The organism is Sphingomonas sp. CFBP 13733, assembly GCF_014841795.1.
GTDB lineage: Bacteria > Pseudomonadota > Alphaproteobacteria > Sphingomonadales > Sphingomonadaceae > Sphingomonas > Sphingomonas aerolata.
The window spans coordinates 230,685-346,027 of sequence record NZ_JACYUP010000001.1 but is presented as its reverse complement, the minus strand read 5'-3'; the positions used below and the strand labels follow the sequence as shown (position 1 = coordinate 346,027).

The following is a 115,343-nucleotide window of genomic DNA, read 5'->3' as shown; positions in this document are numbered from 1 at the left end:
GGTCGAAGATGCCGAGATGCGGGCTGGTCTCGCGCCGCTCGGGGCCGACATATTCGGTGAAGCTGCCGGCATCGACCAGCGCCGCGATCCGCTCGCGCGCGCCTGCCTCGTACCAGCTCTGATGAAGGTTGCTCATGCTTCGGGCTCCTCGATCATGCGGACGGCCTGGGCGAGGCGCAGCGACACCGTATCGGGTCGTGCGCCAGCATCGTTGATCGCGATCCGCAGGCCGCCGGCGGCGCGCCGGCCGACGAAATCGGCGACGACCGCGTCCCAGAGGTCGCGAAAGCCGTGCGCCGCGGTGCTGATCTCGATCGCGCACCGATCGGCCGCGTCGCCGCGCTCGACCAGCACTTCCAGATTGCCCGACGCGACCACGCCGACCAGCGCCATCGCGCGCGTGCCGCCCGCGGGGACGGGCGCGGCGATATCGAAATGCAGGATTTCCATGCTTCTATCCCCTACCAGTTCCGGAACCGGCTCGGCGGCCGGTAGAGCCCGCCCGAGGCGAGCATCAGGTCCTTGATCGAACGCGCGGCCAGCATGTTGCGGTTCGCGTCGAGCGGGTCGATGCCGAGATCCTCGGGCCGCTGGATGATCTTCCGTTCGCGCAGCCGTTCGACCATCGCCCTGTCGCGGCCGCGGCCGATCTCGGTAAAGCCCGCCACGCCGCGGATCGCCTGTTCGCGCTCGTCCGCATCGCGGCAGAGCAGCAGGTTGGCGATGCCCTCTTCGGTGACGATGTGCGTAGTGTCGTCGGCGTAGACCATGATCGGTGCGAGATCGAGATCGAGCTTTTCCGCGAGTTCGAGCGCGCCGAGCTTCTCGACGAACAGCGGCGCATTGCCCTCGCCGAACGTCTCGCCGATCTGCACGACGAGCTTCCGGCCGCGGCGCAAGGGTGCTGCGGTGTCGGGATCGGCCTCCGCGCCGGCCTGCAACCAGGGTGTGCTCGGATGACGCCGGCCACGCGCATCCGAGCCCATATTGGGCGCGCCGCCAAAGCCGGCGATGCGGTTCGCGGTGATCGTCGAACTGTGCCCGGCGAGGTCGATCTGCAGCGTCGAGCCGATGAACATGTCGCAGGCATACAGCCCTGCGGTCTGGCTGAACGCGCGGTTCGAGCGGAGCGAGCCGTCGGGGCCGGTGAAGAAGATATCGGGCCGCGCGGCGAGATAATCCTCCATGCCGACTTCCGAGCCGAAGCAATGCACCTGCTCGACCCAGCCCGCCTCGATCGCGGGGATCAGCGTCGGATGCGGGTTGAGCGCCCAGTGCGTGCAGATCTTGCCCTTCAGCCCGAGCTTCTCGCCATAGGTCGGCAGCAATAGCTCAATCGCCGCGGTGTTGAAGCCGATGCCGTGGTTCAACCGGCGCACGCCATAGGGCTGATACAGCCCCTTGATCGCCAGCATCGCGGTCAGGATCTGCGTCTCGGTCATCGCCGCGGGATCGCGCGTGAACAGCGGCTCGACATAGAAGGGGCGCCCTGCGTCGAGCACGAAATGGACCTGGTCGCCGGGGATGTCGACGCGCGGCAGCGTATCGACGATCTCGCCGACCTGCGCGATCACCAGCCCGCTTCCGAAGCTCGTCGCCTCGACCACGGTCGGCGTGTCCTCGGTATTGGGGCCGGTATACAGGTTGCCGTGACGGTCCGCGCTGACCGCGGCGATCAGCGCGACCTGCGGCGTCAGATCGACGAAATAGCGCGCGAACAGCTCGAGATAGGTGTGGATCGCGCCAAGCTCGATCTTGCCGCCGAACAGCATCTTAGCGATCCGCGCCGATTGCGGGCCCGAATAGGAAAAATCGAGCCGCTTCGCGATGCCGCTGTCGAACAGGTCGAGATGCTCGGGCAGCACGACGCCGGATTGCACCATGTGCAGATCGTGGATCCGCGAGGGGTCCATCGCGGCGAGCCCCCGGGCCAGCACGTCCGCCTGTTTCTGGTTGTCGCCCTCGATACAGACCCGGTCGCCGGGCCTGAGCACCGCTTCGAGAAAGTCGACGAGCGTTTCGGGATCGACCAGCTTGCCGGTGGCAAAGCCCCGGCCCGCCGCGATCCGCTCCTCGCGCATCTGCTTGCGCGTATTCCATTGCCGCACCGCATCGCCTCCTGACGCTTATTCTGGCTCTCTTGTATTCGCTATTGCTTCAAACGCAACCCTGTGCATACTTAACGACGTATAAGACGCCAGATCGAATACATTGAGAGGATATGCCATGAGCGAGTCCCTACCCGTTGCCGCCACAGACGCCGGACGCGGCGCATGATCGCCGGAGTCGCGCTGCTCGCGATCTGTACGCTGATCGGGCAATTGCTGGGCGAAGGCCTTGGCGTGCTGCTCGGCGTGAAGGCCAATGTCGGCGGAGTCGGCATCGCGATGATCCTGCTGATCGCCGCGCGGATGTGGCTGAAGACCCGCGGCCGCTACAATGAGGGCGTATCGCGCGGGATCGGCTTCTGGGGCGCGCTCTATATCCCGATCGTCGTCGCGATGGCGGCGCAGCAGGATGTCGTCGCCGCGGTCGAGGGCGGCCCGATCGTGCTGATCGCGGGCGTCGGCGCGCTGCTGCTGTGCTTCAGCGCGGTCGCGATCATCAGCCGGTTGTCGGGCACGCCCGAGACGATGGACGAGATCGAGGCACGCGAGACGCGTGAAGCCGAGATGGCGATCGCCGCCGGATCCCCCGCCCCGATCACCCCGCGCTAAGGACCGAACGCATGGAAATGATCACCAAGGTCCTCACTGCCAATGCGCTGCTCACCGCGTTCGCGGTCGTCGGCATCGTCATGTGGTTGTCGAACATCCTGTCCGCCAAGCTGACGATGGGCCGGGTCCATGGCTCGGCGATCGCGATCCTGATCGGGCTCGCGCTCGCCTTCTGGGGCGGGATCGCGACGGGCGGGCACAAGGGGCTCGCCGACCTGCCGATGCTGGCGGGGATCGGGCTGATGGGCGGCGCGATGCTGCGCGACTTCGCGATCGTCGCGACCGCGTGCGAGGTCGATGTCGAACAGGCGAAGAAGGCGGGGCTGATCGGCGTCGTCGCGCTGCTGCTCGGCACGATCCTGCCGTTCATCGTCGGCGCGCTGGTCGCGGCGTCGTTCGGCTATACCGATGCGGTGTCGATGACGACGATCGGCGCGGGCGCGGTCACCTATATCGTCGGGCCGGTCACGGGGGCTGCGATCGGCGCGAGCTCGCCGGTCATCGCGCTGTCGATCGCGACGGGCGTGTTCAAGGCCGTGATGGTGATGGTCGGCACGCCCTTGGTCGCCGGGCTGATCGGGCTCAACAACCCGCGCAGCGCGATGGTGTTCGGCGGGCTGATGGGGACGGTCAGCGGCGTGTCAGGCGGGCTTGCCGCGACCGACCGCCGGCTCGTACCTTATGGCGCCTTGACCGCGACCTTCCATACCGGCCTAGGGTGCCTGGTGGCGCCGTCGATCCTCTATCTGATCGTCCGCGCGATCGTGGGGGGCTGACAAGACGTGGCGGATATCGAGAGCGAAGACACGGGGCTGCTGTCCGACCGAATCCGCAACGCGCTGACCGACGCGATCTCGTCGGGCGAGCTCGCGCCCGGCACGATGCTCGACGAACAGCAACTGGCCGACCGCTACGGCGCGTCGCGCACGCCGGTCCGCGAGGCGCTGCGCCAGCTCGCGACCAGCGGGATGGTCGAGGTCCGCCCGCGCCGCGGCGTCATCGTCCGCCATGTCACCGCCGAGGAGGTGATGGACATGTTCGAGACGATGGCGGAGCTCGAGGCGGTGTGCGTCCGGCTCGCCACCTACCGGATCACCCCGCTCGAGCGCAGCCGGCTGCTGCGGGTGCATGAGGCGAGCGAGGCGGCGGTCGCGACAGGTGACGTCGATGCCTATGACGCGCTCAACCGCGAGTTCCACGAGGCAATCTACCGCGCGGCGCATAATGATTTCCTTGCCGACCAGGCGATCGCGGTGCGGACGCGGCTCAACGCCTTCCGCCGGATGCAGCTGCGCCAGGACCGCCGCCTCGCCAGCTCGCGCGCGGAACATGACGCGGTGATGCGCGCGATCGCCGAGGGCGATGGCGACGAGGCGGCGCGGCGGATGCGCGCACACATGCTCAACGCCGCGAGCGCGCTCGACAGCTATATCGCCCACCAGGACGCTGCGCACGCCAAGCCGGCGTGATGATCGCGGCGCGTCAGGCTCGGCGCCCAACGGGCCGGGTCATCATATAGATCCCGACCAGCAGCAGATCGGGAACCCACAGGAAACCGCCGCGCATGTAGAAGTCGGTATTCTGGCCGGTCCAGAGCCAGTTGAACTTGCCGTTGGCGAGCCACAGGCCGTCAAAGCCCTCGATCAGCGCCCCCTGCAGCAGCAGGATCGCGAGCATCCGGGGCTCGCCGCGCCGCACCGCGAGCCACAGGCCGAACAGCAGGAACAACCCGTAAGCGAGGTTGCGCGTGCCGATCCACCGCGCGGGCAGGATCGCGCCGAACAGCGCCGACCCCGTCCCCCAGTCCGGAAACGGCCGGAACGCGGCCATCCAGAAGCCGGTGCTGTCGAACCACCACCAATAGGCGAACAGCAGCTTCATCCCGGCATAGGCGAGCGTGACGACATAGCAGACGATCACGAAATGGCGGTCGATCCAGCGGCCTGCCGCGCTTTGCCGTGGCGGGATTGCCGCTGTCGGCGTCGCGCGGGCGGGGCTGTCCGACTGGGCGGCGAACACCCATGCCGTCGCGAGCAGCGCGACCACCCAGCCGACACTGACGAGCATCGCGCCGCTCGATGCCGGCGGTGCCCAGCCCAACGCCTGCCCGCGGCTCAGCCAGACGGCATCGATCGTCTCGATCAGCGCCGCCTCGCAGGCAAAATAGGCCGGCAGACGATAGGCGCGCAGACACAGCGCGATGATCACGGTGGCGAGAAACCCGATCGCGTGCATCGCGGTCCGCGTGCCAAGCCATTTCGCCGGCAACAGCGCACCATAGAGCGCGGCACCGCTGCCCCAATCCGGAAAGGGCCTGAACAGCAATTCCCACCGCGCGATGCCGTGAAACCAGAAATCGCCGGCCAGCAAGGCCTTGCTGGTGAGATAGACCAGCATCACCGCCAGTGCGGCGAGGAACGCGGGCACGGAGTGGCGGACGGGCATGATGCGCGCTTTCAGTTCGACCCCGAGGGGTGGCTGGTGGAGGAGTCGCCCGCGGCCTGCGGATTGGCGGGCCAGCGGCCGGGGGCATGGACGTGGATCCAGTCCACGACCGCGTCGATGAGTTCGGGGGGCGGCTTGAGGATCATCAGATGCGGCAGGTCGCCGAGCAGCAGAAACCGCTTCTGACAGGTAAGCTGGTCGAACAGATGCTGTTCATAGGCGACGGGGAAGACTTCGTCGCCGCGTGACGAGATCAGCATCAGCGGCGTCGTGATCCGGTCGAGCGGCCGTGCAAGGTCGGTCTTGGCGAGGGTCGAGATCGCCCCGAGGCCGTAGGCGAGCGTGACGAGCGGATCGGTGCGCATCAGTTCCATCGCCGAGCCGCCGCCGGGCAGCTTCAGCTTGTCGAACGGCAGGTACCAAGTGACGGGAATCGACCAGGCGCGCAGCCGCAGGAACAGCCAGCACAGGAACGGCACGAGCCACAGGGGCGGCTTCAGGATCGCGATCTGGCGGATCGTGTTGCCTTCGAGCCAGGCGATATTGTGACAGACGACGGTGGCGACCGCGGGATCGTCGGTGGCCGCGACGTACAGGCCGATCACCCCGCCCTGGCTGCTGCCCGAGAAGACCACCTTGCGGCCAAAGCGCGCATGTGCCCAGGCGCAGACGGCGCGCGCATCGTCGATCGCCTGCGTCACGGTGAAATAGCCGCGCCAGCGTCCGCTGCGGCCGTGACCGCGCGGATCATAGGCGACCACCGTGCAGCCGCGGCGGTGCAGGTCGACGAGCAGCTGCGCGTAGAGCTGCGCATAGGCCGCGGTCCCCGGCATGAAGACATAGACCGGCGCATCGGGCGCGCCCTGCAGCACATAGAGCGCGAGGCACACGCCGTCCGCGGTCCTGAGATAATCGCGCGCGAAGCCATTGGGCGCCGCATCGATGCCGAAGCGCGCGTAGAGACCGGCGAGATAGGTGATGAGCGTGCATTCGCACGCGCGCCGGCGGTGCATGTACCATTGGCTGACCGCGAGCCATAGCAGCATCCCGCCAAGCAGGAGGGCGGCGAGGATGGACAGGATCGCCATCTCACGCCGCCGCGCCACGCCGGGTGGCGGCCGGATGGACGGACAGGCGCCCTGCCCCGGCGCCGTCCGGGGGGACCGCCGAGACTGCCGGACTCTCGGGCACGCTGCGGCAGACGATCATCGCCTGCGTGCTTGGCAGTTCGATCGGTCGTTCGGGTCGGGTCGCGAGGAAGTCGGCAAAGGCGCGCTCAACCCCCGGCAGCATCGAATAATCGTGCGACAGGATGATCCCGCCCCGCACCATCCGGGGATAGAAGAAGGCGAGCCCGGCCAGCGTGCTCTCATAGAGATCGACGTCGAGATGCACGAAGCTGAAGCGCAGCGCGTCGAGCCCGGCCGTCGAGGCGGGAAACGCGCCGGGATGAAACCGGACCATGTCGAGATCGGCAAGCCGCGCGCGCACCCGCGGCAGGCTGGCTTCGAACTGACCCCGCTGCAGGACTTCGCGTTCGTCCGCGCGGGGTTCGGGAAGCCCGGCGAAGCTGTCGAACAGATGCAGCGCCCGCCCCGGCGCCGCGGCGGCGATCAGCGACGCGGACGTCCCTTCGAACACGCCGAACTCGGCCAGATCGCCATCGAGCGCGGCCTGCGCATGCGCGATGCCGTACAGCGTGAACGACTCGTTCGCGGTCAGCAGCGACTCACGGCCGCGCTTGCTCCGGCGGATCAGCGCCAGCGTGTCGCCCCGCTTGTGCCCCCGCAGCGACAACGACTCGATCGCCGAGGCGAGCCCGATCGCGCCGCGGCGGAGCAGCCGGCTGCGCCCGACGATGCGCTGGACCTGGGGGTGCTTCATCCACATCGGCCGGTTTCCTCCACGGGGCAAAAGGCGAGCGCCGCGTCGGCGGCGATGCCGTCGGGCAGGCGCAGGTCGCACCATGTCCAGCGCGTGCCGCCGAACTGGAGCGTGCCAGCGCTGGCGGACAGGGCGAATGGCGACTGGGCGCGGACCGACAGGCCGAACCCCGTGCCCTTCACCAGCGCCTCGTGGCGGGTCCAGCGGCGCGTCACCTCGGAATCGGGGAGTGCGTGATCGCGGCACAGGAATGGCGCGCGGTCAGGCCCGTGGCATTCGATATCGATGCCGAGTTCGGTGTCACGAGCGAGCGCGGTCAGCGCGATCGCACCGCTCCGGCTGGTGTTGAAGTATAGCGGCGCCGATCCGCGCGACCGGATGCTCGGCTTGCCGCGTGCCCCCGACACGATCTCGACCGCGTCGGCGGACTGGCCGAGCGCGCGCGCCAGCAGGCCGCGCAGTTCGAACCGGGCGCGGCTGGCCCGGGCGGTGTGCGTATCGGTCGCGCCGGTGTCGGTCGGCGGGGTGGCGGGCAGATCGTACAGCCACAGGTCGATGAACCCGCGCTCCGGCATGACGCAGGTCGCGGCAGCCCAGTCCGCGACGATCGCGCCGTCGCTGACCGCGACGCGCGCATGCCGGGGCGTGGACACGGGCGACGGCGTCGTCACCGGGCTGCACCGACAGGCGCGCGGACGGCCGCCTGCTCCTGCGACCAGCGGGAATAGAGCGTGAGCAGCGTGACGAGCAGGATCGCGACGGCGACGCCGGCGATGGCCTGCGGCACGATCGCGGGCACGGTGAACAGCGATGCCACCGCGATCAGCGGCATCAGGACGATCACCGCCCAGTGGCTCGCCCCCGGCAACCGGCTGCGGAAAGGCCGGGCGAGCTCCGGGCGACAGCGGCGCAGACGCTCGACCGCGCCGACATAGGCGGCATAGATCACGCAGATGATCGCCGACCCGACGAGCCCGACGACGAGATACAGATCGAACGCCGCGATAAGCAGCGCAGCGAGCAGGCCGAGGCTGCCCAGCACGAGCACGGCACCGACCGGCGCGCCCGTATCGACCTGTACCCGCGCGACGAACCGCGGCAGCGATCCCTCGCGCGCGAGCGCCTGGAGCAGTTGCGCGCCGCCCATGATGCCCGCGTTGAACGTCGAGACGATCGCGCCGAGTCCGACCAGCACGGCGAGCGCAATGCCGGGGCTGCCCAGCAGCGCGGTGAACAGCGGCACCTGCGGCGTCGCACTCGTGGCGATCAGGCCGTGCGGCAGCCTTGTACCGAGCGCGGCGACGAACAGGCCATAGGTGACGAGCAGCGTCCCGATCGCGACGAGCATCGCGATCGGGACCCGTCGCGCATAGGCCTGCCGCGACAGGCCGACCGGGGTGACCCATTCGAAGCCGGTATAGATGAAGATCGCGAGCGCGATCGCCGCGGGCAGCCCTGCCCAGCCCGCGGGCGCGGCTGTCGTCGTCAGGTCTCGCATCGGCGTGACGCCCGGTGCCGGCAGGAACCAGAGCGCGGCCGTGGCGGTGACAAGCAGCACCGCCATCGTCCCGAACGCGGTAAGGATCTGCAGGCGACGTGGCAGGTCGAGCCCGCGCAGGTTCGTCAGCACGACGACGGACATCAGGACGACGATCGACACCGTCGGTGGCACGGCGGGCAGCGCGGCCTGCACCACCATCGCAAAGCCGTAGCTCTCGACCCCCGCGATCATCACGACGAACAGCAGATAGGCGTGGACCAGCACCAGCGCCGCGACCGGTCCGAACGCCGCGCGGAAATAGGTGATCACCGCAGGCGAGGAGGGCCACATGCTCGCCAGCTCGCCGATCGCCGCGCCGATCACCGTGCAGATCACGCCGGCGACCAGCAGCGCGACCAGCGCCGGCCCGGTGCCGGTCACCGCGAACAGCCCCGAGACCATCGCGAACGCCGAATTGCTGAGCGCCATGCCCGCGCCGACCGCGACATAGAACAGCCACTCGCCGCGAAAGGACAGGCGGGTTGCCATCACAGCCCCCAGATGACCATGGCGAGCGCTTCGAGCTTCACCTTGTCGCGCGCGTCTGAATAGACTTCGAGCTGTCCGTCGATCACCGCCGAGGACGGATTGTAGCGGCCCGCGAAGATCTCGATCAGCGTCCGCTCGTCGCCGCTCAGCGTCACGAACGGGGTGTCGCCGGTGCCCTCGGCCCCGTCGCGGATATCGGTGACGCGGGTGCCGGTCACCGTCAGCACGACGCTGCGCGCGGTGTCGGTCGCGTCGACGAGCAGGCGGCGGTTCCAGCCTGCGGTCAGCTTCGCCGCGCGGCCATTGGCGTTGAAGCGATCGCGGAAATCGCCGAGCCAGTGATCGAGCGTCTCGACTGGCACGGCGGGCTGCGCGGCGGCGGCGGCGGCAAATGTCATCGCGATATATCCTCAGGCCCAGGGTTGCGGCGTGCCGAGCAACTGATTGCCCATGATCACCTTCAGCGTGTCGTCGGAGGGGCCCATCAGCGAGCCGGCGCGCGCGTCGCGGTAACAGCGCTCGACGAGGTGGCCGCGCTTGTAGCCACTGCCCCCGCAGACCTGCAGCGCGGTATGCGCGACATCGACCGCCATCTCGCTGGCGATGATCTTCAGTTCGGCCAGCTCGACGAAATAGGGGTCGTCGGGATTGTCGCGGATGATCTCGTCGAGCAGCCCGGCGGTGTTGAATTCGTTGAACAGGACCACCGCATTGTCCGACATCTGCGCGACCCGCAGCACGGTCGCGCGCGCCTGGTCGATCCGGCAGCGCATCTCGGCGGCATAGCGCTGCACCGTCTCGACGGTGGCGAGCGAGCGTTGCGTATCCGAATGGACGCGCCCCTTCACATGCGCGATCGCGCCATCGAAGGCGGCCGAGGCAAGCCCCAGATAACAGCTCGCCAGACCGACCAGGTAGATCGGCAGCGCATAGGCCATCATGAACGAAAAGCCCGTGGTCTCGCCGCCGAGCCGGGCGATCGGCGGGACGTGCACCTGGTTGAAGTGCAGCGGGCGGCTGCCATTGCCGCGCAGCCCCATGCCGTCCCAGGCGCCCTTGGGCTCGATCCCGGTCGCATCGCCATCGACCCAGAACATGCTGAGATCGGTCGCTCCGGCATCGGCATTGCCACGTGTCGGGACGAGGTAGAAATCGGCATGGCCCGCCGAGGTGCAGAACGACTTGAAGGAGTCGAGGATGAAGCCGTGGCCGTTCTTGCGCGCATGGCTGTCCATGTGCCATATCCGGTTGCCCGATCCCGGTTCGCTCATCGCGAACGCGCCGAGAAGCTCGCCGCGGACGATCGGGGCGATGAACCGCTCCACCTGTTCGGCATCGGCGAGCGCGCACAGCATCGGCAGAGTCGACTGGTGCATCGTGTAGATCATCGCGGTCGACACGCAGCCCTTGGCGAGCGCCTCGGTGACCAGCGCGGCGGTGACGATGTCCCCGCCGCCGCCACCCATCTCGGTCGGGATCATCAGCGCGAGCAGCCCCGATCGCTTCAGCGCGTCGATATTGGCGCTGGGGAAGACCCCGCCGTGATCGATCTCGGCCGCATTGGGGCGCAGCACCTCGCGCGCCAGCGTCTCCGCCTTGCGACACCAGCGTCCCTGCTCGCGCGTGAGCGCGATGCCGTCAAGATTGAGGGCGTTGGGCATATTTTTCCCCTTGGTCATGAAGGTTGTGCGTGCGGCGGGCGCGCCAGTCGGCGGGCTCGAGCGGGCGGCCGAAACTGGTTGGCGCGGCGATCCGGAAGCCCTGCCGCGCGCCCCAGCCGCGCAGGGCGCGAAGATAGTCGAGCGGTACGCCAAGTCCGATCGGCGCGGCGTTGAACCGACCTTCGAGCGCAAGGATCATCGGTTCGCACATGCACGCGAACGCGACCCCGGGTGCGAGGCCGAAGCGGATGCCCAGATCGGGCGCGCCGGGCACCGCGACCAGCCCGCCGTCTAGCACCAGCAGATCGGGCCGCGCGGTCGCGGTCGCGCGGCCGATGTTACGTGGCTGCGACACGTCGCACAGGATCGCGTTCGGGCGGAACAGTTCGGGTGCCAGGATCAGGTCCGGGCTGGAGGTCGCGGTAAAGACGAGGTCGCAGGCGGCGAGCGCGGCATGGTCCGCGGCAAGCTCGACATCGCCCGCGAGGATCAGCCAGTTGGCGACCGCGGCCGCATCCGCCCCGGTCCTGTCGTGATAGGCCAGCGCCCGGCGCGCCAGGTCGCCGCTCACCCCGTCGCGGCCCGCGATCAGCGCCGCGGCGATCGCCGCCGCCGCCGACCGCAGCCGCGCCAGACTGGCGCGCCGGTGCCCGGGATTGCCGACGAGCACGATCCGGCTGACGCGCTCGGCCATCAGATAGGCGAGACCGAGCCCGACCGACCCACCACCGCCGACGATCCCGACGACCGCCTTGTCCAGCGGACGGTCGAGCCGGTCGCACGCCGCCGCCATCGCATCGACCGCGGCGATCGCGGTATAGCTGTTGCCGGTCGTGACCGGCACCCCCGACCCGGCAAGGTCGCTGCCACCGCCGCACGCGATCGAGCAATAGCCGCCCAGCCCGACCACACCCGCGCCGGCGGTCCGCGCGAGCTCGGCCGCCGCGCGGATCGCCGCGAGCCCGCCGGCGCGGTCGCGTGCCAGCGCCAGCGCGGTCCAGGGGACGAGGATTATCGTACCGCACGCGGTGCGATCGCGCCCCTCGACCGACAGCGTGTTCGCGACGAACGGCGCGATCATGCCGCCGAGCCGGTCGGTCAGTTCGGTCAGCTGCGGCACGGAAAAGCGCGCGAGTGTGTCGTCGATCGCGGCAAAGCCCGCGGCGTCGAGCGGATGCGCGAGGAACGCCCAGGGTCGCGCGTCGTGCTTCGCGACGACGATCGACGGCGCCGACGGACGCGGCGGGGTCCGCGTCTGGCCGATGGCCGATCCCGACAGCGGCGCGTCGAGCAGGTGGTTGATCAGCGCCCCGCCATCCCCCGCCGCAAGCAGCCGTGCGACCTGCTCGACTGCGGCGACGATCAGGTCCGCCTCGGCCTCGGTCAGCGTCAGCGGCGGCTCGATCCGGACGACGTCGCTGCCGAGCAGCGTCGGTGCGACGCGGACGTGACAGACATTGAGGAGATAGCTCGCGACGAGCGGCGCGAGCATGGCCTGTTCGGCGAGGATATCGAGCAGGCCATGAGCGGCGGGCGCGGCGCGGCCCGCGGGCAGCCGCAGCCCGAGGAGATAGCCGCGACCGCGAACGCCCAGCCGGGCTGCCGGATAGCGATCCGCCACGGCGCGCAGCCCCGCTTCGAGCCGGGCGCCGCGTTCGGCCACCATATCGACGAGACGCCCGCCATCGGCCGTCAGCCGGGCGAGCGCGCCAAGGCCGACCCGGCAGGCGAGCCCGTTGCCGGCAAAGGTCGAGCTGTGCTTGCCCGCAAATGCCGCGCTGTGGCAGCCCGACGCATAGAGGACCGCGCCGATCGGTAGCACCCCGCCGCCGAGCGCCTTGGCAATCAGCAGAATGTCGGGCGCGACACATTCGACGTCGCAGGCGAACATCGCGCCGGTACGCCCGAGCCCGGTCTGGATCTCGTCGACGATCAGCAGCACACCGTGCGCCCGGCACAGGCTGGCCGCGGCGGCGAGATAGCCGCGCGGCGGCTCGACGATGCCCGCCTCGCCCTGGATCGGCTCGACGATGAACCCGGCATAGCGCGTCCCGGTCTCGGCAAGGACCCGCTCGAGCGCGGCGATGTCGCCGAACGGGACATAGTCGACGTCGAGGACGGGCGCGCCGAACGGCGCCTGGAACGTGTCGCGTCCGGTCACCGACAGCGCGCCGAAGGTCTTGCCGTGGAAGCCGTTGGTGGTCGAGAGGAAGCCCGGGCGTCCGGTCGCGGCGCGGGCGATCTTCAGGCCGATCTCGGTCGCCTCGGCGCCGCTGTTCGCAAAGCAGACGTGGCGCAGCCCGGGTGGTGCGATCGCCAGCAGCGCCTCGGCCAGGGCCCCGGCGGCGTCATTCATCGACGGCTGGACGAGGCTCGGCGCGGCAGCGGTACGCGCCGCGTCGAGCGCCTGCCATATCTCAGGCGGATTATGCCCGAACGGGAGCGCGCCGAATCCTGCAATCGCGTCGAGGATGCGCGTGCCGTCGTCCCATGTCAGCCAAGCGCCCGCACCGCTCGTGAACGGCCGGTCGAGCCGGAATCGGCGCAGCAATGCCCCGATCTCGGGATTGACCAGCGTTTCCCACGGATGACGCCCGGCCGTTGTCCCGGGCGGCGCGGCACGTTCGGCAGCGATCTCGGCGATGCTCCAGCCGCGCAGGAGGCGTTCGAGCGGCAGGTCGATCGTCATCTCCTGCTCGATCGCGGCGCGCAGGTCGGCAAGTTCGAGCGACCCGAGACCGAGCTGGTGCAACGGGCGCTCGACCGTGACGTGCAGATCCGGATCGCCGAGCAGCCGGCGGACATGGCGGACCAGCGTCGCGGTCAGCGCGTTGGCGTCGGGGCACGCCTTGGCGGGCAGCGCGACGCTTGCGCGAGCGGCGGGCGCGGACAAGTGCGTAGGCCACGCCGCGATCACCCCCTCCAGCCGCTGGTCACACCAGGCGTCGCGTACAGCCGCGCGGCGCAGCTTGCCGCTCGACGTCTTGGGCAGCGTGCGACGTCGCAGCAGGACGACGGAGCGGACCGCGATGCCGTGCGCGTCGGACACCGCGGTGCGCACTGCCGCGATCACGGTTTCGGGCGCATCGCTGCCCAGATCGGCAAAGACCTCGGCCGCGACGACCAGCGCATCGGTATCGCCCTCGACCGCAAAGGCCACGACATTGCCGGGGCGGACCGCGGCGTGCGCCGCCTCGACGGTCGCCTCGATATCGTGCGGCACGTGATTGGTCCCGGCGATGATGATCAGGTCCTTGAGCCGTCCCGTGACGACGAGCTCGCCTTGATCAAGAAACCCCGTGTCGCCGGTGCGCAGCCAGCGCGTCCCGGGCTCGCCCGCGATCTGCGCGCCGAACACCGCTTCGCTCTCCGCCGCACGGCCCCAATATCCGCCGGCGACGCTCGGGCCCGTCACCCAGATCTCGCCGGTGGATCCGAAGGACTGCCGCTCCCGAGTCTCCGGGTTCACGAGCGCGATGTGGTGGCCGGCCGCCGCTGTGCCGCAGGCCGCATAGGCCAGCGTGGGCGACGCTTCTCCGTCCGCGGCGGGCGCGCCGACCATCCGCGGCCCCCCTCCGGCGCGGGTGCCGCTGACGAACACGACGCTTTCGGCCAATCCGTAAAAGGGGCGCAGTGCCGCGGCGTCGAAGCCGACCGGCGCAAAGGCGGCGGCGAACCGGTCGACCGTCGCGCGCCGGACCGGCTCGGCGCCGCTGACAGCGATCCGCCAGTGCCGCAGGTCCAGCCCGTCGCGCTCGCCTGCGGCAACGTGACGTTGACACAGCTCATAGGCGAAATTGGGTGCGCCGCTCCAGACGCCGCGATGACGGGTCAGCGCGCGCAACCAGCGCACCGGCCGGTTGAGGAACGTCTGCGGGGCCATGAGCACGAGCGGATGGCCGCCATACAATGCGAACAGGATGCCGCCCGCCAGTCCCATGTCGTGGAAATGCGGGAGCCAGGTCACGCCCGGCGCACCCGCCGGCAAGTCCATCGCCGCGCCGATCGCCGCGAGGTTCGCAAGTGCCTGTGCGTGCGTGATCATCACGCCCTTGGGCATTCCCGTCGATCCCGACGTATATTGGAGATAGGCGATGTCGTCCGGCGATGGCAGGTCGCGCTGCCCCGGCGCGGGAAACGGCGGTCCGGATGGTCCGGCGGACACCGGGGGCAGCGCGTCGCTGGCGATCCATGTGACCCCCTCGCGAGACGCCGCCGCGGGCAACGCCGCGATGCGATCGCTGGTCGTCAGCGCGAGCCGGGGCGTACAGTCCGCAATCACCGCGGCGGTCGCGGCATAGGCCAGCGTGCCGATCGTCCCGCCGCGTGGGCAGGGCACCGGAACCGCGGTCATGCCGGCAAATCCCGTCGCGAAGAAGCCGATGATGAAGTCGAGCCCGGGGGGATAATAGAGCAGGACGCGGTCGCCGCGGCGGCCGTGCGCGAGCAGGTGCGAGGCGAGCGAGCGCGCGCGTGTTTCGAGCGCGGCGAGGTCGAGGATATCCTCGCTGCCGTCCTCGCATTCGAACCGGTACCCGGCGCCGGCCGCACCGCCCGGGGACGCCCTGGCGATGAGCAGCTCGACGAGGGTCGAGGCGCCGGTCACTGGCTTGCACCATGCGCGACCGGCTCGCCCGAGATCGTTTCGCGCAGGACGGCGCGACGCGTCTCGGCGATCTGATCGCGGACCCAGCGCACCGCGGGCGATAGCACGTCGCGCGCCGGTCGCGGGCGATAGCCGAGCTCGGCGCGGGCCTTGTCAGACACGACGAACCAGTAGCGGCTGAGATAGTCGAGCAAAACCGGCTCGATTGGCGGCGCCCGTCGGACAAGGCGGCACGCGACCACCGCGCTTCGCAGCAGCGCGAACGGCACGACGACCACGGGTCGGCGGACCGCGGCGATGTCGAGCATCAGCCGGACGATCTGTTCGATCGTCAGATTGTCGCCGCCCAGGATATAGCGCTCGCCGGCACCGCCCCGTGCGAGCGCGGCGACGATACCCGAAGCGACGTCGTCGACATGGACGACCGAGCTGCCGCCCCTCACCGCCAGTGCGGGCCAGCCACTGAGCACGTCGCGGATGCTGCCCGCGGTGATCCAGTCCTGATCGTCGGCGCCATAGGTTTCCGCCGGGCTGACGATCACCGTCTCGAGCGTACCGCCATTGTGGCGGAGGACCGCCTGTTCCGCCGCATGCTTGGCGACCGCATAGTCGAGCCCCGACTGGCCGAGCGTGAACCGGCTGCGCTCGTCGAGCGCGACGGGTTTGCGGGTGCCGTCGATCGCGGCCGTCGAGGAGACATAGACGAGCCGCCGGACACTGGTGTCGGCGAGTGCGGCGAGCAGTCTGAGCGTCCCCTGGTGGATGACGTCATGGACCGCCGGGCCGGTGATCTGGTCCCAGCCGCTCAGCCCGGCGAGATGAATGCAGGCATCACAGCCCTTGACCGCGCGGGCCAGGCTGAACGCATCGAAGAGATCGCCGCGCACCTGTTCGACCGCCAGTCCGCCGAGCCGACCGATCCGACGGTCGGAGCGGACGAGACAGCGGACCTGGTATCCGTGGTCGAGCAGCCGTCGCACGGTGCGGGCGCCGATGAAGCCGGTACTTCCCGTGACCAGAACCCTCACCGCGACCTCCCTCAGAGAATATCCCACAATACCCGGTTTATAGTCTGCGACATGGCGATGATGATCCGTAATGGAGCGCGGGATTATCAAGCTACTCCATTATGAATGATCGTCAGGCGACGATGGACTTCGCGGCATAATGGGCGAGCGCCATGACCGTCATCTGCAGATTTACGGTGATCGGCGACGGAATGATGCTGGCGTCGGCGATCCACAACTTGTCGATCCCATGGACGCGCATGTCGAGATCGACCACGCCCTGCGCCGGATCGGGATGGAGCACATTGCCACCCTGCAGATGCGCGGTCGTGATCTTGAGATATTGGAGTGGGCCGACCGCGCCGAAATAGGCGTCGAGCTCGGCGGGCGAATTGGCCCAGGTCGCATCGAACCGCGTCGAACAGACGCGGCGTGCGCCGGCGGCGAACATCGCCTGCCCCGCCGCCTTCATCCCCAGCGTCAGGCGATACCAGTCGTCATCGTCGAGCGCATAGGAGATGGTGTAGCCGCTCGACGAGAGATCGGCGTTGATGCTGCCATAGGCGTTCGCGCCGATCACCGGCACCGCCACTGCGACGTCGTTGTAGCGATCGAGCAGGCCCATGAAATCGGGACCCCATTGCGGGGCCTCCATCCCGAGCGATGACGGCGGTCCGAAGGCGGTCTCGATCACCATGCGCTCACGCGGCATTTCGATCGCATAGCCGACCTGGATCCCGCGGGCGCCATATTGGCGCGTCGCGAACTCGCCGAACACCGGGGTTCCCATATTGCCCGAGAAGCGCTTGCCGACGGTCCGCACGCCGGGCAGTGCGCCCGAAAAGCCGCTGCGGCGCAGGATCTTGGTCGAGGCAAAGGCACCCGCGGCGAGAACGATCCGATCGGCCTCGACCTGAAAGGCGGTGCCTGTGTCATCGCGCGCATAGGCGCCGCGGCACCGCTGCGCGCCCGGTTCGCCGTCGAGCATCAGACCCGTCACATGCGCGTCCGGGACCAGCAGCGCACCCGCCGCCACGAGCCTCGGCAAGGTCGTCTCGTTCATCGACTGTTTGGCGCCGAACCGGCATCCGGCATTGCACCGCCCGCACCCGATACAGTCGAGGATATTGCACTTTACCGTAGTCGCGGTCTGGCCGATCGCGGCAAATCCGTCCTTCAGCGTCTGCGCCATCGGCGACATCACCACCGGGTTGACGGGTCGGACGTTGAGCAGGTCGAGCATCGCGTTGTAGCTGGCATCGAGCCGGGCCCAGTCGAGCGTCACGCCGAAACGCTCCCAGCGCTTGACGACCACGTCGTGCCACCAGACGCCCTCGGGCTTCCAGGCGACCGAATTGTTGAGCAGCGTCCCGCCGCCGACCACGCGTCCCTGGACGAAGGTCGTCTTCTCGTCCGCAGACAAAGTGAAGCCGCCGTTCATGTACAGGGACGCGGCGGATTCCATCAGCTTGTCGGGCAGCGCGTCATTGGGAACCAGCGGCCCGGTCTCGAGGATCACGATCCGCGCCGACGGATCGGCCTGCTGGATGAAATAGGCGGCGGTGGCGCCCCCTGCCCCCGACCCGATGACGAGATAGGTCGTCGAACCGACCGGTTTGCGCGCGACCTCCGCCAGCGTTCGCCGGCGCTGCATCAACAGCGTCGAGGCGGGCGTACGCTGCGGGTCGGCGAGATCCGGCCCGCTTGGCGGGGTCCAGCTGCGTTGCTGGAACCGCTGATAGTCCAGGCCATTCCAGGTGCGGTCGAGGTCGAGATAGGCACCGCTCAGCAACGTCTTGACCGCGCCGATGACGATGATGTTCTTGATCAGCTGGTCTTCCTCGGCCGCGGCCTGCTCGCCGAGCCGCACGAACAGCGTGTCGACGACGCGGGCCCGGCCCGCCGCGGACCGAAAGACGACGCGGGCCCGGCCCGCCGCGGACCGAAAGCAGAAGACGATCCGCAAGACTTGGCTCCAGACCGGCAGGAACAGGCCGAGCAGCAGACGCGCAAGCGGCGAATAGGGCAGTTTTCGCGGAACCCAGAGCGGCATGACGAGCACGCTGAGCGCCGCCTGGACGAAGACCGCGCGCGTCATCATTTTCAACAGCCGGTCGAGTTCGCGCACCACCGCGCGACCGTCGGGATCGAGCAGGACATTGCCGGGATTGCGACCGATCAGCGCGACCGCGAACCGCTCGAGAAAGCCGCGGTTCGCACGCCAATACAGCCAGAGCACCGCCGCGATCACACGCTCGAGCACCGCACCCTCCCGCGCGTCTAGAGGCGACGCTTGCGCGTCGAGGGTGGGCCGGCCGGCGGGGGGCGGTCGCCGACGCGATCGGCGTCGTCCCCGGGCCCGCCCAGGCTCTCGTCGGACGCCGTGCCGTCCTCATGATCGCGCGGATCGGTGTCCTCGCGACCCAGATCGCGGTCGGCATCCTCCGCGTCGTCGAGCGCATTGTCATATTCATCCTGGAAACGCCGGCTGGACCGCGAGACGACGCTCGCGGCGCCCGCCAGCGCGTCGGATACGGCATGGGTGAAACCGGCCACCTCGTCCCCCGCCTCCTCGATCCGGTCGGCGTTCGAGCGGCGCGTCGCATAGGACGGCGACACCCGGTCGGGATCGCGCTCGGCATACTCGTCCTCCCGATCGAGGTCATCGCGATACGCCTCGTCACGGCGGCGGCTGGCGCGCGTGGCGCCGCCGAACAGGTCGAGCGCGACATTGCCAAGGATCGTGACCGCGCCCTTGAAGCTTTCGGCGTTCGCCGCGCTCCAGGCGCGCACCAATGCGTTGACGTCGTTCGCGACGCGATCGGCGACGCGATCGATCGTCTCGACATTCTCGGCAAAGTCACGCGGCGACCGCAGGTCGCGCCGGGATCGGACCCGCGCGCGCCTGACCAGCCGCTCATGCTGCACACGATCACGCCGGTCGCTGTCACCCTGATTTGGTTTGTCAGAACGGTTTGCCATGCCCAATCCTTTCGCGATTTGCAGATTAATGTATCTTGTACTTGCGCCCTGGTGATTTTGATTGGTTCTTGACTATCACGGATCTCGGCATAGTTTAACAAAGGCATTTGAGTACTATCTCCATTGCGGACTAGAACTTCGTCTGAAACCTCCGAAATGGAGCAAGACATGCCGGCGGCGGTCATCGACAGCGACGAAATCGGCGAGCGGCGCGGGGTATCGGCGGTCGGAGCCTGGCATCTGGTCGTGGCGATCGGCCGCGCGGCATGGCTGACGGCGCTTGCGATACGGCTGTTCTTCCGGCCCGCGGTACTGCACCTGCTCAAGCGCGACTCGACCGAGGCGGAGGTCGCGCGCGGGTTGCGGCGGCTGCTCGAAGCGGGGGGCGTGACCACCGTGAAGATCGGGCAGTATCTGGCGATACGGCGCGATCTGTTTTCCGCGCTGACGTGCGCGGAACTGTCCCGGCTGCTCGACGCCGTACCGCCGATGCCGGGCGATCGTGCGGCGGCGATCATCGCCGTCGAACTCGGCTCGCCGATCGCGACGTGGTTCGCCGCGTTCGATCCGGTACCGATCGGCGCCGCCTCGATCGCGCAGGTCCACCGCGCGCGGCTGCACGACGGCACCCGGGTCGCGGTCAAGATCCAGCGCGACGGCATCGTCGCGACGATGACCGCGGACTTCCGGCTGATCGCCGCCGCCGCGGCGCTGGCGGATCGGCTGGGGCTGTTTTCCGGCGTCGGCGCGCGGGCGCTGGTCGCCGAAATCGCCGCCTTCACGATGCGCGAGACCGATTTCCGGATCGAGGGCCGGACCGCGGATCGCATCGCCGCGGATCCCGAGCGCGGCGTCCGCATCCCGCGGATCCACTGGACGCTGAGCACGCGGCGCGTGCTGGTGATGGACCTGATCGTCGGCGTGCCGCTGGCACGCGTCATCGCGCGCGGCGGCGAGGCCAAACGCCTGCGGATCACGCCAGCGGTGATCGCCGAACGACTGTGCGAGGCGTTTCTCCGCCAACTGTTCGTCACCGGCTTCTTTCACGGCGACCCGCATCCGGGGAACGTCATGATCCAACGCGGCGGGGAAATCGCGCTGATCGATTTCGGCATCTTTGGCGAGATCTCGGGCGCGGACCGGCTGACGCTGGCGGCCTATGTCGAGAATCTGGCGCTTGGCCGGATCGAGGCGGCGTTCGACTGCTATGCGGCGCTCGTCACCCTCGCGCCGACGACCGATGTCACAGCCTATCGGAGCGCGACGCAGGCGATCCTGCGTGGCTGGCACGAGGCCGCGACCGATCCGGCGACCCCGGTGGAGCGCCAGCTGACGGCCTATTACCAAGGCCTGATGTTCGAGGTGATGCGGCGGCACCGGGTCCGGCTGGCGCCCGAGCATCTCCTGTTCTGGCGCGCGCTCGGCCTGCTCGATTCGACCGCGCATCAGCTGCCGGGGCGGTTCGACCTGCTGGCGGCGGTGCGCCGCTTCTTTGCAGATATCCGCCCGGGCATCGGCGTGCGCGGCGCGTCCGCGGTCGGCGGCCTCGTCGACTATGTCCGCCTGACACGGGGGGAGGCCGCGCGCGCCGTGGCGGCGGTGACGCGACGTCCGGCGATCCCGATCGTCGCGCGGCTGCCGGGTGGCGACGATGCCCGCGCGGTCGCGCTCCCGCTGGCCGCGGTCGCGCTGGCGCTGCATGCCGCCGCCTTGCCCCATGGAACCGCGGCCGGCGTGGTTGCGGGCGCGGCGGCGCTCGTCGCGGTCGGCGGCGTGCGTGCGCTATGGACCGGGGGCTGATCGCGTGGCGGCGACCGCGCAGCAGGCCGCGGTGCGGCTCGCCCGGCTGGGCCACGGCGGGGTGCGTCTCTCGCAGCTGATGGCGCTGCGGATCGATCTGTTCGACCGCGAGACGAACCGGGCGCTCACGCTGCGCCACCCCGTCGAGGTCCGACCGCCGGCCCTGGCCCTCGCGCTTATCGCGACGGAGCTCGACCAGACGCTCGACGCGATCCTGCCGGTCTGGAACGCCAGTTCGACCGGGAGCAATCCGTTATGCTGGACCGCGTTCGGTCGGCGTGCGGACGGGCGCGACGTCCTCCTGCGCGTCGCCCTGCCCGAACGCGCGCCCGACGGCGAGGCGATCGACGCCGCGATCGCCATCGTCACCCAGCTGCTTCGACCCGGTGTCGATCGCGAACACGCGGCGACGTCGCTGGCGCGGGATCTGCACCGCTGGATTGCCGCCGATCTCGACATTCCCGGGCACCGGCGCCGGATGCTCGCGTGGCGACGTCGAGCGTTGACGCGGACCGGAGTCGTCGTCCCGCGGATCTGTACGCCCGACGCCGCGCATGTGATCGGCGTCACGCCGCTGGCCGGGCTGCCCCTCCCCCAGGTCGAACAGCTCGTCGCGCGCAACGACGTGGCGGCGCTGGACCGGCACGACATCGACGCGCCGACCGCGGCGCAACGGCTCATCGAGGCGGGACTGGAACGGCTCTTCATTCATCACGAAGCGCCGGTCGACCCGCGCCCCGCATCGCTGCTCATCCTGCCCGAAAGCCGGATCGGCCTGGGCGATCTCGGCGCCGCCGAGCCATTGTCGCGCGCGCTTCAGCAGGCGCTGCCCCGGTTCGTCCGCGCGCTGCTGTCGGGCGATCCGGCGCGACTGTCCAGCGAGGCAGTGGCGCTGTTCGAGGCGGGGCCGGTGGCGGATGCCGCGGCCTATGCGCGTCACGTCACGACGCTGGAGCGGAGGATGCGGGATCGGCGCGACGGCACGTGGTTCGAGCGCGCGCTGGCCGACGGGCTTGCTGCCGCGGGTAGATGCGGTTTTCGTGTGCCCGCCGATCTTCTGGCGGCGCTGCGCTGGATGACCGCTCTTGCCGCCAGCGCCTGCCGGCTCGACCCGGCGGTCGACCTTGCCGCGATAACCCAGCGTTTCATGATGCGGCGGAGCATCGAGACACTGTTCGAAGCACCCGACAGCCATGCGATCGCGGTCGGGCTGCTCGACGAAATCGAACCGCTCGCGACGCTGCCCCGCCGGCTCGACCAGCTTCTGTCACAGGCGACCGCGCCGCAATACCGCGTGCCGGTCGATCTGCGCGAACCGCCGGCCGACCGCGCGGTACGGCGGGATCAGCGGCGGCTGATCGGCGTCGCGATCTTCTGGGTCGGCTGTGCGGTGCTGCTGCTGGTGCCGCATCCAGCCGCCGATCGCTGGCCGGCATGGGCGTCGACCGCGCTGACGGCCACGCTCTGGAGCCTGGCAGCGCTCAGCGCGACGGGCTTCGTCCAGCTCTGGCGGCGGTCGGTGTGAGCGCGTTCGGCGAGGCCGCGTGCGCCGCCGAACAGGCCGGCAGCACAGCGCTGGCGGCGATGCTGCGCGCGAGTGCCTCGCTGCTGGCCGGTGACAACGAGTCTGCCGCCCTGCCGCGCGACGTCGTCATGCGTCTCCACCGCGATGCGTGGGAGATGCAGGCCCGGCTGTCGCAGGTCGCCGCGGTGCCGGGTATCGATGCGGCATTCGGCGATGTCGTGCTCCTCGCGCGCGACCTTGGCGAACGTCTGGTTGCGCTGATCGCGCTGGTCGACACGCTCGTCGACGAAGCCGAGCGGCTGCACGGCACGCAGGCGGGCCGGGGTCGCTACAAGCGCCAGCAGGTCAAGGCCGCGCTCCTCTATGCCGCGCGGCGCGGCGGGTACGACATTCCCTGGGTCCCGAGCCTGCTCGAACCGGCGGTGTTCTCGCTCGGCGCGGACCTGCTGATCGATTTTACGGTGGCGCACGTCAACCAGAACGCGCTGTGGGACACGGACCGGCTCGCCGGCGCGCGGCTCGGCATCGGCGCGCGGATCGCGAGCCCGCCGCTGCTGCTGCTGCGCCAGCTTCTCGACCGCGCGGCCGCATGGCTCGCCGGACTGGCATGGCGACTCGTGCTCGGCGCGAACCAGCTCTCGCCCGGGCTGCGCGTGATCGTCGACCGTGTCGCGAGCCGGGATGCGGGGGTGCTTGCCGCGGTGGCCGAATTGCGGACGCTGATCACGGACAATCCGGGCTTGGTGCGCAGCCTCGCCTCGGTCTTCGCGATCGGCACGCAGCAGGCGGAGGTGTTCGTCCATCTGTCGGGCGCAGAAGCAAGCCTATGTCCGCGCGCTCGTCATGATCGTCCTGCGCCAGCATGGGCTGGCGGGCCGATCCGTACTGCTAGACCGGATCATCGAACAGGTCGTGACGGTCGGGATCGACGCGACGGTGGAGATCTTCAACCGGCGCGGTGGCTTCCGCCGCGCGTGAGGGCGACCGCCGGACGGGCGCGGCGCCGACTGGGATATCTACCCAGTGTACTGGTCCTTTCCGATCACGCGGCGGTGGCGCTGACGGCCTAAGATCGCGGCGACGACCATTGAGAAAAGCAGGACGATGACGGATCAGGACGACGACCGGCCGCCGCAGACCGGGGGGGGCGGAGAGGCCGCCTATTTTCACGCGCGTGCCGACTGGCATGAGCGGCGCGCCAGCGTGGCGACCGATGCCAGCACGGTGACGCTGCATCGCCGGTTCGCGCGATTGTACCGGGCGCGGGCGGCCGATCCTCTAGTATATGAGTACCCATGATTAGCGCATAAATACCAGGAACTTACGTCCCGTTTCACGCTTTATGCGTCCGATCCGGAAGCAGTTGCGCTACTGGAATGTCGGGAGCCCGATCATGAAAAGCCTGTCTGCGACGATCGCCTCGCTTGCGTTGATGACGGGAGTCGTCGGCTGTGCGGCACCGGCGACGCGGATATCGTCGGGGTTGCAGCGCTACGGGCTCGACGCGCCGCGCGCGGATTGCGTCGGCGAGCGGCTCCAGTCGCGCCTGTCGCTCGGGCAGCTCCAGCGGCTCGGCAAGGCGGCCGCGGCGTATCGGCAGAACGACACGACGCCGGGGGCGCTGACGCCGTCCGACCTGATCCGTGTCGCCTCCGAACTGCGCGATCCGGCGATCGCGCTCGAGGTCGGCAAGGCCGCGGCGGCATGCCGTGTCCTGCCCTGAGCCGAATTGACGTTTCCCCACTTTCGAGAAGGACAAGACGATGAACAAGGACGAATTCCAGGGCGGCGCACGCTATGTCGGCGGCAAGGTCGAAAAGACGATCGGCGATACCGTCAGCAGCCGTGACTGGCAGGTCGACGGCGTCGTCGATCAGGTCGCAGGCGGCGCACAGAATCTCTATGGCCGCGCGAAGTCCGCGGTCGCCGATGCGGTCGATGGCGCCCCGGAGCTCGCCGACAAGCTCGGCAGCGACGCCCGCGAGGCCGCCGACCGTGCCGGCCAGCTGGCGCGCCAGGGCGCGCGGACCGTGCAGGAATCCGCCGAGGACGCACCGTTGCTCTGGGCACTCGGCGCCGCCGCGATCGGCTATGGCCTGGCCTGGCTCGTCCACGGCCAGCGCGACTGATCCGATGACCGCCGCCCCCGCCCTCAAGTCGCTCCGCGACTCCGCCGATCTGCGCCATCTGCGCCAGATCATCGCGGGGCTCGACGAGGGCGTGATCCTGATCGATCCGGACCAGTCGATCCTGTGGGCGAACGCTGCGGCGCTCGCGATGCACGGGGTCGATGCGGTCGAGGATCTGGGGGCGACGGTCGACGCCTATCGCGCGAAGTTCCAGCTGCGCTATCGCAACAACCACCGGTTGGGCGACGATGACTATCCGATCGAGCGCGTCGTGTCGGGCGAGGCGTTTTCGCAGGTGGTGGTCGAGGTGGCGGTCGCGGGCGAGGACAGCCCACGCTGGGTCCATCAGGTCCGCAGCCTCGTCCTGACCGATGACCAGGACGAGCCTGAATGCCTCGTCCTGGTCATTCAGGACGTCTCGGCGCAGTTCGAGGCGGAGGACCGTTTCGAGCAATCGTTCAACGCGAACCCCGCGCCCGCGCTGATCTGCCGGCTGTGCGATCTGAAGTTCGTGAAGGTCAATCAGGGTTTTCTCGACATGACGGGGCATGAACGCGACGGGGTCCTCGCGCGCACGCTCTACGATCTCGACATCCTCGCGCATGCCGACAAGCGCGACGTGGCGAAGCAGCGGCTGTGCGAGGGGCGGACGATCCCGCAGATGGAGGCCGAACTCGACCTGCCCGAAGGCGGCACCAAGCTGGTGATCGTCGCAGGCCAGCCGATCGATCTGGCCGAGCAACCGTGCATGCTGTTCACCTTCGCGGACCTCGAACCGCGGCGCAAGGCGGAGACCGCGCTGCGCCACAGCGAGGACCGGTTCACGCGCACCTTCTCGCTCGCGCCGGTCGCGCTGGCGATCGGCACGCGCGACGGCCACCGGCTGTGCGACGTCAACGAGGCGTTCACCGAGCTGACCGGCTATACGGCGGCGGACATCGTCGACCAGCCGCTTGGGGTCGTCGATCTGTGGGAGACCGGTGCGATCCAGCACGAGATCGAGGGCGAGATCGCCGCCGACCGGCCGATCCGCGACCGCGAGCTTCGCCTGCGGCTCAAATCGGGTCAGGTGATCGACGGGATCGTCTCGAGCGAGCCGATCCAGCTCGGCGGCGAACCGTGCATGCTGTGGGCGATGCGCGACATCAGCACGCGCAAGGCATCCGAGCGCGAGCTGGTCCATGCGATCGAGGCGGTGATGCAGGATACGAGCTGGCTCAGCCGGTCGATCATGGAGAAGCTCGCGCGGATCCGGACGCCGCAGGCCGATCCGGTCGGCGTCGGGCTCGACGAGCTCACTCCGCGCGAGCGCGAGGTGTTGGCGCTGATCTGTCGCGGGCTCGACGACAAGTCGATCGCGCGGACGCTCGACGTCTCGGGCAACACCGTGCGCAATCACGTCGCGCGGATCTATTCGAAGATCGGGGTCAACCGCCGCAACGCCGCCGCCGCCTGGGCGCGCGCGCGCGGCTTCGACGGAGACTCGCTGCCCGCGCGTCATCCGGCCGACGCAGCAAGCAAGGAGGTCGCAGCATGACCGACGACACGACACCCGGCGGCAAGGCTGGCAGCAAGACCGGACGCGCACGCCAGGCCAAGGGCTCCGTCCAGGAGGCGATCGGCAAGATCATCGGCGACCCCGGTGTCGAACGCAGCGGCCGCCGCGAAAGCAAGGCCGGCGCGAAGCAGGCCCAGGCCGAGCCGCATGAAACGGATCATTCCATCGACCGCGACGGCGCCGACTGACGCCGTCGCGGGCACATTATTCAACAGGAGCATCTATGACGATCACCACGACACCCGGCGTTCTGCCGGCCGACGACCTGCGTCTTGCGAAGACGCCCAGCCGCATATCCTGGGGGGCGATCTTTGCGGGCGTCGTCCTCGCGATCGCGGTCCAGCTCGTGCTGGGCATTCTCGGCACGGGCATCGGCCTGACGCTGGTCGACCCGGTCGAGGGGACCACGCCGGGCGCTGCGGGCTTCGGCATCAGTGCCGGGCTGTACTGGGTCGTCACGACGATCATCGCGCTCGGTGCGGGCGGATATGCTGCGGCACGCATCGCCGGCGTGCATGACCGGTTCGACGGGCTCGTCCACGGTCTCGTGGTCTGGGGCGTGACGCTGATCCTGACGCTGTACCTGCTGACCTCGGCGGTCGGCGGGATCATCGGCGGCGCCTTCCGTACCGTCGGCTCGGTCGCGACCGCGGCCGGCACCGGAATCGGGGCTGCCGCGCCCAAGGTTGCCGACGTCGCCGGCGTCGACACGGGCGACGTCCGCGAAGAGGCGGCCGCCTATCTGTCGGACGCACCGTCGGATCCTGCTCAGATGACGTCGGAACAGGCTCAGAAGGAAGTCGCCAAGCAGCTTCCCGCGCTCGCCCGCGGCGGGCCGGACGGCGCGCGTGCCGAGAGCCGCATCGTCGACATCGTCGCCGCGCAGCGCAAGATCGCGCGTCCCGAAGCCCAGGCTCAGGTAACGCGCGCCAAGGCACAGTTCGTCAAGACCAAGGACGAGACGATCGCGACCGCCAAGTCGGCGACCGACACCGCCGCCGGCGCCGCTGCGGGCACGTCGTTCATGGTGGTGATCGCGATGCTGATCGGTGCCGCCTCCGCAGGGGCCGGCGCGACCGCCGCGACGCGTCGCCGCATCTGATCGCGATACGCCGAGCCTATCTCGGGCGCTGCCGGATCCTCCGGCGGCGCCTTTTTTTTGGCCGGCGCGCTGCCGTGCCATGACCTTGGCCGCGGAATTGATTCCGATAGCGGAATGGTTGCGGCCCCCCGACCGCGCCGCGCTTTGTCCCTCTCGAGAAGTCAGCAGTTTCGAAGGTCGTCGACGTGCCCGCTGGGACCGTTGGCGCCGCCGCGCCGCTGACCCGCACAGGAGGATGAAGCATGGACGTACACGTCATCTCGAAAGCAACCGGGGCCGTCACGCGCGTATCGGGAGAGGCCGTGAGCCTCGATGCGCCGAGCGTCGTCCGGCTCGACCTTGCCCGCTCCGAAGTCGCGGGGTTCGAGCGTGAGGGCAATGCGCTCATCGTCCGGCTGACCAATGGCGACCATGTTGAGGTCGCCAATTTCCATCCTGAAGATGCCGGGGTCGCACCGCATGATCTCGTCCTGAACGAACCAGGCGGCACCATGTGGCAGGCGCGCGTCGCGCCGGGCACGCCGCGCTTCGTCCCGCTGGAGGATCCCGAGGATCTGGTCGCGGCGGCGGGCGGCGGCGGTGGGGGTTCGCTCGCGCTGCCCGCTGCCCTGCTGGGCGGGGTGGTCGCGGCAGGCGGCGCGGCGGCGGCACTGGGCGGCGGCGGCGGCTCGGATACCCCCGCGACCCAGCCTGATCCGGCCACCCCACCGGTGACGACCCCGCCCGTCATCACCCCGCCCGACACGACACCCCCCGCCGCTCCGAGCGTCACGATCGCAGGTGACGGCACGGCCGTCACCGGGCTCGGCGAGGCCGGCGCGACGGTGACAGTGCGTGATGCTGCTGGCGCCGTGATCGCAAGCGTCGTCGTGGCAGTGGACGGCAGCTTTACGACGCCGCTGTCACCCGCTCAGTCCAACGGCGGCAGCCTTGCCGTCACGCAGACCGACGCAGCGGGCAATGTCTCCCCCGCCGTGCAGGTCGCTGCGCCCGATACCACCGCACCTGGCGCGCCCGAGGCAGCGATAGACGCTGGTGGTGCGACCGTCACCGGGCGCGGCGAAGCGGGCGCGACCGTCACGGTTCGCGATTCTGCCGGCACCGTAATCGGAACCGTTGTCGTGGCGGCGGACGGCAGCTTCACTGCCTCGCTGTCGCCCGCGCAGGCGAATGGCGGCAGCCTTGCCGTCACGCAGACCGACGCAGCGGGCAATGCCTCCCCCGCCGTGCAAGTCGCTGCGCCCGATACCACCGCACCCGCCGCGCCCGAGGCGGCGATCGATGCTGGTGGCGCGACGATCACCGGTCGGGGCGAGGCGGGCGCGACCGTCACGGTGCGTGATGCTGCGGGCATTGTGATCGCAAGCGTCGTCGTGGCAGCAGACGGCAGCTTCGCTGCGCCACTGTTCCCGGCGCAAGCTAATGGCGGCAGCCTTGCCGTCACGCAGACCGACGTTGCCGGCAATGTCTCCCCCGCCGTGCAGGTCGCTGCGCCCGATACCACCGCACCTGGCGCGCCCGAGGCGGTGATCGACGCCGGTGGTGCGACCGTCACCGGGCGCGGCGAAGCGGGCGCGACCGTCACGGTCCGCGACGCTGCGGGCATTGTGATCGCCAGCGTCGTGGTGGCGGCTGACGGCAGCTTTACTACGCCGCTGTCGCCCGCGCAGGCGAGTGGCGGCAGCCTCGCCGTCACACAGACCGATGCTGCGGGTAATGTCTCCGCTGCGATGCAGATCGCGTCGCCCGACCTCACCGCGCCGGTGACCCCCGCCGTTGCGGTGAACGGCGACGGGACGCTGCTCAGCGGGATCGGAGAGCCGGGCGCGACCGTGACGGTGACCGACGCCAATGGCGTGGTGATCGGCACCGCGACCGCCGGGACGGACGGCGGCTTTGCGGTGCCGCTGTCGCCGGCGCAGACCAATGGCGAGACGCTGGGCGTCAGTCAGGCGGATGCGGCGGGCAATGCCTCGCCCGTGGTCGGGGTCGTTGCCCCCGACCTCACCGCGCCGGCAGCACCGACGATCGCGCTCGACGGCACCGGCACGATCGCGACCGGTACGGGCGAGCCGGGTGCGACCGTCACCATCACCGGCGAGGGCGGCGTTGTGCTCGGAAGCGGAAGCGTCGACGCCGGCGGACGCTATGAAATCACGCTGCGTTCGGCGCAGACCGATGGCGAACGGGTCGAGGCGGTCCAGAGCGACGCCGCGGGCAATGTGTCGGGCAATGCGAGCACGATCGCGCCCGACTTCACCGCGCCCGCGCAGCCGGTCGCCGCGATCAACGGGGACGGTACGCTGGTGACGGGGACGGGCGAACCCGGCGCGCAGATCCTGGTCCGCGACCTTGCCGGCACCACGATCGGCACCGCGCAGGTCGGGGTCGACGGGCAATATAGCGTGCTGCTCGACCCGGCACAGGCGAATGGCCAACGGCTCAACGTGATCCAGACGGACGCCGCAGGCAATGCCGCGTCCCCACTGTCGCTGATCGCCCCCGACGTGACCGCGCCGGCGGCCCCAGCCGCCACAATCGATGCGACAGGGACAATCGTGAGCGGCAGCGGCGAGCCCGGTGCCCGGATCTCGGTCCGCGACGCCACCGATACCGAGATCGGCGCGGCGATCGTCGATGCGCGCGGCAAATACGATGTCGTGCTCGTCCCGCCGCAGATCGACAGCCAGCTGATCTCGGTCGTGCAGGCGGATGCCGCGGGCAATGTCTCGACCGCCACCGCGCTGATCGCACCCGACCAGACTGCGCCGGTCGCGCCGACTGCGACGGTCGCCGCCGATGGTGCAAGCCTGACCGGGACCGGAGAAGCGGGTGCGACGCTGACGGTGCGCAGCCCGGTCGGGGCGGTGATCGGCACGGTCATCGTCGCGGGCAATGGCAGTTATACCGTCCCGCTGACGCCGCCGCAGATCGACGGGGAGACGCTGAGCGTGCGGCAGGTCGATGGCGCGGGCAATGCCTCGCCCGAGGTGACCGCCGTCGCGCCCGACCTGGTCGCTGATCTCGGCCCCGATGCACCGACCGCGACGATCGCCATCGACGGCAGCGCCGTGACGGGGAGCGCGGTGGCGGGCGCGACGGTCACGCTGTTCGATGCCGATGGCGTGGTGATCGCGACGGGTCTCGCCGCGGGCGACGGACAGTATAGCATCGCGCTCGTCCCTGCGCTGCGTGACGGCGAGACGATCCGCGTGACGCAGACCGACGGGGACGGCAATGTCTCGCCCCCCGCGACCGCGATCGCGCCCGACCTGACCGCGCCCGACGCCCCCAGCGCGGTGCTCGACCAGACGGGTACGGCCCTGACCGGGACGGGCGACGCCGGCGCGGCGATCACGGTACGCGATGCCGACGGTACCGTGATCGGCACCGCGACCGCGAATGCCGCCGGGGCCGTTGCGGTGATCCTTGATCCTGCGCAGCGCGATGGCGGGACGCTTGCGGTGACGCAGGCGGATGCCGCCGGAAATGTCTCGGCCCCCGCGCTGATCGCAGTGCCCGACGTCACCGCCCCTGCAGCGCCGACGGCGACCGTCGAGGGCGATGGCAGCCTGCTCGTCGGCACGGGCGAGGCCGGTACGATCGTCACCGTGCGCGATCCATCCGGCACCGCGATCGGTACCGCGACCGTCGCCGCCGATGGCGGTTTCCGTATCGTGCTCGACCCCGTCCAGGCGGATGGCGAGACGCTGAGCGTGACGCTGACCGACGGGGCGGGCAATGTGTCCGCACCCGCCACCGCGATCGCCCCCGACATCACCGCGCCGGGCGTGCCGACCGCGACGATCAGCGGGGACGGTTCGGTCGTCACCGGATCAGGCCAGGTCGGCGCCACCGTGACCGTCACCGCGCCCGGCGGAGCGACGCTTGGGACCGCCATCGTCGCCGCCGACGGCGCCTATGCCGTCGCTCTCGTCCCCCCGCAGCTTGACGGCGAGGCGCTGTCGGTCGTTCAAGCCGACCGTGCGGGGAATGTCTCGGCCCCGGTGGGTCTGCTGGCCCCTGATACCACCGCACCCGACGCCCCCACCGCGACGATCAGCGGCGATGGCAGTCTTGCGACGGGTACCGGCGCCCCGGGTGCGACGATCAGCGTCACCAACGCAGCGGGCATCGTGATCGGTACCGCGATCGTCGCAGAGGACCGGAGCTATGCCGCAACGCTGACCCCGGCGCAGGCCAATGGCGAGAGGCTCGGCGTGACGCAGGCCGACGCGGCGGGCAATGTCTCCGTGTCGACCGGCGTGACCGCCCCGGACATCACCGCGCCGCCTGCGCCCGTCGCGATGCTCGACGCGAGCGGATCGGTCGTCATGGGCACCGGCGAGCCCGGCGCGACGCTGACGGTACGCGATGCCGCCGGCACGGTGCTGGGGTCCGCGATCGTCACCGCGCAAGGCGATTATAGCGTCACGCTCGCGACGCCGCAGATCGACCGCCAGACACTCAGCGTGTCGCAGGCCGATGCCGCGGGCAATCCGTCGCCCGCAACCACACTGACCGCGCCCGACCTGACCGCGCCGGCCGCGCCGCTGGCCACCGTCGCGCCTGATGGACTCACGCTCACCGGTACGGGCGAGGCGGGAGCGACGGTGACCGTCCGCGATCCGCTGGGCCGCGTGCTGGGTCAGGCCGTCGTCCAGGGCGACGGCACCTATACGGTGCCGCTCGATCCGGCGCAGACCAACGGCGAAGTGCTGGGGGTCGACCAGCGGGACGTTGCCGGAAACGGCTCGCCCATCGTGACCGCGACCGCACCGGACCTCGTTGCGGACACCACGCCCGATGCGCCGAGCGCCGCGGTCGACCCGGATGGCGCTGCGGTGGCGGGGACGGCAAATGCGAGTGCCGCGATCATCGTCTATGACGCGGTCGGGACGATCATCGGCACCGGGGTCGCCGGGCCGGACGGAAGCTACCGTGTCGCGCTCGTCCCCGGCCGGATCGACGGCGAGACGGTCCGTGTCACGCAGACCGACGCGGACGGCGACGTCTCGCCGCCCGCCACCGCGGTCGCGCCCGACCTGACCGCCCCCGCCGCCCCCACGGCAATGCTCGATCTGACGGGAAGCGTCGTCACGGGCACGGGCGAGCCGGGCGCGACGATCACGATCCGCGCGGCCGACACGACCAGTCTGGGCACCGCGATCGTCGGCGCGAACGGCGCCTATGCGGTGACGCTGACGCCCGCGCAGACCGATGGCCAGACGCTGGCCGCGACACAGGCTGACGCTGCGGGCAATGTCTCGGCGCCGATTGCGCTGGTTGCGCCCGATTACACCGCCCCCGCCCTGCCCGTCGTAACGATCGCACCGGACGGCAGCACGGCGACCGGGATCGGCGAGCCCGGGGCGACCGTGACGATCCGTCTCGGTGCCGTCATCCTGGGCACTGCGCAGGTGGCCGCCGATGGCAGCTACACCGCGCAGCTGAGCCCTGCGCCGGTCAATGGCGAGACGCTGTCGGCGAGCCAGGCCGATCCCACCGGCAATGTCTCGGCCGTCGCGACCGTCGCGGCGCCCGACATCACCGCCCCGCCGCCGCCGATCATCTCCGCGATCACCAATGACGGCACGACGCTGACCGGGACGGGCGAGGTCGGCGCACGGGTCGAGGTCCGCGGTCCCGATGCCACGCTGATCGGCGTCGCGACCGTCGATGCCGATGGTCGGTACACGGTCACGCTGGCGCCGGCACAGGCGGCGGGCGGGACGTTGAGCGTCACCCAGGCCGATGCCACGGGGAATGTCTCGACCCCGGCCAGCATCGCCGCGCCGTTCGACATCGCCGCGTTCGGCAATGTCGACGCCGCCGGACTCGATCTCCTGCCGACCACGGCCCCGGTCGATCTGGGAAGCGCCCGCTATCTCGCCCTTGTCTCGCTGGGCCTCGTCAACCTCGACGCCGAGGTGCTCGCGGTTCGCAACGTTCGCTTCTCGGTGGCGGAGGGCCACAGCCTGGATGCACGGTTCACCTATGACGCGGCGGCAACGATCGGCGCCGCCAGCGACTATGCGGTGGTCGTGCAGCGGCTGGTGGGGACACAGTGGGTCGCGGTCACCGGCAGCGGGCCGGCCTCGCTGCTCGAGATCGGCCTGCTCAACGGCAATCTCAGCGCGACCGAGACGCTGGGGCCGGGCGTCTACCGGGCGTTCCTGACCTTTCAGGGGACGGCGGGTGTCGGGCTGCTCGGCGATCTGTCGGTTGCCGGGATCGATTCGGACTTCACTGATATTGCCGGTGCAACGCCGATCGCGGCGAGCGGCAACGTTATCACCGACGCGGGCCCGGGTGGCGAGATCGACGTCACGGGCCCCGGAACCCGCGTCGCCAGCGTCACGGTCAACGGCGTGACGACCGACGTCGGACCGGACGGGAGCAGCGTCACCGGCACCTGGGGCAGCCTGAGAATCAACCCCGACGGCAGCTACAGCTACACCCCCGTCGCGAATGCCGGCGCGATCGGGCGGACCGAGACCTTTACCTACACGCTGGTCGACCCGACCGACGGCGAGCGTGAAACCGCGACGCTGACGATCGCGATCGGCAGCCCGGACATCACCGGCGCACCGCTTGCGGTCGCCGACCAGGCATTTGCCGACGTGACGTTCCAGAACGTCGTCACCACGCTGCCGCCCGCACAGGCGTTCGACTTCACGTCGACCGGGGCGATCCTGACGGGGCAAGCCACCGGCACGGGCACTGGCAGTTTCACCGTCGCCCCCGCCGCGGTGTCGGATATCACGATCGTCGCCGCACGAACGGGTGGGCTGCTCTCCGTACTGCCGGCCTATACCGTCAGCGTGCGCAACGCCGAGGGAGTCGTCGTTCGCACCGGCACCATCAATACGGCGTTGAACCTGGGGCTCGGCGGCGTCGCGACCTTCACCTTCGACGACCTGCCCAGCGGCAGCTATTCCTACCAGGTCAGCAGCAACGCGCCGCTTAGCGTCGGGAGTTACAGCACCACGGTCTCGCTCGGCTCGAGCACCTTGTTCCTCAACGACTACACGCTGGCGACGCGCGAGACCGCGACGGGCAATCTGCTCGACAATGACACGACCAATACCAGCTTCGCGGCGATCCGCGTCGATCGCGGCAGCGGATTTGCCGAGATCGGCGAAACCCCGGTCACGCTGACCGGCCGATATGGCACGCTGCAAATCGATGAGACCGGGGGCTATGCCTATCAGCCCAGCGCGACGCTCGGCTTCTCCGCGGTCGATCTCACCGACAGCTTCACCTATCAGCTCGTCCAGCCCAATGGCGTGCTGTCCACCGCGACGCTGACCGTGACGATCGACGTGCCCGGCGACGGACCTGCCGCTGCGGCGGGCTTCGCATCGGTAGCATCGGACGCGAGCGGTTTCGCGGAGCTGACCGCCCTGGTGGAGGCCGGGGACCTCGACGTCATCCCGCTCGACGCGCTGACGGTACAGAGCATCGAATCGGGCGCGTTCGCGGCGGCCGGACCGGTGATCGGGCTCGCCACCTATGATCTGTTCGAGGGTCAGGGCGAGTTGGAGGACGTGCTGTCACAGTATCTTGCAGCAGAACCGCAAGCATCGATCGGAGAAGAGCCCGATACGGTTTCGTTCGATCCGATCGTCGTCACGGAAATCGCCACCGTCGTCGATCCGTTCGACTACCTCGCCACTATCCCGGATCAGGACCAGAACGGAATAGTCACCAGTCATGTTGTATAAGAATTCGAAACTGGTCTTTTCTAGAACCATTTCAGCAACTTAAAGACCGTTTACTCTATACGTTTCGTTAAGCACCCCTGTCCTTTGCTGGTGCCAGCAGAGGACAGGGACGCGATGATCACTTCCACTATGAGCGCGATGCGATCGCTGGCCGCGGGCGTCCTATTGGCGGCTGTACCGTGCAACGCCGGGCAAGCGGTCGACACCCCTGGCCCCGCGACGCCGGGTCCGGTGACGCTCGAAACCGCGGCACGCGAAGCGGTCGCCTGGCATCCGTCGTTGACCGAGGCAGCGGGCGCGCTGGCGGCGCGCGGCGAGGAGGTGAAGGCGGCACGCGCGGGCTATCTCCCCACCGTCAGCGCCGGGATCGGCAGCGGGTTTGACAGTCGCGTATCGGGCACCCTGCGGCCGCGACCCCAATTGGGTGCATCACAGATGCTGTTCGATTTCGGCAAGGTGTCGAGCGAGCTCGCGGGCGCGCGCGCCGGGACGCGGGTCGGGCGTGCCGAGATGCTGCTCGCGGTCGACACGTTGATCCGTGACACCGCCTATGCCGTGATCGAATATCAGCGCGCATCGGCCCAGCGCATAATCGCGCAGGAACAGGCCGGGCGCATCAGCGAGATCAGCGAGCTTGTCGGCAAGCGCACCGCCTTTGGCGCCGCGACCCGGTCGGACGCGCTGCAGGCCCAGGCGCGGGTCGAGGCGGCGATGGCGAGCCTCGCGACGGTCGAGGCCGCGGAACGCCGCTGGGCGAGCAACCTGGCGTTCCTGCTCGGGCGGGAGGCCCCACCCGCCGCGGTGTCCGCCGACGTCCCCGACTGGCTGATGCGGAGCTGTTCGGGTCCGGTGCCCGCCTGGGAGACGGTGCCGCTGGTCATGGCCGCCGAGGCGCAGGCGGACCGCGCCGCCGCCGCGCTGCGTCGCAGCCGCGCGGACCGCTATCCGACGCTGTCGATCGGCGGCGATGCCTCGACCGATGTGACCGCGCCGCTCGGCAATCGCAGCATCTACAATGTCGGCCTGCGCGTCTCGAGCAACATCTTCGCGGGCGGGGTCACGCGTGCGCGTGCGCGCGGCGCGGCGTTCGAGCTGGAGGCGGCCCAGGCCGCCACGCGCCGGGTCCGTAACGAGAGCAGCCAGCGACTGGCCGAGGCCCGCCAGCAGATCGACAGCCTGTCGCAGGTCGTCGCCACGCTGCAGTCGCGCCAGACCAACATGCGCGAGACGGGGCGGCTGTACCGGATCCAGTATCTCGAAATGGGCACGCGCACGCTCGTCGATCTGCTCAACGCCGAACAGGAATTCCAGCAGGTGCGGTTCGAGGCGGTGAACGTCGCGCAGACCCTGCGCAGCCTTCAGGTCGATTGCCTGTATCTGTCGGGCCGGATGCGCGACGCGTTTGCGCTGTCCGGTGCGACGGTGCGCGGGGTGACGCTGTGACCGCCGATCGGGTGCCGATCGCGGTGGCGGCGGGCGGACCGGGCGCCGGCATCGACGCGTGGCTCGACCTGCTTGGCCGCGTTGCCCGCCACTATCGCCTGCCGCTGTCCGAACAGCGTGCGCGGCTCGCCGCACATTGGGAGCTGGGCAATGATGACGAGGCGCGCATCCGCACGCTCGCGCGCGCGACCGGTCTCGGCGTGCAGTTCGTCCCCGCCGCGGGGATGCGGCTGACGAGCTGGCGACTGCCGCTGATCGTCCGGCTGCGCGACGGCGAGATCGCGCTGATCGAGGGGATCGACGCGGAGGGCCAGGCCCGGCTGATCGTGCCGGGCGACCGGGGTGGAGCGACGCATCTGCCGATCGACCAGCTGATCGCGGGCGCGACCGGTTATGTCATTCCCCGGCCGTCGCGCTCGGCCCCCGACACGCGGATCGACGCCTATATCCGGCCGTTCCAGGATCACTGGCTGCGCGACATCCTGATGGCCGACGCGCCGTCCTACGGCCATGTCATGGTCGCGTCGGTGGTGACCAACTGCCTGGGGCTCGCGGGCGTGCTGTTCTCGATGCAGGTCTATGACCGCGTCGTGCCGGCGGGCTCGATCCCGACGCTGACGATCCTGTTTATCGGGGTGCTGATCGCGATCGGTTTCGATTTCGTGTTGCGACGGCTCAGGACGAACATCGTCGATGTGCTTGGCAAGCGGGCCGATCTGCGCATTTCCGATCGGGTCTTCGGTCACGCGCTGCGGGTCCGCAACCGCGCGCGCCCGACCTCGACCGGGACGTTCATCTCGCAGCTGCGCGACCTCGACCAGGTGCGCGACATGCTGACCTCGACGACCGTCGCGACGGTCGCGGACGTGCCCTTCTTCCTGCTGTTCCTTGGCGTGCTCTGGTATGTCGGCGGCGCGCTGGCGCTGGTGCCGCTCGCCGCGCTGGTCCTGCTGCTGCTGCCGGGGCTGCTCGCGCAACGCCGGCTGCGAATGTACGCGACCGAATCGATGCGCGAATCCTCGCTGCGCAACGCGATGCTGGTCGAATCGGTGCAGGGTATCGAGGACATCAAGGCGCTGCAGGCGGAGGACCGGTTTCACCACCAGTGGAACCACTATACCGCGGTCGCGGGCGAGGCGCAGCTCAGGCTGCGCGGGCTGACCAACGGCCTGTCGGTGTGGACCCAGAGCGTCCAGAGCGGCGTCTATGCCGCGATCATCTTCGTCGGCGCACCGCTCGTGATCGCGGGCGACATCACCACCGGCGTGCTGGTCGCGACCTCGATCCTCGGCTCGCGGATGATGGCGCCGATGGCCCAGGTCACGCAGCTGCTCAGCCGGTTCCAGCATGCCAAGGTGGCGATGGGCAGCCTAAACCAGATCATGGCGCTGCCCGTCGACACCGCCGACGCGGATCACCGCATCCCGCTGCCCGTCGTCCAGGGCGACTTCGCGCTGCGGTCCGCCGTCTTCACCTATGCCGACCCCAACGCCCCCCCTGCCCTGACGGTCCAGACGCTCGACATCGCGGCGGGCGAGCGGATCGCGTTGCTGGGGCGCAACGGCGCGGGCAAGTCGACGCTGCTCCAGGGCCTGTCGGGGATGCTGCAGCCGGTGTCGGGCGAGGTGCTGCTCGACGGCCTCGCGCTGCATCAGGTCGATCCCGCCGATGTCCGCCGCGACATCGGCCTGCTGACCCAGACCTCGCGGCTGTTTCACGGGACGCTGCGCGAGAATTTGACGCTCGGCGCGCCGATGGCGTCGGACAGGGAGATTAGCGAGATGCTCGCGATGGTCGGCGCGGACACCATGGTCCGGCGGTTGCGCGACGGGCTCGGCCATGTCGTGCAGGAGGGGGGCAGAGGCCTGTCGGGTGGGCAGATCCAGGGGCTGCTGCTCGCGCGGCTGCTGCTCCGCCAGCCGAGCGTCGCGCTGCTCGACGAGCCGACCGCGGCGATGGACGAGGGTACCGAGCGGCACTTCATCGCGCGGCTGGGGGCGTGGAGCCGCACGCGCACGCTGATCGTCGCGACTCACCGGATGCGGATGCTTGAGATCGTCGACCGGATCATCGTGATCGACAACGGCACCATCGTCCTAAACGGCCCCAAGGACCAGATCCTCGCGCAGATGCGCGGGACGCGGAGTGCGGCGGCATGAGCGCGCGGGCGATCGACGACGACCACCTGTTCGGCGGCGAAGGCAGCGTCCGGCTCGCGACCGCGACGCGGCTCGTCTGGATCCTCGCCGCGCTGTTCGTGGCAGCACTGGGCTGGGCGTGGTTCGCGGCACTCGACGAGGTGGCGACGGGCGAAGCGCGCGTCGTGCCGACCAGCCGCGAACAGGTGATCCAGTCGCTCGAGGGCGGGATCCTGACCAAGCTTCCGGTGCGCCAGGACGATATCGTCACCCCGGGTCAGCTGCTTGCACAGCTCGATCCGACCCAGGCGGGGTCGACCGTCGACGAGACCGCCGCCAAATATCGCGCCGCGCTGGCCAGTGTCGCCCGCCTGACGGCGGAGGCGAACGGCACGCCGCTGACGTTCGCCGCCGAACTCGACCGCTATCCCGAGCTGAAGGCCGCCGAGACGCGGCTCCACGACACCCGGCGACGCAGCCTGCAATCGTCGATCCAGCTGATCGACCAGAGCCTGGCGCTGATCGGACGCGAGGTCCGGATCGGGGAATCGCTGATCGCGGTCGGTGCGGCGAGCAATGTCGAGGTGCTGCGGCTGCAACGCCAGCGGGCCGAGCTGGAGCTCAAAAAGGCCGATCTGCGGTCGCAATATATGGTCGAGGCGCGGCAGGATCTGGCGAAGGTGACCGAACAGGTCGACTCGCTCGCACCGGTGGTTCGGGGGCGGTCGGACACGCTGTCGCGCCTCACGCTGCGCTCGCCGGTGCGCGGGGTCGTCAAGAATATCGAGGTGTCGACGATCGGCGGCGTCGTGCCGCCCAATGGCAAGCTGATGGAGATCGTCCCGCTCGACGACCGGCTGCTGATCGAAGCGCGGATCCAGCCGCGCGACATCGCCTTCATCCGTCCCGGCCAGGCAGCCAGCGTCAAGGTGACCGCCTATGACTATTCGATCTATGGCGGCCTGACGGGCAGCGTGGTCAGCATCTCGCCCGACACGATCCGCGACGAGGTGAAGCCCGACATCCTCTATTACCGCGTGTTCGTGCGGACCAAGGCGGATTCGCTGACGAACAAGGCTGGCGCGAAATTCGCAATCACCCCCGGCATGGTCGCAACGGTCGATATCCATACCGGCAGCAAGACCGTGCTCCAATATCTCGTCAAACCCCTCAACCGGGCGCGGGAGGCGCTGCGCGAACGATGACCGATGTCGCACGCCGCAACCTGCGCGCACCCGGCGCCGGCGCCCCGAGACCGATCGCCCCCGCCTTGCTCGCCCGCGCGCGCCAGGCCCGCCAGCTGCGCGCGACGATGAGCGCGTTCCTGCCGCAGGACCTGCTGGTCGATCCGGCCTGGGACATGATGATCGACCTGTTCATTGCGGCCGCCACCGGCGAGACGCTCTGCGTGAAGGATCTGACGCTGATGTCGGGGGGCAGTGCAGCGGGGACGATGCGGCGGATCGATCGGCTGCAACAGGCCGAGCTGCTGCGACGCCATGTCGATCCCGCGGATCACCGGCGGGTGCATGTCAGCCTGACCGATACCGGCTACAAGGCGATGGCGGCGATGCTCGACCATCTGTTCGATCGCGGCGCCGGGGATGCGGCCCCGGCGGTGGCGCCGAAATCCTTCGCACCGGGCAAGCTGCGCGTCTGACGGGCGCGGCGTCAGCCGGCCGCGGCGGTGCCGGGGAAGCGGACGACGATCGTCGTGCCGCGGTCCGCTGCGCCGAAGCCGACGGTCGCGTTCAACCGCGCGACGGCGGAGCGGACGATCGCGAGCCCGAGCCCGCTGCCCTCCGGGCTGCCCGGTGCGCCGAGACGGACGAAGCGGTCGAACGCGACCTCGCGCTGGCTGTCCGCGATGCCCGGGCCGTCGTCGATCACCGCGATCGCGGTCTCCCCGCGCGAGGTCTGGAGGCTGACCGTGACCGTACCGCCGCGCTGATTGTAGCGGATGCCGTTGTCGACGAGGTTCGACAGGATTTCGAAGATCAGCGTCCGGTGGCCGGGTACCTGGTAGGTTTCGACCGGGTCGGTTTCGAGCGTGAGGTCGATCCCCGCCTCGATCGCCTGATTGATCTGGCGGGTGATGACCGCAGCGGCCACCTCGCGCAGGTCGACGGTTTCGAGCGGGGCGGACACCCCCGCCTCCTCCGCCCGTGCCAGCGCCAGCAACTGGGTGACGAGCCGTTCGAGCCGCGTCACGGCATCGCCGATCTCGTCGAGCGCCTCGTGCCGTTCGGCGCCCGAACCGCGCCGCGCGAGCGCCACCTGAACCTTAAGGACCGAGAGCGGCGTGCGCATCTGGTGAGACGCGTCGGCGGTGAAGCGGCGCACGCCGACCGTCGCGGTATCGAGCTGCGCGAGCAGTCGGTCGAACGCGCCGGCGAGCGGCCGCAGCTCGCGCGGCAGCGGCCCCGTGTCGAGCGGCGAGAAGTCGGGCCGCGCCCGCTTGTCGCGTGCCTCGATCGCACCGCGCAGCCGGGCCAGCGGGCGCAGGCTCCACCCCAGCGCCGGGCGAAGCAGCAGCGCGGCACCACCGACCAGGACGCACTCGCCGATGAGCAGCGCGATCATCAGACGGCGGGTCAGGGCTGACCGGTTGTCGATCGTCTCGGCGATCTGCACGATCACCGGCCGGTTGATCCGCGGCAGGTCGCGACGGACCTCGGCGATGCGGATCCGCTGACCGCGATAACGCGCAAAGCGGTAGGCGGGCACATCGACCGCGAGGGCGGCGGGATCGGGTGCGGGCAGGTCGGCATAGCCGGTGAGCAGGTCGCCGCCGACCGCGATGCGGTAATAGACATTGTCGCGTTCGGCATTCTCGAGCATCCCGAAGGCGGCGGCGGGAAGGTCGAGCGTGACCTCGCCGCGCTCGACCTGCACGGTCTCCGCGATTGCGCCGAGCGCGCCCCCGAGCACGCGGTCGCTGGTGCGCCGGACGACATCGGTGATCAGCGTCGCACCGACCACGCCGATCAGGATCGCCGCCGCGAGCAGCGGGCCGAGCACCGCCACCAGCAGGCGCGTCCGCAGCGCGGGGGCACGCGCCTCAGCCGGCATCGAGCATATAGCCGACGCCGCGGACGGTGCGGATACCTGGACCGTCGGGGGCAAGCTTGGTCCGCAGCCGCGTGACATGGACCTCGATCGCGTTGCCGCCAACGGGTTCGTCGAATCCGAACACCTCGCCGATGAGCAGTTCGCGTGGCACGACGCGACCCGCACGCATCGCCAGCGCCTCGAGCACCGCGCGTTCGCGGCGGCGCAGGTCGAGGACCCGGCCGGCGATATCCGCATCGCTCGTCGAGCGGTTCATCGTCAAACTCCCCACGCTCAGCACCGGGAGCGGATCGCCGCCGCGCCGTCGTCCCAGCGCGCGGACCCGCGCCTCGAGCTCCTCGGGGTCGAACGGTTTGCGCAGATAGTCGTCGGCGCCGAGATCGAGCCCGCGCACGCGGTCGTCCAGCGCATCGCGTGCGGTCAGCATGAGCACGGGCACACGCTCGCCGCGTCGCCGCAGCGTCTCGAGCACCGCGAAACCGTCGATCCCGGGCAGCCCGACATCGAGGATGACCAGCGCATAGGGCTCGCCCGCGACGATGCCGAGCGCCTCCTCGCCGGTCGCGACATGATCGACCGCATTGCCGCCCGCCCGCAGCAATGCCGCGATGCTCCGCGCCAGCGCGGCGTCGTCCTCGATCAGCAGAATGCGCAAATCGGCTTACCTCGTTGATTCAAAAGGGCGTGAAAGGTTGGTGACAGCTTCGATTCGTATTCCACCGCTACTGCCTATCCGAACACAGAGACGGAAGGCGAGGAGAGGTGACGATGGCACGAATGGTTCTCACGATCGGATTGCTGACCACGCTGACCGGGTTCGCGGCGACCGCGGTATCGGCGCAGCGTCCGGCGGGCTATCCCCGCTCCTATGACACGCTGATCGAAAGCGCACGCGCCGAGCGGCAGGTCCGGATCTATGGCAATGCCGATCGCGCCGAGCTGCTGCCGGTGGTCGCCGCGTTTCGCAAACGCTATCCCGGCATCACCGTCCTCTACGCCGATCTCGGATCGACCGAAATGTATCGCCGCTTCGTCGCCGAGACGCGCGCGCGGCGCCTGTCCGCCGATCTGGTCTGGTCTTCGGCGATGGATCTGCAGGTCAAGCTGATCAACGACGGTTTCGCGCAAAGCTATGCCAGCCCCGAAAAGCCCGCGCTTCCCGCCGTCTCGGTCTGGAAGAACATGGGCTTCGGCGTCACTGCCGAGCCGATCGGGATCGTCTACAACAAGCGGCTGCTGCCGCCGGCGCGCGTGCCGCGGACGCATGCCGAACTGGAGGCGCTGCTGCGGACGCAGCGCACCGCGCTGACCGGGCGCGTGACGACCTTCGATCCGTCACGCTCGAATGTCGGCTATCTCTATCTGTCGGAGGACATGGCGATCACGCGCGACACGCGGTCGTTGCTGGAGGCGATCGCGGCGACGAAGCCGGTCCTGTCGCGGACCAGCGAGCCGATGCTGCGCGGCGTCGCCGAGGGCCGGCAGGCGATCGCCTACAACGTCATCGGCTCCTATGCGCTCGAGCGGGCGAGCACCGATCCGCGGATCGGCGTCGCGTTTCTCAAGGACTATACGATCGTCACGTCGCGGATCGCGTTCATCGCGCGCGAAGCCGCGCACCCGGCGGCCGCCAAGCTGTTCCTCGACTTCCTGCTGTCGCGCGAGGGCCAGTCGCTGCTCGCAAAGCGCAGCCTCTGGCCGGTCCGCACCGACGTGCCCGCGCGCCGCCTTTCCGCTGCGCAGGCCCGACCGATCCGGGTCGGACCGCAGCTTCTCGTCACGCTCGATCATCTCAAGCGCCAGCGCTTCCTGCGCGACTGGACCGCCCTTCTTGCCAACGGAGCCTCTTCCCGATGACCCCATTTCGTACCGGCTGCGCTCTCGTCGCGCTGATCATCGCGACACCCGCGCTCGCCCAGACCGGGGCACCGGCGCCCGGCGACGCCGACCTCGCCGCACTGGTCCGCGCGCAGGCGGCCGAGATTGCCACGCTCAAGTCCCGGCTCGACCGGCTCGAGACCAACGCGGTCGTCGCGCAGGCGGCTGCGCCGGCGGCACCTGTCCAGCAAACCGGGGCTGCGCCGCAGCCGCAGTTCGCGCAGACGGGCGAGCCCCGGCGGACCGTGCCGTTCGCACCGCAGCTCGCGCCCCCCGGCCCCGCCGACCGCAGCGTCGCGCAGGCCGTGGCGGCACGCGACAATCCATCGGGCCTGACGACCGAATGGGGTGCCGGCCTGCCGGTCTTCCACTCGGCGGACGGCGTCTATACCTTCAAGCCGCGCGGCCGGATCCTGACGGATGTGAGCTCGAGCTTCGGGTCGAAATATGACGGCCGCAACATCACGACGACGGGGATGCGGGCGCTGCGCCTTGGTCTCGAAGGCGGCGTCGGGACGCATTTCTTCTATCAGTTCGAAAGCGACTTTTCCGAAAACGAGGTCGACGTCGTCACCGCGTTCGTCGGCTGGCGCAACCGTATCACGCCCGGTCTCGATTACGACGTGCGCGCAGGCCATCTGTTCAACGACCGCAGCTTCGAGGGATCGACCGGGTCGGACTCGACCCCGTTCCTCGAGCGCACGACGGTCGCCACGGCGATCATCCCGCAGCGCGGCTTTTACGGCATCGGCGTGATGCCGCGGATCTTCTGGAAGACCGGCCACGCGTCGGTGACCGTCACCGGCGACCGGATCGACGGCACGCAGACGGTCGGCGACAGCCGCACCGTGCTCGGCCGCGCGCACTGGAATCCGATCAAGTCCGACACCGGCGTGCTTCATGTCGGGCTCTGGGGGTTCGACGAATCGCTGTCGTCCGTCGCGGGTACGCTGACCCGCAACACGGTGATCGGCGGACGCTTCAACGGCGCGTTGCGCGTGTCGAGCGGACCGCTGACGGGCGGGACCGGGACGACGGGTTACGGCGTCGAGCTTGGGGGCTATCGCGGGCCCTTGTGGGTGATGGGCGAAGCCGGCCAGCGCAATGCGCGGCTCGACGGTGGACGGCCCGACTTCGTCAGCAAGGCGTGGAGCGTGTCGGGTGGTCTCTTCCTCACCGGCGACCTGCCGCCCTATAACCCGCGGCTCGGCAGCTTCGGCCAGCCCAAGGTGCTCAAACCCACCTTCGATGGCGGCGTCGGCGCGATCGAGCTGACCGCGCGGTACGAGAGCCTCGATTACAGCGACCTGCTGACCGGCGGCGACGGCTGGGCGGCGACGGTCGGGGTGAACTGGTATCTCAACAGCTTCACCCGGTTCCAGGTCAACGCGATCCAGTGGAACACCGACAATCGTGCGGGCGACTATGTCGGCAACGACAGCGGCCAGACGGTCAGCGCGCGCGTCGGTGTGACGTTCTGATGCGGCGCGCCGTCTCCGGCATCTACCGCTCCGTCATCCTGACGAAAGTCAGGATCCAAAGCCAGACAGGATGGCGCTCCGTAACCCTGGATCCTGACGTTCGTCAGGATGACGGGGGTTTTGCCCCCACCCCCCTTTTTCACGCCCTTTCCTAGGACGATGCGATGAACCTTGCCCTGCTTGGCTTCCTGATGGTCGCCACGTTCATGACGTTGATCATGACCAAGAAGATGACACCGCTGGTCGCACTGATCGTGATCCCCTCGATCTTCGGCGTCTTCGCCGGCGAGGCCGCGGGTCTCGGCCCGATGATGATCGACGGGATCAAGAACCTCGCGCCGACCGGCGTGATGCTGCTGTTCGCGATCCTGTTCTTCTCGACGATGACCGACACCGGCCTGTTCGATCCGCTGGTCGGACGGCTGATCCGGATGGTGCACGGAGACCCGATGCGGATCCTGATCGGCACGGTCGTGCTGTGCGCGCTCGTCAGCCTCGATGGTGACGGCTCGACCACCTACATCATCACGATCGCCGCGCTGCTGCCGCTGTACAAGCGCTATGACATGAACCGCCTGTATCTCGTCTGCCTGCTGATGACGACGAGCGGGATCATGAACCTGACGCCGTGGGGCGGGCCGACCGCACGCGCGGCAAGCGCGCTGAAGCTCGATCCCGCGACGCTGTTCCTGCCGCTCATCCCCGGCATGATCGCTGGGCTCGCCTTCCTCGTCGGGCTGGCGGTGTATTTCGGCCGCAAGGAACGCGCGCGCATGGGCGAAGCGGGCATCACCGCGACCGACACGTTCACCGGCATGGCGGTGTCGCAATATCCCGAAGCGCGCCGGCCCAAGCTGATCTGGTTCAACGCAGCCCTCGTCGTCACGCTGCTGACGCTGCTGGTCTGGGGCATCCTGCCGCTGTCGGTGCTGATGATGCTCGCCTTCGCGATCGCGATGATCGTCAACTATCCCGGCGTCGCCGACCAGAAGGAACGCATCTCCGCGCATGCCGGCAATGTGCTGGCGGTCGTGTCGCTGATCTTCGCGGCGGGCATCTTCACCGGGATCCTCGGCGGTACCGGCATGGTCGAGGCGATGAGCAAGGCGGTGGTCGGCGTGATCCCGCCGGCGATGGGCCCCTATATGGCGCCGATCACCGCAGCGCTCAGCCTGCCCTTCACCTTCTTCATCTCGAACGACGCCTTCTACTTCGGGATGCTGCCGATCCTCGCCGAAGCGGGCGCGCATTACGGCGTCGCACCCGAGGCGATCGCGCGCGCGTCGCTGATGGGCCAGCCGGTCCATCTGCTCAGCCCGCTGGTGCCGTCGACCTATCTGCTCGTCAGCCTGGTCGGGATCGATCTGGCGGATCATCAGCGGTTCACGCTGGTGCCGGCCATCCTGGTCTGCGCGGTGATGACGGTGGTGGGCATGATCGCGCTCGCCTTCCCGTTCGTCGCCTGACCGGTCCGGCCGCCCGATGATGCCCCCCGCCATCCGCCCCCTGCTTCCCGCCACCGGAGACACCGCATGACCCGTTCGCCGATCCCGCTCGTGCTGCTCCCCGCCATGGGCTGTGACGGGCGACTCTGGGCACGGCAGATCATGGATCTTGCCGCGCTCGCCGAGCCCGAGTTTCATGACCTGTCGCAGGACGACACGCTGTCGGCGATGGCCGCGCGCGTGCTGGCCAAGGCGCCGCCGCGCTTCGCGGTCTCGGGGGTCAGCCTGGGGGGCTATGTCGCGATGGAGATGGTGCGGCAGGCACCCGACCGGGTCCTGCGTGTCGCGCTGTTCGGCACGCGCGCGTCGATGACGATGCGTCCGCGGACGGTCGACGGCCAGGGGCTGCTCGCGACCGCGCCGCATGCCGATCCGCGACTGACCGCGATCGTGGCGGGCCCGGTGCAGGCGATGGCGGACCGGGTCGGCAAGGCGGTCTTCGAACGCCAGCAGCGCGCGCTGCTCGAACGGCCCGACATCAGCGACGCGATCGCCGCGATCCACGTGCCGACGCTCGTCGCGGTGGGCGATCGCGACCGGATCTGCACGCCCGACGATGCGCGTGCGCTGGCCACGCTGATCGAGGGCGCGCGATTCCACGAGCTGCGGGGCTGCGGCCATCTCGCCCCGCTCGAACGGCCGGGCGAGGTCACCGCCCTGCTGCGCGACTGGTTGCGCTGACGCACGCGACGGGCGCGCGAACAAAATGCGATCATGTTGATGCAGGTTGATAGGAATGGCGGGACATTCGCGCCGCCCGACCGCGTTGATGCTCGCCGATACCGGCTAGGAGAGAGCAGACATGGCCGTCAAATTTGCAGGAACGATGAACGCGATCAATCGCGGACTCGACGCGACGAAGCCCGCCAAGGGCGCCGACATGGTCGAGGATTGGGAAGCCGCACTCGCCGATATCGAGACACCCGGCGCCAAGGGCATTCTTCGGGACCTGGCATCGCTGCGCAAGCAGCTCGAGAAGGACACGCCGGACGCCGACCGCGTCCATGCGCTGCTGCACCGGCTTGGTACCGCGACGACCAAGATCGCGGAAAAAGCTGACACGTCGCAGGACAAGCTGCGTGCGCTCGGCGAGGCGCTGACCGAAGCGGGCGAGGACAGCCCGGACGAGGAAGAGGACGTCGCCGCAGCCGCAAGCCCGAAGCGCGCGCGCAAGAAGGCCTGAGGTTCAGGCGCGGGCCGGCAAATCAGCCGGCCCGCGCCTTTTTCTTATTCCGGCGTCACGCCCGCAGCGGTAACGCGTAGCGGTGCCACGCGGGGTTAGTGCGTCCAGGCATAGGGGCCAACGAGCGTACCGACGAACCCACCCGCGATCCGCGTGCTCAGGAACCGGACGTCGACATCTGATACAAGCGTGCGCGGCGTTGCGCCGGTCGTGTAGCTAAAGCGCATCGTACCCCCGGTGGCGTCGATCGTCAGCGTAACCGGACCCGCCGGATCGACCGGCGCGCTCGCGACGAGCTGCTCCTTGCCTTCCTGCGTCGTATAGAGAGCCACGACGGGCTTCTCCGCTATCCGCGTCAGCCCGAAGAAGAGATGTGCCTTGTCGCTCTGCATCGCGGCTAGGCCGGCACGATCGCCGGTTTTCGGCGAAAATCGCAGCGTGGTCGAGATCGTCGCGTCGTGATGCTGCTGGCGCCGGCCGACGAAGGCGGGAACGCCCGCGAGATCGCCCATCGGCGCGCCCCGGCCGAGCACGAGCTCTCCCTCGGTCAGGCGATAAAAGGGTGCCTTGGGGGTGCGGACACCGACCCATTGCATCGCCAGCCGATCGCCGTCGAACTCGTCGACAAAGGAAAAGGCGCCGGCGGTCGGCACTGGTCCCGGGCGCTGCGCGGGCAGTCCGGGCGAGGCCGCGACTTCGGGAACGCGCTGCCCCTTGGGCAGGATGATCGGCCAGCCATCCTTCCACGTCACGGGCAGCAGGAACGTCTCGCGACCGATATTGTAATAGTCGCCTGAATAGGGCCGGACCGCGAGGAAGGTCGCCCACCAGTCGCCTGTCTGCGTCTGGACCAGTTCGGCATGCCCCGCCGAGGTGATCGGCCGCGACCTTGCGGGGTCGAGATCGCGCTGCGTCAGTATGGGGTTGCCGGCATAGGGCTCATAGCGGCCGCGCAAGGTCCGCGACCGGAGCACGACCTGAGAATGGTTGACGCTCGTGCCGCCCTCCGCGGCGGTCAGATAATACCAGCCATCCTTGCGGAAGATGTGCGGCCCTTCGATCCACGCCGGCTTTTTCGACAGGTCGACGCCGCCATTGACGAGCTGCGTGCTCTCGCCGACCATCTGCCCCTTGCGCCAGTCATATTCCTGGATCCAGATCGCGCGGTGCCCGTCATAGCGTGGGGGTTCGGCGGGGGCGCGGTTGTTGACGATATAGGCCTTGTCGCCTTCCCAGAAGATCGAGGGATCGATGCCCTCGAACGGCAGCCAGATCGGCGCCGACCAGGGGCCGGCGGGATTGCGCGCGGTGATGACGAAATTGCCTTTGCACTCGACGCACGTGTTGACGATGTAGAAGACGCCGTCGTGATGGGAGATGTCGGGCGCAAACACCGCCTGCGACGTCCGCATGCCGGTGAAGTCGAGCTGATCGGGGCGGTCGATCGCGTTGCCGATCTGAGTCCAGTTCACGAGGTCGCGCGAATGGAAGACCGGCAATCCGGGGAAATGCGCGAACGACGAATTGACGAGATAATAGTCCTCGCCCACCCGGGTGACCGACGGATCGGGATAATAGCCCGACAGGATTGGGTTGCGATACTGGTTGCGCTGCAACGGTGCCGCGCCGGGCGACCGCCCCTCATAGCTGAAACGGCTGAACCGGGGCGATGCGTCGGACGGCGCAGCGGCGGTCTGCGCCGGGCTGCCCTGCGCGACGCTGGTGCCGGCGAGCGCGATGAGAGCGAGGGTGAGGATGCGCATGAGGGGGAATCCTTTGTCCGGAGCGGGCGGCGTACAGACTGGTCGTCGGGTCCTTGAGCGGCTGCCGGGACGATCGCGCGATGGCGACCGTCCCGACCGTCGGTCCTAGAAGGTGCCGCGCAGGCCGATCAGGAACTGACGACCCGGCTTATACTGCGTGAAGGTCGCATTCTCGAACTGGAAATAGGACCGCAGCGTCGCGTCGGTGAAGTTCGACACGTTGACCGTCAGCTGCGGTGCGCCCGCCAGGCCGAAGATCTTGTCGAGATCGAACGACGACGAGAAGTCGTAGGTCGTATAGTCCGTCCCGAACAGCGCCGCCGCCGGGATACCGTTCTGCGCCGCGCCGCTATTCTGTGCGCCCTGACGTGCCGTCGTCGCGACCCGGAGCATCACGCCGTTCTTCTCGTAGAAGCCGGTGATGTTGTAGGTAAAGGGCGACACGCCGAACGCGGTTGCCGGGCCATCGCTGCGCTGATCGACGATCGTCGCATTGGCATTGAAGCCGAAGCCCGTGACGCCGATCATCCGGGTCAGGAAGTCGAGCGGCTGGACCCACTGGAATTCGAGGCCGTTGATCGTCAGCTTGTTGGGCACGTTGACCTGCGACGTGACCTGGACCTGCGCGACGCCGGGGCCGCCGCGCGACTGGATCGCGAACTGCTGGTTGGCGTTGAGCGTGTCGAAAGTGATGCCATATTGCGCCAGCGCCGCGAACGGCACGGTGTTGATCGCGGTGTTGGTGAACCCCTCGATCGACTTGCGGAATGCGTTGAAGCTGACGACGCCTTCGCGGCCGGTATAATATTCGAAACCGAGGTCGAGGTTGGTCGACATGTACGGCTTGAGCGCCGGGTTGCCGATGTTCGCCTGATCCGCCGACGGCGCACCGAAGTTGACGCCGGGAAGCTGCGCCGAGGGGTCCGGACGCGTCATCGTACGCGAGCCGGCGACGCGCACCACCGCCTGGTCGCCAAGATCATAGGCGAAGGTCGCGGCGGGCAGCCATTTCGAATAGACGTTGCGCGTCGACACCTCGCTGACGATATTCACGTAGCGGCTGCCGTCGGGCAAGCTCGCGCCCGTGCTGGTCGTGTTGCGCGGATCCGGCAGCGAGACGCGGCCCGTGATCGTCTGGATCGTGTTGACGTAGCGTACACCGACATTGAACCGCAGCGTGTTGTCGCCGATCTGCTGCGCGCCGTTGAGCGTGGCGAAGGCGGATTTTACGACCTCGCGGATCGCACCGCCGCTGGCGCCGGTGTTGGCCGCACCCGTCTCGGGCGCCGCGTCGTGGAAGCTGTCATAGTTGGTGGCGGCGGCAAAGGCCGGCCAGTCGACCGTGACGAACCCTGCCGGGCCGGGCTTCAGATAGCCGGGCACCGCCGCATTGGGGACCAGCGAGCCGCCATAGCTGACCGGCCCCGCCAGGCCGGTGGTCGCGCCCGTGCCATAGCCGGGATAGCTGGGATAGCCCGCCGGCGCGGCGCCGGGGGCGTCGAGGCCTGCGCAGGGCGGCTGGGTGTTGGGCGATGCGACGAACACGTTGGGATTGTTCCCGCAGACCGCATTCTGCCACGCCTGGCTGTTGTCGAACCCGCGGATCCGCCGCGACACGTCGTCGAATGCGCCGCCGATCTTCAGGTTGAGCGCCTTGCCGCCCCAGGTCAGATCGCCACGCGCGCCCTTGCTCTTGTTGAGACGCCGCTCGTCCTGGATGCCGACCCGGCTGCCCGCGTTCCAGCCGAAATTCGCGGGATCGTTGAGGTCGAGCCCGCTCTGGATCGTCGGGATTCCGCCGGTGTTGCTGTAGGTGATCGTGTTGCCGACGCCGAGCGGGGTGGTGAGGCCCACGGTCGGGCTCTCGCGGTGGAAGGTCGACCGCGCATAATTGCCCTGCAGCGAGGCCTTGAGCGTCGGCGAGATTTCCCATTCGCCGCCCGGGTTGATGCTGACCAGCTTGGTCGTCTCGGTATAGGGGCGGAATTCGTTGAAGAACTGCGCGTTCGCAAACGTCCCGCCGGTCACGACGCATCCGATCGTGCAATCGGGATTGTCGAAGGTCAGGTTGGTCGGGATGATCGCGCCGTTGCGGACGATCCAGGCCATGTTCTCGCGGGTGAGTTCGTTCTTCTTGTAGCCGTACAGACCGTCGATGTAGAAATGCAGCGCATCGGTCGGCTGCCATTCGGTGCTGACGATCGCGTTGATCCGGTCGCGCGGGCCGCGGATGCTGGTCGTGCGACCGAGCCGCGGGAGCAGCGCATTGTCGATCTGCTGGATCGTCGCGCCCGGGTTGTTCGCAAGCAGAAACGCCCGGTCGATCGGCGTCCCCGCAACCAGCCCGGCGCCGGCGCCGGCGGGCACCACCGCCGGGATCGTCCAGTTGCCGCCACCGGTCGTGTTGCAGCCCGACGTGGCGCCGCACTGCGCCGCGGTCAGCGCCGGATTGGTATAGCCAATCGTCTCGAACCCGCGCGTATCGGTGAACAGCCTTTGTGCCGACACGCCGGCCAGAATTCCGAACGTGTCGGTCCGCCAGCTGCCGATCAGCGCGCCGCGCGCGCCGATCCGGTCCTCGGGCGACTGGCGCGTGCCCTGGACGTTATAGTTCAGGAATCCGGTCGCGCGGTCGAGCGGACGTGCCGAGCGCAGATCGATATTGCCCGCCGCGCCGCCCTCGAGCAGGTCGGCGGTATAGCTCTTGTTGACGGTCAGCTTGGTGAACAATTCGGTCGGGAAGAAGCTCAGGTCGACGGAGCGATCCGTGCCCTGCGCGTCGGTCGCGCCCGACGACGCGACCGCGATCGTCGCGCCGTTGAGCGTCACGTTGGTGAAGTTCGACCCGAGCCCGCGGATCGCGACATTGGTCCCCTCACCCGTAACGTCGCGCGTGATCGTGATGCCGGGAATGCGGTTGAAGGATTCCGCGATGTTGGTGTCCGGAAACTTGCCGATATCCTCGGCGAAGATCGAATCGGTGAAGCCAGTCGACGCCCGCTTGGCATCGGTCGACTTGGCGAGGCTGGACCGGTAGCCGGTGACGACGATGTCCTCGCTGGGCGTGCCCTGGGTGTCCTCGGTCTGCGGCGCGGGCGCCGTCGCCGGGGCGGGATCCTGACCATTGTCCGGCACCTGCTCCTGCGGCGGCGGCACCGTCTGCGCCAGCGTGATTGACGGCGCCAATACGGCCAGCGTGGTAGCGCACAACAAGGCTGCGCGCGTCAACCGCGGCTGTCGAAATGCCTTCATGATCAGGGTCCTCTCTGTGGGGTCGTCGCCGTTCGTTGCGGCATACGAAGTCGGTACTGGGGCGCGGAAAGCGGGTCCTGGTTTGGCTAAAACGTGATGCTGTTTGCGTATTTGATCAGCCGGTAGGCGCGCAGGGCTACCCGAGCTGACTCAGGGCAAGCGCCGTAGCGGCACGCGTGCCTGGGGCATCCGCCGGCCGATCTGGCGGCCGCGACATTGGCCGGACACTTTCATGGTCACTCATCCTATCCCTCATGAAACCGTCTGACGCAGTCTGATGTTACCGGTATCTCGCCATGATTGGTTAGCGAGTCAAGCCGGTTTTGGTTTGGCCAATCCCTTAGGACCTTCCCGGAGGCCGCGAGGACGTCCGATCGGGGCAATCCGTGGCGCATTTTGGTTTCAAGGGTTGCCCGCTGCCGCCGGTAAGCGAATGCCCTTGGCACGTTGCCGCTATTCCAGATTGACGCAGTGCAGCAGAAAACCTACCAGCGCGCGCTCCCGAAATGCTAAGCCCGACCAGGCGCGGCCTTGCCCAGCGCCGGAGGCGCCGCTTTACCATGACCACGACCTTCGCCGACCTCGCTCTGGCGCCCTTCCTGCTCGAGGCCCTCGCCGAACAGGGCTATGCCCATCCGACCCCGATCCAGGCGCAGTCGATCCCGCAGCTGCTGCAGGGCCGCGACATGCTCGGCATGGCGCAGACCGGCACGGGCAAGACCGCCGCGTTCGCGCTGCCGCTGCTCCACCGGCTCGCTGCCGATCCCCGCCCTGCCCCCAAGGGCGGCGCGCGCATCCTCGTCCTCGCGCCGACGCGCGAGCTCGTGTCGCAGATCGCTGCCGGATTCGAGAGCTTCGGCCGTCATCTGAAGCCGAGCGTGATGACGATCTTCGGCGGCGTCAGCCAGTTTCACCAGGTCAAGGCGCTCGAGGCCGGCGTCGACATCATCGTCGCGGCACCGGGCCGTCTGCTCGATCTGGTCGAGCAGGGGCTTTGCGACCTGTCGGCGCTCGAGGCGCTGGTGCTCGACGAGGCGGACCAGATGCTCGACATGGGCTTTGCCAAGCCGATCGAGCGGATCGTCGCGACCTTGCCCGCGGACCGGCACACTTTGCTGTTCTCGGCAACCATGCCCAAGTCGATCGCGACGCTGGCCGACAGCCTGTTGCGCGATCCGGCGAAGGTCGAGATCGCCCCGCCCTCGACCACGGTCGACCGGATCGAGCAATCGGTGATGTTCCTCGACGCCGCGAACAAGAAGGACGCGCTGCTCGCGCTGCTGCGTACGCCCGACATCGGCCAGGCGGTCGTGTTCACGCTCCAGAAGAACATCGCCAACGACGTCTGCGCGTTCATCGGCGAAGCGGGGATCACCGCCGAGGCGCTGCACGGCAACAAGTCGCAGGGCCAGCGCGAGCGTGCGCTCGACGCGTTCCGTGCCGGCACCGTCCAGGTGCTCGTCGCGACCGACATCGCGGCGCGCGGGATCGACGTCGACACGGTCACGCACGTCTTCAACCACGACCTGCCGAGCCTGCCGGAAAGCTATGTCCACCGCATCGGCCGGACCGGGCGTGCGGGCCGCAGCGGTTTCGCGGTCACGTTGTGCGATGCAGAGCAGCGCGCATGGCTGCACGATGTCGAGCGCGAGATCGGGCGCACGCTGACCGTGCACGACGACCACGAATGGCATTGCGAAGTCGCGCGCCACTCGACCAAGCGCGCACCGGTGCTGGGCGGTGGCCCGGTCAAGCAGGTCAAGGCGCCCAAGCCGCCGCGCGAGCGCAAGGTGTGGACCGAGGAAGAGAAGCTCGCCGCGCGTATGGCCGCCCAGGCCGCCTGACCGCGGGGCACCGTATCGCCCCAGTCGTGACGGCGGGGGCGACGCATGGTCATTCCCCGGTTTGCGGCTTAGGCTGCCGCGATGGCCATGATCCTTCGACACGCCCGCACGCCGATGATCCTGTTGGCGATGCTGACGACGGCGCCCAGTGCCCCACCGACCGAGCGGGCACGGTGGGAGGCGCAGGCGGGACGCGTGACGATCTCCCGCGACGATTGGGGGATCCCGCATGTCCGCGGCCGGTCCGACGCGGATGCGGTGTTCGGGCTGATCTTCGCTCAGGCCGAGGATGACTTTGCGCGGATCGAGGCGAATTACCTGACCGCGCTCGGCCGGAGCGCGGAGGCGGACGGCGAGGACGCGGTCTGGGCCGACTTGCGGCAGCGGCTGTTCGTCGATCCGGCCGAACTCCAGCGCGACTATGCGGCGAGCCCGGCGTGGCTGCGGACGCTGATGCAGGCTTGGGCGGACGGACTGAATTATTATCTGGCGACCCATCCGCAGCGGAAGCCAAGGGTCCTTACCCGGTTCGAGCCGTGGATGGCGCTGAGCTTTACCGAGGGCAGCATCGGCGGCGATATCGAACGGATATCGCTGAGCGACCTCAAGACCTTCTATGGCACGCCAACACCGCCCAGCCCCGAGGAGCTGGGCATGGTGCCGCGCGAACCGTCGGGGTCGAACGGGATCGCGATCGCGCCGCGCCTGACCGCGAACGGCCATGCGCTGCTGCTGATCAACCCGCACACCAGCTTCTACTTCCGCTCGGAAGCGCAGATGACGAGCGACCAGGGGCTCAACGCCTATGGCGCGAGCACCTGGGGCCAGTTCTTCATCTATCAGGGTTTCAACCCGTCTGCGGGCTGGATGCACACGTCATCGACGGTCGACAATGTCGATGACTTTGCCGAACGGGTCGTCCGCGGCGACGCGGGCTACCGCTATCGCTACGGCAAGGCGCTGCGGCCGGTCACCACGAGGGTCGTCACTTTACGCGTCCGCAACGCCGACGGCACGTCGGGCACGCGCCGCTTCACGACCTATCGCACGCATCACGGCCCGATCGTCGCGAGCAAGGCGGGACGCTGGATCGCGACCGCGCTGATGTGGAAGCCCGTGCCTGCGCTCGAGCAAAGCTATCTGCGGACAAAGGCGACTGATCTGGCGGGCTATATGGCGGTCGCGCAGCGCAAGGCGAATTCGTCAAACGACACGCTGTTCGCCGACGCCAAGGGCGAGATCGCGTTCCTGATGCCGCAGTTCATGCCGGTCAGAAGCGACCGGTTCGACTATACCCGGCCCGTCGACGGCAGCGACCCTGCGACCGACTGGCGCGGGCTGCACGGGCTCGCCACGCTGCCGAGCGTCGCGAACCCGCGCACCGGCTGGGTGCACAACACCAATGACTGGCCCTGGAGCTCGGCCGGACCCGATAGTCCGCGCGCAGCGGACTATCCCCGCTACATGGATCAGGTCGGCGGCAATGCGCGCGGCGTCCATGCGGATCTGCTGCTGACCGGGAAACGCGGCTGGACAGCGGAGACGCTGCGTGCGGCGGCATACGATCCCTACCTCCCCGCCTTTGCGCGACTTCTTCCCGGCCTGGTCGACGCGTGGCGGGCACTGCCGGCCAGCGATCCACGGCGGGCGAAACTCGCGGCGCCGATCGCGCTGCTCGATCGCTGGGATCACCGCTGGGGCTATGACTCGGTCGCCACCAGCCTTGCGGTGTTCTGGGGCGGTCAGCTGTGGCGCGAGGTCGGCGGGTTCGCACAGGCCGAGCGGATGAACGTGCCCGATTACATCGCGACGCGCGTTGCGCCGGAGGCCAAGCTCGCCGCGCTATCGACCGCGGTCGACCAGCTGACCCGCGACTTTGGCGACTGGCGAACGCCGTGGCAGGCGATCAACCGCTTCCAGCGGCTCGACGACGCGATCCAGCCGCATTTCGACGACGCGCGCGCGTCGACGCCCATCCCCTTCACCTCCGCGCAATGGGGCAGCCTCGCGTCGTTCGGCGCCAAGCGCTGGCCGGGGACGAAGCGCTATTACGGGACCAGCGGCAACAGCTTCGTCGCGGTCGTCGAATTCGGACCGCGCGTGAAGGCGACGGCGGTGATGGTCGGCGGCCAGAGCGGCGATATCACGTCCCCACACTTCGCCGACCAGACCGCGCGCTACGCCGGCGGCACGCTGCGTCCGGTCTATTTCCACCCCGACGAGCTAAAGGGGCATGTCGCGAGAGACTACCACCCCGGCGGCTAGGTCTTCCGAATGGCGACGGTGCGCGCCAGTTCATCGCGCGCCAGCAGGATCTTGCGGCGTACGTCGATTGGCAGCGACCGCTGCTCGCCAAGAAAATCGTCGACGATCCGCAGCGCCTCCGGGCTCACCTGCCCGCCGATGAACGCGTCGATCCAGGCGGGCAGGAAGAAGATGCGGCGATTCTGCCGGATCCACAGCAGCCGATCGAGCGCGGGTCGCAGGAAACCGATCGTCAACGCCGACTGCCCGTCCGCATTGAACGCGCCGAGGCTTTCGCTCGCCCATGCCTCGTTCAGCGTGGCATCGTCGAAATAGCGCTTGAAATAGGCGGTCTTCACCGCGGCGCGCGGGGATGCCGCCTCCGCGACGAAGGCATCCTTCGCGGCCTCGGTCGAGGTATCGCGCGCGCGCTCGGCGGTGAAGCGCGTGCCCGCGTCGGGCGCGCCGATCGTGATGAGCCGCCGGACGATCGCCCAGCGCGTCGGCTGCCGGATAAGCTCGCCGGCCAGTCGCGCGCGGCCGTCGAGCAGGGCGAAGAGGCGGTCGAGCGCGAGCGGCGTCCGCGCGGTTGCGATCAGGCGGTCGAGTGCGTCCTTGCGCAGTCCATAGCCGATCGCCGCATCGTCGATCCGTGCGAGCAGCGCGGTCTCCCAGCCCGCCCGGAGCCCCGCGCCGCGTGCCTCGGTGAGATAGACGTCGAGCGCCGCCGCCCCGCGCGACAGGATCGCGCGAGAGATCTGTTCGTCGCGCTCGGCGGGAAGCTCGCGCAACAGCACTGCAAGATAGCGTTCGGGCGGCAGCCGGCGGTCGCGGACGACGTCCCAGAGCGCGCTCCACAGCATCGCGCGCAACAGGCTGTCGGTCACGCTGCCGATCCGCGCCGCGATCCACGCGACGGTCCGGTCGTCGGGCATGAACAGGCCATAACCCTGGTCGTCGTCATTCGCCCAGACATAGTCGGGCGCGGGCAGTCCGGCGGCCCTGTCGACGGTCGCGACCGCCCCTTCGAAACGTGCGTCGAGCACGACGTCCTCGCGGTCGTGATAGCCGAGGCGGACGCGCACCTTCATCGGCCAGGCGCCGCCTGGATCACCCGGCAGCCTGCTCTCCGGTCGCTGTTTTAGCACGAGCGCGTCGATCCGCCCCTGCGCGAGCGTCAACACGGTCTCGATCCGCGGCAGCCCCGCGCGCAGGACATAGTTGCGACCGAACGCAGCCAGATCGATGCCCGATGCCTCGCCCACTGCGCCGAGCAAATCCTGCCAGGTCGCATTGGCATAGCCATGCCGGGTAAGGAACAGGTTCAGGCCGCGCCGGAACCCGTCCTCGCCGACGAAGAACGCCAGTTGCTTGATGACCGCCGGCGCCTTGTTGTAGACGATCGGCCCGTAATTGCTCTTGGCCGCGTCGAGATTGTCGAGCGATTGCCAAAGCGGTGCCGTGCCGCTGGTCGCGTCGGCGCGATAGGCGGGCGTCTTGATCGAGAGCAGGAACGTCGTCCAGGCGTTGCTGTCCGGCTGCAGGTCCGCCTGGATCCGCGCGGCCATGAAGGTCGAGAACCCCTCCTTCAGCCACAGATCGTCGAACCAGCGCATCGTGACGAGATCACCGAACCACTGGTGGCTGATCTCGTGATAGATGGTTTGGTCGCGCGCCAGCCGCTGCGGCAGCGTCGGCGGCTCGCGGAAGACGAAGCGGTCCTCATTGTAGAAGACCGCGCCCACATGCTCCATGCCGCCGAAGGGAAAGGCCGGCGCGAGCACGAGGTCGAGCTTGGCGAAGGGAAAGGCGATGCCGAACCAGTCCGCGAGCCAGCGCACCGCTGCGCGATTGGTCGCAAGCTGTGTCTCGGCATCGACCTCGGCGGCGCGCGAATGGCGGGCGTAGAGCGTGATCGGCTGCCCCCCGGCGGGGGCCGAAGTCGTGCCGACCCAGGGCCCGGCGGCAAAGGCGGCGAGATAGGTGGAGATCGGCACGGTCTCCGCGAACCGCCAGCGGGTCGCGGCGCCTGTCGGAATCTTCGCGGCGACCGGTCCGTTGGCGATCACCGTCCAGCCCGCGGGCGCGACCACGTCCCAGCGGATGCGGGCCTTGAGGTCGGGCTGATCGAAGCACGGAAACAGCAGATTGGCGTCCGACGGCACCAGCAATGTGTAGAGATAGGTCCGCCCGTCGGCCGAGTCCTTGAAACGGATGATCGCGGCGCCTGCGCTGGCGATCGGGGTCTCGAAGCGCGCCGACACGCTGTTGGCACCGGTCTTGAGCACGGACGCGGGCAGCACGAGATGACCATCGCGTCGCGCAGTTGCCGGGACCGCCACGCCGTTCGCCTCCAGCCCGGTGAGCATCGTTCCGCGGAAATCGAGGACGAGGTCGCCGCTGTCCCTGACCCGGTCGAACCGGATTACGACCGACCCGACCGCACGGTCGGCGGCCGTGACGTCGAGCGAGATGGCGTAGCGGACCCGCGCGATCTGTGCCGCCCGCCGCTGCGCCAGTGCGAGCGATATACCCGGCCCGGTCAGCGGATCGGCGGCGACGGCCGCCTGCGCCATTCCCGGCCAGCCGATCGCCGGGAGTGCGAGCGCGCCCTTCAACAGGGCGCGGCGGTCCGCTTCGCGCGGCATGTCCGGATGCATCGTCGCGCCCCTTATTGCCGGTGTGCGGCGATGTAGCGACCGACCTGTTCGTCGAGCACGTCCAGCGGCAGCGCCCCCTGGTCCAGCACGGCCTCGTGGAAATCGCGAATGTCGAACCGCGACCCCAGTTCGCGTTCGGCGCGCGCGCGCAGTTCGGCGATCTTGAGCTGGCCGACCATGTAGCTGGTCGCCTGCCCCGGCCAGTTGAAATACCGGTCCACTTCGCGCGCGATATCCTTGTCGGACACCGAGCTGTTCGCCTTGAAATAGGCGATCGCCTGGTCGCGGTTCCAGCGCTTTGCATGGATGCCCGTGTCGAGCACCAGCCGGATCGCGCGCCATACCTGGAGCGACAGCATGCCGAACCGCGCATAGGGATCCTTATAGATCCCCATCTCGTTCGCGAGCCGCTCCGAATACAGCCCCCAGCCCTCGATATAGGCGCCATAGCCGCCGAACTTGCGGAATTTGGGGATGCCGGTCAGCTCCTGCTGGCGCGCGATCTGGAAATGATGGCCCGGCGCGCCCTCATGCGCGGCGATCCCAGCGACCTGGACCTTCTGCGTCTGGTTCATGTCGACCAGGTTGACGTAATAGATGCCGGGCCGCGATCCGTCCGCCGACGGTGGATTGTAGAAGGCGGTGGACGCCGTGCCCTCCCGCCATTTCTCGACCGCGCGCACCTCGAGCGGCGCCTTGGGCAGGGTCCGGAAATAGCGGGGGGCCGCCGCCATCACCGACGCGATCACGGCGCGCGCGTCGCCGAGATACTGTTCGCGCCCCGCACTGGTGTTGGGATATTTGAACTGGGGATCGGTGCGGATCTTGTCGAAGAACTGTTCGAGCGTGCCGGTGAACCCGACCTCGCGCTTGATCGCCTCCATCTCCTGCCGGATCGCGGCGACCTGTTTCAGGCCCAGATCGTGGATCTGGTCGGCGGTCAGCGCGGTCGTGGTCGAGGTCTTCAGCCGGTCGGCATAATAGGCCGCGCCATCGGGCAGATTCCAGGCCCCGAAATTGCCCTTCGATTGCGGCTCGATCGCGTCGAGCGTCGCGAACAGCTGGTCATAGCCGGCACGGAACGGCCCCGTCAGCGCCGCGCGCGCCTCCTCCAGCAACGTCGCCTTGGTCGCCGCGGGCACTGCCAACGCGGTCACCTTCTTGCGGAAATCGGCCATGACCGTCGAATCCGCGCCCGCGTCGAACGGGGCACCGACCAGCACGGCGCGTGCATCGGCGCGGGCGGGTGCGAAATTGACTTTGTTGGGGATGATTCCCGCCGCCGCCTGCTCGCGCATCGTCGTGCTGACCTCGCGCATGACGCGCTCGGTATCGCGCAGCCTTGCGATATAGGCCTGCGCGTCGGCGAGCGTATCGACCTTGTGGTTGTTGATCAGCAACACCGGGATGTCGCCCGCCGGGCTGCCGTTGGTCGTGACGGGGAAGCGCAGCTTGCGGAACCGCAGCGACTGCCGGCCGCGGTCGACCTCATATTCGAACAGCCGGTAACTGACCCGCGCACTCTCGCCCAGATCGTCGGGACGGAACCGCGATCGCATGGCCTTCAGCTGCCGCTCCGACAGGGCCTGCGCGCGGACCGCGGCGGCGTCGGTATAGTCGTCGAGCCGGTCATAGTGCGTCTTCAGCCCGAGCTGGGTCAGCGATTCCGGGCTGAGATCAAGCTGTTCGTCATAGGCCTTGTCAAGAAATGCGAGCAGTGCCGCATCCTGCGCCGCGACGCGCTGGGTCTCCACCGGCGCCGGGGCGGCGGCGAGGACGATCGGCACGGTGGGCAGCAGCAATAGGGCAAAGGCAAGACGCATTACATTCTCCTGTCGAATGCGTGCTTGTCGCGCGCGGATCCCGTCAGCGCAATCACGGACCGCCAATTCCGTCGCCGCTCCGTCGTCAGGTGCGAAATTGCCGATCGCGCGTTCATGCCAGGGTGAAAGACCTTCCTACTCTGCTGCGCGAGCGGGCCAGGTCCGGCGCCAAGGCCCGGATCGTCGGGCAGGTGCGCGCGCTGTTCAACGACCAGGCGCGCGGCGAGGCGCCGGTCGAGCGCAGCGCTGCGGCGATGTTCGCGCCCGATGCGGTGATCGGCCGGGTCCACGGCGACGTGGTCAGCATGATGGTCGGCGGCGTCGCGGCACTGCTGCTGCAGATGCTGCACCCGGCGGTTCTGGCGGGCGTCTGGGATCATTCGAACTTCCGCACAGACATGCTCGGCAGGTTGCGGCGCACCGCGCGGTTCATCGCGGTCACGACCTATGGCGAGCGCACCGATGCGGAGGCGGTGATCGCGCGTGTCCGCGCGGTGCACGCGCACATCGCCGGGACGCTCCCTAACGGCACGCCCTACCGCGCGGACGATCCCGCGCTGCTCGCCTGGGTCCATGTCTCGGAGGCCTGGTGCTTCCTCGCCGCGTGGCAGCGTTTCGGCGACCACCGGCTCGGCATGGCCGAGCAGGACGCCTATTATGCAGCGTTCGCCGAGGTCGGCGAACTGCTTGGCGCCGAATCGCTGCCGCGGGATCGGGCGGGAACGGACCGTTATCTGCAGACCATGCGCCCGCAGCTCGTCGCGGATGCCCGGACGCTCGAGGTTGCCCGGTTCGTGCTGGAGCAGACGCCCGCGAACCCGCTCGCCCTGCCCGTCCAGCGTATCGTGATGCAGGCCGCGGTCGATCTGCTGCCCGCATGGGCGCGGCGAATGCATGGGCTGGCGGGGTCGCCGGCCTTGATGCGGCCCGTCGTCACGTCGGGCACACGCAATCTGGCGAGAACATTGCGCTGGGCGTTTGTCGACCAATAGCCGATCCCCGGCCGTCGCGATTAAACTACCAGACGGTATGTTAATCTGGTTGACAGGTTTCCGCGGCGCTTTATATACCAGCCGGTAGACAAACAGTCCCGGCCGATGGTCGGTCAAATTGTCGTCCGTCAATCGTCTTCCGGCCAGCGAAGTTGCCGACACTGTCCTAGTCGAACGCCAAGAATTCCGCAGTTTTCAGACCGGTTACGGCGTAATGCCGGCGACCGGATATCGTCCACGCTTGTCATCTGGACTGTCGATGCCGCGCGCACCGACGATCGATGACGCATGTCCATTACAACGGGGGGCAATCCCATGGAATATCCCAAATTCACATGCACGTCAGCCGATCGATCACGGAGCGATGCGGCATGACCGTGTTCACCCCGATCAAGGCGGCCGACGCCACGCCGGTGGAGGCCCCTGCCCCCCGACGCAGACCCGTGTGGCAGCGCGGCGCGATGCTGCTCGTGCCCGTCGCGCTGGTAGGTGCGATCGGCGTCCGGCTGCTCGATCAGCCCGATGCGGCGATGGCGGCGCCCCCGCCCGCATCGGTGACGGTCGCGTCCCCGTTGGTACGGCAGGTGAGCGAATGGGACGATTATGTCGGCCGGTTCGCGCCGAGCCGCAGCGTCGAGATCCGGCCGCGCGTGGCGGGCGAAGTCACCGGCGTCCACTTCCATGACGGCGATATCGTCCGCAAGGGACAGCTGCTCTTCACGATCGACTCGCGCCCGTTCGCCGCAGCGCTGGCCGAAGCGCACGCCAACGTCGCGAGCGCCAGGAGCGCCTTGTCGCTTGCGCGGACCGACCTCGGCCGTGCGCAGCGGCTGGTCGCGGACGAAGCCGTCTCGGCGGGTGAGGTCGACGCGCTGCGTGGCAAGCTCGAAGCCGCCAGCGCCGCACTCGCCGCCGCGCAGGCGCGCCAACGTGCCCGCGCACTCGACGTCGGCTTCACGCAGGTTCGCGCGCCGATCGGCGGGCGCATTTCCGATCGCCGCGTCGATGCCGGCAACCAGGTCGCGGGCGGCGAAGGCACCGGCGGCACCGTGCTGACGACGATCAACGCGCTCGATCCGATCTACTTCAATTTCGACGGGTCGGAGGCGCTCTACCTCAAGACGCAGCGCGCGCGTCAGCCCGGTACGGCACCGGCGGCGGTCGAGATTCAGCTTCAGGACGAGACCGAGCATCGCTGGAAGGGCAAGCTCGACTTCACCGACAACGGTCTCGACCAGCGCTCGGGCACGATCCGCGGCCGAGCGGTGCTCGCCAACCCCGGCTATTTCCTGACGCCGGGGATGTTCGGCAACATGCGCCTCGCGAGTGCGGGGACGCGGCAGGCTCTGCTGGTGCCCGACGACGCGGTGCAGACCGATCAGGCGCGGAAAGTGCTGCTGACGATCGATGCGAAGAACGTCGTGAGCCAGAAACCGGTCGAGCTCGGGCCGGTGGTCGATGGCCTCCGGATCGTCCGCTCGGGGATCGGGCCGAACGACCGGGTCATCATTCAGGGCACGCAGATGGCGATGCCGGGTGCCACGGTCGCGCCGAAGGCGGGCCGGATCGCGGTCGCGACCGGTGCGCCTGCTCCGGCGTCGGTCCAACCGATCTCGGGTGAAGCCACACTCGCCAGATAACCATCGTTCCCCGGCGAAGGCCGGGGCCCAGGTGGCATAGCGTTTCGATGTAATCACTGCGGTTCGCCCAACTGGACCCCGGCCTCCGCCGGGGAACGGAAAAGCGCGCGCGCCCTCTATCGAGGACACAAACCATGCGCTTCTCGCGCTTCTTCATCACCCGGCCGATCTTTGCGGGCGTGATCGCGGTGATCATCACGATCGTCGGTGCGATCGCCTATATGTCGCTGCCGGTGTCGCAATATCCCGACATCGTCCCCCCCACCGTCACCGTCAGCGCGACCTATCCGGGCGCGTCGGCCGAGACGGTCGCCGAAACCGTCGCCGCGCCGATCGAGCAGGAGATCAACGGCGTCGACAACATGCTCTACCAGTCGTCGCAATCGACCGGCGACGGCAAGGTGACGATCACCGTCACCTTCAAGATCGGCACCGACCTCGATGCCGCGCAGGTGCTCGTCCAGAACCGCGTCGCGGTCGCGGTCCCGCGCCTGCCCGAGGACGTCCAGCGCCTCGGCGTGGTGACGCGCAAGACGTCACCCGACTTCCTGATGGTCGTGAACCTCGTCTCGCCCGACAACTCGCTCGATCGCGGCTACATCTCCAACTATGCGCTGACGCAGGTCCGCGATCGCCTCAGCCGGATCGACGGCGTCGGCGACGTGCAGCTGTTCGGCGCGCGCGATTATTCGATGCGTGTCTGGATCGACCCCGGCCGTGCCGCCGCGCTTGACCTCACCGCGGGCGAGATCGTTGCAGCGCTCCGCGCACAGAACGTCCAGGTCGCCGCCGGCACGCTCGGCCAGCCGCCCTATGACAAGGGCAACAGCGCGTTTCAGCTCAACGTCGAGACGCAAGGGCGCCTGACCGATCCCAAGCAGTTCGCGGACGTCGTCATCCGCACCGACGCGCAAGGCCGCCAGGTCCGCGTCTCGGACGTCGCCCGCGTCGAGCTCGGCGCGCAGGATTATGGTGCCAACACCTATCTCAGCGGCAAGCCCACGGTGATCGCCGCGGTCTTCCAGCGTCCCGGCTCGAACGCGCTCGGCGCGGCGCAGGCCGTCACCGCCGAGATGGAAAGCATGTCGAAGCGCTTTCCCAAAGGCCTCGAATACAAGGTCATCTACAACCCCACCGAATTCATCGCGCAGTCGATCGACGCGGTGAAGCATACGTTGTTCGAGGCGATGATCCTCGTCGTGCTCGTGATCCTCGTCTTCCTGCAGAAGTGGCGCGCAGCGATCATCCCGATCGTGGCGATCCCGGTCTCGCTGATCGGCACCTTCGCGGTGCTCGCCGCATTCGGCTACAGCCTCAACAACCTGTCGCTGTTCGGCCTCGTCCTCGCGATCGGGATCGTCGTCGACGACGCGATCGTCGTGGTCGAGAATGTCGAGCGCAACCTCGAACACGGGCTCTCGCCGCTGGAGGCCGCGCGCACGTCGATGGACGAGGTATCGGGTGCGCTCGTCGCGATCGTGCTCGTGCTGTGCGCGGTGTTCATCCCGACGGTGTTCCTCACCGGACTGTCGGGCGCGTTCTACCGCCAGTTCGCGGTCACGATCTCGACCGCGACGATCATCTCGCTGCTCATCTCGCTGACGCTGTCGCCGGCGCTCGCCGCGATGTTGCTCAAGCCCACCGCCCCTGCCGGCTCGGGCAACCGCCTGACCCGCGCCGCTCGCCGCGCAGGCGACGCGTTCAACCGCGGGTTCGAGCGGATGAGCGAAAGCTATGCGCGCCTCACCGCACGCCTCGTTACCGCGCCGAAGCGGATGATGGTCGCCTATGCCGCGCTGATCGCGGTCACGGTCGGTGTCTTCATGGTCACCCCGTCGGGCTTCGTCCCTGCGCAGGACCAGGGCTATTTCCTGACCGTCATTCAGCTTCCGCCCGGCTCGTCGGTCGAGCGTACCGATGCGGTGATGCAGAAGGTCGCCAAACGCATCCTGCCGCTCGCCGGCGTCAAGGGCGCGGTCATGCTCGCAGGCTTTGACGGCCCGTCGCAGACGCTCGCGCCCAATAGTGCCGCTGCGTACATCCCGCTGAAAAGCTTCGAGGAACGCAAGAAGCTTGGCGTCACGCTCGCCAGCATCATGGCGGAATCGCAGAAGGCGACGGGCGACATCACCGAGGCGCGGCTACTGATCGTCCCGCCGCCGCTCATCCAGGGCATCGGCTCGGCCGGCGGCTATCGCCTGATGGTGCAGGACCAGGGCGGCCACGGCTATGGCGACCTTGGCAAGACGAGTTACGACCTGATCGGCAAGGCGAACCAGACCAAGGGCCTGGCGCAGGTCTACACCTTCTTCGATACCGCCACGCCGCGCATCTTCGCCGATGTCGACCGCGCCAAGGCCAATCTGCTCGGCGTCCCCCCCGAGCGCGTGTTCGAGGCGTTGCAGGTCTATCTCGGTTCGGCGTTCGTCAACGACTTCAACCTGCTGGGCCGCACCTACCGCGTCACCGCGCAGGCCGACGCTCCGTTCCGCAACACCACCGCGGACATCGCCAACCTCAAGACGCGCTCCAACTCGGGCCAGATGGTTCCGGTCGGATCGGTCTCGACGTTCCGCGACAAGACCGGCCCGTACCGCGTGGTGCGCTACAACCTGTTCCCGGCGGTCGAGGTCGATGGCGACACCGCCAAGGGCTATTCCTCGGGCCAGTCGCTGGTGGCGATGGAGAAGCTCGCCGATGCGTCGCTGCCCGCGGGCTATGCGCATGAATGGACCGGCATCGCCTATCAGCAAAAGGCCGCCGGCAGCACCGCCGCCTTGGTCTTCGGGATGGCCGTGCTGTTCGTCTTCCTTGTCCTCGCCGCGCAATACGAAAGCCTGACGCTGCCGCTCGCGATCATCCTGATCGTGCCGATGTGTTTGCTCGCCGCGATGACCGGGGTGAACCTGCGCGGCATGGACAACAACGTTCTCACGCAGATCGGGCTGGTCGTGCTCATTGCCCTGGCCGCGAAGAACGCGATCCTCGTGGTCGAGTTCGCCAAGCAGGCCGAGGAACAGGACGGGCTGTCGCCGGTCGAGGCGGCGGTGCGTGCGGCGAAGGACCGATTGCGGCCGATCCTGATGACGAGCTTCGCGTTCATCCTCGGCGCGGTGCCGCTGGTGATCGCCGACGGGGCCGGCGCCGAACTGCGCCAGGCGCTCGGCACCGCGGTGTTCTTCGGGATGATCGGCGTGACCGGCTTCGGGCTGCTCTTCACCCCTACCTTCTACGTCGTCGCACGGGCGCTGGCGATGCGGTTCGAACGCCGCAAGCCAGCCGCTGCCCAGCCGACGCTTCAGCCAGCCGAATAGGACCATCCTCATGAAGTCCCTGCTTCTCGCGAGCCTCTCGGGGCTGACGCTCGCCGCGTGCGCCGCCGGCCCCGATTACGTCGCGCCGATCACCCGGCCCAAGGCGACCGCGTCGTTCGTCACCGTCAGCACGGCGACCGTCGCGACGGCGCCCGATAACGACTGGTGGCGGATGTACCGCGACCCGGTCCTCGACGGCCTCGTCGCCGACGCGCTGGCGGCGAACACCGACCTGCGCGTCGCGGTCGCCCGGCTCGACAGCGCGCGCGCGTCGTTGCGCGGCGCTAAGACCGATCGCGAGCCACAGGTGAACGCCAGCGGCAGCGGCAATTACTCCCGGACGTCGCAACTCCAGAACCTGCCCGGCTTCGACCGCGAGCGCGCCACCTACGATGTCGGCCTCGACGTCAGCTACGAGGTCGATCTCGCCGGCCGCATCCGCCGCAACGTCGAGGCCGCACGCGGCGATGTCGGCGCGGCGCAGGCCGATGCCGATGCGGTCCGGGTCTCAATCGTCGCCGCCACAACGCGCGCCTATGTCGACGCCGCATCGTCCGCCGCACGCCTCGCGGTCGCCCGGCGGATCGTCGACCTGCTCGAGAAATCGAACACGCTGACCGGCAAGCGGGTCGATGCGGGTCGCGCCGCGCGCCTCGATCAGGTCCGGATCGCCGCGCTGCGCGACCAGCGCGCCGCGAATATCCCGCAGATCGAGGCCGAGCGTCAGGCAGCACTCTTCCGCCTCGCCACGCTCACCGGCCGCACCCCGCAGGAGCTGCCCGCCAGCGCCGGCGCGCGCACGACCACGCCGCGGCTCGACCGGCCGATCCCGATCGGCGACGGCGCGAGCCTGCTTGCGCGTCGCCCGGACGTGCACGCCGCCGAACGCCGCCTTGCCGCCGCCACCGCGCGGATCGGGGTGCAGACGTCGCAGCTCTATCCGCAGATTGCGCTCGGCGGCTCGATCGGTTCGACCGCGCTCAGCGTCGGCGACGTCTTCACCGGCGGGCCGATCCGCTGGTTGCTCGGTCCGCTGCTCAACTGGTCTGTCAATCAATCGGCGGCGCGCGCGCGCATCGCCGGTGCCGAGGCCGACACGCGCGGTGCGCTCGCCAGTTTCGACGGCAGTGTGCTGACCGCGCTGGAGGAAACCGAGACCGCGCTGTCCAATTATGCGCGCGAACTCGATCGCCGCACGCAGCTGCAGTCCGCGCACGACAACGCCGCCACCGCCGCGCGCATCACCCGCGCGCGCCAGCGGGAAGGCCAGATCGACTTCCTCGACGTCCTCGATGCCGAGCGGACGCTGGCGGATACCGATACCGAGCTTGCCGCGGCGGACGCCCGCATCGCGGGGGCGCAGGTCGATCTGTTCCGTGCACTCGGCGGGGGATGGCAGGCGCCGGGGCGCCCTGCCGGCTGACACCGGCGCGGCATCGTCGCGTGTCACTGATCCGTCCCCGACACGTCATCAAACTGTACCGGCGGGCGCATACCGCCTGGGCCGATGGGGACGTCCGAGCTCAGCATGGTCGATACGGGGGCGGGTCGCCTCTGGGCGGGCTGGTCGCGTCTGCGCGCGCAGGTCGAACGGCTGACGCGGCGGGCGGATGGCGAGGATCTGCTCCACGACGCCTATGTCAGCCTGGCGACCCTGCCCGCGGCGCCGCGCAACGACGAGGCGTTCCTCGTCCATGCGGCAGTCAACCGCGGCCGCGATGCGTTCCGGCGCGAGGCTGTTCGCGGGGCAAGCGAAGACGCGGGAGCGATTGAATGGCTGCGCGACTGTTCGCCGATCCAGGACGAAGTGCTGATCGCGAAGGCGCGGCTCGACCGGGTGCGCGAGGGGCTCGATCGTCTCAGCCCGCGGACCCGCGAGATCTTCCTCATGCAGCGGCTCGACGGGTATAAATATCGCGAGATTGCTGCGCGTCTGGGAATCAGCCAGAGTGCGGTCGAAAAGCACATGGCCAAGGCGATGACCTTCCTGGTCGATTGGACGGAGGATTGGTGAGCACGCAATGCATGGCCGCAAATCCCTAGACCGGATGTTTTCGGACAAGGCGGCGCCCGAACGCACTGCCGCGGAATGGATCGCGCGGCTCAACGCGGACGACGTCAGCGCACGGGACGCGGCGGTCTTTCGACAGTGGCTGACCGCGAACCCCGAACATGCCGAACGGTTCGAGCGCGCGACCGACCTGTGGGACATGGTCCCGGGAACCGCACCGTCGCGCGCACCGGTGGTGACGCGCCGCCGCGCGCTGGGCGGGGTCGCGGCACTCGCGGTCACCGCGGTCGCCGGAACCGGTGTGTTCCAGGCAGCCTATGCCGCGACGCCGTACCGGACGGGAATCGGCGAGCAGCGACGTATCGTGCTGCCCGACGGCTCGGCCCTGCTGCTCGACGCGGTCACCCGGCTGCATGTGGTCGCGACCGAGCGGCGGCGGCGGCTCTGGCTGACGCAAGGTCGCATCGACCTGACGGTGGCGCCGCGCGCGTCCCCGTTCACGATCACCGCGGCCGACCGGGCGATGACCGCCGGCGCGGGCCGCTTCGACCTGCGCTGCGACGCGCGCGACGGGGCGGCCTTTACCGCGATCGAGGGGCGGGCGACGATCGCTGCCACGACGTCGACTGGCGTTGCGCAGCTCCTGACCGACGGAGCGCGGTTACGAAACGACGTGATCGATCGTCCCGACCTCGCGGCGACACGGGCCTGGACCACCGGTCGTGCCGCGTTTCACGACGATACGCTCGCGACGGTTGCCGAGGAGGCGAACCGGTACAGCGCGACGCGGTTGGTGATCGCCGACCCGGCGGTCGCTGGGCTGCAGGTCAGCGGCATGTACCGGATGGGCGACAATGTCGCGCTGGGGCGTGCGCTCGCGACGCTGCTCGGTTTGCGGTTGCGAACGATGGACGGTGCCGTCCTGCTCGGCGGATAAAAATTCGCGTCAGCGGGGTGGGGTAGATCGCGGCTCGCCCGTCGAGGAGGTGCGGCAGTATCGCCGCCTTCCTTGGGGGGATGAACACCGTGACGACCAATCGCCGGCGCCTGCGCCGTTCGTTCGTGATGGGCGCAGCCTGCGCCGCGCTGTCGACCGCCTTTGCACCCGCCGCGGCGATCGCGCAGGCGAAGATGGTACGCGTGCATCTGGGTGCCCAGTCGCTCGGCCGGTCGCTCGAAGCGCTCGCCCGCCAGAGCGGCATCGACATCCTGTTCACGCCTGCTGCGGTTGCCGGTCGGACCGCACCCGCGATCGACGGCACGATGGCACCGCACGCCGCGGTCGAGCGGCTGATCGCCGGCACCGGGCTGATGGTCCGCCAGCAGCCCAATGGTGCGCTGATCGTCGCCGCGACGGTCGAGACCGCAGCGCCGCAGACCGCAGCGACCACGCCTGACGACGAGACCCGCGAGATCGTCGTGACGGGCTATGCGAGCAGCCTGACCGGCGCGCTGGCGCAGAAGCGCAAGGCGACCAACGTCATCGACGTCGTCAAGGCCGAGGATATCGGCAAGTTTCCCGCGCAGAACATCGCCGAAGCGCTCCAGCGCGTCCCCGGTGTGTCGATCGTCCGCGATCGTGGCGAGGGCGTGTTCGTGCGCATCCGCGGGCTCGGCGCCAATTTCCAGGTGGTGACGCTCAACGATCGCTCGGTCGCGGTGAACGAGAATGTTCGCGACAGCGGCCAGAGCGGGCGCCAGTTCCGGTTCGACACGCTGCCGTCCGAGCTCATGTCCGCGGTCGAGGTGATCAAGAGCCCGCGCGCGAGCCTCGACGAAGGCGGCATCGGCGGCACGATCAACCTGCGTACCTTCCGGCCGCTCGACCTGAAGAAGCCGGTGCTCTCGCTATCTGCGACGGCAAGCTCGCCGCGCCTGGCGGATGCGGTCGATCCGCGACTGTCGGGCATGGCGAGCTGGGCGAGCCCGGACGGCAAGTTCGGCGCGCTGATCGCGGGCGTCTATGACGAGCGCACCACGCGGCAGGACCGGATCACCGGCGTCGGCTGGGCGGACGGCAAGATCGACACCGACGGCAACGGCTCGCTCGACAGCGACACGATCCTGATCCCGACCGCGATCCGCCCGACGCTCGAGCGCGAGAACCGCGACCGGATCGGCATCAACGGCGCGGTGCAGTGGAAGCCCGACGACCGGTTCGAGCTGAACGTCGACGGGCTGTGGAGCCGGCTGAACGTCGCCTATGACGAGCTGACCTATTCGGCGGCGGATGGCTCCAACCTGCCGCGCGGGATCGTGCCGGGCAGCGCGGTGATCGAGAACGGCGTGCTGACCGGTGCGACGACGACCGCCTCGACCACGCAGATCGGCCGCGAGACGTCGGTGCTCCAGTACAAGAACTGGCTGGTCGGCACCAATGCGCGCTGGCAGGCGGGCGGCTGGACGATCGCCGCGGACGGCAGCATCGGCCAGGCCTATTCGAACACGCCCGAGCCGATCTACCGCACCCGTCTGCTCGGCACGGTGGGCGCGACGACGTTCGATTTCGGCAAGGCGGGTGATCGCCTGCCCGACGTCACGCTGCTGAACGCGGATCTCTCCAATCCGGCGCTGCTGCCCGGTCGGCGGATCGAATACCGCGTCAACGATTCGAAGGACCGCGAACGCGCCGCGAAGCTCGACGTGACGCGCGACCTGACCGGCGTGGTCAGCGCGCTGCGTGCGGGGGTGAAATATCAGAAAAGAACGCGCGCCTATGATCGCCGCGACATCAATTTCACCAGCGGCATCGCCGGCAAATATTTCGACGCGAGCTATTTCGTCCCGTTTCCGGTCGATGATTTCCTGAAGGGCGCGAACGGCACCCTGCCGACCAGCTGGGCAATGCCCGATCCGGCCAAGTTCCTCGCCGCCGCCACCGGCAAGGAGGCGCTGCTTGCCGCCCCACTCGCGCGCGGCGATCTGCGCAACAGCTATGCGATCGGCGAGGAGATCGTCGCGGGCTACGCGATGGCCGATTTCGCGTTCCCGCTCGGCGGCATCGCGGTGCGCGGCGATATCGGCGTACGCTATGCCCGGACGCGGCAGACCTCTTCGGGCTATGCCGATGACGGCAAGGTCGCGCTGCCCGTCAGCTACGACAAGACCTATGACAATTTTCTGCCCTCGCTCAATCTGGTCGCGGAGGTCTCGCCCGATCTGCAGATGCGGTTCGCCGCGTCGAAGGTCATCACCCGGCCGTCGCTCGCCGATCTGGCGCCGCGCCTCACGATCAATTCGAGCCCGACCGTCCTCACCGCGGTCGGCGGCAATCCCGAGCTGAAGCCGTTCGAGGCTTGGCAATATGACGGCACGGTCGAATGGTATTTCGCGCCCGGCAGCGCGCTGGTCGGCGGCGTGTTCTACAAGGACATCACGACCTTCGTGTTCCAGCAGACGCGCGACTTCGTCCTCGACGGCCAGACCTATCGCCTGACCGCGCCCAAGAACGGCGGCGACGCCTATGTCGCCGGCGTCGAGATCGCGTATCAGCAGCTGTTCAAGATGCTCCCCGCGCCGTTCGACGGCCTCGGCGCGCAAGCCAACTACACGCACACTAAGACCGGCGGCACCTATGCACTGGCGACCGGCGGCGTTTTCCGCGATGCGCTGGTCGACGTCGCCAAGGACAGCTTCAACCTGACCGCCTTCTACGAGAAGGAGCGCGTCGGCGCGCGCGTCAGCTATAGCTGGCGTGGCAACGTGCTGCGCGACGTCGGTGGCGCGGGGCTTGCCGCGAACAATGACAGCGCGTTCGGCAGCCTCGATTTCGACATGTCGTACAAGGTGACGCCGAACGTGATTTTCGTCGTGCAGGGGATCAACATGGCCGGCGGCGTCCAGTGGCAATATGTCCGCGACAACCAGTTTGCGGGCTATACCGATTACGGGCGGACGTTCATGGCCGGCGTCAGGGCGAAGTTCTGATGCGGACCGCCTCGCTGGCGGCCGGCCTTGCGCTGGTCGCCTCGTCCCTCGCGCCGGCTCAAACGCCGCCGTCGCGAGAGGACAAACTTGAACGCGTCGTCATCGTCATGCGCCACGGCGTGCGCAGCGCGATGTCGAGCCCCGAGGAACTGGGCCGCTACAGCCGCCGCGCTTGGCCGCGCTTCGCGGTTCCGGCGGGGCATCTGACCGCCAACGGTGCCACCCTCGTGACGATGCTCGGCGGCTGGTACGCGGCGCGCTACCGGCAGCTCGGCCTGCTCGGCGCGAGCGACTGCGCGGTCTATTACTGGGCGAACCACACGCAGCGCACCGAGGCGGCCGCGACCGCGCTCGCCGCCGGCCTGACGCCGGGGTGCGCGGCGCCGATCCACCAGTCGGCGGCAGCGCCCGATCCGCTGTTCGAGGCGCCGCAGACCCCGCTCGCGCCGCTTGATGGCCCGCGGATGCTCGCGGCGATCTCCGCGCGGGTCGGCGGCGATCTGGCGGCGTGGGACGCGCGCCAGACTCCCGGCCGCGATCGGTTCGAGGCGCTGATGCTGCAATGCCGCCGTATCCCGTGCTCGACGACCGAGCGCAGCCGCGTCCAGCGCCGGCTTGGCGATACCCCGATCGCGATGCGGATCGACGCGACGGGCAAGCCCGACCTCACCTCGCCCAGCCTGCAGGTCGCTGGCATCGCCGAAAGCCTCGTCATGGCCTATGCGGACGGGCTGGCCTTCCCCGGCTGGAGCGGGATCGACGCAGCGACGATCGGCAAGGCGCTCGCCGTCCATGGGGCCGGCATCGACCTGCGCACGCGCACCCCGGAAGTCGGCCGCCAGACCAGCAGCTATCTCGCGATGCGGCTGCTCGCGACAATCCAGCGCGGCGCCGGCGCGACCGCGCTGGCCGACCCGATCGGCGACGCGGAGAAGATCGTCGTCGTCAGCGGCCATGACGGCACGGTGACGATGCTCGCCGGGCTGCTCGGTCTCGACTGGACGCTGCGCGATTACGGCGCCGGCGAAGCCGCCCCCGGCGGCGGTCTGGTGTTTGAACTGTGGCGTCGTGGCGCGACCGGCAAGAGCGTCGTGCGGGTTCGCTATGTCGCGCAGGGGCTCGAGCAGATGCGCTACCGCATCCCGCTGTCGGCGCAGTCTGCGCCGGAAATCGTAGCGATCCCGGTCCCCGGTTGCGGCGACCCCTGCCCGCTCCCCCGCTTCACGCGCTACGTCCTCGATCAGGTGTCGCCCCCACCGAAGGAGTAGCGCGGGGGCGCGCTTAATTGCCCTCTGCGTCGACGACGAACACGACTGGCTTGCCGCGCGACATCGGCTCCCACCCTGCGCCCAACGCAGCCCGGATACCGCGCGAAATGGTCGGATCGTCGATCTGAAGCCGTCCGCGCGGCAACCCCTTCAGCAGGCGCTTGGGGGCGGGAAATTCGAGCATCGCTTCGCGCTGGCAGTCCTTTTCGAGCAGCGAAAGGACCATCCCCTTCCACCCGTCGTCGTCCGACCATTGTGGCTCGCTCTGGAGGCGCCAGTCATAGGTGGTGCCATCGACGTCGATGGTACCGGAAGTGCTGAGATTTTTCGACATGCCGCCGCCTTAGCAGGTCTGTCACGGCATGCCATGCGTCCGATCGCACGCCATAGCGGGGCCTGAATTACCAGCCTGCGACAGAGCCGCTATGTTCTTGGCGTGGGTGATCGTAGAAGCCGCCAAAAGCGCACCGGGGGAGCCATGACGACGAAATCGCGCTATCAGGCGCCCGCGCTCAAAAAGGGGCTCGAGATCCTCGAGCTGCTGGCCGCTGCCACCGCGCCGCTCAACATGTCGGATATCTCGACCGCGCTCGGCCGGTCGGTCAGCGAGATCTTCCGCATGCTGCAGGTGCTCGAGGAACACCGCTATATCGCGCGGGGCGATGACGGCTACCGGCTGACCAACCGGCTGTTCGCGCTCGGCATGAGCCAGCCGCCGGTCCGCAACCTCGTCGGCATCGCGCTCCCGGTGATGAGCGAGGTCGCGCGGCGGACCGGGCAGAGCTGTCACATGGCGGTGGCGTCGGGTGCCGAAATGGTCGTGATCGTCGGCGTCGAGGCCCCCAGCCTGTCGGGCTTTGCGATCCGGGTTGGCTATCGCCGGCCGCTGCATCGCTCGGCGTCGGGACGAGTCCTGCTGGCGTTCCAGTCGGCGGATGTGCGCCAGGCGATGCTCGACGACGTGCGTGTGGCGGGCGCTGCGTTCGACGCGGCCGCGCTGGCGGCGGAGCTGGACGCGATCGCGGCGAAAGGGCTCCACACAACCCCAAGTCCCGTATTGAACGCGATCACCGACATGTCGGTGCCCATTCTGGTGATGGGGTCCGCGCGGGCGGCGTTGACCGTGCCGTTCGTCGATGGCCCGGGCGCGCGCGTGACGCTGGACGCGTCGCAGGCGGTGCTGCGCCACGCCGCCGCGACGATCGCCGAGCAACTGTCCCCCGAAGTCCGCGACGGGCTGTATCAGCGGGTCGTCGACCATGGCGCGCCCGACACGGGATCCGACGGATGACCGCTCCAAGCGTGTCGCCTACTCCCCTCCTCACGATGGAACACGATAACATGTGGCACTGCCTCTTCCTCGACCTTCACGACGATGCCGCGCTGATCGCGGCGTATCGCGATCGCCACCGCGCGGTGCCGCCGGCCGTGCTCGCCTCGATCCGGGCGGCGGGGATCGAGGCGATGGACATCTATCAGCGCGATGACCGGCTGGTGATGATGATGCGGACCGGTCCCGGTTTCGATCCGGAGGCGAAGGCCGCGGCCGACGCGTCCGATCCCGCCGTGGTCGCGTGGGAAGCTGCGATGTCGCGCCTTCAGCGTCCGTTGCCGAGCGCGCAGCCGGGCGAGAAATGGCTGCCCGCCGAACGCATCTTCGCGCTCGACGCGCAGGGCTGACCGGTCAGGTCAGCGTACGGTCGAGATGCGTGTAGCCGCCATCGGGGATGATCCACTGCCCGGTCGTGTGCGACGACCGCGCCGACAGCAGGAACACCACGGTATCGGCAATCTCGCGATCGGTCGTCAGCCGCCGGCCAAGCGGGATGTTGCCCGCGATCTCGTCGAGCTTGGCCTGCGGATCGTCGAACGTGTCGATCCACGCGCGATAGAGCGGCGTCATCACCTCGGCGGGAAGCACCGCGTTGACGCGGACGCCGTCGCCGACCAGCGCCGCCGCCCATTCGCGCGTCAGGCCGAGCTGGGCGGCCTTGGCGGCGACATAGCCGCTGGTCTGGCCCTGCCCGGTCAGCGCGGTCTTCGACGAGATGTTGACGATCGCGCCGCGGCTGGCCTTTAGGTGCGGCAGGCAATGATGCGCCATGCCGTAATAATGGCCGACATTGGCGACCAGCGAGGCGAGGAAGGCCGCTGTTCCCGCCTCAAGCCCGATCCCGTCATTGGCGCCCGCATTGTTGACCAGGCCGTGGATGCCGTGCCCCGCCGCGACGATCTGCGCGACTGCCGAGGCGCAGGCGGCGTCGTCGGTCATCTCGGTACGGATGAATATCGTTGCGGGCTGAAGCGCACGGATATTCGCCTCGAACGCAGGGTCGAGCGCGCTACGCCCGAGGATCGCGGGGATCGCGCCCTCCTCCGCGAGCAGCGTCGAGATCGCGCCGCCGATCCCGGCGCCACCGCCGGTGACGATCACCAGTTTACCCTCGAGTCCCAGCTTCATGATAGTCCATCCTCGATAGGTGATAAGCGGTAGACGCGCGTCGCCGTGCCGCCAAAGATCGCATCGCGATACCCAGGGCAGGCGCGCGCGACGAAGGTTTCAATCAGGTCGACCACAGCCGCATGCTCAGCGGCAAGCAGGCACACCGGCCAGTCGGATCCGAAGATCAGCCGGTCCGGTCCGAAGCAGGCGAGCAGATGGTCGAGATACCGCGCGATGTCGGTCTGCGACCAGGCGGCGTGATCGGCCTCGGTCACCAGCCCCGACAGCTTGCAGGTGACGCCTGGAAAGGCGGCGATGGCTGCGATCGTCCGGGCCCATGCGCCCCATTCGCCACCCGCGATGTCTGGCTTGCCGCCATGATCGAGCACCAGCGCCCCCGCCCCGGTCGCTGCGAGCAGGTCGGGAACGCAGGCGAGCTGTGCCGGCCCGCGGACCAGTATGTCATAGGCGAGACCGCGCCCCAGGATCGTCCGCACGCCGCGCAGGACATCCTCGCGCAGCAGATAGCGCGGATCGGGTTCGTCCTGCGCGATGTGCCGTATGCCGACCAGCGGCCGCGCCGCGTGACGGTCGAGCTGGGCCGCGACGTCGGCCGCGGTCAGGTCGACCCAGCCGACGACGCCCATGAGCCAAGAGTTCGAGTCCGCGAGCGCGAGCAGCCAGTCGGTCTCCGCCGCGCTGTGGCAGGCCTGCACCGCGATGCAGCCGTCGAACGCGGTGGCCTCCAGCGCGGGCCGGACATCGACCGGGAGCCGGTCGCGCGCGAGCACGCTGCCGGGCTGGATCCAGCCATACTCCGCCGCACGATATCGCCAGAAATGCTGGTGGGCATCGATCCTCTTCACCATCGGGCTTTTGCATCCCTTCACTTGTTGCTCACCTGTGACATGATTTTTTATATATGCAAACCTCTCTCAAGGCCTATGATGGCGGCAATCGCACCAGAGGCGACGAAGAGAGGATGTCATGGCACACGCTGCGAAGGGCTCGAGCCACATGGCCGACATAGCTGACACCGCGACGAGCACAGGGCGTTTCATCCGGCCGGGATTTCGGACGGGCTTCATCCTCGTAACCAGCCTGTTCTTCCTCTGGGCGCTTGCCAACAACTTCAACGACATCCTAATTCGCCAGTTCCAGAAGGCGCTCGACCTCAATCGCGCGCAGGCCGGCCTGATCCAGTTCGTCTTCTATGTCGGCTATTTCGTGATGGCGCTGCCCGCAGGTCTGGTCATGCGCCGCTTCGGATACCGCGCAGGCATATTGACCGGGCTGGCGCTCTACGCGATCGGCGCGCTGCTGTTCTGGCCCGCCGCAGAAGTCCGCGAATATGCGGCCTTTCTCGGCGCGCTGTTCGTACTGGCGTCGGGTGCTGCCTTCCTCGAAACCGCCGCCAACCCCTATATCGTCGCGTTCGGCGACCCGGCGCGCGCCTCGCAGCGGCTGAACCTCGCCCAGGCGTTCAACGGCTTCGGCGCGGTGCTTGCGCCGACGATCGGCGGTCTGTTCATTTTCTCAGGCGTCGAGCATGACGCGGCGACGCTGACGACGATGCCGCAGGCGCAGCTGGTTGCCTATCGCGTCGCCGAAGCGCGCATGGTGCAGGTGCCGTATCTGCTGCTGGCGATCATCGTCGTGCTGGTCGGCGTCGCCATCGCACTGGTCCGCCTCCCCGCGCTCGACACCAAGACCGACGACAGCGCGCATGACGGGCTGTTCACGGTCCTGCGCGCGCCGGGGCTGTGGCGCGCGGTGGTCGCACAGTTCTTCTATGTCGGCGCACAGGTCGGCATCTGGAGCTTCTTCGTCGATTTCGTGAAGGACAGCCTGCCCGCCACGCCCGAGCGCTCGGCCGCCTATCTCCTGTCGCTCAGCCTCGTGCTGTTCATGGCGGGGCGGTTCATCGGTGCGGCGCTGATGCACCGGCTGCCGGCGACCCGGTTGCTGTTCGGGTGCGCGGTCGCCAACATCGCGCTCTGCGCGGTCGCGATGCTGTCGGGCGGCTGGATCGCGGTCGGTGCGCTCGGCCTGACCAGCTTCTTCATGTCGATCATGTTCCCGACGATCTTCGCGCTCGGCGTCCGCGATCTCGGACCGCGCGCGACGATCGGCTCCTCGCTGATCATCATGGCGATCATCGGTGGCGCGCTGGTGCCCCCGGTGATGGGCCTGATCGCGGGCGCGGCGGGTGGCCTGCACGTCGCGATGGCATTGCCGCTGATCTGTTTCGCGGTCGTCGCACTGTTCGCGCGCGGCGCGACCGACGCCCCCCTTTCCCCTACCATGAGGACGATCCATTGAGACTGAACGGTAAACGCGCGCTGGTGACCGCTGCGGCACAGGGCATCGGCCGATCGATCGCGGAGGCGTTCGTCGCACAGGGCGCGACGGTCTACGCCGCCGACCTGAACGGCGAACTGCTCGCGACCGTCCCGGGCGTCACGCCCATCATGCTCGACGTCACCGATGCGGAAGCGGTCGCGGCGCTGCCGGCGCAGATCGGCGACATCGACATCCTCGTCAACGGCGCAGGCTATGTCCATGCGGGCGATATCCTGGCCTGCGACGAGGACGCCTTTGCCTTTTCGATGTCCCTGAACGTCACGTCGATGTACCGGCTGTGCCGTGCCTTCCTGCCGGGCATGCTCGCGCAGGGCAGCGGATCGATCGTCAACCTCGCGTCGATCGCATCGAGCGTGAAGGGCATTCCCAATCGCTTCGCCTATGGCACGACCAAGGCCGCGGTGATCGGGCTGACCAAGGCGATCGCGGCGGATTATGTCCTGCGCGGCGTCCGCTGCAACGCGATCTGCCCGGGAACGATCGACTCCCCGTCGCTGCGCCAGCGTGTCGCCGAGCAGGCGAGCGCGGCCGGTATTCCGCTCGAAGAGGCGACCGCCGCCTTCGTCGCGCGCCAGCCCGTCGGCCGCCTTGGCCGCCCCGAGGAGATCGCAGCGCTCGCGTTGTACCTTGCGTCCGACGAGAGTGCATTCACCACCGGCACGACCCATGTCATCGACGGCGGCTGGGTCAACTAACCACCCCCTTCCCCACGACCTAGAACCAGAGGACGTTCGCTCCATGAAACTGTTACGCTACGGCCCGATCGGCCATGAAAAGCCCGGCATGCTCGATGCCGATGGTGCGATCCGCGATCTGTCGGGGGTCGTGGGCGACATTGCCGGCGACACGCTGACGCCCGAGGGGATCGCGACGCTGGCCGCGATCGACCCGGCGACGTTGCCGCTGGTCGACGGCACGCCGCGCTACGGCGCCTGCGTCGGCGCGGTCGGCAAGTTCATCTGCATCGGCCTCAATTACAGCGATCACGCCGCCGAAAGCGGGATGGATGTGCCCAAGGAGCCGGTCGTCTTCAACAAATGGACCAGCGCGATCTGCGGCCCCGACGACGCGGTCGAAATGCCCCGCGGCTCGACCAAGCTCGACTGGGAAGTCGAACTCGGCGTCGTGATCGGCAAGCCCGGGCGCTATATCGATGAAGCCGACGCGATGGCGCACGTCGCCGGCTATTGCGTCATCAACGACGTCAGCGAGCGCGAATACCAGCTCGAGCGCGGCGGCACCTGGGACAAGGGCAAGGGCTGCGACACGTTCGGCCCGATCGGCCCGTGGCTGGTCACGGCCGACGAGGTGCCCGATCCGCAGGCGCTGCGTCTGTGGCTCGAGGTCGATGGTCACAAGTATCAGGACGGCACGACCGCGACGATGGTGTTCGGGGTGGCCGAGATCGTATCCTATCTCAGCCGCTTCATGAGCCTCCAGTCGGGCGACGTGATCTCGACCGGCACGCCCCCCGGCGTCGGCCTCGGCCAGAAGCCGCCCAAATATCTGGCGGTGGGCAATGTCATGCGGCTCGGCATCGACGGCCTCGGCGAGCAGACCCAGCGCGTCGTGGAAGCGCGCGCATGACGACGATCACCGGGCTGCGCATTCGCGACGTCCGCTTCCCGACCAGCCTTTCGCTCGACGGCTCGGACGCGATGAATCCCGACCCCGATTACTCGGCCGCCTATGTCGTGCTGGAAACGGACACGGCCGGGCTCGAAGGACACGGCCTGACCTTCACGATCGGGCGCGGCAACGAGATCTGCGTCGCCGCGATCGGCGCACTGCGCGAGCGGGTGATCGGGCTCGACCTCGACTGGATCGCGGCGGATGCCGGGCGGTTCTGGCGCCACGTCACCAATGACAGCCAGTTGCGCTGGATCGGCCCCGACAAGGGCGCGATCCACCTGGCGACCGGCGCCGTCGTCAACGCGGTGTGGGATCTGTGGGCGAAAAGCGTCGGCAAGCCGGTCTGGCAGCTGGTCGCGGACATGACGCCCGAGGAACTCGTCCGGACGATCGACTTCCGCTACATCACCGACTGCATCACGCCCGACGAGGCGCTCGCGCTGCTGACCAAGCGGGCCGAGGGCAAGGCGGAGCGCGTCGCGACGCTCAAGGCCGAGGGCTTTCCCTGCTACACGACGTCGGCGGGCTGGCTCGGCTATTCGGACGAGAAGCTCTACCGGCTGGCGCGCGAGGCGGTCGATGCCGGGTTCGATCATATCAAGCTGAAGGTCGGGCGCGATCTGGACGACGATATCCGCCGGCTGCGGATCGCGCGCGAGGCGATCGGTCCCGATGCCAAGCTGATGATCGACGCCAACCAGATCTGGGAGGTCGACCAGGCGATCGAATGGGTCAACGCGCTCGCCTTCGCGAACCCGTGGTTCATCGAGGAGCCGACCAGCCCCGACGACGTGCTTGGCCATGCCAAGATCCGCCGCGGGATCGGATCGGTCAAGGTCGCAACCGGCGAGATGTGCCAGAACCGCATCCTGTTCAAACAGTTTATGGACGCGGGCGCGATCGACGTCGTGCAGATCGACGCGTGCCGCCTCGGCGGCGTCAACGAGGTGCTCGCGGTCCTGCTGATGGCGGCCAAGCACGACCTGCCGGTCTGTCCGCATGCCGGTGGCGTGGGGCTGTGCGAATATGTCCAGCACCTGTCGATGATCGACTATCTGTGCTTTTCGGGCACGCGCGAGGGTCGGGTGATTGAATATGTCGATCATCTGCACGAGCATTTCGTCGATCCCTGCGTCATCCGCGATGCCGCCTATATGCCGCCGACGCAGCCGGGCTATTCGATCGAGATGAAGCCCGCATCGCTCGAACTTTATGCGGTATCGGCGGAAGTGCGATACTGATCGCGTCATGATCATCGCCTCGACGCACGACTTTCGCGAGGCCGCCCGACGGCGGCTGCCGCGCTTCCTGTTCGATTATGCGGATGGCGGTGCCTATGCGGAGCAGACGCTGCGGCGCAATGTCGACGACCTTGCCGACATTGCGCTGCGCCAGCGCGTGCTGCGCGACGTCGCCGACATCGATCTGACGACGTCGCTGTTCGGGCGGACGATGGCGCTGCCCGTTGCGCTCGGCCCGGTCGGGATCAGCGGCATGTATCATCGGCGCGGCGAAACCCAGGCAGCCCGTGCCGCGACCAACGCGGGCGTGCCCTTCTGCCTGTCGACGGTTTCGATCTGTCCCTTGTCGGAGGTGAAGCAGGCGAGCGGCACGGGCGCGTTGTGGTTCCAGCTCTACGTCATCCGCGACCGGGCGTTCATGCGCGACCTGATCGCCACAGCAAAACAGATCGGCGCGGAAGCGCTTGTCTTCACCGTCGACATGCCGGTCCCGGGCGCGCGGTACCGCGACGCGCATTCCGGCATGTCGGGCGCGGGCGCACCCCTGAAGCGCGTTCTGCAGGCGATGGGCCGGCCCGGCTGGGCGTGGGACGTCGGGCTGCGCGGGCGGCCGCACAAGCTCGGCAACCTCGAACCCGTACTCGGCAGCAACAGCGGGCTCAACGACTATATGGGCTGGCTCGGCGCGAACTTCGATCCGTCGATCGGCTGGGCCGATCTCGAATGGATCCGCTCGGCCTGGGATGGACCGCTGATCATCAAGGGCATCCTCGACGTCGAGGATGCGCGCGAGGCGGTGAAGATCGGCGCGGACGGCATCATCGTCTCGAACCATGGCGGCCGGCAGCTCGACGGCGTGCTGTCGACCGCACGCGCATTGCCGGCAATTGCGGACGCGGTCCGCGGCCAGGTCACGGTGCTGGCGGACTCCGGCGTACGGTCGGGGCTAGACGTCGTGCGGATGCTGGCACTGGGCGCGGAGGGCGTGCTGCTCGGCCGCGCCTGGGTCTATGCACTGTCCGCGCGGGGCGAGGCCGGGGTCGACCTGCTACTGACGCTAATCGAGCGCGAGATGCGCGTTGCAATGGCACTGACCGGCGTCCGCCGGATCGCCGATATCGATCGGACTATCCTGGCCTAGGATTGCGGACGACCGCGCTACCCAAGCCCCGCGTTACACGGACCGCGCCGCCTGCCAGGCTGCGACGAGTGCGCGGGCGCGCGTGCCGACGGTGGCGGCGCTGTCGCCGGGCTTGTAGAGCGCGCCACCGACGCCGATCCCCTCGGCACCCGCCGCCAGCCAATCGGCGAGATTGTCCGCCCCCGTGCCGCCGACTGCCCAGACACGGACGGTCTTCGGCAGGATCTCGCGCACCGCCTTGAGATAAGCGGGCCCGAACCCGACCGCGGGAAACAGCTTCAGGCGTCGCGCTCCCGCAGCGATCGCCTGGAACGCCTCGCTCGGCGTGACGAACCCAGGCATGGGCTCGAGCCCGAGTTCGACGCCGCGGGCGATGACGGCGGGGTTTGTGTTGGGCGTCACCATGATCGTGCCGCCGGTCGCGGCCAGCGCCTCGACCGCAGCGATGTCGAGCACCGTCCCCCCGCCGATCGCGGCCCGATCGCCGAACGCCTGCTGCAGCATGCGGATGCTCGTCGCCGGGTCTGGCGAGTTAAACGGTACCTCGATCAGGCGGATACCGGCCTCGACCAGCGCCTCGCCGATCGCCAGCACCTCGTCGGGTGCGACGCCGCGCAGGATGGCGACGATGGGCGCAGTGCCCGATGCGAGCAGATCATCGACGGTCATGGTGTCTCCAGCAAGGCAAGGCCGGCAAGCGCACAGGCTTCGCCGGTATGAACGGTAGCGCCAAGGCCGCGTGCCGCGAGCGCCCGGTTGTAGCGGTCGGCGAGCGCCGGATCACCGATCAGCGTGATGGTGCCGGTGGCCGCGGGCAGGATCTCGGCGATCTCGGCACCGATGACCAGCCCGGACAGGAACCCCAGTGCCCAGCGGCCGCTGGCCCCGGTGCGCAGTTGCGCTGCCCGCGTCTCGAACAGCGCACCGAGCAGATGCCCGCCCTCCGAGATGCGGTCGAGGCCCGCGTCGAAACCGATGGCTTCATCCTCGGGCGCGCCATCATCCGCCGCCGCACGCGTCAACGTCGAATGCCGCCGCAGCAGCGCGAACAGCTCGCCCGTCACGAACGTCTGGAACCCGGTCACCCGACCGTCCTCGACACTCGCCCATTTGCTGTGCGTACCGGGCAGCGCGATCAGATGATGTCCGGATGCAAGCTCGGGCACAAGCGCCATCGCACCGAAGATCTGCGTCTCCTCGCCGCGCATCACATCGGGTGCGCCAGAGCCGCGCGTGCAGGCAAGCCCCGCGCCGATCGTGACGGGAATCCGGTCGACCATCGCGCGCGCCGATCCCGCCGCCCAGGTCTCCGGATCGGCAGGACAGTCGACATAGGGAATCTCGATCCAGCCGTTGCGCGACCCCACCATGCCGCAGAGATGGATCGCGCGCGGTTCCGATGTCGCGCGCCAGCGTGCGAGTGCGGCGCGCAACACCTGCTCGGGTGTCTGGTCGCCAAGGTCCCCGATACCGGGCCCCGCGGCGCGATCAACGACCGCACCGTTCTCGATCCGGTAGAGCCGCAGGTTGCTCGTGCCCCAGTCGCCAGCGACGGTATAGCTCATCGATCGCGCCTAACGTGGCTGACGGCGAATAGCTGAATCGCTGCGATCACCCGATCGAGTGAGGACAAACGCTTTTTCAGAACTGGCTCCCGTTCTTGGCCGCCGCTGACCCGCGCGACGCCTATTACTAATCCTATAATTATGTGCGACGAAGAAGCAATTGCCTCGCCGTATCCGCGATGACCGGCCCGGCCTTCGTTCAATTCGGCCAGACGTACCTGATCTGCAACGAGAATGACCGACAGGGGAGGATGACATGGGCAAGCTATTGCTGGCCGCGCTCGCGGCGACGACGATGCTAAGCGTCGGCACCGCCGATGCCCGCCCGCGCTGGACCGAGGCGCAGGCCAAGGCCTGGTACGTGAGGCAGCCCTGGCTGGTGGGCGCAAACTACACCCCCGCCTCCGCGATCAACCAGCTCGAAATGTGGCAGGCGGCGACCTGGGATCCCAACCGGATTCATCACGAACTCGGCCTCGCTCAAGCGATCGGGATGAACACGATGCGCGTGTTCCTTCACGACCAGCTCTGGGTTCAGGATCCCGAAGGCTTCAAGCGCCGCATCGACGCGTTCCTGACGATCGCGCACGCGCACGGCATCCGCCCGCTGTTCGTGCTGTTCGACAGCTGCTGGGATCCCGATCCCAGGCTTGGGCCCCAGCATCCGCCTATTCCCGGCGTCCACAATTCGGGCTGGGTGCAGGGTCCTGGCCTGCCGGGATTGCGCGACCAAAACCGCTACCCCGCGTACAAGGCCTATGTGCAGGGAATTGTCGGGGCGTTCGCCAAAGACGACCGCATCCTTGGCTGGGACATCTGGAACGAACCCGACAATGGCGCCGACCAGTATAGGGACCAGGACGGCAAGGAGCCGCTCGTCCGCGCGCTTCTCGCGCAGGCGTTCGACTGGGCGCGCGACGCCGACCCGTCACAGCCGCTGACGTCGGGCGTGTGGCAGCATGACGACTGGACCCCGACCGGCGGCAAGCTGTCACCGATGGAGACGCTGCAGCTGGGCCAGTCCGATGTCATCAGCTTCCACGATTACAGCTGGCCCGAGACGTTCGAGGCGCGCGTGCGCCAGTTGCTGCCGTATGACCGGCCGATCCTGTGCACCGAATATATGGCGCGCGGCAACGGATCGACGTTCGACGGCTCGCTGCCGATCGCCAAGCGCTACAATGTCGCGATGATGAATTGGGGGTTCGTCGATGGAAAGACGCAGACGCGGCTGCCCTGGGACAGCTGGAAAAAGCCCTATGTGATGGAGGAGCCGACGATCTGGTTCCACGAGGTCTTCCGCGCCGACGGCACGCCGTATCGCAAGGCGGAGACCGACCTGATCCGCCGGCTGAGCGCGGCACCCAAGACCGTGGTTCCCGGCGAACCCGGCGCACATTGGCGCTGACGCCGATCGGGTCTCAGGGCAGCGACGACGCCGCGCGACCCCAGTCGTTCGGCGTACGACCCAGATCGAGCTCGAGCGTCCCGCCCTGCAGGATCGTGGCCTGCGACACGAACGGCGTGCCGAGCGGTTGCCCGTTGAGCCGCGCCGCGCGGATATAGCGCGTCCCCGCCCCCTGCCCGCGCGCGACAATGGTGAACGTCCGCCCGCTCTCGAGCATGATCCGGCTCTGCGGCTGGTGCGGCGCGTGGAGGTAATAGAGGTCGCTGCCGAGTTTCGGGAACAGCCCGAGGCGGTTGAAGACATAATGCGAACTCATCGCGCCGCTGTCCTCGTCGCCGGGATAGGCGTCCGCGGTAAACCGCCGGAAGACGATATCGGCATATTTGCTCGCCAGATCGGGGCGCCCGACCTCGCTGAACAGCCAGGGCGTCGAGAAGGACGGCTCGTTGGTGAAGTCGATCAGCCCCGCATCGAACGCATGCTGCAACCGCCGCGTGAATGCCGCGCGCCCGCCCATGATCGCGACCATGCCCGGAACGTCGTGGACCGCAGCATAGGAGTAGATCCAGCCCGTCCCCTCGTAGAAGCCGAAATTGTCGTGCGTCTTGCCGTCCCAGCCGCGCTTGGGGTCGTTCGGCTGGAACCGGCCATCGGCGAAGCGCGGCCCGACGAACCCGGTATAGCCGTCGCTCGCCGCGCGCGGATCCCAGACGTTGCGCCAGTTGCCCGCACGCGTTCCGAGCAGCGCGGCTTCGGCTGCATGCCCCGTGCCTGCCGCGACCTTCGCCGCGTAATAGTCGTTGAGCGCCATGCCCATCGTCGCCGACCCCGAGCGTGACCGCTGCGGCGTCCCCTCGGGGCTGCGATCGTCGACCGCAAAATAGCCGTCGACCAGATAGCGCGGCCGGCGCCGCTCGAACGCGTTGAACAGGACGACGTTCGTCGCCTTCTGCCAGTCGACGCCGGGAACACCGCGCAGGAACCCCTCGCCGATCACGTTGTCGACCTCGTCGCCCGCCTGGCCGACATGGAAATTGCGCCCGGCGATGAACGCGGTATCCGCCGCGCCATAGCGTTCCCACGTCCGCACGAACGATCCGATCACGCCGGCATAGGTGCTGGGCCGGATCAGCGACATCAGCGGATAGAGCGTGTGATACGTGTCCCACAGCGTATAGTGATCGTCGTACAGCGGCGACGCGCGCTCGGTGTCCGCCTGGTCCTGCGTGCGGTCGCGTGGCTGGATGACGCTGTGGTAAAGTGCCGTGTAGAAGCGCCGCCGGTCCGCCGCGCCGACCCCGTCGATCGTGATCCGCCCCAGCGCGTCGTTCCACGCCTTGCCCGCCGCGCTGCGAACCGCGGCCATGTCCCAGCCGGGCAGGTCCTGTGCGAGCAGCTCTTCGGCGCGCGCCGCGCTGGCAAAGGAGACCGCGATCTTCATCGTGACGGGCCCGCGACCCGCGCTGCCGAAACTCCACCAGGCGCGTAGCGGCTGGTCGGCGAGCGCGCTTGCGCGCGTCGCGCCGGGTGCGCGGACGTTCGCACGTTCGATTCCCCAGGCGGTCGGCTTCGCGTCGACGCTGGCGACGAACCAGATATCGACCTCCGCGGGCGACCAGTAATGCCGCGTGCGGACTTGCCCGACGATCTTGCCCTGCTCGGGATACAGCGTCACCTCGGATCCCGCGGTGCCGAGCTCGCCCATGATCTTGCGCGTCACGTCGAACAGCAGATGCGCGTCGCCGCTGTTCGGAAAGGTGAAGCGGTACAGCGCGGCATGATGCGCGGGCGCGATCTCGACATCGGTGTCATAGCGCGCGAGCGTCACGCGGTAGCCGTCCGCCCGCGCGCGCTCGTCGCGCTTGGGCGAGAGATGCTCCGCCTCGGTCGTCGCGAGCGGCCCCGTCTGCGGCGAGACGAGGAACGTGCCATAGCTCGGCACCCCGCCCGACCCCTGCGTATGCAGCTGCGCGAACCCGCTCAGCGGGGCGGCGCGGTCATAGCCTGCATTGCTGGTCGCCGCGGTGATCGTGTTCGGACTGGGGTGGATCGACCCCGCGGGCAGCGTCGGCCCCGGGATCGTGTCGCCCTCGTCGTCGTCCCCGGTACCGATCAGGGGATCGACATAGTCGCTGAGCGGCAGCGGATCGCGACCCGGCCCCGCTCCGGCTGGTGCGGCCGCCGCGAGCGCCACGCCGACCCCGATGAGACGCAGCACCGTGCAGGCCGCCGCGCCGCGACGCGCCGTCATCGCTTCGCCGGAGTCGCACGCGCCTCCGCGGTCAGCACGAGCTCGGCCGCGAGCAGCGCGCCCTCCTGATCCTGCGCCACCGACGTGCGTTCGACCAGGTCGGTCACGAACTGCGGTCCGAACGGCAGCGGCACTTTCGAACAATCGAGATAGCGCGTCCCCTTCTTGTCCGCGATCAGCAGGTGGTTGCCGCCCGGGCGCCCTGCGATGTCCACATATTTGCGCAGCTCGATATAGCCCTCGGTGCCGAGGATGAAGAGGCGGCCGTCGCCCCAGGTCGACAGACCGTCGGGCGTGAACCAGTCGACGCGGACATAGCCCGCACCGCCATCGCCGCTCAGCATCATGTCGCCGAAATCCTCGAACTTGGGATGCGCGGGATTGCCGAAATTGCCCGTCTGCGACGCGAGCACCTGCGCGCGCTTGCTGCCCGTCAGATAGACGAACTGGTCCGCCTGGTGGCTGCCGACATCGGTCAGGATGCCGCCGTTGCGCGCCGGATCCCAGAACCAGTCGGGGCGGCTCGGCGCGGACAGGCGGTGCGGCGCGAGGTTGACCGTCTGGATCACGCGCCCGATCGCGCCGTCATGGACGAGCTGCCCCGCCATCACCGCGGCGGGCACCTCGAGCCGTTCGGAATACATGATCGCGAACTTGCGCCCCGTCTCGCGGATCGCGCGGCGGACATCGGCGAGCTGTTTCAGCGTCACGACCGCGGCCTTGTCGCTCAGATAGTCCTTGCCCGCGCGCATCACGCGGATGCCCAGCGGCGCGCGCAGCACGGGGATCGCCGCGCTGCACACCAGCTTGATCGCGCGGTCGTCGAGGATCTCCTGCTCGGACCGCGCCAGCTTGATGTCGCCATAGCGCTTGCGGAACATCGCGATCTGCTTGGGATCGGTCGCGTAGAAGGCGGTCAGGACGCCGCCGCCGCGGATCACCGCGTCGGTGATCCCATAGATATGGTTGTGGTCCATCCCGATGACCGCGAACGGCACGCGGTATTTGGCCTCGGGCGCGGGCTTTGCCACCGCCCCCTCGGTCGGTGCATCGCCGCGCGTGGCGGATTGCGCGAAAGCGTCGGCGGCGAAGCCCGCGGCCAGTCCGGCGGTCAGTCCGAGCCCGAGAAGTCCCCGGCGGTTGGTGTCGCTCACAGCTCTATCCCCTTTTAGATCGAGACCAGGTTCGTCGGCCAGGTCATTGCTTGGTTCTGGTCCATCGCCTGCTCGCCGAGCAGCGACGCGACGCTCGCCTGATAGGCCTGCCGCAACAGGCCGGGCAGCGGCTTGCCCGCGCGCACCGCCTCGCCAAAGCCCTCGAACTGCAGCATCGTCTCGTCATATTCGCCCCAGCCGAGCGACTCGCCGGGTGTCGTCACGGGCAGCTCGGGGAACCAGGTCGCGCCGCCGATCGGCACCGTGCGCTTGTGCCCGCGCGCGACGTCCTTGTGCATCCGCTGCAACGCCAGCACCTTGGCGGGCACTTCCTGATAGATGCGTCCCAGCTCGGGCTCGATCGTCCCCTTGCTGCCCTGGATCTGCTCCTCGCAGCCATAGCGCGCATTGTTGAGCAGCGAGGTGTAGATCAGCTTCCGCCCGCCGCTATATTCGTAGATCAGCGCGACATGGTCATAGACCTCGCGGCCGTCCTTCCAGAAACAGATGCTGCCCGACCCGATCACCCGCGTCGGTACCGCATCGAGGAACCAGTTGCCGACCTGAAGCTGATGCGTCGCCAGCTCGGTCATCAGCCCTGCCGAGCGGTCGCGGTACAGCCGCCAGTTGATCTGCCGGTCGTTCGCATCCGCGGGCACGGCGCGGCGCCAGGCATTGTTGCGGTGCCAGCTCGCGCGGATCTGCGTCAGCGTGCCGATCTCGCCCGCGCGCGCGCGCTTCAACGCGTTCAGGTAGGTCGGGTGGAACATCCGCTGATGCCCGATCTGCAGGATCTTGCCCGCCGCCTTGGCGCGCGTGATCATCGCGCCGCAATCGGCGATCGTCCGCGCCATCGCCTTTTCGCACCAGACGTGCAGCCCGGCGTCGAACGCGTCGAAGCAGAGTTTCGCATGCGTATCGAGCGGCGTCGCGATGACCACCGCGTCGATCCCGCGCGCATCGAGCATCGCGCGGTGATCGGCAAAGCGCCGCGCGGTCGGCGCCCATTGCTGCGCCTTGACGAGGTTCGGCGCATAGCTGTCACAGATCGCGACGACCGTGCAGTTGCGCGACTTGGCGATGTTCTGGATCAGCGCGCGGCCGCGGTCGCCCGTGCCGATCACGCCCAGCCGCACCGGGTTCGACTTGACCGGCTCGGCACCCGCCGCCGCGGAGGCCGCAGACACTGCCCAGGGTGCGGCGGTCGCCATCCCCGCGCCCGCCGTCGCCGTCAGCACGCGATCAATGAACGATCGTCGTGAGAGGTCGAAATCCTTGTCGGTCATGCCGCTTGCATCCTTGCTGTGTCGTCGGTCCGCGCCGCGGCCTTGGAAAGATCGTACAGGAACCGCCGTGCCGGCGCCGCGTCGAGCAGGCGTCGCGCGCGCGGCGCATCGGCGACGAGCAACGCGGTGCTCATCGCTTCCGCTATGCCGCCGCTGCGATCGATCGCCACGGTACAGCGCGCCGCAGTCACGATCCCGCCATCGGTCGGACGGATCATCGCCGCGCGCTCGGGCGCCTGCGTGCCGGCGCCGACCGTCGTCGAGATCGACAGCGCCTCGTCGACCAGCTCGACCTCGACCAGCACCGCGTCGGTGCACGACGGATCGGGGATCGCGAACGGCCACCCGCCGCCCAGCGGATGTTCCCCGATCACCGCGATCGAGCTTTCACCCGCCGACAGGCACGCGCAGACGACACCCGCATCGCGCAACGCCGCGCACGCCCGGTCGAGAGCGAAGCCCTTGCCGAACCCGCCGAAATCGAGCGCGAGCGGCCGGGTCGCGGCGATCCGTGCGGTGCTGTGGTCGAACACGAGATCGCCCCAGCCCGCCCCGGCGAACCGCCGATCGGCAGCCGGATCGAACAGGGCTAGGGTCAGCGCATGGGCCTCTTCGATCGCGATCAGCGCCTCGGTCAGCACCGGATCGTCGATCGCGACGCCATGCCCGGCGAGCAGTTCGTCGTTGAGCGTGGTCGTCGGCGACTGCCGGTGGATGGTCAGCGCATCGTCGACGCTTTCGATCGCGCGCCGTGCCGCGACCAGCGCATCCGCAGACCCTGCACCGAAGACGTGAAGCTCGATCCGCGTCCCCATCGCGACGAAGCGCTCGACCCGCGCGGCGATACCCACGTCAGGCCTTGACCTCCCAGCCGGGTTCATAGGCGACCGACCAGAGCTTCATCGCCTCGGCACTGCTCGGCCTGCCGGTCGTCGGATCGACGGTCAGAACACTGTTGGTGCGATAGGCCATGTTGCCCAGATGGCAGAGCGTCGTGCTGATATGCCCCTCGGTGATCGGCGAGTTGAGCGTGGTGGCCTTGCCGCGGATCACGTCGACGAAATTGTTCGCGTGATAGACGTCGAGCACACCCTCGCCGACCGTCCCGGTCGTCTCCGACGTCGCCTTGGCCATTACCTGCCGGATCGACTTGCCCGCCAGATCATAGAGTTCGAACCCGTTGCGATCGACCACCGCCGACCCCTTCGTCCCGAGCAGCAGCACGCCGCGGCCGCGGCCATAGGTCAGCATCGCGTTGCAGCTCTGCCCGTTCCAGCGGATCACCCGGTCCTTGTCGTAGTTCAGGTCGAGCGACAGCGAGTCGTACATCTCCCAGTCGTCGCCCGCGTGGAAACGCTTGGCCCCCTTCGCCTCGACCTTCGTCGGATAGGTCAGACCCATCAGCCAGCGCGCGATGTCGAGTTCGTGCATCGCGTTGTTGCACAGCTCGCCCGTTCCATATTGCCAGAACCAGTGCCAGTTATACGGCACCAGGTTCGACCGATAGGCCGCGCGCGGCCGCGGGCCCTGCCACATGTCCCAGTCGAGCGTCGCGGGCGGGGCGACCTGCTGCCCCTTGCCGATCGATCCGCGATTATTGGCGTACCAGGTCTGCGCCTCGTACACGTCGCCCAGCTCGCCCGCCTGGACCAGCGCGAGCAGCTGCCGCGTCTCGGGGCTCGACCGCTGCTGGTTGCCCACCTGCAGCTGGCGCCCGGTGTTCTTCTGCGCGGCGATCATCGCCTCGCCCTCGGCGGGCGCGATGCCGATCGGCTTCTCGCAATAGACGTGATGGCCCGACTTCATCCCGTCGACCGCCAGCTTGGCATGCCAGTGATCGGGCGTCGCGACGGTGATGATGTCGATCGCCTTGTTGTCGAGCAGCTTTCGATAATCGCCCTCGGTCCGCGGCGCGGCATGGCCCTTCGCGGCAAAGGCCGCCGCGCGCTTGGCCAGCACCGCCGAGTCGACGTCGCAGAAATGCGTGACCTCGACGTTCGGGACCTTGGTGAACGCGCTCATATGCGCCTGACCGCGGCTGTTCAGGCCGACGATCGCGACGCTCAGCCGGTCGTTCGCCCCTTTGATCCGTGCATAGCTGCGCGCGGTCATCGCCATGCCCAGCGTTGCGCCCGCGCCCTTTATCATCGTCCGACGGTCCATCGCTTGATCCCCCTTAAAGTGTACGCAGCTTGATCGACCGGAACTCGACCCGGTCGCCATGATCCTGAAGCAGGATCGGCCCCTGCACGGCGTCGCCGAACCCGGCGATCCCGGCATATTTGCTTTGTGCCACCAGCGCGCGGAACGCCGGCGACCCGCGGTCATATTCGACCATCTTGAAGCCGTTCAGCCAGTGCTCGACACGCGCGCCGCGCACCACGATCACCGCCCGGTTCCATTCGCCCGGCGGGTTGATCCGCTTGCCCGGGCTTGCCGGGTCAGACAGGTTCTTCGCCGCGATCAGGTCGTAGAGCGAGCCGAGCGTCCGGTTGCCGTCGCGACCCATCTTCGCATCGGGATGCCGCGCATCGTCGAGCAGCTGATATTCCAGCCCGAGCGCCTCGCCCTTGCGCTTCAGCAGGCCGGCATCGACGAAATACTTGATCCCGCTGTTCGCGCCGGGTGCCAGCTTGAAATCGACCGAGAGCTCGAAATCGCGATATTCGCGCGTCGTGACGATGTCGCCGCCGCCGCCGTCTACGCGCAGCACGCCCCCCGCCATCGTCCAGCCCGTCGTTGGAAACACTGTCCCCTTCGCGCCGCGCCAGCCGGCACCGGTCTTGCCGTCCCACAGCAGTTTCCAGCCTTCGCGCTGCTCCTCTGCGGACAGCTTATTGCTCAGCCAGCCCTGCTGCGGCAGCGCGGTCGCGGGCATCGCGTAGCGCGCCGGCGCATCGGTGATCACGCGGACGTTGCGGAACCGCACCTCGGGATGCCGCGCGGCGTCCGCGTCGGGGATCGCATGGACCTGGAACGCGATGAACCCGCGCGCATCGACATCGTCGACGGTATCGGTCGCGGGCACGCCGTTGATCCAGCTGCGCAGCCGCGCGCCGATCGCCTCGACACGGTAGTGGTTCCAGTCGCCCGAGCGGAAGGTCTGCCGCGCGGGCGCGTTGCGGCCGAGCGTATACAGCCATTGCCGGCGCTGTTCGTCGTACATGCCCGCGCTCCACGCGCGCGCCGATGGATCGATCTCGACCTGATAGCCGTGCACGACGCCGCTGCGATAATCGGGCCGGCTCTGTCCGCGGATCATCATCCCCGAATTGAGCGCAGGGTCGGTCTTCGCATCGAACTCGACGATGAAGTCGCCATACTGAGCCTCGGACACGAGCCAGCTATTGGTCTTGCCGGGCTCCGCGCGCCCGATCAGCTCGCCATTCTCGAACGCGTAAGTCGCGTTGCCCCCGGTCGCGCGCCAGCCGGCCAGCCCTGCGCGCGGGGTCACGTCGCGCCACGGCGCTTTTGCCTGATCTGTGGAGGATTGAGACGCAGGGGCCGCGTCGACCGACGCCTGCAGCAGCAACGGTGCGGCCGCCAAGGTCAGAATTGCGAGTGCTCGAACCATTCGCCTCCCCTTTTCTCTTTTCTGCGAGCACGGGCTGGGCAGCCCTATCCGGACAGGTCCGGTCGTCTCGCATCGTTTCACCGCCGACATGTCGCTGCCGTACGTCTCTCCAAAACCGACCCTAATTTGTGGTCGGGCCACATGCAAACAGATTGTAAGGCATTTTATCGATGTTTCCGCTGGTTCGGGGCTTACCGGACTTGACGATGCCGGTGTCCGCGCGATGTAGGGGACGGCGCCGACGTTCAGGCTGCCGTCTATCGAACGAGGAATGCAATGCAGGACGCTGAAGGCGGCGGTAAACTCTACCGCAAGATCGTGCAGGCGATCATGACGGACATCGCGGACGGGGTATTCCAGGTCGGCGGTCGCCTGCCCGCCGAACGCGATCTGACGGAGCGGTTTCAGGTCAGTCGCCCGACGATCCGCGAGGCGATGATCGCACTCGAGATGAAGGGCATGGTCGAGGCCCGCAAGGGCTCGGGCGTGTTCGTGCTGGCATCGTCATCGAACGACTCGGAGCAGGAACTCGATATCGGCGCGTTCGAGATCACCGAGGCGCGTCGCCTGCTCGAAGGCGAAGTCGCCGCGGTCGCCGCGACCGAGATCACGGAGGAGCAGCTGGTCGAGCTACGCGGTCTGCTGGCGCAGATGGATCAGGACGACACGATCGCGGCAGAGGACGCGGATCGCCGGTTCCACATCGCGATCGCCGAGGCGACCGGCAATGCGGTGATCATCTCCGCGGTGGCCGACTTCTGGGACATGCGCTTCCGCTCGCCGCTCGCGCGCGAGGTCTTGGCGAAGGCGGGAAGCCTCGGCACGGAGAACCGCATGGCCGAGCACGGCCGGATCCTGACCGCGCTGGAGGCGCGCTCGCCGGTCGACGCGCGCAACGCGATGCGCGATCACCTTGCGCGTGTGATCGACCACCTGCTCGACGTCACCGAGACCGAAGCGGTCGAACGCGCGCGGGCCGCGACCGTCCAGCGCCGCCGTGCCCTGGCCCGTCGCTCGGTCTGACCCGCCCCCGCGTCTAGAGGTGCATGCTGTCAAATCGCGGCTACGGATGCGCCTCAAAATATTGGTCAAACTAATTGTCTGACCAAATGATTCCATATTGTCATATTTCTGCGGCCCTGATACCTGACGACCTACGCCGACCCTAGAAAACTGGGGCGGCAAAATGTCGGGCCGCGCCGACTCAGCGCGACCGGCCTATCGGGAGAGGGTCCTTGAGCCAGAAGAGCTTCGATAAGCGCATGCTGCTTATCTCGACGAGCGTCATTGGTCTGTTGATCGCCGCGCCGGCCATGGCCCAGCGAACCGCGGGCAGCCAGGTGCCGCAACCAGCCGACAGCCAGACGAGTTCACCCGATCCTGTCGACCCGACCCAGGCCACGTCCGAGCCGGAAAACGCCGATATCGTCGTGACCGGGTTCCGCGCCTCGCTGAACAACGCACTCAACCAGAAGCGTAACGAGACCGCAGCGATCGACAGCATCGTCGCAGAGGATATCGGCAAGTTCCCCGATTCCAACCTCGCCGAGTCGATGCAGCGCATCCCCGGCGTCGCGCTGTCGCGCGGTGACGGCGGCGAGGGCCGCAACATCTCGGTCCGCGGCCTCGGCGCGCAGTTCACGCGCGTCCGCATCAACGGCATGGAAGGTGTGTCGCAGGTCAGCGGCACCGACATTCGCGGCGGCGTCGCGACCGGCCGTTCGTTCGACTTCGTGACCTTCCCGACCGAAATCTTCTCAGCACTGTCGGTCCGCAAGACGCTGTCGGCGGATGTCGAGGAGGGCTCGCTCGGCGCGACGGTCGACCTGCGCGCGCCCAAGCCGTTCGACCAGAAGAAGAGCTTCGTGCTCACCGGCACTGCGCGCGGCATCTACAACGACATCAGCAAGAAGGCCGATCCGCGCCTGTCCGCGCTGGTCTCCAAGCAGTTCGGCGACACGTTCGGCATCCTCGGCAGCATCGCCTATTCAAAGCGCCATATCGCGGAATATGCCTATTCGGCGGCCGATGTCGTGCCGACCACGGTCTATGGCCAGGCGCAGCCTGCGGGCACCGCGAATGCCGGCGTAATCTTCCCCTTCTGCACCCCGGTCGGCTACAGCTTTCGCGGGGCCGCGACGAACAGCCCGACCGCCGGCTACGCCCAGCCGAACGGAACGCCGATCGGCGCAGACGCCAATAATTGCAGCACCGGAAATCCGCGCACGAGCACGGCGGCGGCCTATGATTATGTCATGAGCCGGACCGGGGTGAACGGTCGTCCAGGCGGCGGCGTCTATCTCCCCCGTCTGCCGCGACCGGCGAAAAGCGACCAGGAACAGCAGCGTCTCGCGGGCACGCTGACGCTGCAATGGAAGCCTGGCGACAATACCGACATTTCACTCGACGGCCTGTATTCGCGGTTCAAGGTGGATCGGCTCGACACCTATTTCGATGCACGCTCGTTCGGGCGCGCGATCTCGAACAACGGCCAGCCGCTGACGTCGGTCCGCGAGATCGAGGTCGATGACAATGGGTCGCTGATCCACGGGCTGTTCGACGGCGTCGATCTGCGGTCGGAGATGCAGCAGGAGAAGTTCACCTCGACCTATCGCCAGGTCAATCTGAACCTCGACCACCGCTTTTCCGACACCGTCCGGGTCTATGGTCTGGCCGGCATCAACCAATCGCGGCTCGACGTCGACCGCCTGCAGGTCGCGATCGATGCCAATGACACGCGCGACTTCTCGATCGACTTCCGCGACAATCCCGACATTCCGAAGATCGGCTACGGGATCGACACGACCAATCCCGCGCTCTTCCAATATGGCCCGCCGCTCGCCAACGGCGACCAGCGCGGCCAGCTGTCGAACTTCATCCGTCGCAACACGATCACGAGCAAGACCTTCGAGCTCAACGGCGAATGGGAGGCCGCACCCGACTTCACGCTGCAGATCGGCGGTCAGTATCGCACCAACAAATATACCGCGCGCGAGCGGCAACTCGCCACCAACACGCCACTCGCGCTCCCGTCGGGGGTGACGCTCGCCAGCCTCACCACCGTGACGACTGGCATCGGCAGCAACCTGGACGGGCTGTTGCAGGATTTCGTCTCGATCGATCCCGAGAAGTTCCGCGACGCGGTCGGGCTCGACAACTATGTCTATTGCAGCCTCGAATGCGCCAAGGGCACGTATGGCGGCGTCGATGAAAAATACGCCTCGGGCTATGCGATGGTGAAGTTCAACACCGCCAACTCGCTGCCCTTCGCTCTGCGGGGTGATGCGGGCGTACGGTACGTCCATACCAAGCTCGACACCTATGGCCCGATCACCTCGGCAGCGCCCGCGGGGTCGCTCTATCCCTCGCGGTTCGTGATATCGGAGGTCGGCCGCAGCTATGACGACTGGCTGCCGTCGGCAAACCTCGCGCTCGACATCACGCCCGACCTGATCGCGCGCGCCTCGGTCGCGCGCGTCATGTCACGGCCGGCCTATGGGCAGCTGATCCCCGCAGGCTCCGCGAACCTCGTCATCCAGACCGCAACCTTCAGCAATCCCTTCCTCGAACCGATCCGTGCCAACACGTTCGACGCCGCGCTCGAATGGTATTTCGCCAAGGGCTCGCTGATCTCGGTCGCGTATTTCTACAAGAATATCGAAAGCTATATCCAGACGACCAGCCAGGCGGTCGCGTTCCAGGATATCGGCCTGCCGCTGACGCTGCTCAACGGAACGCAGTTGCGCCCGACCGACGTGTTCACCGTCCAGCGCAGCAACAACACGGAAGGCGGGCCACTGCGCGGGTTCGAGGTCAACGTCCAGCTGCCCTTCACCTTCCTCCCCGGCGTGCTGCGCAATTTCGGCGCGCTCGGCAACTTCACGCGGGTCCGGTCGAACATCAACTACGTCATCTCGCCGACATTGTCCCGGACCGCGCCGCTGGTCGGGCTGTCGCCCGAAACGGCAAGCGGGACGCTCTATTACGAAGACGACAAGTTCAGCATCCGCTCGACGGTCAACTATCGCGCGGCCTTCCTGACCGCCGTCCCCAGCGGCTCGGTCGACGCGGATTCGACCGCCAATGCGAGTTCGATCTTCGTCGACGCCTCGGCCTCGTACAACCTCAACGAGCATATCAAGTTGATCGCCGAAGTATCGAACATCACTGACGAAACCAACCGCCTGACCGTCGACACGGTGCGTCAGGATCCGCTCTACACATCCTATTTCGGCCGTACCTACGCGCTCGCGGTCAATTTCCAGTTCTGAGGACTTCACGGTTCTGGTCGGTATCGGCGCGCCCCCCTGCCGATGTCGACCCGATCTCCGGGTGCGCTGCACGTCACGTGCGGCGCACCCGGTTCTTTCTTTGACGACGGTGCCGACGGCGCGCCGCATGGGTCCGGGCCTTCATCGTCACAAACGCGCTGAGCACATATTTCAGGGACCGGGCCTCATGATCGTGCCATCCATTTTTCTCTCGCTTGCAGCGTTGCAAACGACAGCGGCGCCCGCGGCGACCGCCGAGCATGTTGCGATCCAGGCAGCGGACATCGACCGCAGCGCGGCCTTCTATCATGAGGCGTTCGGCCTGCGGATCATCCCGACGCCGCTCAAAAACCGCCGCTGGCTCGATCTCGGCAACGGCCTCGCGCTCCACATCCTCGACGGCCGTACGACGCCGAAACCCTCGAACCGGAACGAGCATCTGGCGCTGCACGTCGATGATCTCGCCACCGTCATTGCCTGGCTTGACCAGCACGGACGCGTCTGGACCGACCTTGCGGGCACACCGCACAGGATGCAGCTCCGGTTCGACGGCGTCCGCCAGATCTATGCGCAGGATCCCGATGGCTATTGGCTGGAGATCGGGGACGCACGCGGCGCGGCGCCACGATGACGTGGCAGCCGATCGAGACCGAGGTTATCGAGCGGCGCCTCTCTTGGCCGCCTGCCTTACCGGAGAGACGAGCACGCTGTTTGATCTTTTTGGATTAGCGCTGCACCCCGGGCCCTGAAAGACATCAGCACGACACATAAACTGGTGTACGCTGCCCCTCGGCGCGGTGCGCCACAGGAGAGATCGCCATGTCGTTCGTTGTCAATGGAAACGCCGTCCCGGGACCGGCGGATCCCCGTGTCTCGCTGCTTGATCACCTCCGGGAGACGCTTCACCTGACGGGCACCAAAAAGGGCTGCAACCAGGGCGCGTGCGGGGCCTGCACGGTGTTGGTCGATGGCGAGCGGATCCTGTCCTGCCTCGCGCTGGCGGTCCAGTATGACGGGCGTCAGATCACGACGATCGAGGGCCTGGCCGAGACCGCGGCGCTTCACCCGTTGCAGGCGGCGTTCATCGAGCATGACGGGTTCCAGTGCGGCTATTGCACACCCGGGCAGATCTGCTCAGCGATCGGCATGGCCGCGGAGGTGCGCCGCGGCGTGCCAAGCCATGTCAGCGCCGACCTCGCCGCCGACGTGGTCCTGACCCGCGACGAGATCCAGGAACGAATGAGCGGCAATCTGTGCCGTTGCGGCGCGCATAACGGCATCATCGATGCGATCCAGGCGACGATGGCGCCACAGGCGACAGCCGAGACGAGCGCGGAGATGGCGGCATGACGCCTTTCACTTACCTGCGTGCCGATACCGTGAACGATGCCGTACGACTGGGTGCGGGCGAAACCGCGGCCTTTCTCGGCGGCGGCACCAATATCGTCGACCTGATGCGTGAGACCGTCGCCCGCCACGAGACATTGGTCGACGTGACCCGCCTGTCCGCCGCGGTCACCGAGACGGCAGAGGGCGGACTGCTGATCGGCGCGGCCGCCACCAACACCGCGGTCGCCGAGCATCACGGCGTGCGGACGCGCTATCCCATGCTGTCGCGCGCGATCCTCGCGGGGGCGTCTGCGCAGATCCGCAACATGGCGACGGTCGGCGGCAACCTGCTGCAGCGTACGCGCTGTACCTATTTCTATGACACCGACGGATCGCACTGCAACAAGCGCGCGCCCGGTACGGGGTGCGATGCCCGCGACGGGTTCAACCGCATCCACGCGATTCTCGGCGCATCCGATGCCTGCGTCGCGACGCATCCCTCCGACATGTGCGTTGCGCTGACCGCGCTCGACGCTGTCGTCCATGTCGAGGGACGCGACGGCGCGCGGACGCTGCCCTTTGGCGAGCTGCACCGCCTGCCCGGCGATCGGCCCGACCTCGACACGGTGCTGGCGACGGGCGAGCTGATCACGGCGATCGAACTGCCGCCGCTCGGCTTTGCGGCCCGATCGACCTATCGCAAGGTACGCGACCGGGCGAGCTATGCCTTCGCGCTGATCTCGGTCGCGGCGGCGCTCGAGATGGACGGCGACCGGATCGCCGACGTCCGGATCGCGTTTGGCGGCGTCGCGCACAAGCCATGGCGCGCAACCAAGGCAGAGGCCGCGCTGCGCGGCGAACTGGCCAGCGAGGCCGCCTTCCGGGCGGCTGCAGCCGCGGAGTTCGCCGACGCGCGGCCGCTTCGCGACAATGCGTTCAAACCCGAACTGGCGACGCGAACGCTGGCCGCGGTGCTGGCCGAGTTGGCGAAGGGAGACATGGCATGAGCATCATCGATAGCGCAAAGCAGGCGGCGCAGGGCCTGATGCAAAGCGCGATGGAGAAGCTCGTTCCGCTGGCACCCGACAGCTGGATCCCCGGCGGCCGGCCCGATCCGCTGATCGCGCACAAGCACGGGCTGATCGGCACGCCGGTATCGCGGCGCGACGGCGCGCTGAAGGTCAAGGGCGAGGCAGGCTTCGCAGCGGAGTTCCGCTTCGACGACATGGCCTATGCGGCACTCGCCTATGCGACGATCCCGCGCGGTCGGATCACGGCGATCGACAGCGCGGCCGCGGAAGCCGCGCCGGGTGTCGTCCTGGTGATGACCCACCTCAACGCGCCACGGATGAACACACCGGGCGTGTTCGGCTCGTCCCCGACCGCGGTGGGCCCCGCCGACCTGCCGATCCTGCAGGACGACCGTATCCACTGGAACGGGCAGCCGATTGCCTGCGTCCTAGCGGAGACGCAGGAGCAGGCCGATCATGCCGCGTCGCTGCTCCGCTTCACCTATGACGCGGAGCCCTCGACGACCAGCCTCAAGGGCGCGAAGGCGAACGGCATCGAACCGGGCCTGTTCATGGGCCAACCGCTGCACAACCGGATCGGCGATGCCGACGCCGCGCTCGCCACCGCGCCGCATGTCGTCGATCAGGTCTATCGCACCCCGCGCCACAACCATAATCCGATCGAACCGCATGCCACGACGATCGCATGGATCGACGGCGCGCTGGTGATCCACGACGCGAGCCAGATGGTCACCGCCCAGGCGCAGACGATCGGCGAGGTCTTCGATCTCAAGCCCGACAAGGTCCGGTTGACCTCGCCCTATGTCGGCGGGGGTTTTGGCTGCAAAGGCTTGTGGGATCACCAGATCATCGGTGCCGCCGCGGCGAAGCTGGCAGGCCGCCCGGTGCGGATCGCGCTGTCGCGCGAGGGTGTGTACCGGGTCGTCGGCGGGCGATCCCTCACCGAGCAGCGGGTGGCGATCGGCGCGACCGCGGAGGGCCGCTTCGATGCGCTGGTCCATACCGGCCTGTCGATCATGACGCCACACAACAACATGCCCGAGCCGTTCATCCTCGGCACACGTGCCGCCTATGCCTGCCGCAATATCAGCCTGCAGGTCGATATCGCGCGGATGAACATGCTCGCCAACACCTTCATGCGCGCGCCGGGCGAGGCGGTGGGCACCTTCGCGCTGGAATGCGCGGTCGACGAACTCGCGGTCGATCTGGGCATCGACCCGGTCGAGCTGCGGATCCTCAACGAGCCGGACAAGGACCCGACGTCGGGCCTCGTCTTCTCGTCGCGCCACATCGTCGAGGCGTGGCGCAACGGCGCCGATCATTTCGGCTGGGCGGATCGCAACCCTGAACCGGCCACGCGCCGCGATGGCGAATGGCAGATCGGCATGGGCTGCGCGACCGGGACCTATCCCTATTACCGGATGCCCGGCGCACAGGCGCGCATCACCCTCACGCGTGAGGGCGACGCTGTGCGCGCGCTGATCGAGGTCGCTGCGGCGGAAATGGGCATGGGGACCTCGACCACCACCGCGATCGTCGGCGCGGAGCGACTGGGTCTGTCGCTCGAGCAGGTCGAGGTCGGCTATGGCGACTCCGCGATTCCGGGCGCGATCATGGCGGGTGGATCGCAGCAGACCGCGGCGATCGGTGCGGCCGTGATCGCGGCGCATAACGCACTGGTCGCCGAACTACTCAAACTAGCCGGCAACGACTCGCCCCTCGCGGGGCTGTCGGCGGATACGGTCGGCAGCGAGGATGCCGGGCTGGCGAAGATCGATGATCCGACGCAGCGGGAAAGCTACGCCTCGATCCTGACGCGTGCGCAGCGCGACAGCGTCACCGTCACCGCCGCGGCGTCGCAGCCGCTCGAACTGATGCACTGGTCGATGCATTCGCACAGTGCGATCTTCTGCGAGGTGCGGGTGAATGCGGTCACTGGCGAGACGCGTGTCAGCCGGATCCTCGGATCGTTCGATTGCGGCCGGATCCTCAACCCCAAGACGGCGAAGAGCCAGTTCCGCGGCGGCATCATCATGGGGCTGGGCATGGCGTTGATGGAAGAGACGCAATTCGACGAACGCAATGGCCGGATCATGAACCCCAGCCTCGCCGAATACCACATCCCCGTGCACCTCGACGTTCCGGAGATCGACGTCATCTGGACCGATATCGCCGATCCCCGCACACCGATGGGTGCGCACGGGATCGGCGAGATCGGCATCACCGGCGTCGCGGCGGCGGTCGCCAATGCGGTCTACAACGCCACTGGCAAGCGCGTCCGCGATCTGCCGATCACGCTCGACAAGCTGCTATAGGGTGGCCTTCTAGGGTAAGCGCAACACGCGCCGGTCGGGCAGTCGCCGACCGGCGCTGTGCGGTCCCGCCGCCTCTTTTTAACCATTTGCGGCACCGAACGCCCCCGTGCGAACAACGGCGCACCGGCGACGGTTGCATGGATCGCCCGCGCCCGTGTCTCGCTACCGGATTCGGAACGTCGTCATATTCTGCCGCGACAACGTCCCTCCTTACCGCCGTGCCGGGATCTAGCGGCTGCTCGCGCGTTACAGCTTGCTGCCCTCCTCCTCCCCCACGCCAACGGAAGACCACATCATGTCCGACCAGACCGACAGCCCCGTCCTGCAGCCCGTCACGATCGGCGATCTGCGACTGCAGAACCGTATCGTCATGGCGCCGCTGACGCGCAGCCGCTCGAACGACGAAGGTGTCCCGCCCGACTTTGCCGCCGACTATTATGCGCAGCGTGCCGATGCTGGCCTCATCATCAGCGAAGCGACCAACATCTCGTCGCAGGCGCGCGGCTATGCGATGACGCCCGGCATCTGGTCGGACGCCCAGGTCGCCGCATGGACGCCGATCGTCGAGGCCGTCCACCGGCGTGGCGGGGCGATCTTCCTTCAGCTGTGGCACACCGGCCGCATCTCGCACCCCGATCTCCACGATGGTGCGCTCCCCGTCGCGCCGTCCGCGATCAAGGCGGAGGGCCAGGCCTTCACGAATGACGGGATGAAGGATTTCGTCACCCCACGCGCGCTGGAGACGGACGAGATCCCCGCGATCGTCGAGGATTACCGCCGCGCTGCCGAACAGGCGAAGGCCGCGGGTTTTGACGGCGTCGAGGTCCATGCCGCGAACAACTATCTGCTCGAACAGTTCATCCGCGACAGCACCAACCAGCGCAGCGACGTCTATGGCGGCTCGATCGAGAACCGGCTGCGCTTCCCGCTCGACGTGGTGCGCGCCGTGGTCGATGTCTGGGGTGCAAACCGCGTCGGGATCCGCATCTCGCCCGCGACGACCGAGCCGGGCAAGACCCCGCTCGACAGCCAGGTCGGGCGGACCTTCGACACGTTCGTCGATGCCCTGTCGGAGATCGGGCTGCTGTACATCCACGATATCGAAGGCGTGACCCAGCAGACGCGCGACGTGCCGGACGGCGTCGACTTCCAGGCGCTGCGCAAGCGCTTCTCGGGCGCGTACATCGCCAACAACCAGTATACGCTGGAGCTTGCCGAGAAGACACTGGCGGAAGGCAATGCCGACCTGTTCAGCTTTGGTCGCCCCTTCCTCGCCAATCCCGATCTCGTCGACCGGCTGCGCACCGGCGCACCGCTGGCCGAGGCGCCGAAGCAATATTGGTATGGCGGCGGCGCCGTCGGCTATTCGGACTGGCCCGGCATGAACGGGAAGATCGAGCTCTCATAATCCGGCAGAACGTCTGAGGTGACCGAGGGGACGCGGGGCAGGCACACATCGTGCCGCCCTCGTCCCCGATCAGCCACAGCAGCGCTTGTGCTTTTTCCCCGACCCGCAAGGGCACGGATCGTTGCGGCCGACTTTCGATGCCGTCGTCGCCGATGCGTCGGGTGACGACGGGCCGGCGACGCTCACCTGCGCTGCGTACAAGCGCTGAACGGCGTCGGTCAGTTCGGCCAACGCCCGGTCCTGAAGCGCGTTGATCTCAACGCTGTCGAGGTCGCTCTCATTGCCCGCGACCGCGATCAGCGTTGCCAGCTGCGACCACGGGGCCGCCCTTGCGGGGTCGTCGGCCAGCGCATCCCAGGCCGCGGGGCGCAACGCGACCGCATCGGTCAGGCCGTCGATCCAATATTCCCACAGAACTTCGCCATCACGCTCGTCGACGTCGAAGATCGGTTGAAGCTTGCCGCGGGCAAGGTCGCGCGCGATCTCATCACGCCGGGCCGCCACCGCATCGGCGAACCATTGCACGTCGAGCGGATCCTCAAAGGGCGGCGTGCCGTCGGACTCGCTTCCCCAGATCACCGTCATCCACTCGCTCGGCGCGATCGCCTCCGGGGAGATCAGCAGCCCGGTGAGGAAGCCGTCGAGCTCGGTGAGCAACATCGGTTCCTCGACGGCGAGATCGGCGAGCGCGCCATCGAGGCGCCGGAAGCGTGAAGGGAATCGCTTCACAGGCTGAGCGCGCGGCGGCGCATCTCGGCCTGTGCCATCTCGCGCAGCGGGGTCGCCTCGCCCGCAGCGAAGATGTCCGCGAGGTCGAGCAGATCCTCGTCGCCAAGAGCATTCACCGAGGCCTCGACGGCCACGAGGCGATCGAGCGCGCGCGCCGTTACCATCCCCTGGCGCTTGGTTCGTATTTTGAGCATCGCCGTCCACTAGCAGAACCGGTCAGGATTTACAGGCGCAGACCACGTCCATGATCCGGCACGCATCGACGTGCGGGTGGCAGCCACCCGGCGCACCGGATCGCAATCTCGAAAATTGTCGCGCGCTCCAAACCGTCCCTGCCCTGACCACTCTATAATCAAGCTGACCTTGATGGGCGGTCCCCCGATTCCGCGGTTGGCGGCAAGATCGGCGTGACATGTGAGATTCAGACGGCGGCAAATGGCCGCCATGTTGTTTGAGCTATCGATTTACATGATGCAGCACAAAGGAATCCGTTGATGTTGGCAAAGATCCTCGGCGGCGTCTCGTCAGACGTCCTCACGTCCGAATTGGCGCGCCTCGAGAGCATGTTTGCCGACGGTGACTTTTCGCAACGGGCGAATACTTCGCTCGCCAATGGCCAGACCCAGACGGTGCTCTGCGCGATCAACCAGATGCTCGATCGCGCGCTGCGCCCGGTTGGCCAGTTGAGCGCCCGGATCGACGACTGGAGCGCTGCGCATGACAAGGGCGATATCGACGCCGTCCTGCCGGTCGACGAGTTTCACGGAACGTTCGCGGTCATGGCGAAGCGGCTCAACCTTCTGGTCGGCAGCCACATCGCGGTCAAAAGAACCGCGATGGCCTGCGTCAGGGAATTCAGCGAGGGTAACTTCGCCGCCCCGCTCGAGCGTTTCCCCGGCAAGAAGGCGTTCATCAACGAGACGATCGAGACGCTGCGCGCAAATCTGCAGGGCCTGATCAGCGAACTGAACCACATGTCCTCCGAGCACGACAAGGGCGACATCGACGTCATCGTCGCGGCCGACCGGTTCAAGGGCGACTTCGGCACCATGGCGCGCGGCGTCAACACCATGGTCGCCAACCATATCGCCGTGAAGAAGAAGGCGATGGCCTGCATCAAGGCGTTTGGCGAAGGCAATTTCGACGCGCCGCTCGAAGCCTTTCCCGGCAAGAAGGCGTTCATCAACGACACCGTCGAGACGCTTCGCCGCAACCTGCGCGACATCATCGGCGAGGTGGAACGGTTGATCAAGGCATCGACGGCGGGCGAGCTCGGCCAGCGCGGTGACGAGACGCGCTTCGTCGGGGATTTCGCCGGACTGGTCTGCGGGATCAACGCGATGCTCGATGCGACGCTGCTGCCGATCGAGGAGGGCAATCGCGTCTTGAACCTCGCCAGCGTCGGTGACCTGCGCGAGATGGTCGAGATCCCCTGCCAGGGCGACCACCGCCGCATGAAGGATTCGATCAACGCGCTGGTCGACAATCTGCGGGTAAGCGCCAGTCTCGCCGACAAGATCGCCGACGGTGATCTGAGCTTTGCACATCAGCCATTGTCCGACCAGGATACGCTTGGACAGGCGATCGTGCGGATGGTCGACAATCTGAGGGTGAGTGCCGATCTGGCCGACAAGATTGCCGATGGCGATCTGGCCGTGTCGCATCAGCCCATGTCCGACAAGGATGTCCTTGGCCAGGCGCTGGTGCGGATGATCGAACAATTGCGCAACGTCGTCGGCAAGGCCAGCGGCGCCGCCGACAATGTCTCGGCAGGAAGCCAGGAGCTGTCGGCAAGCTCCGAGCAGGTCTCGCAAGGCGCGACCGAGCAGGCCGCGGCGGCCGAAGAGGCCTCGTCGGCGATGGAAGAGATTGCCGCCAACATCAAGCAGAGCGCGGACAATGCCGCGCAGACCGAAAAGATCGCCCGCCAGTCCGCGAAAGACGCCGAACTCAGCGGGATCGCTGTCCAGCGCGCGGTGAACGCGATGCGGACGATCGCTGAGAAGATCGGCATCGTCCAGGAAATTGCCCGCCAGACCGATCTGCTCGCGCTGAACGCCGCGGTCGAAGCTGCGCGCGCGGGCGAACATGGCCGCGGTTTTGCCGTCGTCGCCTCGGAAGTGCGCAAGCTCGCCGAGCGTAGTCAGGTCGCAGCGGCAGAGATCGGATCGGTGTCCTCGCAGACCGTCGCCGCGGCGACCGAAGCCGGCGACATGCTGACCAAGCTGGTGCCCGACATCAGCCGCACCGCCGAACTCGTCGCCGAGATCAGCGCGGCATGCCGTGAACAGGACATCGGCGCGGCACAGATCAACGAAGCGATCCAGCAGCTCGACCTGATCAGTCAGCAGAATGCCGGTGCGTCCGAACAGATCACCGCGACGTCGGAGGAGCTCGCCTCGCAGGCCGAGGAACTCCAGGCCAGCATCGCCTATTTCCGGACCGGCGGCGGGGCGGACCTTGGCCATCGCCGGCCGGCCCCGGCGGTGCAGCGCAAGGTGAGCGCGCGCAGCCCGATCGCCGCACGGCCAAGCGCCAAGGCCAAGCGGCCAAAGCCCAATTCTATCGCCGACCAGCAGGCCCGCGTGAACGGCTTCGCGCTCGATCTGATCAAGGGTGGCACCGACGCCGACGACGATGCTTTCGGCGCGCAGGCGGCCTGAGCGCGGATCGCGGAGGCGGTCTGCTGACCCGCTGACGCTGTGGTGAGGCGATCGTGCCGTCGGGCGCGATCGCCTTGCGGCGTTAATGACGACCTGATCGAAAATAAGCGATGGGTCCGGAACGGACCTCTTGACCGCCGTCTATAATGAACCAGCGAACCCGGCCGCGCGACGCTGCCGGCTGGAGAGAATGGGGGAACGCATGGCGCAAATCATCCTTGTACCGGCCACCGTCACGACCAGCTCGGTGGTGCCGTTCGCTGCGGACCTCGCGTCACAGCTCGAGCAGCATGACGCGATCGAACTCGATCTCTCCGCCGTTGCCGAAGCCGATGTCAGCCTGTTGCAGCTCGTCTGCGCGGCGCGCCGTCAGGCCGAACGCGACGGCAAGTCCCTGCGCCTTGCAATGCCGGTGCACGACGCGCTGGCGGCGCTGCTCGAGCGTGCGGGCTTCCTCACCGATATCCCATCAGCCGATCAGAATTTCTGGTTTCACGGAGATTTGCCGCGATGAGCGCATCCATCCTTATCGTCGATGATTCCACCAGCATACGCGTCGCCATCCGCATGGCGCTGACCGGGGCTGGCTACACCGTCAGCGAGGCCGCCGACGGCGCGCAGGGCCTGAGCAAGGCCAGTGGCAGCCGCTTCGACATGATCATCACCGATCTGAACATGCCCAACATGGACGGGCTGTCGATGATCCGCGCGCTGCGCAAGAACCCCGCGCAATGCGGTACCCCGATCCTGTTCCTCACCACCGAATCCGAGGATGCGATGAAGCAGCAGGCCAAGGCCGCCGGCGCGACCGGCTGGCTGGTCAAGCCGTTCGTCCCCGAACAGCTGATCCGGGTCGTGCGCAAGGTCCTCGGACGGTGAGCCAGAACGACCCCGTCGCCGCATTCCGCGTCGAGGCGGGCGAAGTCCTCGAACAGGTCGAGCAGGGCCTGCTCGATCTCGGTCACCGGCTGGACGATCACGAGCTGATCGACGCAGTGTTCCGCGGACTGCACACGCTCAAGGGCTCGGGCGCGATGTTCGGCTTTGACGCGCTGGCCAGCTTCACGCATCACTGCGAGACCGCCTTCGACCGCGTCCGCAAGAACCTGACCCCCGCCACGCCGCAGCTGATCGCGGTCATTCTGTCCGCGCAGGATCACATGCGCGCGCTGATCGAGGGCGACGCGACTGACCGCAAGGCGGAGGGTGACGCGATCCTGGCAAAGCTGCAGGCGGCGCTGGACGGCGCACCCGCGCCGACGCCGGAGGCGCCGCCCGTTTTGCAGGGGTGGCGGCTGTCGCTCCGCCTGCCCCCCGAAGCGATGCAGAATGGCATCAACCCGCTCGCGCTGCTCGATGAATTGCGCACGCTCGGCGACTGCCGGATCGTCGCGCGGACCGACCAGGTGCCGCCGCTTGCCGAGCTGGTGCCGACCGAATGCCATATCGGCTGGGATATCGAAGTGCGCGGCGCGGTGTCGCGGGATGACCTCGAGGACGTCTTCATCTTCGTGCTCGACGACCTGGACCTTCAGATCGAGGCGATCGGCGACACGTCGTGCGACGACGTGGAGGATGCCGCGCCGCCGCCTGGCGCGGGGACGACGCCGTCTGCGCTCCCGCCCGCACGGGTCGACACGATGCCACCGGTGCAGGATCGCGACCCGGCCACCACCCAGAACGGCCGAGGCGCGCCCAAGACCGGCGAAAGCGTCCGGGTACCCGCCGAACGCCTCGACCTGCTGATGGACCGGGTGGGCGAACTCGTCATCGTCCAGAGCCGGCTGTCGCAGCTCGCGCATAGCAGCGGCAGCAACGCGACGGACGTCGCGCTTCGCTCCATATCCGAAGAGATCGAGCGGCTGGCGAGCGAATTGCGCGACACGGTGATGGTGCTCCGCATGGTGCCCGTCGCCACGCTGTTCGGCCGCTTCCGCCGCCTCGTCCACGACATCGCGCGCGATACCGGCAAGACGATCGAACTGTCGACCGACGGCGAGACCACCGAGGTCGACAAGACGGTGATCGAACGGCTCGCCGATCCGCTGATCCACCTGATCCGCAACGCCTGCGATCACGGTATCGAACCACCCGAGCGCCGCCTTGCCGCAGGAAAGCCCGAAGTCGGGCAGGTCCGGCTATCCGCGCGTCAGGAGGGCGGCGAGGTCGTCATCACGATCCGCGACGACGGCCACGGGATCGACCGCGAGCGCGTGCGCGCCAAGGCCGAGGCACACGGGCTGCTCCAGCCAGGACAGGTCGTGAGCGACCAGGAGTTGCTCCAGATGATCTTCCATCCCGGCTTCTCGACCGCGCCACAGATCACCAGCCTGTCTGGCCGGGGCGTCGGGATGGACGTGGTCAAGCGCACGATCGAGAGCCTGCGCGGCACGATCGAGGTCGCGAGCGTATCGGGCCAGGGGTCGGCGATGTCACTGCGCATCCCGCTGACCCTCGCGATCATCGACGGGCTGCTGATCCGGGTCGGCGACGGTCGCTACGTCATTCCGCTCGCCGTGGTCGAGGAATGCATCGAACTCAGCCTCGAGGAGGATCTGCGTTCGCGTGGGCGGAGCTTCATCACGCTACGCGACCGGCTCGTGCCGTTCGTCCGGCTGCGCGAGATGTTCGCGACGGGGACGAAGCCCAGCGTCCACCAGAAGATCGTCATCATCGCGACCGGCACCGAGCGGGTCGGGCTGGTGGTCGACCAGATTATCGGCAGCCACCAGACCGTGATCAAGCCGATGTCGGCGGTGCACTGCAACGTCCCGACCTTCGCCGGCGCGACGATCCTCGGCGATGGCGGCGTCGCGCTGATCCTCGACGTCGTCCAGCTCGTCGCGCTGGGCCAGCATCAGGAGGAGCGGCTTCGCGCCGTTGCATGACCATGGAAGACACGACGGAAACCCAGTGGGACGAAGACGGCCGGCTCGAGGTGCTGACGTTCGATCTGCAAGCCGAGAAGTTCGCGGTCGAGGCGGTCCTCGTCCGGGAAATCCTCGACCTGCTGCCCGAAACGGTCGTGCCGGGTGCGGACCGGCTGGTCGCGAGCGTCGCGAACTTTCGCGGCAAGATCATCCCGATCGCCGACCTGCGCCTGGCATTCGGCCTCCCCTCGGCGGAATCGACGATGGACAGCCGGATCGTGGTGGTCGAGCTCGACGTCGACGGTGTCCCGACCCAGATCGGCATCCGCACCGACAAGGTGCACGAGGTCGCGACCTTGCACCGCGACGCCAGCGAGACCCCGCCCACGGTCGGCCTGCGCTGGCGTCGCGATTTCATCCGCGAGCTGGTGCGTACGCGGCAGGGCGTCATCGTCCTCGCCAACATCGCGCGGATCTTCGACCCGTTGCTCGGTGGCCGCGCCACCCCCGCCGTGCTCGCGCCGGCACTCCTCTGACGCTGGAAGGACCGTTATGTACGGGTCAATCGAACGATGCTCGGCGATAGCCACTGATCGGTCCCGGCCGGGTGGTGCGGCACGCCCCCGCTCCGCAGCCTGTGCTGGGTGCGCGGCATGAGCGTCGCCGGAGAGCTGCAGGCCGTGACCTTCGGGCTGGGTGCCGAAACCTTCGCGGTGCCCGTCACGCTGGTCCGCGAGATCCTTGACTGGACCGAGACCTTTCACATCCCGAACGGCCCCGATTATCTGCTGGGGCTGACCGATCTGCGCGGCGAGGGCGTGACGACGATTGATCTGCGGCGTCGCCTCGGCCTGCCGCCGGTCGCGCCGACGCCGAGCACGCGGATCCTGGTGATCGATGTCCCCGTCGATGGGCGCAACCTGGTCCTCGGCCTCGTCGTCGACCGGGTGCTGGAGGTCAGCACCTTCGACCGCGGCCAGATCGGCGCGGCGCCCGATATCGGCGTCCGCTGGCCGTCGCGCTATATTGCGGGGGTGGTCAAGCGGACCGAGGGGTTCGTCGTGCTGGTCGATGTCGCGCAGATCTTCTCCAGCGCCGAGGTCAACGCCCTGCACGCCAGCGCCGCATGACGGGGTCGCGTCGCGACCCCTGACACCCAATCCTCATGGTGCCGCCTCGAACGGTCCCTCGTCATTTCTGGAGCTGGCTCCCGTGTCCTTCATCTCCCCGATCGTCAAAGCTACGCCGAGCGCCTCGGACCAGATCGGCCCGCGCGAGTTCGCGCAGCTCGCCGACTATATCTTCGACTATGCCGGGATCCGGATGCCGGCGAGCAAGCGGACGATGCTCGAAGGGCGGTTGCGGCGCCGGCAACGCGCGCTGGGGTTCGATACGCTCGAGGCTTATTGTCGCCATGTCCTGACGGACAATAATCTCGATCAGGAAGGCATCCACCTGATCAATGCGGTGACGACCAACAAGACGGACTTCTTCCGCGAACCGGTCCATTTCGACTTTCTGCGCGACGTCGCCCTCCCCGGCCTGGAAGCGACCTATCTGCGGACGATCCGTGCCTGGAGCGTCGCCTGCTCGACCGGGCCCGAGCCCTACACGATCGCGATGCTGCTCGACCAGTTTGCCGCCACGCGCCGCGGCATCGCTTACAGCGTATTGGCGACCGATCTGGACACCGAGGTGCTCGAGATCGCCCGGCGCGGCATCTATCCCGCCGATCTCGCAGAGCCCGTTCCGGCGGCGCTGCGGCGCAAATATCTGATGGAATCGCGTGATCCGGCGCGTCGCGAAGTCCGCGTGATACCCGAGTTGCGCCGGGCGATCGCGTTCGCCCGGCTCAACCTGATGGACGAGGTCTATCCGGTCGGCGAGCCGATGCACCTGATCTTCTGCCGCAACGTCCTCATCTATTTCGACAAGCCGACCCAGCATGAGGTCGTCTCGAAGCTCGTCAGCAGGCTCGCGCCGGGTGGCTACCTGTTCCTCGGTCATTCGGAATCGATCACGGGGCACGAACTCCCGCTCGTGCCCGTCGCCCACACCGTTTTCCAGCGGAGCTGATCCATGGCCGTCTCCGGAAAAATCCGTGTGCTCATCGTCGACGATTCCGCGGTCGCGCGGCATGCCCTCGCGGCGATTCTCGAGGAGGACCCAGAGATCACCGTCATGGGCACCGCCGCCGACCCGTTCAGTGCGGCCCGTCGCATCCAGGACGAAGTGCCCGACGTGATGATGCTCGATGTCGAGATGCCGCGCATGGACGGGATCACCTTCCTGAAGAAGCTGATGGCACAATGCCCGCTTCCCGTGGTGATGTGCTCGTCGGTCACGGAAAAGGGCTCCGACGCGATGCTGCAGGCATTGGAGGCGGGCGCGGTCGACGTCATCGTGAAGCCCCGTGCCGGTCTCGCCGAGCATCTCGCCGATCACAATCTCCAGATCCGCGACGTGATCAAGGCGGCGGCGCGCGTGCGGGTCTCGCTCCGGTCGTCCAATGGCAGCCGGCCGGGCCGGCTCGAGCAGAAGCTCACCGCGGACGCCGTCCTGCCGCCCCCGAGCGGTCGCGTGATGAACCGCGCGACCGAGCGCGTGGTATGCCTCGGCGCATCGACCGGGGGAACCGAGGCCCTACGCGAAGTCCTCACGGCGCTGCCCGCGACCACGCCCGGTGTCGTCGTGGTTCAGCACATGCCGGAAAACTTCACGCGCGCTTTTGCCAATCGGCTGAACACGCTGTGCGTCGTGACCGTCAAGGAAGCCGAGGACGGCGATCCCGTCCTCCCGGGCACCGTCCTGATCGCGCCCGGCGGCAAGCACATGATGATCGAGCGGCGCGGGACCCGCTATTTCGTCGCGGTCCGCGACGGGCCGCTGGTCTCGCGTCACCGGCCATCGGTCGACGTCCTGTTCCGCTCGGCGGCGACCGCTGCGGGGACGAACGCGATCGGCGTCATCATGACGGGCATGGGCGACGATGGCGCGCGCGGGATGCTCGAGATGAAACAGGCGGGCGCCCGCACCTTCGCGCAGGACGAGGCGACGTCGATCGTCTTCGGCATGCCCAAGGAAGCGATCGCGCTGGGCGGCGTCGATCGGGTCGTCCCGTTGCATCACATCGCCCGCGACGTCTTGCACGCAACGGCACAATAGGGGCTAGGACGATGACATGGGTCGAACACAGGGCTGTCGAGTCCGATCGGGACGGCGACGAAATGCCGGCCTGGAGCGTGCTGGCAACCGAGCTCGAGAGCGTGGCGAGCGGGCTCGACCAGCGCTTCGTCGATGCCGGGCGTTCGCTGGAACGCGCCTATGACACGGTCGGAAACCTGATCGGCAGCCTCGAAAGCGTCACCAATGCGCTCGACCGGGATGCCGCCGACCGCGCGGTCGCGACGATGCAGGCCAATGCCGACCAGCTCGCCAGCCTGCCCGCGCGACAGAAGACGCGGCAGCATTCGCTCGACATCCTTCAGCAGGCGAGCGGAACGGTGCAGACGGAAATCGGGCGGGTCGACCGGACGCTCGATCTGCTGAAGATCTGCGGGCAGTATCTGAAAGTCGCGGCCGCCGGTGCGCACGGTTTTGCCGAGTTCGCCGACGCGATGGTCGCCGAACTGGACGTCAGCGAACGCGAGATCCACGAGATCAGCAAGGAGGTCGGGCAGCTCGCATCGACGGTTCCCTGCGTCGTCGAGGTGAATCGCGTGCTGGCGTCCGAATGCGCGCGCCTGTGCCCGCATGTTCCCGACAAACTCGCCGCGGACGCGATCGGACTCCAGCAGAACCAGATCGAGGCCGCGCGGCGTGCCGAGACGATCGCGACGATTGCCCGGGACATTCGCAGCAAGCTGTCCGCGGCGCACGGCGCATTGCAGATCGGCGACATCACCCGGCAGCGGCTCGAACATGTCGCGCAGGCCTGCAGCCTGCTCGGCACGGCGGTCGACGAGCTCAATCGCGCGGGCGATCCGGCTGCCGCCAGCGCGCTCGAAGGCCAGGTGATGGCGATGCTCGCGGCACAGGTCGCCGACGCGGCCGCGGAT

Annotated in this window: 89 protein-coding genes (2 of these 89 cut by a window edge); 56 read left to right on the top strand and 33 right to left on the bottom strand. The window is 68.2% G+C overall.

What is annotated here, in order from left to right:
• The 3 genes in view from IFT71_RS01305 to mdcA are tightly spaced (at most 11 nt apart) and all read right to left on the bottom strand, a layout consistent with a single transcriptional unit that may run on beyond the window.
• On the bottom strand, positions 1-136 hold the 5' end (the start) of the coding sequence (locus tag IFT71_RS01305) for a biotin-independent malonate decarboxylase subunit beta (RefSeq protein ID WP_192138880.1). It extends 824 nt beyond the left edge of the window; 136 of the gene's 960 nt are visible here — the first part of the coding sequence; the start codon lies at positions 134-136; its stop codon lies beyond the left edge, outside the window.
• On the bottom strand, positions 133-450 hold the full coding sequence (gene mdcC, locus IFT71_RS01300) for a malonate decarboxylase acyl carrier protein (protein WP_192138879.1): 318 nt from the start codon (positions 448-450) through the stop codon (positions 133-135). Before mdcC ends, IFT71_RS01305 begins: the two co-directional genes overlap by 4 nt.
• A gap of 11 nt (positions 451-461) precedes the next feature.
• Positions 462-2,108, bottom strand: coding sequence for a malonate decarboxylase subunit alpha (gene mdcA / locus IFT71_RS01295; protein WP_192138878.1), 1,647 nt, complete (start codon positions 2,106-2,108; stop codon positions 462-464).
• A 165-nt stretch (positions 2,109-2,273) separates the two neighbouring features.
• Between mdcA and madL the strand changes: the two genes are divergently transcribed.
• From madL to IFT71_RS01280, 3 genes are read left to right on the top strand one after another with little or no spacing between them, the layout of a single operon-like run.
• Positions 2,274-2,717: a malonate transporter subunit MadL gene (gene madL / locus IFT71_RS01290; protein ID WP_159510553.1), complete on the top strand. Its 444-nt coding sequence runs from the start codon at positions 2,274-2,276 to the stop codon at positions 2,715-2,717.
• Between the two features lie 11 nt (positions 2,718-2,728).
• A complete protein-coding gene (gene madM, locus IFT71_RS01285) occupies positions 2,729-3,493 on the top strand; it encodes a malonate transporter subunit MadM (protein WP_056022622.1) in 765 nt (254 codons plus the stop codon).
• 6 nt (positions 3,494-3,499) lie between these two features.
• Complete coding sequence (locus IFT71_RS01280; protein WP_192138877.1) at positions 3,500-4,186, top strand: FCD domain-containing protein; 687 nt, start codon at positions 3,500-3,502, stop codon at positions 4,184-4,186.
• Between the two features lie 13 nt (positions 4,187-4,199).
• Here the strand turns inward: IFT71_RS01280 and IFT71_RS01275 are convergent, their stop codons facing one another.
• From IFT71_RS01275 to IFT71_RS01225, 11 genes are all read right to left on the bottom strand, one after another.
• Positions 4,200-5,162: a hypothetical protein gene (locus IFT71_RS01275; RefSeq protein ID WP_192138876.1), complete on the bottom strand. Its 963-nt coding sequence runs from the start codon at positions 5,160-5,162 to the stop codon at positions 4,200-4,202.
• Positions 5,163-5,173: 11 nt separating this feature from the next.
• Positions 5,174-6,250, bottom strand: a complete 1,077-nt coding sequence (locus tag IFT71_RS01270; protein WP_192138875.1) for an alpha/beta hydrolase — start codon at positions 6,248-6,250, stop codon at positions 5,174-5,176.
• 1 nt (position 6,251) lies between these two features.
• Positions 6,252-7,052, bottom strand: coding sequence for a TylF/MycF/NovP-related O-methyltransferase (locus IFT71_RS01265; RefSeq protein ID WP_192138874.1), 801 nt, complete (start codon positions 7,050-7,052; stop codon positions 6,252-6,254).
• Positions 7,043-7,699 (bottom strand): 4'-phosphopantetheinyl transferase family protein, encoded by a 657-nt coding sequence (locus tag IFT71_RS01260; RefSeq protein ID WP_206757432.1) that lies wholly within the window; start codon positions 7,697-7,699, stop codon positions 7,043-7,045. Before IFT71_RS01260 ends, IFT71_RS01265 begins: the two co-directional genes overlap by 10 nt.
• Positions 7,700-7,713: 14 nt before the next feature.
• Positions 7,714-9,075 carry an APC family permease gene (locus IFT71_RS01255; RefSeq protein WP_192138872.1) on the bottom strand — a complete coding sequence of 454 codons (1,362 nt, stop codon included), beginning with the start codon at positions 9,073-9,075 and terminating at the stop codon, positions 7,714-7,716.
• Complete coding sequence (locus IFT71_RS01250) at positions 9,075-9,473, bottom strand: SCP2 sterol-binding domain-containing protein (protein WP_192138871.1); 399 nt, start codon at positions 9,471-9,473, stop codon at positions 9,075-9,077. Before IFT71_RS01250 ends, IFT71_RS01255 begins: the two co-directional genes overlap by 1 nt.
• 12 nt (positions 9,474-9,485) lie before the next feature.
• The gene (locus IFT71_RS01245; RefSeq protein ID WP_159510546.1) at positions 9,486-10,736 is read right to left on the bottom strand and encodes an acyl-CoA dehydrogenase family protein; all 1,251 of its coding nucleotides are present in this window, start codon (positions 10,734-10,736) and stop codon (positions 9,486-9,488) included.
• Positions 10,714-15,342: an aminotransferase class III-fold pyridoxal phosphate-dependent enzyme gene (locus tag IFT71_RS01240; protein WP_192138870.1), complete on the bottom strand. Its 4,629-nt coding sequence runs from the start codon at positions 15,340-15,342 to the stop codon at positions 10,714-10,716. The genes IFT71_RS01245 and IFT71_RS01240 overlap by 23 nt, the downstream gene beginning before the upstream one ends.
• Positions 15,339-16,370, bottom strand: a complete 1,032-nt coding sequence (locus IFT71_RS01235) for an NAD-dependent epimerase/dehydratase family protein (protein WP_192138869.1) — start codon at positions 16,368-16,370, stop codon at positions 15,339-15,341. Before IFT71_RS01235 ends, IFT71_RS01240 begins: the two co-directional genes overlap by 4 nt.
• A gap of 112 nt (positions 16,371-16,482) precedes the next feature.
• A complete protein-coding gene (locus IFT71_RS01230) occupies positions 16,483-18,612 on the bottom strand; it encodes a GMC family oxidoreductase N-terminal domain-containing protein (RefSeq protein ID WP_192138868.1) in 2,130 nt (709 codons plus the stop codon).
• Positions 18,613-18,629: 17 nt separating this feature from the next.
• Positions 18,630-19,331, bottom strand: coding sequence for a hypothetical protein (locus IFT71_RS01225; protein WP_192138867.1), 702 nt, complete (start codon positions 19,329-19,331; stop codon positions 18,630-18,632).
• A gap of 168 nt (positions 19,332-19,499) precedes the next feature.
• On the opposite strand from IFT71_RS01225, the gene IFT71_RS01220 reads away from it, so the two are divergent.
• The 14 genes from IFT71_RS01220 (at position 19,500) to IFT71_RS01155 (ending at position 40,413) form a co-directional block, all read left to right on the top strand.
• Positions 19,500-21,131 (top strand): ABC1 kinase family protein, encoded by a 1,632-nt coding sequence (locus tag IFT71_RS01220; RefSeq protein WP_192138866.1) that lies wholly within the window; start codon positions 19,500-19,502, stop codon positions 21,129-21,131.
• A complete protein-coding gene (locus tag IFT71_RS01215; protein ID WP_192138865.1) occupies positions 21,109-22,656 on the top strand; it encodes an AarF/UbiB family protein in 1,548 nt (515 codons plus the stop codon). The genes IFT71_RS01220 and IFT71_RS01215 overlap by 23 nt, the downstream gene beginning before the upstream one ends.
• A complete protein-coding gene (locus tag IFT71_RS01210) occupies positions 22,653-23,726 on the top strand; it encodes a hypothetical protein (protein WP_192138864.1) in 1,074 nt (357 codons plus the stop codon). Before IFT71_RS01215 ends, IFT71_RS01210 begins: the two co-directional genes overlap by 4 nt.
• Before the next feature lie 34 nt (positions 23,727-23,760).
• The gene (locus tag IFT71_RS01205; RefSeq protein WP_192138863.1) at positions 23,761-23,955 is read left to right on the top strand and encodes a hypothetical protein; all 195 of its coding nucleotides are present in this window, start codon (positions 23,761-23,763) and stop codon (positions 23,953-23,955) included.
• 94 nt (positions 23,956-24,049) lie between these two features.
• Positions 24,050-24,379, top strand: a complete 330-nt coding sequence (locus tag IFT71_RS01200) for a hypothetical protein (RefSeq protein WP_192138862.1) — start codon at positions 24,050-24,052, stop codon at positions 24,377-24,379.
• Positions 24,380-24,419: 40 nt separating this feature from the next.
• The gene (locus tag IFT71_RS01195; protein WP_031395490.1) at positions 24,420-24,785 is read left to right on the top strand and encodes a CsbD family protein; all 366 of its coding nucleotides are present in this window, start codon (positions 24,420-24,422) and stop codon (positions 24,783-24,785) included.
• A gap of 4 nt (positions 24,786-24,789) precedes the next feature.
• Positions 24,790-26,322, top strand: a complete 1,533-nt coding sequence (locus tag IFT71_RS01190; RefSeq protein ID WP_192138861.1) for a PAS domain S-box protein — start codon at positions 24,790-24,792, stop codon at positions 26,320-26,322.
• Positions 26,319-26,531: a CsbD family protein gene (locus tag IFT71_RS01185; RefSeq protein WP_056408432.1), complete on the top strand. Its 213-nt coding sequence runs from the start codon at positions 26,319-26,321 to the stop codon at positions 26,529-26,531. The genes IFT71_RS01190 and IFT71_RS01185 overlap by 4 nt, the downstream gene beginning before the upstream one ends.
• Positions 26,532-26,566: 35 nt before the next feature.
• On the top strand, positions 26,567-27,445 hold the full coding sequence (locus IFT71_RS01180) for a hypothetical protein (protein WP_192138860.1): 879 nt from the start codon (positions 26,567-26,569) through the stop codon (positions 27,443-27,445).
• Between the two features lie 242 nt (positions 27,446-27,687).
• A complete protein-coding gene (locus tag IFT71_RS01175; protein ID WP_192138859.1) occupies positions 27,688-35,172 on the top strand; it encodes a BapA/Bap/LapF family large adhesin in 7,485 nt (2,494 codons plus the stop codon).
• A 114-nt stretch (positions 35,173-35,286) separates the two neighbouring features.
• Positions 35,287-36,615, top strand: coding sequence for a TolC family protein (locus IFT71_RS01170; RefSeq protein ID WP_244654687.1), 1,329 nt, complete (start codon positions 35,287-35,289; stop codon positions 36,613-36,615).
• Positions 36,612-38,774, top strand: a complete 2,163-nt coding sequence (locus tag IFT71_RS01165) for a type I secretion system permease/ATPase (protein ID WP_342212566.1) — start codon at positions 36,612-36,614, stop codon at positions 38,772-38,774. Before IFT71_RS01170 ends, IFT71_RS01165 begins: the two co-directional genes overlap by 4 nt.
• Positions 38,771-39,958 carry an HlyD family type I secretion periplasmic adaptor subunit gene (locus IFT71_RS01160; protein WP_192138858.1) on the top strand — a complete coding sequence of 396 codons (1,188 nt, stop codon included), beginning with the start codon at positions 38,771-38,773 and terminating at the stop codon, positions 39,956-39,958. The genes IFT71_RS01165 and IFT71_RS01160 overlap by 4 nt, the downstream gene beginning before the upstream one ends.
• A complete protein-coding gene (locus IFT71_RS01155) occupies positions 39,955-40,413 on the top strand; it encodes a MarR family transcriptional regulator (RefSeq protein ID WP_192138857.1) in 459 nt (152 codons plus the stop codon). Before IFT71_RS01160 ends, IFT71_RS01155 begins: the two co-directional genes overlap by 4 nt.
• Before the next feature lie 11 nt (positions 40,414-40,424).
• Here IFT71_RS01155 and IFT71_RS01150 read toward each other — a convergent pair whose 3' ends face one another.
• Both IFT71_RS01150 and IFT71_RS01145 read right to left on the bottom strand, forming a co-directional pair.
• Positions 40,425-41,825, bottom strand: coding sequence for a sensor histidine kinase (locus IFT71_RS01150; protein ID WP_192138856.1), 1,401 nt, complete (start codon positions 41,823-41,825; stop codon positions 40,425-40,427).
• Positions 41,815-42,480: a response regulator gene (locus tag IFT71_RS01145; RefSeq protein ID WP_206757431.1), complete on the bottom strand. Its 666-nt coding sequence runs from the start codon at positions 42,478-42,480 to the stop codon at positions 41,815-41,817. The genes IFT71_RS01150 and IFT71_RS01145 overlap by 11 nt, the downstream gene beginning before the upstream one ends.
• 113 nt (positions 42,481-42,593) lie before the next feature.
• On the opposite strand from IFT71_RS01145, the gene IFT71_RS01140 reads away from it, so the two are divergent.
• The 5 genes from IFT71_RS01140 (at position 42,594) to IFT71_RS01120 (ending at position 47,872) form a co-directional block, all read left to right on the top strand.
• The gene (locus IFT71_RS01140) at positions 42,594-43,682 is read left to right on the top strand and encodes an ABC transporter substrate-binding protein (protein WP_192138855.1); all 1,089 of its coding nucleotides are present in this window, start codon (positions 42,594-42,596) and stop codon (positions 43,680-43,682) included.
• A complete protein-coding gene (locus IFT71_RS01135) occupies positions 43,679-45,184 on the top strand; it encodes an OprO/OprP family phosphate-selective porin (protein WP_192138854.1) in 1,506 nt (501 codons plus the stop codon). Before IFT71_RS01140 ends, IFT71_RS01135 begins: the two co-directional genes overlap by 4 nt.
• 164 nt (positions 45,185-45,348) lie before the next feature.
• The gene (locus tag IFT71_RS01130; RefSeq protein ID WP_056408458.1) at positions 45,349-46,650 is read left to right on the top strand and encodes a CitMHS family transporter; all 1,302 of its coding nucleotides are present in this window, start codon (positions 45,349-45,351) and stop codon (positions 46,648-46,650) included.
• 66 nt (positions 46,651-46,716) lie between these two features.
• Entirely contained in the window at positions 46,717-47,370 is a 654-nt protein-coding gene (locus tag IFT71_RS01125; protein WP_192138853.1) for an alpha/beta fold hydrolase, read from the top strand.
• Positions 47,371-47,491: 121 nt separating this feature from the next.
• Entirely contained in the window at positions 47,492-47,872 is a 381-nt protein-coding gene (locus IFT71_RS01120) for a hypothetical protein (RefSeq protein WP_236559173.1), read from the top strand.
• Between the two features lie 95 nt (positions 47,873-47,967).
• Here IFT71_RS01120 and IFT71_RS01115 read toward each other — a convergent pair whose 3' ends face one another.
• Positions 47,968-49,635: a glycoside hydrolase family 43 protein gene (locus IFT71_RS01115; RefSeq protein WP_192138852.1), complete on the bottom strand. Its 1,668-nt coding sequence runs from the start codon at positions 49,633-49,635 to the stop codon at positions 47,968-47,970.
• Between the two features lie 105 nt (positions 49,636-49,740).
• A complete protein-coding gene (locus IFT71_RS01110) occupies positions 49,741-52,887 on the bottom strand; it encodes a TonB-dependent receptor (protein WP_197975980.1) in 3,147 nt (1,048 codons plus the stop codon).
• A 560-nt stretch (positions 52,888-53,447) separates the two neighbouring features.
• Here IFT71_RS01110 and IFT71_RS01105 point away from each other — a divergent pair.
• Entirely contained in the window at positions 53,448-54,731 is a 1,284-nt protein-coding gene (locus tag IFT71_RS01105) for a DEAD/DEAH box helicase (protein WP_031396629.1), read from the top strand.
• Between the two features lie 81 nt (positions 54,732-54,812).
• The gene (locus tag IFT71_RS01100; protein WP_446740741.1) at positions 54,813-56,996 is read left to right on the top strand and encodes a penicillin acylase family protein; all 2,184 of its coding nucleotides are present in this window, start codon (positions 54,813-54,815) and stop codon (positions 56,994-56,996) included.
• On the opposite strand, the gene IFT71_RS01090 is transcribed toward IFT71_RS01100, so the two are convergent.
• On the bottom strand, positions 56,993-59,635 hold the full coding sequence (locus IFT71_RS01090) for a M1 family metallopeptidase (RefSeq protein WP_244654686.1): 2,643 nt from the start codon (positions 59,633-59,635) through the stop codon (positions 56,993-56,995). The genes IFT71_RS01100 and IFT71_RS01090 overlap by 4 nt on opposite strands.
• A gap of 11 nt (positions 59,636-59,646) precedes the next feature.
• On the bottom strand, positions 59,647-61,458 hold the full coding sequence (locus IFT71_RS01085; RefSeq protein ID WP_192138850.1) for a DUF885 domain-containing protein: 1,812 nt from the start codon (positions 61,456-61,458) through the stop codon (positions 59,647-59,649).
• Between the two features lie 122 nt (positions 61,459-61,580).
• Between IFT71_RS01085 and IFT71_RS01080 the strand changes: the two genes are divergently transcribed.
• From IFT71_RS01080 to IFT71_RS01045, 8 genes are all read left to right on the top strand, one after another.
• The gene (locus tag IFT71_RS01080; RefSeq protein ID WP_342212565.1) at positions 61,581-62,450 is read left to right on the top strand and encodes an oxygenase MpaB family protein; all 870 of its coding nucleotides are present in this window, start codon (positions 61,581-61,583) and stop codon (positions 62,448-62,450) included.
• Positions 62,451-62,821: 371 nt separating this feature from the next.
• A complete protein-coding gene (locus IFT71_RS01075) occupies positions 62,822-64,090 on the top strand; it encodes an efflux RND transporter periplasmic adaptor subunit (protein WP_192138849.1) in 1,269 nt (422 codons plus the stop codon).
• A 134-nt stretch (positions 64,091-64,224) separates the two neighbouring features.
• Positions 64,225-67,404 carry an efflux RND transporter permease subunit gene (locus IFT71_RS01070; RefSeq protein WP_192138848.1) on the top strand — a complete coding sequence of 1,060 codons (3,180 nt, stop codon included), beginning with the start codon at positions 64,225-64,227 and terminating at the stop codon, positions 67,402-67,404.
• A gap of 10 nt (positions 67,405-67,414) precedes the next feature.
• Entirely contained in the window at positions 67,415-68,827 is a 1,413-nt protein-coding gene (locus IFT71_RS01065; protein ID WP_192138847.1) for an efflux transporter outer membrane subunit, read from the top strand.
• A gap of 105 nt (positions 68,828-68,932) precedes the next feature.
• Complete coding sequence (locus IFT71_RS01060; protein WP_244180773.1) at positions 68,933-69,418, top strand: RNA polymerase sigma factor; 486 nt, start codon at positions 68,933-68,935, stop codon at positions 69,416-69,418.
• A 7-nt stretch (positions 69,419-69,425) separates the two neighbouring features.
• The gene (locus IFT71_RS01055; RefSeq protein ID WP_244654685.1) at positions 69,426-70,352 is read left to right on the top strand and encodes a FecR family protein; all 927 of its coding nucleotides are present in this window, start codon (positions 69,426-69,428) and stop codon (positions 70,350-70,352) included.
• 80 nt (positions 70,353-70,432) lie between these two features.
• Positions 70,433-73,342, top strand: coding sequence for a TonB-dependent receptor (locus IFT71_RS01050; protein WP_192138846.1), 2,910 nt, complete (start codon positions 70,433-70,435; stop codon positions 73,340-73,342).
• Positions 73,342-74,610 carry a histidine-type phosphatase gene (locus IFT71_RS01045; protein WP_192138845.1) on the top strand — a complete coding sequence of 423 codons (1,269 nt, stop codon included), beginning with the start codon at positions 73,342-73,344 and terminating at the stop codon, positions 74,608-74,610. The genes IFT71_RS01050 and IFT71_RS01045 overlap by 1 nt, the downstream gene beginning before the upstream one ends.
• Positions 74,611-74,623: 13 nt before the next feature.
• On the opposite strand, the gene IFT71_RS01040 is transcribed toward IFT71_RS01045, so the two are convergent.
• Positions 74,624-74,944, bottom strand: a complete 321-nt coding sequence (locus tag IFT71_RS01040; RefSeq protein WP_192097063.1) for a hypothetical protein — start codon at positions 74,942-74,944, stop codon at positions 74,624-74,626.
• 144 nt (positions 74,945-75,088) lie between these two features.
• Here IFT71_RS01040 and IFT71_RS01035 point away from each other — a divergent pair, with 144 nt between their 5' ends.
• Both IFT71_RS01035 and IFT71_RS01030 read left to right on the top strand, forming a co-directional pair.
• Positions 75,089-75,901 carry an IclR family transcriptional regulator gene (locus IFT71_RS01035; RefSeq protein ID WP_192138844.1) on the top strand — a complete coding sequence of 271 codons (813 nt, stop codon included), beginning with the start codon at positions 75,089-75,091 and terminating at the stop codon, positions 75,899-75,901.
• Positions 75,898-76,290 (top strand): L-rhamnose mutarotase, encoded by a 393-nt coding sequence (locus tag IFT71_RS01030; protein WP_446740740.1) that lies wholly within the window; start codon positions 75,898-75,900, stop codon positions 76,288-76,290. Before IFT71_RS01035 ends, IFT71_RS01030 begins: the two co-directional genes overlap by 4 nt.
• Before the next feature lie 4 nt (positions 76,291-76,294).
• Here IFT71_RS01030 and IFT71_RS01025 read toward each other — a convergent pair whose 3' ends face one another.
• A complete protein-coding gene (locus tag IFT71_RS01025) occupies positions 76,295-77,071 on the bottom strand; it encodes an SDR family oxidoreductase (protein WP_192138843.1) in 777 nt (258 codons plus the stop codon).
• A complete protein-coding gene (locus IFT71_RS01020; RefSeq protein ID WP_192138842.1) occupies positions 77,068-77,922 on the bottom strand; it encodes an amidohydrolase family protein in 855 nt (284 codons plus the stop codon). Before IFT71_RS01020 ends, IFT71_RS01025 begins: the two co-directional genes overlap by 4 nt.
• Before the next feature lie 118 nt (positions 77,923-78,040).
• Between IFT71_RS01020 and fucP the strand changes: the two genes are divergently transcribed.
• The 5 genes from fucP to lldD are packed head-to-tail and all read left to right on the top strand — an operon-like array spanning position 78,041 to position 83,431.
• Positions 78,041-79,375, top strand: coding sequence for an L-fucose:H+ symporter permease (gene fucP, locus IFT71_RS01015; protein WP_236559167.1), 1,335 nt, complete (start codon positions 78,041-78,043; stop codon positions 79,373-79,375).
• On the top strand, positions 79,372-80,112 hold the full coding sequence (locus IFT71_RS01010; RefSeq protein WP_192138841.1) for an SDR family oxidoreductase: 741 nt from the start codon (positions 79,372-79,374) through the stop codon (positions 80,110-80,112). Before fucP ends, IFT71_RS01010 begins: the two co-directional genes overlap by 4 nt.
• Positions 80,113-80,155: 43 nt before the next feature.
• Complete coding sequence (locus tag IFT71_RS01005) at positions 80,156-81,004, top strand: ureidoglycolate lyase (protein WP_192138840.1); 849 nt, start codon at positions 80,156-80,158, stop codon at positions 81,002-81,004.
• Positions 81,001-82,290: an L-fuconate dehydratase gene (locus tag IFT71_RS01000; RefSeq protein WP_192138839.1), complete on the top strand. Its 1,290-nt coding sequence runs from the start codon at positions 81,001-81,003 to the stop codon at positions 82,288-82,290. Before IFT71_RS01005 ends, IFT71_RS01000 begins: the two co-directional genes overlap by 4 nt.
• Before the next feature lie 7 nt (positions 82,291-82,297).
• Positions 82,298-83,431, top strand: coding sequence for an FMN-dependent L-lactate dehydrogenase LldD (gene lldD, locus IFT71_RS00995; protein ID WP_192138838.1), 1,134 nt, complete (start codon positions 82,298-82,300; stop codon positions 83,429-83,431).
• A 33-nt stretch (positions 83,432-83,464) separates the two neighbouring features.
• On the opposite strand, the gene IFT71_RS00990 is transcribed toward lldD, so the two are convergent.
• Together IFT71_RS00990 and IFT71_RS00985 are read right to left on the bottom strand one after the other, a co-directional pair.
• Positions 83,465-84,100 (bottom strand): 2-dehydro-3-deoxy-6-phosphogalactonate aldolase, encoded by a 636-nt coding sequence (locus IFT71_RS00990; RefSeq protein WP_192138837.1) that lies wholly within the window; start codon positions 84,098-84,100, stop codon positions 83,465-83,467.
• A complete protein-coding gene (locus tag IFT71_RS00985) occupies positions 84,097-84,996 on the bottom strand; it encodes a 2-dehydro-3-deoxygalactonokinase (RefSeq protein ID WP_192138836.1) in 900 nt (299 codons plus the stop codon). Before IFT71_RS00985 ends, IFT71_RS00990 begins: the two co-directional genes overlap by 4 nt.
• Before the next feature lie 256 nt (positions 84,997-85,252).
• Here IFT71_RS00985 and IFT71_RS00980 point away from each other — a divergent pair, with 256 nt between their 5' ends.
• The gene (locus IFT71_RS00980) at positions 85,253-86,404 is read left to right on the top strand and encodes a cellulase family glycosylhydrolase (RefSeq protein ID WP_192138835.1); all 1,152 of its coding nucleotides are present in this window, start codon (positions 85,253-85,255) and stop codon (positions 86,402-86,404) included.
• 13 nt (positions 86,405-86,417) lie between these two features.
• On the opposite strand, the gene IFT71_RS00975 is transcribed toward IFT71_RS00980, so the two are convergent.
• Genes IFT71_RS00975 through IFT71_RS00950 form a run of 6 tightly spaced genes read right to left on the bottom strand, consistent with a single transcriptional unit; the run spans position 86,418 to position 94,669 of the window.
• Positions 86,418-88,655, bottom strand: coding sequence for a GH92 family glycosyl hydrolase (locus IFT71_RS00975; protein ID WP_192138834.1), 2,238 nt, complete (start codon positions 88,653-88,655; stop codon positions 86,418-86,420).
• A complete protein-coding gene (locus IFT71_RS00970; RefSeq protein WP_192138833.1) occupies positions 88,652-89,809 on the bottom strand; it encodes a Gfo/Idh/MocA family protein in 1,158 nt (385 codons plus the stop codon). Before IFT71_RS00970 ends, IFT71_RS00975 begins: the two co-directional genes overlap by 4 nt.
• A 14-nt stretch (positions 89,810-89,823) precedes the next feature.
• Entirely contained in the window at positions 89,824-91,095 is a 1,272-nt protein-coding gene (locus tag IFT71_RS00965; RefSeq protein ID WP_192138832.1) for a Gfo/Idh/MocA family protein, read from the bottom strand.
• Positions 91,092-91,946 (bottom strand): FAD:protein FMN transferase, encoded by an 855-nt coding sequence (locus tag IFT71_RS00960; protein ID WP_342212563.1) that lies wholly within the window; start codon positions 91,944-91,946, stop codon positions 91,092-91,094. Before IFT71_RS00960 ends, IFT71_RS00965 begins: the two co-directional genes overlap by 4 nt.
• Before the next feature lies 1 nt (position 91,947).
• Positions 91,948-93,258 (bottom strand): Gfo/Idh/MocA family protein, encoded by a 1,311-nt coding sequence (locus tag IFT71_RS00955; protein ID WP_192138830.1) that lies wholly within the window; start codon positions 93,256-93,258, stop codon positions 91,948-91,950.
• 13 nt (positions 93,259-93,271) lie between these two features.
• On the bottom strand, positions 93,272-94,669 hold the full coding sequence (locus tag IFT71_RS00950; protein WP_192138829.1) for a 3-keto-disaccharide hydrolase: 1,398 nt from the start codon (positions 94,667-94,669) through the stop codon (positions 93,272-93,274).
• Positions 94,670-94,945: 276 nt separating this feature from the next.
• Here IFT71_RS00950 and IFT71_RS00945 point away from each other — a divergent pair, with 276 nt between their 5' ends.
• From IFT71_RS00945 to IFT71_RS00915, 7 genes are all read left to right on the top strand, one after another.
• The gene (locus IFT71_RS00945; RefSeq protein WP_031439703.1) at positions 94,946-95,692 is read left to right on the top strand and encodes a FadR/GntR family transcriptional regulator; all 747 of its coding nucleotides are present in this window, start codon (positions 94,946-94,948) and stop codon (positions 95,690-95,692) included.
• A gap of 212 nt (positions 95,693-95,904) precedes the next feature.
• Positions 95,905-98,940 (top strand): TonB-dependent receptor, encoded by a 3,036-nt coding sequence (locus tag IFT71_RS00940; RefSeq protein WP_192138828.1) that lies wholly within the window; start codon positions 95,905-95,907, stop codon positions 98,938-98,940.
• 187 nt (positions 98,941-99,127) lie between these two features.
• Positions 99,128-99,571 carry a VOC family protein gene (locus IFT71_RS00935; RefSeq protein ID WP_192138827.1) on the top strand — a complete coding sequence of 148 codons (444 nt, stop codon included), beginning with the start codon at positions 99,128-99,130 and terminating at the stop codon, positions 99,569-99,571.
• Between the two features lie 188 nt (positions 99,572-99,759).
• Entirely contained in the window at positions 99,760-100,290 is a 531-nt protein-coding gene (locus IFT71_RS00930) for a 2Fe-2S iron-sulfur cluster-binding protein (RefSeq protein WP_192138826.1), read from the top strand.
• Entirely contained in the window at positions 100,287-101,276 is a 990-nt protein-coding gene (locus tag IFT71_RS00925; protein WP_192138825.1) for an FAD binding domain-containing protein, read from the top strand. The genes IFT71_RS00930 and IFT71_RS00925 overlap by 4 nt, the downstream gene beginning before the upstream one ends.
• The gene (locus IFT71_RS00920) at positions 101,273-103,615 is read left to right on the top strand and encodes a xanthine dehydrogenase family protein molybdopterin-binding subunit (protein ID WP_192138824.1); all 2,343 of its coding nucleotides are present in this window, start codon (positions 101,273-101,275) and stop codon (positions 103,613-103,615) included. Before IFT71_RS00925 ends, IFT71_RS00920 begins: the two co-directional genes overlap by 4 nt.
• Before the next feature lie 295 nt (positions 103,616-103,910).
• Positions 103,911-105,023, top strand: a complete 1,113-nt coding sequence (locus IFT71_RS00915; protein ID WP_107933904.1) for an alkene reductase — start codon at positions 103,911-103,913, stop codon at positions 105,021-105,023.
• A gap of 69 nt (positions 105,024-105,092) precedes the next feature.
• Here the strand turns inward: IFT71_RS00915 and IFT71_RS00910 are convergent, their stop codons facing one another.
• Both IFT71_RS00910 and IFT71_RS00905 read right to left on the bottom strand, forming a co-directional pair.
• Positions 105,093-105,752, bottom strand: coding sequence for a UPF0149 family protein (locus IFT71_RS00910; RefSeq protein ID WP_192138823.1), 660 nt, complete (start codon positions 105,750-105,752; stop codon positions 105,093-105,095).
• The gene (locus IFT71_RS00905) at positions 105,749-105,946 is read right to left on the bottom strand and encodes a hypothetical protein (RefSeq protein WP_043157026.1); all 198 of its coding nucleotides are present in this window, start codon (positions 105,944-105,946) and stop codon (positions 105,749-105,751) included. The genes IFT71_RS00910 and IFT71_RS00905 overlap by 4 nt, the downstream gene beginning before the upstream one ends.
• Positions 105,947-106,246: 300 nt before the next feature.
• On the opposite strand from IFT71_RS00905, the gene IFT71_RS00900 reads away from it, so the two are divergent.
• The 9 genes from IFT71_RS00900 to IFT71_RS00860 all read left to right on the top strand — a co-directional run.
• Positions 106,247-108,415, top strand: a complete 2,169-nt coding sequence (locus tag IFT71_RS00900) for a methyl-accepting chemotaxis protein (protein WP_244654684.1) — start codon at positions 106,247-106,249, stop codon at positions 108,413-108,415.
• Positions 108,416-108,545: 130 nt separating this feature from the next.
• Positions 108,546-108,929 (top strand): STAS domain-containing protein, encoded by a 384-nt coding sequence (locus IFT71_RS00895; protein WP_192138822.1) that lies wholly within the window; start codon positions 108,546-108,548, stop codon positions 108,927-108,929.
• Complete coding sequence (locus IFT71_RS00890; protein WP_031439694.1) at positions 108,926-109,294, top strand: response regulator; 369 nt, start codon at positions 108,926-108,928, stop codon at positions 109,292-109,294. Before IFT71_RS00895 ends, IFT71_RS00890 begins: the two co-directional genes overlap by 4 nt.
• Positions 109,291-111,303 carry a chemotaxis protein CheW gene (locus IFT71_RS00885; protein WP_192138821.1) on the top strand — a complete coding sequence of 671 codons (2,013 nt, stop codon included), beginning with the start codon at positions 109,291-109,293 and terminating at the stop codon, positions 111,301-111,303. Before IFT71_RS00890 ends, IFT71_RS00885 begins: the two co-directional genes overlap by 4 nt.
• A 2-nt stretch (positions 111,304-111,305) precedes the next feature.
• Positions 111,306-111,821 (top strand): chemotaxis protein CheW, encoded by a 516-nt coding sequence (locus IFT71_RS00880; protein WP_192139229.1) that lies wholly within the window; start codon positions 111,306-111,308, stop codon positions 111,819-111,821.
• Positions 111,822-111,938: 117 nt separating this feature from the next.
• Positions 111,939-112,415, top strand: a complete 477-nt coding sequence (locus tag IFT71_RS00875) for a chemotaxis protein CheW (RefSeq protein WP_192138820.1) — start codon at positions 111,939-111,941, stop codon at positions 112,413-112,415.
• Between the two features lie 91 nt (positions 112,416-112,506).
• Entirely contained in the window at positions 112,507-113,361 is an 855-nt protein-coding gene (locus tag IFT71_RS00870) for a CheR family methyltransferase (protein WP_446740744.1), read from the top strand.
• A gap of 3 nt (positions 113,362-113,364) precedes the next feature.
• Positions 113,365-114,450, top strand: coding sequence for a protein-glutamate methylesterase/protein-glutamine glutaminase (locus IFT71_RS00865; RefSeq protein ID WP_192138818.1), 1,086 nt, complete (start codon positions 113,365-113,367; stop codon positions 114,448-114,450).
• An 11-nt stretch (positions 114,451-114,461) separates the two neighbouring features.
• Positions 114,462-115,343 carry the 5' portion of a hypothetical protein gene (locus tag IFT71_RS00860; RefSeq protein ID WP_192138817.1) on the top strand. 855 nt of this gene lie beyond the right edge of the window, so only the first 882 of its 1,737 coding nucleotides appear in the window; it begins with the start codon at positions 114,462-114,464; its stop codon lies off the right edge, out of view.

What these genes read in the sequence shown, in the direction of transcription:
- IFT71_RS01120 (WP_236559173.1), top strand. Translation starts at nt 47,492, where the DNA reads ATGGCCGTCAAATTTGCAGGAACGATGAACGCGATCAATCGCGGACTC.
- IFT71_RS01075 (WP_192138849.1), top strand. Translation starts at nt 62,822, where the DNA reads ATGACCGTGTTCACCCCGATCAAGGCGGCCGACGCCACGCCGGTGGAG.
- IFT71_RS01200 (WP_192138862.1), top strand. Translation starts at nt 24,050, where the DNA reads ATGAAAAGCCTGTCTGCGACGATCGCCTCGCTTGCGTTGATGACGGGA.
- IFT71_RS01050 (WP_192138846.1), top strand. Translation starts at nt 70,433, where the DNA reads ATGAACACCGTGACGACCAATCGCCGGCGCCTGCGCCGTTCGTTCGTG.
- IFT71_RS01180 (WP_192138860.1), top strand. Translation starts at nt 26,567, where the DNA reads ATGACGATCACCACGACACCCGGCGTTCTGCCGGCCGACGACCTGCGT.
- IFT71_RS01185 (WP_056408432.1), top strand. Translation starts at nt 26,319, where the DNA reads ATGACCGACGACACGACACCCGGCGGCAAGGCTGGCAGCAAGACCGGA.
- IFT71_RS01090 (WP_244654686.1), bottom strand. Translation starts at nt 59,635, where the DNA reads ATGCATCCGGACATGCCGCGCGAAGCGGACCGCCGCGCCCTGTTGAAG.
- IFT71_RS00920 (WP_192138824.1), top strand. Translation starts at nt 101,273, where the DNA reads ATGAGCATCATCGATAGCGCAAAGCAGGCGGCGCAGGGCCTGATGCAA.
- IFT71_RS00900 (WP_244654684.1), top strand. Translation starts at nt 106,247, where the DNA reads ATGTTGGCAAAGATCCTCGGCGGCGTCTCGTCAGACGTCCTCACGTCC.
- IFT71_RS01045 (WP_192138845.1), top strand. Translation starts at nt 73,342, where the DNA reads ATGCGGACCGCCTCGCTGGCGGCCGGCCTTGCGCTGGTCGCCTCGTCC.
- IFT71_RS01110 (WP_197975980.1), bottom strand. Translation starts at nt 52,887, where the DNA reads ATGAAGGCATTTCGACAGCCGCGGTTGACGCGCGCAGCCTTGTTGTGC.
- IFT71_RS01150 (WP_192138856.1), bottom strand. Translation starts at nt 41,825, where the DNA reads ATGCCGGCTGAGGCGCGTGCCCCCGCGCTGCGGACGCGCCTGCTGGTG.
- IFT71_RS00930 (WP_192138826.1), top strand. Translation starts at nt 99,760, where the DNA reads ATGTCGTTCGTTGTCAATGGAAACGCCGTCCCGGGACCGGCGGATCCC.
- IFT71_RS00890 (WP_031439694.1), top strand. Translation starts at nt 108,926, where the DNA reads ATGAGCGCATCCATCCTTATCGTCGATGATTCCACCAGCATACGCGTC.
- IFT71_RS01175 (WP_192138859.1), top strand. Translation starts at nt 27,688, where the DNA reads ATGGACGTACACGTCATCTCGAAAGCAACCGGGGCCGTCACGCGCGTA.
- IFT71_RS01055 (WP_244654685.1), top strand. Translation starts at nt 69,426, where the DNA reads ATGCATGGCCGCAAATCCCTAGACCGGATGTTTTCGGACAAGGCGGCG.
- IFT71_RS00945 (WP_031439703.1), top strand. Translation starts at nt 94,946, where the DNA reads ATGCAGGACGCTGAAGGCGGCGGTAAACTCTACCGCAAGATCGTGCAG.
- IFT71_RS00950 (WP_192138829.1), bottom strand. Translation starts at nt 94,669, where the DNA reads ATGGTTCGAGCACTCGCAATTCTGACCTTGGCGGCCGCACCGTTGCTG.
- madM (WP_056022622.1), top strand. Translation starts at nt 2,729, where the DNA reads ATGGAAATGATCACCAAGGTCCTCACTGCCAATGCGCTGCTCACCGCG.
- IFT71_RS00935 (WP_192138827.1), top strand. Translation starts at nt 99,128, where the DNA reads ATGATCGTGCCATCCATTTTTCTCTCGCTTGCAGCGTTGCAAACGACA.
- IFT71_RS00990 (WP_192138837.1), bottom strand. Translation starts at nt 84,100, where the DNA reads ATGACCGTCGATGATCTGCTCGCATCGGGCACTGCGCCCATCGTCGCC.
- IFT71_RS01250 (WP_192138871.1), bottom strand. Translation starts at nt 9,473, where the DNA reads ATGACATTTGCCGCCGCCGCCGCCGCGCAGCCCGCCGTGCCAGTCGAG.
- IFT71_RS01205 (WP_192138863.1), top strand. Translation starts at nt 23,761, where the DNA reads ATGACGGATCAGGACGACGACCGGCCGCCGCAGACCGGGGGGGGCGGA.
- IFT71_RS01170 (WP_244654687.1), top strand. Translation starts at nt 35,287, where the DNA reads ATGATCACTTCCACTATGAGCGCGATGCGATCGCTGGCCGCGGGCGTC.
- IFT71_RS01025 (WP_192138843.1), bottom strand. Translation starts at nt 77,071, where the DNA reads ATGAAGCTGGGACTCGAGGGTAAACTGGTGATCGTCACCGGCGGTGGC.
- IFT71_RS01140 (WP_192138855.1), top strand. Translation starts at nt 42,594, where the DNA reads ATGGCACGAATGGTTCTCACGATCGGATTGCTGACCACGCTGACCGGG.
- IFT71_RS01225 (WP_192138867.1), bottom strand. Translation starts at nt 19,331, where the DNA reads ATGGCAAACCGTTCTGACAAACCAAATCAGGGTGACAGCGACCGGCGT.
- IFT71_RS01125 (WP_192138853.1), top strand. Translation starts at nt 46,717, where the DNA reads ATGACCCGTTCGCCGATCCCGCTCGTGCTGCTCCCCGCCATGGGCTGT.
- IFT71_RS00965 (WP_192138832.1), bottom strand. Translation starts at nt 91,095, where the DNA reads ATGACCGACAAGGATTTCGACCTCTCACGACGATCGTTCATTGATCGC.
- IFT71_RS01030 (WP_446740740.1), top strand. Translation starts at nt 75,898, where the DNA reads ATGACCGCTCCAAGCGTGTCGCCTACTCCCCTCCTCACGATGGAACAC.
- IFT71_RS01040 (WP_192097063.1), bottom strand. Translation starts at nt 74,944, where the DNA reads ATGTCGAAAAATCTCAGCACTTCCGGTACCATCGACGTCGATGGCACC.
- IFT71_RS00925 (WP_192138825.1), top strand. Translation starts at nt 100,287, where the DNA reads ATGACGCCTTTCACTTACCTGCGTGCCGATACCGTGAACGATGCCGTA.
- IFT71_RS00985 (WP_192138836.1), bottom strand. Translation starts at nt 84,996, where the DNA reads ATGAGCTATACCGTCGCTGGCGACTGGGGCACGAGCAACCTGCGGCTC.
- IFT71_RS01275 (WP_192138876.1), bottom strand. Translation starts at nt 5,162, where the DNA reads ATGCCCGTCCGCCACTCCGTGCCCGCGTTCCTCGCCGCACTGGCGGTG.
- IFT71_RS00980 (WP_192138835.1), top strand. Translation starts at nt 85,253, where the DNA reads ATGGGCAAGCTATTGCTGGCCGCGCTCGCGGCGACGACGATGCTAAGC.
- IFT71_RS01155 (WP_192138857.1), top strand. Translation starts at nt 39,955, where the DNA reads ATGACCGATGTCGCACGCCGCAACCTGCGCGCACCCGGCGCCGGCGCC.
- IFT71_RS01245 (WP_159510546.1), bottom strand. Translation starts at nt 10,736, where the DNA reads ATGCCCAACGCCCTCAATCTTGACGGCATCGCGCTCACGCGCGAGCAG.
- IFT71_RS01085 (WP_192138850.1), bottom strand. Translation starts at nt 61,458, where the DNA reads ATGCGTCTTGCCTTTGCCCTATTGCTGCTGCCCACCGTGCCGATCGTC.
- lldD (WP_192138838.1), top strand. Translation starts at nt 82,298, where the DNA reads ATGATCATCGCCTCGACGCACGACTTTCGCGAGGCCGCCCGACGGCGG.
- IFT71_RS00865 (WP_192138818.1), top strand. Translation starts at nt 113,365, where the DNA reads ATGGCCGTCTCCGGAAAAATCCGTGTGCTCATCGTCGACGATTCCGCG.
- IFT71_RS01265 (WP_192138874.1), bottom strand. Translation starts at nt 7,052, where the DNA reads ATGTGGATGAAGCACCCCCAGGTCCAGCGCATCGTCGGGCGCAGCCGG.
- IFT71_RS01220 (WP_192138866.1), top strand. Translation starts at nt 19,500, where the DNA reads ATGCCGGCGGCGGTCATCGACAGCGACGAAATCGGCGAGCGGCGCGGG.
- fucP (WP_236559167.1), top strand. Translation starts at nt 78,041, where the DNA reads ATGGCACACGCTGCGAAGGGCTCGAGCCACATGGCCGACATAGCTGAC.
- IFT71_RS00975 (WP_192138834.1), bottom strand. Translation starts at nt 88,655, where the DNA reads ATGACGGCGCGTCGCGGCGCGGCGGCCTGCACGGTGCTGCGTCTCATC.
- IFT71_RS01255 (WP_192138872.1), bottom strand. Translation starts at nt 9,075, where the DNA reads ATGGCAACCCGCCTGTCCTTTCGCGGCGAGTGGCTGTTCTATGTCGCG.
- IFT71_RS01190 (WP_192138861.1), top strand. Translation starts at nt 24,790, where the DNA reads ATGACCGCCGCCCCCGCCCTCAAGTCGCTCCGCGACTCCGCCGATCTG.
- IFT71_RS01065 (WP_192138847.1), top strand. Translation starts at nt 67,415, where the DNA reads ATGAAGTCCCTGCTTCTCGCGAGCCTCTCGGGGCTGACGCTCGCCGCG.
- IFT71_RS01035 (WP_192138844.1), top strand. Translation starts at nt 75,089, where the DNA reads ATGACGACGAAATCGCGCTATCAGGCGCCCGCGCTCAAAAAGGGGCTC.
- IFT71_RS01115 (WP_192138852.1), bottom strand. Translation starts at nt 49,635, where the DNA reads ATGCGCATCCTCACCCTCGCTCTCATCGCGCTCGCCGGCACCAGCGTC.
- IFT71_RS00955 (WP_192138830.1), bottom strand. Translation starts at nt 93,258, where the DNA reads ATGGACCGTCGGACGATGATAAAGGGCGCGGGCGCAACGCTGGGCATG.
- IFT71_RS01135 (WP_192138854.1), top strand. Translation starts at nt 43,679, where the DNA reads ATGACCCCATTTCGTACCGGCTGCGCTCTCGTCGCGCTGATCATCGCG.
- IFT71_RS00915 (WP_107933904.1), top strand. Translation starts at nt 103,911, where the DNA reads ATGTCCGACCAGACCGACAGCCCCGTCCTGCAGCCCGTCACGATCGGC.
- IFT71_RS00905 (WP_043157026.1), bottom strand. Translation starts at nt 105,946, where the DNA reads ATGCTCAAAATACGAACCAAGCGCCAGGGGATGGTAACGGCGCGCGCG.
- IFT71_RS01060 (WP_244180773.1), top strand. Translation starts at nt 68,933, where the DNA reads ATGGTCGATACGGGGGCGGGTCGCCTCTGGGCGGGCTGGTCGCGTCTG.
- IFT71_RS01005 (WP_192138840.1), top strand. Translation starts at nt 80,156, where the DNA reads ATGAAACTGTTACGCTACGGCCCGATCGGCCATGAAAAGCCCGGCATG.
- IFT71_RS01130 (WP_056408458.1), top strand. Translation starts at nt 45,349, where the DNA reads ATGAACCTTGCCCTGCTTGGCTTCCTGATGGTCGCCACGTTCATGACG.
- IFT71_RS01160 (WP_192138858.1), top strand. Translation starts at nt 38,771, where the DNA reads ATGAGCGCGCGGGCGATCGACGACGACCACCTGTTCGGCGGCGAAGGC.
- IFT71_RS01195 (WP_031395490.1), top strand. Translation starts at nt 24,420, where the DNA reads ATGAACAAGGACGAATTCCAGGGCGGCGCACGCTATGTCGGCGGCAAG.
- IFT71_RS00875 (WP_192138820.1), top strand. Translation starts at nt 111,939, where the DNA reads ATGAGCGTCGCCGGAGAGCTGCAGGCCGTGACCTTCGGGCTGGGTGCC.
- IFT71_RS01020 (WP_192138842.1), bottom strand. Translation starts at nt 77,922, where the DNA reads ATGGTGAAGAGGATCGATGCCCACCAGCATTTCTGGCGATATCGTGCG.
- IFT71_RS01070 (WP_192138848.1), top strand. Translation starts at nt 64,225, where the DNA reads ATGCGCTTCTCGCGCTTCTTCATCACCCGGCCGATCTTTGCGGGCGTG.
- IFT71_RS01000 (WP_192138839.1), top strand. Translation starts at nt 81,001, where the DNA reads ATGACGACGATCACCGGGCTGCGCATTCGCGACGTCCGCTTCCCGACC.
- mdcC (WP_192138879.1), bottom strand. Translation starts at nt 450, where the DNA reads ATGGAAATCCTGCATTTCGATATCGCCGCGCCCGTCCCCGCGGGCGGC.
- madL (WP_159510553.1), top strand. Translation starts at nt 2,274, where the DNA reads ATGATCGCCGGAGTCGCGCTGCTCGCGATCTGTACGCTGATCGGGCAA.
- IFT71_RS01100 (WP_446740741.1), top strand. Translation starts at nt 54,813, where the DNA reads ATGGCCATGATCCTTCGACACGCCCGCACGCCGATGATCCTGTTGGCG.
- IFT71_RS01270 (WP_192138875.1), bottom strand. Translation starts at nt 6,250, where the DNA reads ATGGCGATCCTGTCCATCCTCGCCGCCCTCCTGCTTGGCGGGATGCTG.
- IFT71_RS01105 (WP_031396629.1), top strand. Translation starts at nt 53,448, where the DNA reads ATGACCACGACCTTCGCCGACCTCGCTCTGGCGCCCTTCCTGCTCGAG.
- IFT71_RS00880 (WP_192139229.1), top strand. Translation starts at nt 111,306, where the DNA reads ATGGAAGACACGACGGAAACCCAGTGGGACGAAGACGGCCGGCTCGAG.